57 protein-coding genes, 1 tRNA gene and 2 riboswitches are annotated in these 82,048 nt (G+C 40.0%); of the genes, 51 read left to right on the top strand and 7 right to left on the bottom strand.

Features of this window, described 5'->3' with window-relative positions; all coding sequences use genetic code 11:
• Positions 1 to 47 precede the first annotated feature (47 nt).
• From LQE94_RS12100 to nadA, 4 genes are all read left to right on the top strand, one after another.
• Positions 48 to 119 (top strand) — tRNA-Asn (locus LQE94_RS12100).
• Between the two features lie 675 nt (positions 120 to 794).
• On the top strand, positions 795 to 1,226 hold the full coding sequence (locus tag LQE94_RS12095; protein WP_022075369.1) for an RrF2 family transcriptional regulator: 432 nt from the start codon (positions 795 to 797) through the stop codon (positions 1,224 to 1,226).
• Positions 1,227 to 1,287: 61 nt separating this feature from the next.
• The gene (locus LQE94_RS12090) at positions 1,288 to 3,165 is read left to right on the top strand and encodes a diguanylate cyclase (RefSeq protein ID WP_240577808.1); all 1,878 of its coding nucleotides are present in this window, start codon (positions 1,288 to 1,290) and stop codon (positions 3,163 to 3,165) included.
• A gap of 98 nt (positions 3,166 to 3,263) precedes the next feature.
• The gene (gene nadA, locus LQE94_RS12085) at positions 3,264 to 4,178 is read left to right on the top strand and encodes a quinolinate synthase NadA (RefSeq protein ID WP_240577807.1); all 915 of its coding nucleotides are present in this window, start codon (positions 3,264 to 3,266) and stop codon (positions 4,176 to 4,178) included.
• Positions 4,179 to 4,271: 93 nt separating this feature from the next.
• On the opposite strand, the gene LQE94_RS12080 is transcribed toward nadA, so the two are convergent.
• A complete protein-coding gene (locus tag LQE94_RS12080; RefSeq protein ID WP_240577806.1) occupies positions 4,272 to 5,579 on the bottom strand; it encodes a glycosyltransferase in 1,308 nt (435 codons plus the stop codon).
• A gap of 204 nt (positions 5,580 to 5,783) precedes the next feature.
• Here LQE94_RS12080 and lon point away from each other — a divergent pair, with 204 nt between their 5' ends.
• Positions 5,784 to 8,051 carry an endopeptidase La gene (gene lon / locus LQE94_RS12075; RefSeq protein WP_240577805.1) on the top strand — a complete coding sequence of 756 codons (2,268 nt, stop codon included), beginning with the start codon at positions 5,784 to 5,786 and terminating at the stop codon, positions 8,049 to 8,051.
• 47 nt (positions 8,052 to 8,098) lie between these two features.
• Here the strand turns inward: lon and trhA are convergent, their stop codons facing one another.
• Together trhA and arcC are read right to left on the bottom strand one after the other, a co-directional pair.
• Positions 8,099 to 8,755 (bottom strand): PAQR family membrane homeostasis protein TrhA, encoded by a 657-nt coding sequence (gene trhA / locus LQE94_RS12070; protein WP_118724777.1) that lies wholly within the window; start codon positions 8,753 to 8,755, stop codon positions 8,099 to 8,101.
• A gap of 352 nt (positions 8,756 to 9,107) precedes the next feature.
• Positions 9,108 to 10,040: a carbamate kinase gene (gene arcC / locus LQE94_RS12065; protein WP_022075363.1), complete on the bottom strand. Its 933-nt coding sequence runs from the start codon at positions 10,038 to 10,040 to the stop codon at positions 9,108 to 9,110.
• 148 nt (positions 10,041 to 10,188) lie between these two features.
• On the opposite strand from arcC, the gene LQE94_RS12060 reads away from it, so the two are divergent.
• From LQE94_RS12060 to LQE94_RS12040, 5 genes are all read left to right on the top strand, one after another.
• A complete protein-coding gene (locus tag LQE94_RS12060; protein ID WP_240577804.1) occupies positions 10,189 to 11,937 on the top strand; it encodes an ABC transporter ATP-binding protein in 1,749 nt (582 codons plus the stop codon).
• Positions 11,930 to 13,684 (top strand): ABC transporter ATP-binding protein, encoded by a 1,755-nt coding sequence (locus LQE94_RS12055; RefSeq protein ID WP_118724779.1) that lies wholly within the window; start codon positions 11,930 to 11,932, stop codon positions 13,682 to 13,684. Before LQE94_RS12060 ends, LQE94_RS12055 begins: the two co-directional genes overlap by 8 nt.
• The gene (locus LQE94_RS12050; protein WP_240577803.1) at positions 13,620 to 14,576 is read left to right on the top strand and encodes a C39 family peptidase; all 957 of its coding nucleotides are present in this window, start codon (positions 13,620 to 13,622) and stop codon (positions 14,574 to 14,576) included. Before LQE94_RS12055 ends, LQE94_RS12050 begins: the two co-directional genes overlap by 65 nt.
• Before the next feature lie 267 nt (positions 14,577 to 14,843).
• Positions 14,844 to 16,046 carry an aspartate kinase gene (locus LQE94_RS12045; RefSeq protein WP_022075359.1) on the top strand — a complete coding sequence of 401 codons (1,203 nt, stop codon included), beginning with the start codon at positions 14,844 to 14,846 and terminating at the stop codon, positions 16,044 to 16,046.
• 15 nt (positions 16,047 to 16,061) lie between these two features.
• Complete coding sequence (locus LQE94_RS12040) at positions 16,062 to 16,577, top strand: phosphatase PAP2 family protein (RefSeq protein ID WP_240577802.1); 516 nt, start codon at positions 16,062 to 16,064, stop codon at positions 16,575 to 16,577.
• A 70-nt stretch (positions 16,578 to 16,647) separates the two neighbouring features.
• On the opposite strand, the gene LQE94_RS12035 is transcribed toward LQE94_RS12040, so the two are convergent.
• Positions 16,648 to 17,862 (bottom strand): AraC family transcriptional regulator, encoded by a 1,215-nt coding sequence (locus tag LQE94_RS12035; protein ID WP_240577801.1) that lies wholly within the window; start codon positions 17,860 to 17,862, stop codon positions 16,648 to 16,650.
• Between the two features lie 234 nt (positions 17,863 to 18,096).
• On the opposite strand from LQE94_RS12035, the gene LQE94_RS12030 reads away from it, so the two are divergent.
• From LQE94_RS12030 to LQE94_RS11990, 9 genes are all read left to right on the top strand, one after another.
• On the top strand, positions 18,097 to 20,391 hold the full coding sequence (locus LQE94_RS12030) for a glycoside hydrolase family 3 C-terminal domain-containing protein (RefSeq protein ID WP_240577800.1): 2,295 nt from the start codon (positions 18,097 to 18,099) through the stop codon (positions 20,389 to 20,391).
• Between the two features lie 80 nt (positions 20,392 to 20,471).
• Positions 20,472 to 21,860, top strand: coding sequence for an MFS transporter (locus LQE94_RS12025; protein ID WP_118738103.1), 1,389 nt, complete (start codon positions 20,472 to 20,474; stop codon positions 21,858 to 21,860).
• An 82-nt stretch (positions 21,861 to 21,942) separates the two neighbouring features.
• The gene (locus tag LQE94_RS12020; protein ID WP_240577799.1) at positions 21,943 to 24,687 is read left to right on the top strand and encodes an alpha-L-rhamnosidase; all 2,745 of its coding nucleotides are present in this window, start codon (positions 21,943 to 21,945) and stop codon (positions 24,685 to 24,687) included.
• Positions 24,688 to 24,689: 2 nt separating this feature from the next.
• Positions 24,690 to 25,562 (top strand): glycoside hydrolase family 43 protein, encoded by an 873-nt coding sequence (locus LQE94_RS12015; RefSeq protein WP_118738101.1) that lies wholly within the window; start codon positions 24,690 to 24,692, stop codon positions 25,560 to 25,562.
• Positions 25,563 to 25,586: 24 nt separating this feature from the next.
• Positions 25,587 to 26,552, top strand: coding sequence for an alpha/beta hydrolase (locus tag LQE94_RS12010; RefSeq protein WP_118738100.1), 966 nt, complete (start codon positions 25,587 to 25,589; stop codon positions 26,550 to 26,552).
• 89 nt (positions 26,553 to 26,641) lie between these two features.
• Positions 26,642 to 27,142 carry an AAA family ATPase gene (locus LQE94_RS12005; RefSeq protein WP_330638940.1) on the top strand — a complete coding sequence of 167 codons (501 nt, stop codon included), beginning with the start codon at positions 26,642 to 26,644 and terminating at the stop codon, positions 27,140 to 27,142.
• A 232-nt stretch (positions 27,143 to 27,374) separates the two neighbouring features.
• The gene (locus LQE94_RS12000) at positions 27,375 to 28,355 is read left to right on the top strand and encodes a family 43 glycosylhydrolase (protein ID WP_118688796.1); all 981 of its coding nucleotides are present in this window, start codon (positions 27,375 to 27,377) and stop codon (positions 28,353 to 28,355) included.
• Positions 28,348 to 31,545 carry a glycoside hydrolase family 2 TIM barrel-domain containing protein gene (locus LQE94_RS11995; RefSeq protein ID WP_240577798.1) on the top strand — a complete coding sequence of 1,066 codons (3,198 nt, stop codon included), beginning with the start codon at positions 28,348 to 28,350 and terminating at the stop codon, positions 31,543 to 31,545. Before LQE94_RS12000 ends, LQE94_RS11995 begins: the two co-directional genes overlap by 8 nt.
• A gap of 98 nt (positions 31,546 to 31,643) precedes the next feature.
• Entirely contained in the window at positions 31,644 to 33,050 is a 1,407-nt protein-coding gene (locus LQE94_RS11990; protein ID WP_118738097.1) for an MFS transporter, read from the top strand.
• On the opposite strand, the gene LQE94_RS11985 is transcribed toward LQE94_RS11990, so the two are convergent.
• Positions 33,047 to 34,246, bottom strand: coding sequence for a helix-turn-helix domain-containing protein (locus LQE94_RS11985; protein ID WP_118738096.1), 1,200 nt, complete (start codon positions 34,244 to 34,246; stop codon positions 33,047 to 33,049). The genes LQE94_RS11990 and LQE94_RS11985 overlap by 4 nt on opposite strands.
• Before the next feature lie 198 nt (positions 34,247 to 34,444).
• Here LQE94_RS11985 and LQE94_RS11980 point away from each other — a divergent pair, with 198 nt between their 5' ends.
• Both LQE94_RS11980 and LQE94_RS11975 read left to right on the top strand, forming a co-directional pair.
• The gene (locus LQE94_RS11980) at positions 34,445 to 37,225 is read left to right on the top strand and encodes an alpha-L-rhamnosidase (protein WP_118738095.1); all 2,781 of its coding nucleotides are present in this window, start codon (positions 34,445 to 34,447) and stop codon (positions 37,223 to 37,225) included.
• Between the two features lie 146 nt (positions 37,226 to 37,371).
• Positions 37,372 to 38,379, top strand: a complete 1,008-nt coding sequence (locus tag LQE94_RS11975; RefSeq protein WP_118738094.1) for a family 43 glycosylhydrolase — start codon at positions 37,372 to 37,374, stop codon at positions 38,377 to 38,379.
• A 43-nt stretch (positions 38,380 to 38,422) separates the two neighbouring features.
• Here LQE94_RS11975 and LQE94_RS11970 read toward each other — a convergent pair whose 3' ends face one another.
• Positions 38,423 to 39,454, bottom strand: a complete 1,032-nt coding sequence (locus tag LQE94_RS11970; RefSeq protein ID WP_240577797.1) for a helix-turn-helix domain-containing protein — start codon at positions 39,452 to 39,454, stop codon at positions 38,423 to 38,425.
• A gap of 261 nt (positions 39,455 to 39,715) precedes the next feature.
• On the opposite strand from LQE94_RS11970, the gene baiCD reads away from it, so the two are divergent.
• The 9 genes from baiCD (at position 39,716) to LQE94_RS11925 (ending at position 52,016) form a co-directional block, all read left to right on the top strand.
• Positions 39,716 to 43,177 (top strand): bile acid Fe-S flavoenzyme BaiCD, encoded by a 3,462-nt coding sequence (gene baiCD, locus LQE94_RS11965; protein WP_118738106.1) that lies wholly within the window; start codon positions 39,716 to 39,718, stop codon positions 43,175 to 43,177.
• A gap of 130 nt (positions 43,178 to 43,307) precedes the next feature.
• Positions 43,308 to 44,057 carry an SDR family NAD(P)-dependent oxidoreductase gene (locus tag LQE94_RS11960; protein ID WP_118738092.1) on the top strand — a complete coding sequence of 250 codons (750 nt, stop codon included), beginning with the start codon at positions 43,308 to 43,310 and terminating at the stop codon, positions 44,055 to 44,057.
• A 654-nt stretch (positions 44,058 to 44,711) separates the two neighbouring features.
• The gene (locus LQE94_RS11955) at positions 44,712 to 45,470 is read left to right on the top strand and encodes an SDR family NAD(P)-dependent oxidoreductase (protein WP_118738091.1); all 759 of its coding nucleotides are present in this window, start codon (positions 44,712 to 44,714) and stop codon (positions 45,468 to 45,470) included.
• Positions 45,471 to 45,638: 168 nt separating this feature from the next.
• Complete coding sequence (locus LQE94_RS11950) at positions 45,639 to 46,259, top strand: methylated-DNA--[protein]-cysteine S-methyltransferase (RefSeq protein ID WP_118724804.1); 621 nt, start codon at positions 45,639 to 45,641, stop codon at positions 46,257 to 46,259.
• 176 nt (positions 46,260 to 46,435) lie between these two features.
• A complete protein-coding gene (locus LQE94_RS11945) occupies positions 46,436 to 46,732 on the top strand; it encodes an STAS domain-containing protein (protein ID WP_022074528.1) in 297 nt (98 codons plus the stop codon).
• 63 nt (positions 46,733 to 46,795) lie between these two features.
• Positions 46,796 to 48,523 carry an MATE family efflux transporter gene (locus tag LQE94_RS11940; protein WP_118738090.1) on the top strand — a complete coding sequence of 576 codons (1,728 nt, stop codon included), beginning with the start codon at positions 46,796 to 46,798 and terminating at the stop codon, positions 48,521 to 48,523.
• Positions 48,524 to 48,571: 48 nt separating this feature from the next.
• Complete coding sequence (locus LQE94_RS11935; RefSeq protein WP_240577796.1) at positions 48,572 to 49,396, top strand: class I SAM-dependent methyltransferase; 825 nt, start codon at positions 48,572 to 48,574, stop codon at positions 49,394 to 49,396.
• A complete protein-coding gene (locus LQE94_RS11930) occupies positions 49,396 to 49,983 on the top strand; it encodes a GNAT family N-acetyltransferase (RefSeq protein WP_118738499.1) in 588 nt (195 codons plus the stop codon). Before LQE94_RS11935 ends, LQE94_RS11930 begins: the two co-directional genes overlap by 1 nt.
• Before the next feature lie 11 nt (positions 49,984 to 49,994).
• Positions 49,995 to 52,016: an ATP-binding SpoIIE family protein phosphatase gene (locus LQE94_RS11925; RefSeq protein WP_240577795.1), complete on the top strand. Its 2,022-nt coding sequence runs from the start codon at positions 49,995 to 49,997 to the stop codon at positions 52,014 to 52,016.
• A 128-nt stretch (positions 52,017 to 52,144) separates the two neighbouring features.
• Here the strand turns inward: LQE94_RS11925 and LQE94_RS11920 are convergent, their stop codons facing one another.
• Positions 52,145 to 52,993, bottom strand: a complete 849-nt coding sequence (locus tag LQE94_RS11920) for an AraC family transcriptional regulator (protein WP_240577794.1) — start codon at positions 52,991 to 52,993, stop codon at positions 52,145 to 52,147.
• Between the two features lie 222 nt (positions 52,994 to 53,215).
• On the opposite strand from LQE94_RS11920, the gene LQE94_RS11915 reads away from it, so the two are divergent.
• The 21 genes from LQE94_RS11915 to LQE94_RS11815 all read left to right on the top strand — a co-directional run bounded on the left by LQE94_RS11915 (position 53,216) and on the right by LQE94_RS11815 (position 81,919).
• Positions 53,216 to 54,508 (top strand): ABC transporter substrate-binding protein, encoded by a 1,293-nt coding sequence (locus tag LQE94_RS11915; protein WP_118724810.1) that lies wholly within the window; start codon positions 53,216 to 53,218, stop codon positions 54,506 to 54,508.
• A gap of 17 nt (positions 54,509 to 54,525) precedes the next feature.
• Positions 54,526 to 55,404, top strand: coding sequence for a carbohydrate ABC transporter permease (locus LQE94_RS11910; RefSeq protein ID WP_240577793.1), 879 nt, complete (start codon positions 54,526 to 54,528; stop codon positions 55,402 to 55,404).
• Positions 55,404 to 56,249: a carbohydrate ABC transporter permease gene (locus tag LQE94_RS11905; RefSeq protein WP_022075870.1), complete on the top strand. Its 846-nt coding sequence runs from the start codon at positions 55,404 to 55,406 to the stop codon at positions 56,247 to 56,249. Before LQE94_RS11910 ends, LQE94_RS11905 begins: the two co-directional genes overlap by 1 nt.
• A gap of 118 nt (positions 56,250 to 56,367) precedes the next feature.
• Positions 56,368 to 58,557 carry an alpha-galactosidase gene (locus LQE94_RS11900; protein WP_240577792.1) on the top strand — a complete coding sequence of 730 codons (2,190 nt, stop codon included), beginning with the start codon at positions 56,368 to 56,370 and terminating at the stop codon, positions 58,555 to 58,557.
• A gap of 34 nt (positions 58,558 to 58,591) precedes the next feature.
• Positions 58,592 to 60,439 (top strand): amylosucrase, encoded by a 1,848-nt coding sequence (locus LQE94_RS11895; RefSeq protein ID WP_240577791.1) that lies wholly within the window; start codon positions 58,592 to 58,594, stop codon positions 60,437 to 60,439.
• Positions 60,440 to 60,503: 64 nt separating this feature from the next.
• Positions 60,504 to 60,609: riboswitch (TPP riboswitch) on the top strand.
• A gap of 165 nt (positions 60,610 to 60,774) precedes the next feature.
• Positions 60,775 to 60,972, top strand: coding sequence for a sulfur carrier protein ThiS (gene thiS / locus LQE94_RS11890; RefSeq protein ID WP_022075867.1), 198 nt, complete (start codon positions 60,775 to 60,777; stop codon positions 60,970 to 60,972).
• 6 nt (positions 60,973 to 60,978) lie between these two features.
• Positions 60,979 to 61,626 (top strand): sulfur carrier protein ThiS adenylyltransferase ThiF, encoded by a 648-nt coding sequence (gene thiF, locus LQE94_RS11885; protein ID WP_240577790.1) that lies wholly within the window; start codon positions 60,979 to 60,981, stop codon positions 61,624 to 61,626.
• A 77-nt stretch (positions 61,627 to 61,703) separates the two neighbouring features.
• Positions 61,704 to 62,477: a thiazole synthase gene (locus tag LQE94_RS11880; protein WP_022075865.1), complete on the top strand. Its 774-nt coding sequence runs from the start codon at positions 61,704 to 61,706 to the stop codon at positions 62,475 to 62,477.
• 12 nt (positions 62,478 to 62,489) lie between these two features.
• Positions 62,490 to 63,704: a 2-iminoacetate synthase ThiH gene (gene thiH, locus LQE94_RS11875; RefSeq protein ID WP_240577789.1), complete on the top strand. Its 1,215-nt coding sequence runs from the start codon at positions 62,490 to 62,492 to the stop codon at positions 63,702 to 63,704.
• A 58-nt stretch (positions 63,705 to 63,762) separates the two neighbouring features.
• A complete protein-coding gene (locus LQE94_RS11870; protein ID WP_240577788.1) occupies positions 63,763 to 64,350 on the top strand; it encodes a thiamine phosphate synthase in 588 nt (195 codons plus the stop codon).
• A 173-nt stretch (positions 64,351 to 64,523) separates the two neighbouring features.
• Positions 64,524 to 65,423, top strand: coding sequence for a DMT family transporter (locus LQE94_RS11865; RefSeq protein ID WP_240577787.1), 900 nt, complete (start codon positions 64,524 to 64,526; stop codon positions 65,421 to 65,423).
• An 18-nt stretch (positions 65,424 to 65,441) separates the two neighbouring features.
• Positions 65,442 to 66,830, top strand: a complete 1,389-nt coding sequence (locus LQE94_RS11860; RefSeq protein WP_186864566.1) for an MATE family efflux transporter — start codon at positions 65,442 to 65,444, stop codon at positions 66,828 to 66,830.
• An 86-nt stretch (positions 66,831 to 66,916) separates the two neighbouring features.
• Complete coding sequence (locus tag LQE94_RS11855; RefSeq protein ID WP_118738010.1) at positions 66,917 to 67,453, top strand: hypothetical protein; 537 nt, start codon at positions 66,917 to 66,919, stop codon at positions 67,451 to 67,453.
• 74 nt (positions 67,454 to 67,527) lie between these two features.
• Positions 67,528 to 67,618, top strand: a riboswitch (NiCo riboswitch).
• Positions 67,619 to 67,769: 151 nt separating this feature from the next.
• On the top strand, positions 67,770 to 68,651 hold the full coding sequence (locus LQE94_RS11850) for a cation diffusion facilitator family transporter (RefSeq protein ID WP_117991755.1): 882 nt from the start codon (positions 67,770 to 67,772) through the stop codon (positions 68,649 to 68,651).
• Between the two features lie 43 nt (positions 68,652 to 68,694).
• The gene (locus LQE94_RS11845) at positions 68,695 to 69,606 is read left to right on the top strand and encodes a hypothetical protein (RefSeq protein ID WP_118738011.1); all 912 of its coding nucleotides are present in this window, start codon (positions 68,695 to 68,697) and stop codon (positions 69,604 to 69,606) included.
• 28 nt (positions 69,607 to 69,634) lie between these two features.
• Positions 69,635 to 70,609, top strand: a complete 975-nt coding sequence (bsh, locus tag LQE94_RS11840) for a choloylglycine hydrolase (RefSeq protein WP_118738012.1) — start codon at positions 69,635 to 69,637, stop codon at positions 70,607 to 70,609.
• A gap of 214 nt (positions 70,610 to 70,823) precedes the next feature.
• The gene (locus tag LQE94_RS11835; protein ID WP_118738013.1) at positions 70,824 to 71,834 is read left to right on the top strand and encodes a response regulator transcription factor; all 1,011 of its coding nucleotides are present in this window, start codon (positions 70,824 to 70,826) and stop codon (positions 71,832 to 71,834) included.
• A 146-nt stretch (positions 71,835 to 71,980) separates the two neighbouring features.
• Positions 71,981 to 80,191, top strand: a complete 8,211-nt coding sequence (locus LQE94_RS11830; RefSeq protein ID WP_240577786.1) for an InlB B-repeat-containing protein — start codon at positions 71,981 to 71,983, stop codon at positions 80,189 to 80,191.
• Between the two features lie 10 nt (positions 80,192 to 80,201).
• Positions 80,202 to 80,690, top strand: coding sequence for a hypothetical protein (locus tag LQE94_RS11825; protein ID WP_240577785.1), 489 nt, complete (start codon positions 80,202 to 80,204; stop codon positions 80,688 to 80,690).
• A gap of 15 nt (positions 80,691 to 80,705) precedes the next feature.
• The gene (locus LQE94_RS11820; RefSeq protein ID WP_240577784.1) at positions 80,706 to 81,200 is read left to right on the top strand and encodes a hypothetical protein; all 495 of its coding nucleotides are present in this window, start codon (positions 80,706 to 80,708) and stop codon (positions 81,198 to 81,200) included.
• A gap of 11 nt (positions 81,201 to 81,211) precedes the next feature.
• On the top strand, positions 81,212 to 81,919 hold the full coding sequence (locus LQE94_RS11815) for a hypothetical protein (protein WP_118738016.1): 708 nt from the start codon (positions 81,212 to 81,214) through the stop codon (positions 81,917 to 81,919).
• The last annotated feature ends 129 nt before the right edge of the window (positions 81,920 to 82,048 follow it).

Genomic DNA, 82,048 nt, shown 5'->3' with positions numbered 1-82,048 from the left:
GAAAAAACTTTGTATGCAGTTTTGAAGGTATACTTCAATAAAGGTAATCCTCGATAGCTCAGCGGTAGAGCATTCGGCTGTTAACCGAAGGGTCGTTGGTTCGAACCCAACTCGGGGAGGTTAGAAGAACATCTCATAGATTTATGAGGTGTTTTTTTACTAGGGGGGCGTCGTGAACTAAATAGAACTTAAAGGATATTGAGCGACTATATCTGTGATAGCGGATTTTCGGAGATTGAAGATGCAAAATTTTGATGAGGAGTATCTGCAAGTCATGGAAAGAGCAAGTTGAGGATGTATAATTTCAATGAGAAGCATCTTCAGGTTATAGAAAGCGTGGGATGTAGATACAAAATTTGCGAAGGAAGCATCCTCAAATACCAGAAAAGACAAGATGTAGATGCATTTGTATATGATAGGCGGGCTGAAAAGTATCTGCAAGTTCAAAGAAAAGCAAATTGCAGATATATCAGTTATCAAAAGAGCATCTGCAACAGTGAATATTAAGCCAGTGCAGATACAACGGTTGCCACAAAGGCATCTGCACAAGCAAATAACCCCATGATATAGATACATCAGACACCAGAAAAGTAAATACATCATCGCTCCACCTATTTCAATTACGGTACACCTCAAAGTAAGAAAAGACTATGCAATCCAGCGAATTGGAGTCGGGCTTGCCCGACGAAGCTGAGCAGGAGTGCATAGTCTTTTTCTTGTACGTATTTTTTTGTTAGCCTTGAAAAGTATATTAACCTTGTGATATAATAGGTATATAGGATTGGAGGAATATTATGAAGATATCAACAAGAGGACGTTATGCAATTCGTGTAATGTTAGATTTGGCAGAACATAACACAGGAGAATATATTCCATTGATGGATATAGCAAAAAGACAGGAGATTTCAGAAAAATATCTGGAATCAATTGTAGCATCATTAAGTAAAAATGGATTTGTTCGTTCACTAAGAGGAAAGGGTGGCGGATATCAGCTTGCAAAAGCTCCAGAAGAATATACGATTAGGAGTATTTTACAACTTACAGAGGGATCATTGGCACCGATTTCATGCTTGGAGGATAATCCTAATTTATGTGAACGTGTTACTGTGTGTAAAACAATTAAGATGTGGGAAGGTCTGTATAAGTTAATTCTTGATTATTTTGATGGAATTACATTGGCAGATTTATTAGTGGATTCTACGGATGTAGGAAATTATATCATTTAATATAAGACAAATGGATATAAGTGCGTTATAATAGAAAATATAAATAACGCGGAGGTGGCAGATGAAGAAGAAAATAGCACTGCTGCAAGGGGGATTTAATGGAGAAGTAATGAAGTATGCTATTCGAGGAATTCGAAAACGTATACAAGAAGAAGGCGCTGATCTTTATATATTCAGTTGTTATGGCGGAGAAAAAGAAGATCTGTTGTACAATCAGGGAGAGTATCAGATTTTTTCATTATTAGATTGTAATGAATATGACGGATTTCTTATGGCATCGAATAATATTACTTCAGGAGAAGAGAGAGAAAAATTACGTAAGAAACTGGTTGCAAGTGGAAAACCGGCAGTTAGTATGGAACACGAGTTGGAAGGTCTATATTATGTCGGATGTGAGAATTATCGAACTGTGAAAGAGATAACATTACACATGATTGAAAAACATGGGTGTAGAAAAATATATTTCATAGGCGGACCAGAAGATAATTACGAATCACAAAAGCGAAAAAAAGGCGTTCAGGATGCAATGGATTTAAAAGGATTGCAATATGAAGAAGCCTGGTTTCGAAATTACAACTACACATATCATGACGGATACCAGGCCTTTTATGATTTTCAAAAAATGGGTCTGGGAGTTCCGGATTGTGTTATTGCTGCAAATGATGAGATGGCAATAGGGTATTGTACTGCAGCCGGTGAACAGAAATTATATGCACCAGAGGATTTTAGAATTTCTGGATTTGATGATTTAAGAATTGCAAGTACATATCGTCCAAGCCTGACATCAGTAGAGCGTAAAAAAACAGAAACAGGGTATCAGAGCTGTGATGTATTGTTCCGTTTGATAAATGGTGAGGATGTTCCCCAAAAAACAACTTTGAAGGGTGAGGTAGTCTATCGTTCAAGTTGTGGATGCACAAGTCATGAAGAAAAACACCAAAATGGAAAACGGCATATAATCGAAACAATGTTAAATCGGAATTATGTTCAGAATAATTTTCAGATTTTGCAGAAGAGATTGGTTCAAAGTGAAAACTGGAATGAGTATGCGAATACATTGGCAGAACATGTAATAAATAATATTCCGTGTAGTGCAATGTATATATTACTTAATAGAACTGAACAATTGGAACAGCATACAGGACAAATCCTCAACAATCAAGAATACGATTCAAAATTAATTGTGATTTTTGCATTGGAAAAAGGGAAGCTGGTAGAGTATAAGGAGTTATTTGATATTTCAAAACTAATTCCGGGAGAAGAAGAGGATGATGAAAAATCGCATGCCTATATGATTATGCCGGTTCATTTTCAAGAAAAAACAATTGGCTATTGTGTACTCAAGGACAGTTTTCAAATGATTGATGATGAAAGTTTATTTAGCGGGTCACATTGTATCAATATGTCAATGCAGGTTATGATTGAGAGACTGGCATTGAAGCAGATGAACCGTATGTTAGATGAGTTGAGTGCGGAAGATGCTATGACAGGAGTTTACAATCGCTTTGCTTTGTCAAGGCATGCGGAAAAGATTTTGCAATATGATCGTCTTGAACAGAGAGAAACCTTAATACTGTTTAGTGATATTAATCGTTTAAAAATGATCAATGATACATACGGACATAAAAATGGTGATATTGCAATTACAACTGTAGCGAATGTTCTTAAGAAGGTTTGCCCGAAACAATCGGTGGTTGTTCGTTATGGTGGAGATGAATTTGTTATCGTAGTTTCTGGTGGTGACTATAACAAAGGAATTAGTATTAAACAGGCAATTCATGAAGAATTAAAACAGGCAAATGAAATTCTGGATATTCCATTTCAGATTTCCACTAGTGTAGGATGGGTGTGTGCAAAACCTGATGAAAAATTATTGCTGGAAGAGTATGTAAAACAGGCGGATAAAGTAATGTATCAGGAAAAGAAAAAAACAAGATGACAAGACAGATGTAAAACATTTGCTTGCAAAAAGTTTACATTTGTTATACCCTAGAAGAGATATATGTGATTAGTAGTGGAAACGAAAGGTATAGAATAATGAGTGAAACAGTAATAGAGCAGATTAATCGTTTAAAAAAAGAGAAAAATGCAGTAATTCTTGCACATTATTATGTAGATGGAGAAGTTCAGGCTATTGCAGATTATGTGGGTGATTCTTATTTCCTTGCAAAAAAAGCAACGACAGTCGATGCAGATGTAATACTTTTCTGTGGAGTATCATTTATGGGCGAGAGTGCAAAGATTCTTAATCCGCAGAAGAAAGTAGTAATGGCAGATAAAAACGCTGACTGTCCTATGGCACATATGGTGGATGAATTAAAAATTAAAGAAGTAAGAGAACAATATCCAGATGTATCGGTTGTATGTTATGTAAATTCAACAGCAGAGATCAAGGCATTATCTGATGTGTGTGTAACATCTTCCAATGCACTTAAGATTGTTAAAAATCTTCCAAATAAAGATATTTTCTTTATTCCGGATAATAATCTTGGAAGATACACAGCAGAGCAGATTCCGGAGAAACATTTTATATTTAATGATGGATTCTGTCATGTTCATAAAAGTATTCATAAAGAAGAGCTTTTAAAAGCAAAAGAGGCAAAACCGGAAGCAGTTGTAGTTGCACATCCGGAATGTACACCAGATGTATTAGAAGAAGCAGATTACATCGGAAGCACATCTCAGATTATTGATTATGTGACAGAATCTGAAAAGAAAGAATTTATCGTCTGTACAGAAATCGGAGTATTCTATGAATTAGAGCAGAAGAATCCGGAGAAAAAATTCTATTCTGTAGGACATCGTCAGTTCTGTCCAAATATGAAGAGAATTAGTCTGGAAGGAGTAGCTCAGGCACTTGAAACATTGGAGCCAGAAGTAGAATTGCCAGAAGATTTGAGAGTAAAGGCAGAACTTCCATTGAAGAGAATGCTGGAATATGCACAGAAATAAAGAAAATAAAATTTAATAATGAATAAAAATAAGTGAGACGGGGTAAAAAATCTGTCTCACTTTTTTATTCGAAAGTACATAGGAATTAAACCTTTATTGTAATCTACGCTGTATATTGTCCTTTATTTTATCAGAGAGCTGTGCGTATTGAATTAGCTCTTCTTCTGTAAATTCAGAAAAACGAGTCTGGTCAAAATCATTTTGAACAACAGAGAGATCGGCAAGAATTGTATCAGCTGCTGAAAGAAGAGTAATCAAAAGCTGTCTTGGTGAACGCGAATCTTCTATCATGATTAGATTTTTTAAAGTAAGTTTTTTTAATGCTCTCGAGAGGGAACTTCTGGAAATATCAATAAAATCGGCTAATTCTCTGCGTGTTCTAACATTATGTGGGTGGCAAAGATAAAAAAGAACCCAGATTTCTGTCATAGATAAATTATGCTTTAAAGCAACTGGTTCCAAATAACGTTCCAATAATTTGCGAGTGCGGTAATTATCCATCAAAACACCTTCTCCGGCAACAGCTGCCTGGCAAACTTTGGCACGTTCCTCCCCCAGGCGGGTAGCACCGGGCAGGATTGCTGGTGGAACGGCTCCATCTTTTGCTGCGTCTATGAAAAAGCGATATACCTGCAGTCGGTTTTTTTCATATTCTTCTTCATCCAGAATATTCTTATAGAAATTATTATAGTATTCAAATACATTCAATTTCATTTTTATCGTATTGGAAATGCTAGCACCTTGTGTTACAAGAGAACCTTTTGTTTTCACATAATAATAAATAGGTGTCTTTAAAGCGTAAAATCGTGTCGCGTATCGAATATATTCCAGATTAAACATAAAGTCCTCACACCAGCTAATATCTGGGTTCATTCGTAAATGATGCTGCTCAATCAATTCTCTTTTATATAATTTGTTCCAGATTACACCATAATAATAATCGGCAGGATTTTCCATCATATGCTCAGCGAATTCTTCACGGGAAATGACCTCATCTTCATCAATATCGCCTTTGTGAGAAACGCGTTCACCTATAACACGATAAAAATCGGCAACTACAAGATCTGCCTGAAAATCTTCTGCCGAACGTACAAGAAGTTTGGTGGCATCAGGGGTAATCCAGTCGTCGCTGTCAAGGAATTGAAGATATGTTCCACGGGCCTGATCTATAGCATGATTTCGTGCAATCGATACCCCACTGTTTGATTGATGAATGACACGGATGCGGGAATCATTTCTTGCATAGGTATCGCAGATTTCACCGGAAGAATCAGGACTTCCATCGTCGACCAGTAATAGTTCAAAGTCGCGATATTCTTGATTTAAAATACTGTCAATACAGCGAGAGAGAAAAGTTTCTGCTTTATAGACAGGAACAATAATACTAACTGTTGGATTCATAAAGCTTACCTCTTTGAAAAATGATGTTAAAGTTACTATAGCAAAGAGCAGATAAATTTTCAAGGAAGGTATGAGTTTACACGAAGGAGCTACTTTACAAAATAAAGAGAATATGATATTGTTATCATAAATTAGCACTCAGCAAAAAAGAGTGCTAACAAATACAAACTAAGATTTTCCAATATAGAAAGCAGGGTGAATGATATGATCGTAGTACCTATTTATGATATGATCATTTTGCCAGGAGTAACATTTTACTTTAAGCAAGATGTGTTTCAGGAATTAGAGATAGAAGATGTGAAAGAGGGAGAAGAACTGATCTTTTTATATCAAAAAGAAGATAAGGAGAGACAGAGTCTGACGGCGGAGGATTTTTATCCAATTGGTGTAGAAGGAAAAGTGGAAGGGATTGATCGGGATGGTAATATCAATGTCCGAACATTTCATAGAGTAGATATTCATAATATAGAAGTAACAGAGGGAAATATTTCGCTGGAAGCGGTGAATCGGGATGAGATAGAAGATATCGATGCACAGGAGTGTCAGATGCGTTTTGAAAAAATGCGTACCTCACTGCTTCGTTTCGCACAGGGATTTCAATGGGGTGTATGGGCCAGAAGTTACATATTGCATTGGAAATCGATAAGCGAAGTTGTATCTGCATTGTCTAGCTATCTGAATCTGACAAATGAAGAACGATACCAGATTGTAGAGACGGATGTGTTGTCACAGCGTATAGAGAAGATGGAACACGCTGTATATGAGTTTATAGAAGTGACAAGAGTTGGAGAAGAAGCAGAGAATGCGCAACAGGAACGTCATGAGAAAGTATATCGTGAAGATGCAATTAAGAAACAGATTGATTTTCTGCAACGTCAATTAGATGAGATGCATCCGGAAAATGTATCAGATGTGCGTAGATTTGAGCAGAAAATAGAAGAATCCGGCATGAATGAGACTGCGAGAAAAGAAGCTGAAAAGATTCTAAACCGCATGAAGCAGGAAGGAAAAGACAGCCATGAATACGGCATGCTCTACGATTATCTGGATTTTGTAACGACATTGTCCTGGAAGAAAGAAGAAGTAGAAGCTATTGATTTGGATGAAGCGGAAGATATTTTGGACGAAGAACATTATGGCTTGAAAAAAGTAAAAGCAAGAATTATTCAACAAATTGCAGTTATGCAACTGAATAAAAAGCAATCGGGTTCGATTTTGTTATTTGTCGGGGCACCGGGAACCGGTAAGACGAGTATCGGTCAGAGTATTGCAAAGGCATTACACCGAGAATATGTGAGAGTCAGTCTTGGTGGCGTAAGAGATGAGGCAGAAATCCGTGGTCATAGAAGAACTTATGTAGGGGCTATGCCGGGGCGCATCATGGAAGGAATGAAAAGATGTGGAGCATCGAATCCGGTTATGGTATTAGATGAAGTTGATAAGCTGTCAAAAGATTTTAGCGGAGATCCGGCAAGTGCGTTGCTCGAAGTATTAGATCCGGAGCAGAATAACAATTTTACAGATCATTATTTGAATGTACCATATGATTTATCAGATGTGTTATTTGTCTGTACAGCAAATTCATGGGATACAATTCCGGAGCCTTTACTAAATCGAATGGAAGTAATACAGTTTCCGGGATATACAGCAGTGGAAAAATTTCAGATTGCAAGAAAGCATTTGCTTCCAAAAGCAATGGCAGGAATGGGAATTAAGGCTAAAAATCTGAAAGTGACGGATGATGCAATCAGAACAATTATCCAGGATTATACGGCAGAATCAGGTGTTCGAGGACTGAAGAAACAAATGAATACATTGTGTCGTTATGCCGCTGTAAAATTGGTAAAAGGGGAACAAAAGAGCATTACAGTAAATCCAAAACGGCTTCGTGAATTTTTGGATCAAAAGCCAATCCATCATGAGAGTATTTTAGAAGAAAAGCAGCCGGGAGTCGTTACCGGACTGGCATGGACGTCAGCCGGCGGTGAGATTTTATTTATAGAGGCGATGTTTACAAAAGGAAGTGGTAAGATTCAGGTGACAGGTCAGCTTGGTGATGTGATGAAGGAGTCTGTTCAGATTGCGGTTAGTCTGGTTAAATCAATGTATCCGGAATCAGCAGCAATGTGGAAAGAAAATGATTTGCATATCCACGTTCCGGCCGGTGCAGTACCAAAGGACGGCCCATCTGCCGGCATAACACTGACAACGGCGTTGGCGTCATTGGTGACAGGAAAAGCGGTCAGTCCTCAATATGCGATGACAGGAGAAGTTTCGTTACGTGGAGGGGTAATGCCAATAGGCGGTCTTCCAGAGAAACTTATGGCAGCGCAGAGAGCAGGCGTGTCGAAGGTATTTATACCATATGAAAATGTGGAAGACCTTGAAGACGTTGCAGATGAAGTAAAAGAAAAGCTGGAGATTATACCGGTTAAAAAAGTAAAAGATGTATTAAAACGGTTGGGACTATAACATAGTCCCAACCGTTCGACTTGAATAAGAAAAAGTATTCATTAAGATTAAGGTAATAGTGCATACATAACTACGAAGTGACACATACTTCCACCCATTACGAATAAATGAAAAATTTCATGACTTCCAAAATTTTTATGTTTACTGTTAAAAATCGGAAGCTTTAATGCGTAGATAATACCGCCAACAGTATAAATAATGCCGCCTATCAGAAGCCATATAAAGGAAGTACGGCTCATTGAGTTTAATATCTGGGTGAAAGCTAGAACACATGTCCAGCCCATTCCGATATAGAGAATGGATGAAACCCACTTCGGACAGTAAACCCAGAAGGCTTTAATAAGAATACCTATGATAGCGAAGCTCCACACAATGGCCAGGAGAATAAGTCCGGTTTTTCCTTTTAATACCAATAAACAAATTGGTGTGTAGCTTCCTGCAATTAATACAGAAATCATCATATGATCCCATTTTTTCAAAATTGTATTGATCTTAGCAGAAATATCAAATGTATGGTAAGTTGTACTGGCTGCATATAATAATATCATACTTGCAGAGTAGACCGCGAGTGAGATAACGTAAATACGGCTAGGTTCATGGGCAGCTTTAATCAGTAATGGAACAGCTGCAAAGATTGCCATTAACATTCCTATAAAATGAGTGATTGCACTGCCGGGTTCTTTAATATGATGTTGTGATTTCATGATTCATTCCTCCATTCTTTTATATCAATTGAAATATATTCATGTTTGTTTGATTATATGAATAGTTAACATATAAAATAGAATTTAATAACGTTACATGTAGTATTCAAAACTACATCAAGCACATGCTTATATTATACCCATAAAAGAAAAAATGCAAGAGGAAAATAAAATAGGATGCGAAAAATGTTATTACATTTTTCACATCCTATTTTACTATAAGAAAAGATTATCTCAGTCCAATTTACGACTGAGATAAACGCTCCGCGAAGATGCGCAGTGATTCTGATAGGAATATGTCAGCTTCGCTGACCAGAATCACGCGCTAAGTCTCACGGACGTTCGACTTAAATTATCCATGAATTCTTGTTCCGGCTTTTCCATGTAAACCGGCTTTTAATTGGTCAAGAGAAGTGATCAGAGCCTCGCGACCTTCTTTCTGTTCGATGAATTCAACAGCAGCTTTAAATTTAGGGAACATATTGTAAGTACCGAAATGTCCGGCATCCATATATTCTTTTGCCTGAGCAACGGAGATAGAACCGAGTTTTTCTTCAGCTGGAGTGCCCATGTTAATACAAACCTGATCTACACTCGTAAGGATAATAAGGAGATCAGCGTTGACACCTTCTGCAAGTTTACCTGCGGCAAGATCTTTTTCAATAACAGCACTTGCACCGCGTAAGTGATTATCCTGTTCCAGAACAGGAATACCGCCACCGCCACATGCAATAACTAACTGGTCGGCATTAAGCAGAGCATTGACAGCATCTAATTCTACGATTTTAACCGGATTTGGAGCGGATACAACTCGACGGAACCCTTTACCAGGTTCTTCTACTACATAATTTCCTTTTTTACGTTCTTCATTGGCATCTTCAGCATTCATGTAACGTCCGAGTACTTTGGTTGGTGTATAGAAAGCTTCATCATACGGATCTACAATAACTTGTGTCAGGACTGTGCTGACAGTACGATAAATACCACGATTTAATAATTCTTCTCGAATTCCATTCTGCAGGTCATATCCGATATAACCCTGACTCATAGCTGAGCAAACAGACATTGGTGCAGATGTATAATTATCATGAGTTTTACCAAACTCATTCATAGCGGTATGTATCATACCGACCTGAGGTGCATTACTGTGAGTGATCGCAACCTGATAGCCTTCTTCAATTAAATCAGCAATGGATTTTGCTGTTTTAGCTACCGCAATTTTCTGTTCCGGTAATGTTGTGCCAAGTGCTCTATGCCCCAATGCAATAACTGCTCTTTTTTTCATAATTTTGTTCCTCCGTTTCGTCTAAGCAATGTAAGAAAATTCTTTCTTACATAATAAATTGTCAGAAAGAAAAATGCAAGATGTAAGTATTCATTCGGGAAGAAAAATGTTATAATAAAAAAACGTGAGTAAGAATGGAGGCGAGCTTGTGAGAAACCTGCTTATTTATTTAAAAGATTATAAAAAAGAAAGTATTATAGGACCATTGTTTAAATTGTTGGAAGCAACGTTTGAATTGATCGTGCCGGTCATTATGGCACACATCATAGATATTGGTATCAAGAATCAGGATACGCTTTATATTTGGAAAATGGGTGCCGTGCTTGTAATATTTGGAATTTTAGGATTGACATGTTCATTGCTTGCACAATATTTTGCGGCGAAGGCAGCAGTCGGATTTGGAACTGCACTTAGGCATGATTTATTCTGGCATATTGAAAATTTGTCACATGCAGAGGTTGATAAGGCCGGAAGCTCAACATTGGTTGTTCGAATGACAAGTGATGTCAATCAGGTGCAGTCAGGGGTGAATCTTGTATTACGACTTTTTTTAAGATCACCGTTTATAGTTGTCGGCGCACTGGTTATGGCATTTACAATTAACTGGAAGGCAGCAATGGTATTTGTTGTGACCGTTCCGCTGTTGGCATTCGTTATCTATGGAATTATGGTTATTACGATTCCTTTATACAAGAGGGTTCAAAGAGAATTAGATGAAGTATTATTGACAACCCGTGAGAATTTGACAGGGGTTCGTGTGATTCGTGCATTTCGTACTCAGAAGCTGGAGCGAGAGACATTTGAACATAAGAGTGATGTGTTGATGGCTATACAGATGCACGTCGGTAAAATTTCGGCATCATTGAATCCTTTGACATATATTATTGTAAATGCCGGGATTATTGCAGTTATCTGGTTTGGTGGAATTCAGGTAAATGTAGGTGATATGACGCAAGGAGAAGTAATTGCACTGGTAAACTATATGACACAGACATTGTTGGCACTTGTGGCCTTAGCAAATCTGATCATAACATTTACAAAAGCAATGGCATCGGCAGGAAGAATCAATGAAGTATTTGCAATGAAGCCGGGCATTGTGGATGGTAATGAAAAAGAGTCAGCAGTGCAACAGACAGGAGAACCAAAAACAGCTGTAAGCATGGAAGACGTAACATTTTATTATCAAAAGAGTAAAGAGCCTGCTCTGGAGCACATTTCATTTACAGCAAAAAAAGGTGAGACAATCGGAATTATCGGTGGTACCGGTTCAGGAAAGTCAACTTTGGTAAGTTTAATCCCAAGATTTTACGATGTGACAGAAGGTCGGGTGTTTGTCAATGGAAAAGATGTCCGGGAATATAAAGTAGAGAATCTGAGAAGCAAAGTCGGCATGGTTCCGCAGAAAGCAGTTTTGTTCCATGGAACAATTCGAGATAATATGAAGATGGGACGAGAAGATGCCAGCGATGAAGAAATTTTTGAGGCACTTAAGACAGCACAGGCATTGGAAATTGTAGAAAATAAACCTGGTAAATTAGACACAGTGTTAAGTGAGGGCGGAAAGAATCTGTCAGGAGGACAGAGACAGAGACTCACAATCGCAAGAGCATTGGTCCGCAATCCGGAAGTATTGATTTTGGATGACAGTGCATCTGCGTTGGATTTTGCAACAGATGCTAATTTAAGAAAAGCAATCGCAGAAGATACAAATGATATGACTGTATTTATTGTGTCTCAAAGAGCAGCGTCGATTATGCATGCAGATAAGATCATTGTATTAGATGACGGACAGATGGTTGGCTATGGAACACATCAGGAATTGTTGAAACAATGTGAGGTATATCAGGAAATCTGCTATTCTCAATTTTCAAAAGAGGAGGTGCAGAACCATGAATAATCAGTTAGAAAAAAAGAACCAGGATACAATGAAAAAGGTTTTTAAGCTGATACGTCCATATATGCATTATCTGATTTTATCGTTGATTTTTGCAGCAATTTCTGTAGCATTGACTTTGTATGCACCAATCTTATCAGGAAATGCAATTGACTTGATATTGTCAAAAGGACATGTAGATTTTGCCGGTGTATTTCAGATTTTAAAAAAGTATGCGGTTGTGATCATTTTGACAGGTGTGGCACAATGGCTTATGAATTTATGTAATAATAAAATTACTTACCGGGTAGTAAAAGATGTTCGAATCCGGGCATTTGCAAAATTACAGGAACTTCCATTGAAATATATTGACTCACACCAGTATGGTGAGACAATCAGCAGAATTATTACAGATGTAGAGCAGTTTTCAGATGGATTGCTCATGGGATTTTCACAGTTATTCACAGGAATTGTTACAATTGTGGGGACATTACTCTTTATGTTGACGATTAATGTGAAAATCTCTCTGGTTGTTATCTTAATCACGCCAGTGTCATTGTTTGTTGCGAGCTTTATTGCAAAGAGAACATATACGATGTTCAAAGCACAATCAGAGAAGCGCGCAGAGATGACATCACTTATTAATGAGATGGTGGGGAACCAAAAAGTAGTACAGGCATTTGGATATGGTTCAAGGGCTTTGGAAAGATTTGATGAGATAAATGCAGATTTGCAAAAAGTTAGTCTGCGTGCGATTTTCTTTTCATCAATTACGAATCCAAGCACTCGTTTTGTAAATGGACTTGTATATGCAGGTGTTGGAATTACAGGTGCGTTAAGTGCAATCCGGGGATATATTTCCGTAGGACAATTATCTTGCTTTTTAAGCTATGCAAATCAATATACAAAACCGTTTAATGAGATTTCCAGTGTTATCACGGAACTTCAGAATGCTGCGGCATGTGCGAGAAGAGTGTTTGATTTTATAGAAGAAACACCAGAAATCCCTGATTATGAGCAGGCGGTTGATTTACAACAGGCAGACGGAAGTCTGGAATTAAAAGAAGTATCATTTTCTTATAGAAAAGATGTTCCGTTACTTCAACATCTGAATCTGCAGGTAAAGCCGGGACAGAAGATTGCTATCGTAGGCCCGACAGGATGTGGAAAGACAACACTGATTAATTTGTTGATGCGTTTTTACGATATTGATGCAGGTCAGATTATTGTCAGTGGTCATGACATTCAGGAAATTAAAAGAGACAGTCTGAGAGAAAATTTTGGTATGGTTTTGCAGGAAACCTGGCTTAAATCAGGGACTGTTGCAGAGAATATTGCATATGGAAGAGAGGGGACTTCAAGAGAAGAGATCATAGCGGCAGCGAAAGCAGCTCATGCCCACAGCTTTATTAAGAGAATGCCGGAAGGGTATGATACGATGATCCAGGAAGAAGGAGGAAATCTTTCGCAAGGGCAGAAACAATTGCTTTGTATTGCAAGAGTAATGTTAAATTTACCACCGATGTTGATTTTGGATGAAGCAACATCATCCATTGATACACGTACAGAAATCCGAATTCAGAAAGCTTTTCATCAGATGATGGAAGGAAGAACGAGTTTTATTGTAGCCCATAGATTGTCTACAATAAGGGAAGCAGATGTGATTCTTGTGATGAAGGATGGAAATATTATCGAGCAGGGAACGCATGACGAATTATTGCAGGCCGGTGGATTTTATAAGCATTTGTATGAAAGTCAGTTTGCGAAGTAACATTTGTGAGATGAATAAAAATAAGAGTCACATTTTTATATTAGTGACAGTTACATGTATTGCAGGGATTGTAGGACTTTCCCCAATTTCGGCAATAGCAAAGTCCGAGAATAAAATAGTTGTAATAAAAAAAGAAAATACCGGTAATTTGAAGAGGGTGGATCCAACAGCGATACTAGAAGGTATAAAACCAATCAGTATAGTTAATTCCAACGAAGATTCAAAAAGTAAAAGCACACAAGAAAAAAGTGAAAAAAAAGAGTTACCAAAGTCGTATATAATTGAGGGATTCCCGATTATAAACCAGATGCCGGAGTTGCCGACAGGATGCGAGATCACAGCAATGACGATGGTATTGAATTATTATGGATATCAGGCAGATAAAGTAGAGATGGCAACACAATATTTACCGGTATTATATGAAGCAGAAATATATACGGGTGAAAACGGAAAGATTTATGGGAGTGATATAAATCAATATTTTATAGGGGATCCTACTACTATAAATGGAATCATTTGCGGAACAGGGGCAATTGTTACAGCGGTAAATCAATATTTGGATGAGAATGGAAGCACGATGCGGGCAATTGCCAAAAAAGGAGTATCACCGGAAAAATTATATCAATGGGTAAGTGAAGATACACCAGTGGTGGTGTGGTGTACTATAGATATGGCAGATCGTTATGAAACAAGTGGGTGGTATACAGAAAATGGTGATTATGTTGAGTGGAGCCAGAATGACCACGGAGCGGTGTTGATTGGATACGATGAGAATCATGTTACAATTGCAGACCCTATAACCGGTGTGGTTGAATATGACAAGGCACAGTTTGAGTCTGTTTTCAAATCGAGGGGCAGCCAGTGTGTAATATTGGGTTACTGTTCACAGTAACTGTGACCAGCAACGCATCTCGCCATTTCAAATCGCCTTTGGCGATGGGCGAGATGCCGTTTAAGATAAAACGTGCATCCTCCGTGTCAATCAGCGCAGTGATTGACACGGGAGTGAACAGTAACAATATTGGTGTAATAGAAGGTGGCATTTATCGGCGGTTGTTCCGTGAAATCAATTGTGCTATACTATTCAAGTATTAAATTTCTTGTTAGGTCTGCCATCTCACGGAAGGCTTATTGAGGAATCAAAGGGAGATTAAAAAATATGCTTACAGTAATGAAATTTGGCGGAAGTTCAGTCGCTGATTTGGAACACATCCGCAATGTAGCAAAACGCTGTATCGAAAAACAGCAGGCCGGCAGTCAGGTTGTTGTTGTTCTTTCCGCAATGGGAAAAACAACAGATAACTTAATTGCAACAGCTAAGCAGATTACTGAACGGCCGTCCAGAAGGGAATTGGACATGCTGCTTTCAACAGGAGAACAAGTATCTGTATCGTTGATGGCCATGACGCTGATCCAGATGGGAGTCAGCGCAGTATCGTTAAATGCATGGCAGGTGCCAATGCAGACAACATCAACTTATCAGAATGCACGATTTAAACGAATCGACTCAGAACGTATCCGAAAAGAACTGGATGCCAATAAGATTGTAGTTGTAACAGGATTTCAGGGGATTAACAAATATGAGGATATTACAACCCTTGGCCGTGGCGGATCGGATACAACAGCAGTTGCTTTAGCAGCAGAACTCCATGCGGATGTCTGTGAGATTTATACAGATGTAGATGGTGTCTATACTGCAGACCCACGTATCGTACCGGATGCACAAAAGATGGAAGAGATTACTTACGACGAGATGCTGGAAATGGCTTCTCTTGGGGCAAAAGTCCTCCATAGCAGATGTGTGGAAATCGCAAAAAAATATGGTGTGGAACTCTTAGTATGCTCCAGCCTGAACCGAAATTCCGGAACAATTGTAAGGGAGAATACAAAAATGGAGAAAATGTTAATCAGCGGTGTAGCAGCCGATAAAAATGTAGCTAAAATTCGTGTTGCTGGACTTGGAAATGACCCAGACAGCACATTCCGTTTATTGAATTTATTAGACAAGAATAACCTCAATATCGATGTTATGATCCAGTCACTTGGCAAAGACGGAACAAAATCTGTTTCATTTACAGTAGCTAAACCAGACCTTCTTCGCGCGTTAGATTTATTGAACGACAACAAAGATTATCTTGGAATTAAAAAATTAGATTCCGACGAAAAAGTTGCTAAGGTATCTGTCATTGGTGCGGGTATTCGTTCACATTCCGGTGTCGCTGCTAAAATGTTCGGGGCACTGGCTAGCATCGGTGTAAATACAGAGATGGTCACTACTTCAGAAATCCGTATTACAGTTCTGATCGATGAAGAATATACAGATCTTGCAATGCGTAAATTGCATGAAACATTTATTAACTAATTAGGTATAAGAAACATGGGAATCGAATTTCAAATTCTGGATGCTTTACAGAAAATCCATACACCAATATTGGACAAGTTTATGGCAGCAATTACAAGTTTGGGAAATGCAGGTATTATCTGGATCATACTGGCAGCGGTGTTATTGATTTATCCGAAGACTCGAAAGACAGGAATTATTGTGGCGGCTGCATTAATCGTAGATTTAATATTGTGCAATGTAATCTTGAAGAATCTGATTGCAAGGACAAGACCATATGATATAAATACTGCTGTGCAGATTATTATAGCGAAACCACATGATTATTCATTTCCGTCAGGACATACGGCAGCGTCCTTTGCTTCCGTTGCGGCTCTGTATTTGGCAGGTGCAAAAAAAGGATGGAAAATTGCAGGAGTTTTGGCAGTATTGATTGCATTTTCAAGATTATATTTTTATGTACATTTTCCAACAGATGTGTTAGGTGGAATTGTGTTTGGAATCTTGTCAGGTGTGATTGGGTATAAGATAGTGAAGAAGAAAATAGGGTGAACCAATGGGGACGGGGTTTAGTGGCTTTTTCGGCATGCCGGAAAAGCCACTAAACCCCGTCCCCGTTGGCTCACCCGTTGGTACTCTTCCTATATTCAGAAGGTGTCATTCCGAATTGTTTTTTGAATGCGGTATGAAAATGACTCTGGCTGGAAAAGCACAGGAATTCGCTGATCGTACTGATAGACTTATCCGTGTATTGCAGAAGTTCTTTTCCTTCTTCCAGTTTACAGCGAAGGATAAATGCACTGACGGAAAAACCAAGCGTTTTCTTAAAATAAGCAGAGAAGTAAGATTTACTAAATCCAACATAATCAGCAACATTTCCGACTGTAAGATGCTGGTTTGTATTCTGCTGAATATATCGAATGGCTTTTTGCATGCGCTCGTCTGTTGAGACGGGCGTTTTTGCTTGCGCTACTTTTTCGGCAAAAGTATAACTGATTTTCCCAAGAAGATCAGTTAAACGATCTGCACTTGTCAGACGCTCAGAGGATTGGATGAAATAGTCGGAGAGCTGATAAGCAGTATCATAGTCAAGTCCGCCATCAATCGCAGCACGGGTGCATAAGGTAGTAGTGATGATAATATTATTTTTTAACTGGCGCAGGGCAGTGGAGCCTGTAACACCAATGTGAAAATTGCTCTCGCTATAGGCGAATTTTTTAAACCCTTCGCAGTCACCGGTGCGGACAAGTTTTAGGATTTCTTCTTCAAGAATATAAGTCCGGTTGTGCTGCTCATTTTCCTTTTTTTGATAGGTTTCTTCTAAGAGATGAGAGGTATCTGACATGACATCGTTTTCAGACGATACATGTCCGATAGATGTGAGCTGTTCAAGTGAAAGAAGCTCTTCGTGCAGGCAGTAGTTGAGGAAGATGCATTTCTTTAACAGAGAGCTCAGGGACAGACATGGAATCTGACGAAGAAAGGAATTGAAGTCAGAGCGGCTGTCGTTTGATACCATGTAGTCTTTGTATAAACGTTGCAGATCAGAATCAGAATCAGAATAAGGCACAGTTGTGACCGGACCAAAAACAATGTAACCGTTTTTACAGTGATTTAATCTGAGAGAACAAAACATGATCCCATATTCAGTTGTACAGTAAGTGATACGCTCGGAACCTGAAAAAAGTTCTTGAAGATATTGGAATGGAGGATAAGTCAGTTCGTCCTGTTCCGGCATGCAGAAAATACATTTTTCATCCGAAAAAAGATACATGGGGATATTCGAATCTGGGTAATAAGCTTTTATAAAATTAATCAGAGAATAATTCTTTTTCATAAGTTTTCACTTTCTTTTCTTGATACAAAATAGAGGGATTTAAATCTTTCTGTCATCAGCGTAATCGAAAAAATTTCCCAAGTCAATAGAAAAAATCATAATAAAAGTATAAATATATAAATAAAAGTTTAAAAATGAAATAAAACGACGTATATTCCAGTTATGATATAGCAATGATGAAAACCCGATAACAATGTAACTAGCAATACATCATAATAAGGAGGTAATAACAATATGGAAAGAGAGAAAATTCAGAATTTGATCTCTCAGATGACACTGGAAGAGAAGGCAGGAATGTGTTCCGGTGCTAATTTCTGGAATCTTAAGGGCATAGAACGACTAGGGATCCCTAAAGTCATGGTGACAGACGGACCGCATGGAGTCAGAAAGCAGGCAGAATCAGCAGATCATCTTGGAATCAATGAGAGCGAAAAAGCAATTTGCTTTCCGGCCGGATGTGCAACAGCATCTAGTTTCGACCGTGACTTGATTCGCAGACAGGGAGAATTGCTCGGACAGGAATGTCAGGCAATGAACGTAAGTACACTTCTAGGACCTGCCATGAATATTAAGCGTTCACCACTTTGTGGAAGAAACTTTGAATACTATTCAGAGGATCCGTATGTATCTACAGAGATAGCAGCAGCACTGATCGAAGGAATTCAGAGCAAGAATGTAGGAACCAGTGCAAAGCATTTTGTGGCGAACAATCAGGAAAAGCGTCGTATGACAAATTCTTCTGATGCAGATGAAAGAACATTAAGAGAAATTTATCTGGCATCTTTCGAGGGTGCAGTTAAGAAAGCAAAACCATGGACGGTAATGAGTTCTTACAATCGTATCAACGGAAAATTTGTTGGAGACAGTAAAGAATATCTGACAGATGTTTTAAGAAAAGAATGGGGATTTGACGGATATGTTGTTTCTGACTGGGGTGCAGTCAATGACAGAATTTCATCTCTTGCTGCGGGACTTGACCTGGAGATGCCGCCTGGAGATTATGAAAATGACCGACTGATTGTAAAAGCAGTTCAGGAAGGAAAACTTGATGAGAGCGTAGTTGATCAGGCTTGTGAAAGAATTCTTAATATTATTTTCCGTTACACAGAGAATCGTGATGAGAAAGCTGTATTTGATTATGAAAAAGATCATAAAGCAGCGGCTGAAATCGAAGCGGAGTGTATGGTGTTATTAAAGAATGAAAATGAAATTCTTCCACTGACTTCTGATAAGAAGATTGCATTTATCGGAAAATATGCAAAGACACCTAGATATCAGGGTGGAGGAAGTTCTCACATCAATAGCTGGAAAGTAGAGTCAGCACTGGATGCGGCAAAAGAAATTCCGGAACTTGCGAACGTGACTTTTGCAGAAGGATATCAGGATGAGAAAGACGAAGTTGTAGAAGCACTTCAGAGCGAAGCAGTGAAGATTGCAGAGGAGGCTGATGTAGCGGTTCTTTTCCTTGGACTTCCGGATAACTTCGAATCGGAAGGATATGACAGAAAGCATATGGAACTTCCAAATTGCCAGAATGAGCTTGTGAAAAAAGTGCTTGAAGTACAGAAACATGTAGTAGTAGTTCTTCATAATGGTTCTGCGGTTATCATGCCTTGGAAAGATCAGGTGGAAGGAATTCTGGAAGCTTATCTTGGAGGAGAGGCTGTAGGAAAAGCGGTTGCGGAAGTACTTTCAGGAAGAAAGAATCCTAGCGGACGTCTTGCAGAGACATTTCCACTTCGTCTGGAAGATACACCATGTTATCTGACTTATGGAAAAGGATTTGACAATGCAGTTTATCAGGAAGGTGTGTTTGTCGGATATCGCTATTACACATCCAGAAAGATGGAAACAGCATTCCCGTTTGGCTACGGATTATCTTATACAACATTTGCATACAGTGATCTTCAGTTGGATAAGAAAGAAATGTCCGACAAAGAACATGTAGAAGTAAGTGTAAAGGTTAAAAATACAGGAAAACGTGCCGGAAAGACGGTTGTTCAGCTTTATGTTGCAGCTCCGGAGACAGAAGTGGTACGTCCGGTCAGAGAGCTGAGAGGATTCGAAAAGGTATCCTTAGAGGCAGGAGAAGAGAAGACAGTTACATTTACTTTAGATGAGAGAGCTTTTGCTTACTGGAACACTCAGATCCATGATTGGTATGCAGAAGAAGGTAGTTATCAGGTAATGATTGGAGAAAATGCAGATCAAATGTGCTTAAGCGGAGAAATTTTGGTACATCCGACAAAGGAAATTCCAAAGGTATATTCCTTAAATACTTGTCTTGGTGAGTTGATGCGTGATCCGAAAGCACAGGTTGTGATGGCACCATTCATGCAGGGAATGGAACAGAATGATGCAGCAATGGATATGGCAGAAGCAAATGAAAATGACCAGTCAGGGGTTGTGAATCAGGAAATGATGGCAGCCATGATGGAAGGAATGCCGCTTCGTCAGCTTCTAAGCTTCGTTCCGGGAATTAAGAGAGAGATGCTTGAGCAGATGGTAAATGCGTTGAATCAATTATAGGATGAGATTGTAATAAAGAGTTGTTATTCACAGTAAGCTGAGAATAACGGGATAAGGAAAAAATAAGAGAGGGACAAAAAATGGCTAAAACAAAAAAAGAACTTGGTCTGGACTCAATGGGAGTTCAGAAATCAATGAGAATGACAGATTATCTCGGTGATGGTCTTGGACAAATGCCACTGAACATTATGTCTGGTCTGGTGGGACAGCTGACTTACTTCTATACAGAGAAGGTTGGATTGGCAGCAGGAATGGTTGCGACAATGCTTCTGGTTGCAAAGATTATCGATGCATTTTCAGATCTTCTTATGGGTAAAATCATGGATGCCGGAAAATCACCAAAAGGAAAATGTCGTCCTTGGTTCATTAGAATGGCGATTCCGGCATTTGTAATGATCGTGTTACTGTTTACAGTGCCAAAGAATGCAGGCAGCGGAATACAGGCAGCATATGTATTGATCACAAATATATTGATCACAGCAGTTGTTTACACAGCAGTTGCAATTCCTTACGGAGCATTGATGGCTATGCGTACAGAGAGCTCTGAAGAGCGTGGTAAGATGGGTATCTTCCGTGCAGCATTCGGATATATTGCAGGAATGATCATTGCGATCCTTTTGATTCCGATTACAAATATGCTTGGCGGAACACAGAGTGCATGGATTAAAGTTGCTGTAATCTTTGGATTGATTTCAGTACTTTCTTTATTGTTACTTTACAAGGTTTCAAAGGAAAATGTGCAGATTGTGGAAAAAAGTGAAGATGAGGATGTGCCATTTGCAGAAGGCCTTAAGATTCTTTTCAAGAACAAATACTGGGTGATCATGCTTGTACTTCAGTTTATAATGAATATTTCTTACGGACTTAGCACATCCGGTGGTACATATTATGCAAAATATATTCTTGGAAATGATAACATCGTAGCACTTCTTGGAGCAGTCGGACTGATCCCTACATTCCTTGGATTTATCCTGACAGGACCGATGGCATCCAAATTAGGTATGACAAAAACTTGTATGATTTCCTGTGTTATGGGAGCTGTAGCTTGTTTAGTCAGAGTATTTACTCCATATAGCCTTGCAACATGTATTGCAGGTGGTGTTGTTACAACATTTGCCAATATACCTCTGATGTGTCTGTTTGGAGCAATGGTTAATAACTGTGTTGAGTATAATGATTACAAGTTCGGGAAACGTATTGTAGGTATGACAAACAGTGCAAACTCATTCGGAAGTAAGATTGGATCCGGTATCGGAGCATCCCTGATCGGATGGCTTCTCGCAGCAGCAGGTTATAAAGCAGCACTTGATGTTCAGCCGGCATCGGTAGATACAGCAATCTTTGTATTTGGTATCTACATTCCGCTTGCACTTTTCGTAATCATGTTTATCCTCTTAAAGAAGTATGATCTTGAGAAGAGATATCCTGAGATTGTAGCAGAACTGCAGAAGAGAAAAGAAACAGAATAGAAATGATAGAATAAAATGAAGGGACGGAACTGCCAATGAGGTTCTGTCCTTTTGTGGATTTACTGAAAATGGAGGAAATAGAATGAGATTATATGATTTTAGAACAGAATACAGAGAAAATCCAATCGGACTTACAGAGAAAGCACCACGATTCTCTTGGAAAATAGAGTCACAGGAGAAGGATACTTTACAGACTGCATATGAAATAAAGGTGACTGATGAAAAAGGTAACATTGTCTGGAATAGTGGGAAGAAAGCATCAGACCAGTCAGTTTTGATTTCTTATGAAGGAGAAACACTGGCAGATGAAATGCTCTACAAAGTAGAGGTGTCTGTGGCAGATAACCATGGAAATGTAGAATCCATCGGAGGAACATTTGAGACAGGAATTTTTGACAATGCAGAGTTTATCGCAAAGATGATCACAAGTGATTTCTCAGAAGAAGAGACAGCATGCCCGGTATTTGGAAAAACATTTGCAATTGATAAAAAGGTAAAGAAAGCCCGTCTGTATGCAACTGCACATGGAGTTTATGAGGTCACACTGAATGGACAGACAGTAGGTGATTACCGTATGGCACCGGGATGGACAAGCTATCACAACAGACTGCAGTATCAGATCTATGATGTGACAGAGCAGCTTGCAGAAGAAAATGAAATCGCAATTACAGTTGGAAACGGATGGTATAAAGGAATCCTTGGTTTCTATTGCCAGCCGAATCAGTATGGTACACAGACAGGAGCATTTGCAGAGCTTCATGTTGAATATAAAGATGGAAGCAAAGATGTAATCGCTACAGATGAAACATGGTCCGTAAAAACAGGAGAGATCCGCTACAGTGAAATTTACATGGGTGAGACAATTGACACAGATGCACCGGAGATAAAAGAGGGAAAAGTCGTTGTCAAAGAGTTTGATAAGGCTGTTCTTACCGCACAGGAGAATGAACCTGTTCGTATCACAGAGAAACTTGTTGGAAAAGAGCTGATCGTGACACCAAAAGGTGAAAAACTTGTTGACTTCGGACAGATTGTTACAGGTGTTGTAGAAGTGCATGCGAAAGGCGAGAAAGGACAGAAAATTGTGATTCGCCACGCAGAGGTTCTGGACAAGGATGGTAACTTCTATCCGGAAACACTTCGCCAGGCAAAATCAATCGACACATTTATCTGCAACGGAGAAGAGCAGATCTTCCGTCCACATTTTACATTCCATGGATTCCGTTATATCAGCGTAGAAGGAATGGAAGAATTTACAGCAGATCAGTTTTTCGCCTGTGTGACACATTCTGATATAGAAAAGACAGGTGATTTCCACTGTTCTAACAAAAAAGTAAATCAGCTGCAAAGTAATATTACATGGAGCCAGAGAGACAATTTCCTTGATATCCCGACAGATTGTCCGCAGAGAGACGAGCGTCTTGGATGGACCGGAGATGCGCAGGTATTCTCCTGGACAGCGGCATTTAACAGAAATACAGCATTATTTTACAAAAAATGGATGCGTGATGTGGCAGCAGAGTCTTCCCTTGAAAAGGGTGTTCCGCATGTAGTGCCGGATATTCTGGGATCTTACAGTTCCTCCGCATGGAGTGATGTAGCAGTTATTGTTCCTTGGGTTGTTTATCAGATTTACGGAGACAAAGGTATTCTGGAAGAAAACTGGAAATGTATGCATGAATGGGTAGATTATATCAAGAATAACTGTGGAAAGAACGGTCTCTGGCAGAGTGGATTCCAGTACGGAGACTGGCTTGCACTGGACAAAGAAGAGAGTGCGGACAGAACCGGAGCGACAGACAAATATATGATTGCAAATGCTTACTATCTGTATGTAACAGATCTTGTGAAGCAAACAGCAGAGGTGCTGGGAAAAGACGAAGAAGCGAAAAAGTATGCGGATCTTTATGAAACAACTTTGGATGCATTCCAGCGAGAATATTATACAGAGACAGGACGTATTGTAAGTGAAACACAGACAGGTGCTATCATTTCTCTGTATTTCAATCTTGCAAGAGAAAAGGATAGAAAACGTATCTTGAATACGTTGCTTACAAATATTGGAAACCACAAAAATCACCTGGCTACAGGATTCGTTGGAACACCTTATATCTGTCATACACTTTCAGAAAATGGCGCTCATGAGATGGCAGCGACACTCTTTATGAAAGAAGATTATCCATCTTGGCTGTATGCAGTAAATATGGGAGCAACAACAATCTGGGAGCGTTGGAATTCAATCAAACCGGACGGAACATTTGACGAGTCAGGAATGAACTCTCTGAACCATTATGCGTATGGTTCTGTAGGTGACTGGATGTACCGCAAAGTTGCCGGATTATCTCAGTTAGAGCCGGGATATAAGAGATTCCAGGTGAAACCGATGTTCGTGAAAGCTATCGAAGAGTGGGGGACAGAATTTGAATCTGTTTACGGAAAAATCGTGGCTAATACATCTTGTAAGGATGGAAAAATTCATGTCCATGTAGAAGTTCCGGCCAACACAACAGCTGTGATTGTCCTTCCGGAAAAAGAGGAAGTACACGAAGTTGGTTCCGGGGTATATGATTATGAATATGATACAGAGACAAGTCTTGCGGTAGAGAGATTCAGTATGGACAGCACACTTGGTGAAATCGTTGCGGAACCACTTGCTGTAGAAATGTTTAATCAGATGGCACCGGGAATGCTGGAAGGACCTATGATTCAGTTCGCATATGGAATGACACTGGCTGAGCTTCTTGGAGCTGCACCGGAGGCAAGACCGATGTATGAAGCAGTTGTTAATGCTTTGAATAAGAAGGAGCATGAAAAAGGGAATGATTAAGTATGAAGAGTAATGAAATTAATATAAGAGATCCATATATTATGCCTTATGATGGGAAATATTATCTTTATGGAACGAGAAGTGAAACTGCATTTGTAGGGCAGGCGTATGGTTTCGATGTATATGTAAGTGATGATCTGGAAAACTGGGAAGGACCTTTCGAGGTCTTTCACAGACCGGATGGATTCTGGAGTGAGAAGAGCTATTGGGCTCCGGAAGTGTATTATTATCAGGAAAAATTTTATATGTTTGCGACATTTGCAGATAAGCAAAAAGGGCTTGGGACAGCTGTACTTGTGGCAGAAAATCCAAAAGGACCATTTACACTCTGGTCAGATGGTTATGTGACACCAAAGAACTGGAGATGTCTGGATGGAACGTTATATATTGCAAAAAATGGAACACCATACATGATTTTCTGCCATGAATGGAGAGAAATTCATGATGGGACAATGTGTGCGATCGAATTGAGTAAAGATTTAAAAGAAAGCGTAGGCAAGCCATTTGTTTTATTTTCAGCATCCGAAGCAAAGCCATTTGTAAAGAGATATTTCTTCCGAAATTATGTCACAGATGGACCATTTTTGATTCGAACAGAGGATGAAAAATTACATATGCTCTGGTCAACGAATGCAAAGACAGGATATGTAGAAGCTATGGCATATTCAGATAATAATGAAATTAACGGAAACTGGAAAATTGACAGTCAGCCATTATATGATCACGATGGTGGACATGGAATGATTTTCAAAAGTTTTTCGGATCAATATTATCTGGTTTTACATTATCCGAATAAATTTGGAAAAGAACATCCGTCATTCATGCCGCTGAAGTATGAAAATGGGAAGTTTCAGTTGGATAAGAATGCAATCTGACAGTAGTAAGGGAGGCAGCTAGTTATGAATAAAGTGCAATTATGGGATGAATCGGAATACAATTACGCAGCAGCATGCGGTTTTATCCCGAACATGCGATTATATTTCCATGAAGACGAAGAAATACGACCATGTATGCTGATCGTTCCAGGTGGTGGATATACTGTGGTTTCTCCATCAGAGGGCGAGATTGTAGCAAAGAAATTTTATGAGATGGGATATCAGACAGCAGTTGTAACTTATACAACCAATCTGTTGCAGATGATTCCATTAAAAATGCAGCCAATGCAGGATCTGATGCGCGCAATCCGTTATATTAGAAAACATGCCGAAGAACTTCATGTAGATAAAGATAAGATCATGTTATGCGGATTCTCGGCAGGTGCACATGCATGTGGAAGTGTTGCTGTACACTGGCAGGAGTTTGAAGAAGCTGAGAGAGGGGAGTATGCATTTGTCTCAGCAAAACCAAATGCAGTCATTCTTTCCTATCCGGTAATTACTTCCGGTGAATACGCACATAGAGGTTCTTTTACAGCACTTTTAGGAGCGGATGCTTCTGAGGAAGAGTTAGAATATATGTCGTTGGAAAAACAGGTGACAGAAGATATGCCGCCATGCTTCTTATGGCAGACTGTAACGGATGAGCTGGTTCCGGTTCAGAATTCCTTTTTATTTGCACAGGCTCTGCAGGAAAAGAAGATTCCGTATGCAATCCATGCATTTTCAAAAGGAAAGCATGGATTGTCGCTTGCTGATGAAGCATGGGCAAATGAAGAGTTTGGAGAACCGTATACTTTGGAGCAGACTTTCGCATTAGGTCAGGCTGTGAACGATGGGACATTTCCAGTGCCGGATGAAGTGAAACAGGCTTTGAATGAGATGGCGAAAATGTTCACCGGACAGACGAAGCGTGAGAAAGAACAAGTGAATGAAGAAGTAAAGGATTGGCCGGAGCTGGCAGATGAGTGGATAAGGACGACACTTTAAGAAACTAATCAGGGGCGGAGATTGTCATTTCTTTCCGAGAGCCGAAAACTTGATGAGACAGATCAGGAACTATTAAATCAACTAAAGAAATGTCAAATGATTCACTGGTATACAGTATCAGAGAGCTTACAGAATTATTGGAGAAGCATTATGAGAAGAAAGTCATAGTGCTTCTTGATGAATATGATGTTCCATTGGCAAAAGCAAATGAAAATGAAAATGGTTACTACGATGAGATGGTATTACTTATCTGTAACTTGTTTGAGAATGGCTTGAAGACGAATAAGAGCCTGAAATTTGCAATTTTAACAGGATGTCTCAGGGTTGCAAAAGAAAGTATTTTCACAGACTATATGAGGAAAACAATCAGTATCAGAGATACTTTTGTGAAAAAACCAACGAAAGAGAACTTCTATCACGGATTACTTCTTGGAATTCTCGGTTTCAAGGAAAACTGGTCTGTCATGTCAAACAGGAAATCAGGAGATGGATTCAGTGATATTTTGATTCGTATCGAAGATGAGGATGTTGGAATTGTCATAGAGGTGAAATATGCATCTGACGGAAAGGTAGTGTCAAGTAAGTTATGAAAAAACTCTCGTTTTTTCACACGCCCTTTTTCTATTCCGTTATGTAAGGTGGCTTATACCTTTAGGCTGGTGTCGCTAATCGTCTCTTTCCAACCATTTACAAATAAAGTAGTTAAAAAGAATAAAATTACAATACAATATATAAAATTACAATAATTATACATCCTCAAATGTTATAGTCGCTTTAGAAAAACAAGAAACAAACGAATAGCAAGGAGGCGGTGTATAAACTATGAAACCATTTCTAAATATCAAATCCAACATCCCGGATGGTGAAGCTCATGTGATGCCGGATGGAAAAGTCTATATCTATGGAAGTCTTGACACAAAAGAGGATTCCTGGTGTTCCAATCAGTACAAAGTAATTTCGTCCGCAGATCTAGAACAATGGGTAGAGAGTGAAATCAGCTTTTCCATCAAGGATGTCCCATGGGCAGATGAGATTCAGGAACCTGCTTATCTGGATAATGTTAAGTCTTATAATGAACTTCCGGAAGCAATTCTGACTTTTCTCCCAGAAGAGACCAGAGAGATGCCGATAGATCAGTTTTTGCCGATTTTGAGGAATATACTGATAGAACAGCAAAAGAACAAGAGTCTGTTTGCACCGGATTGTATCTATAAAGATGGAAAATACTATCTGTATTTTTGTCTTTCTGACGATACGGAAGGAGTTGCAGTATCAGATTCTCCTACAGGGCCATTTAAAAATGCAGTGAAACTTCCTGTAAAAGGAATTGACCCGGCAGTTTTTGTTGATGATGATGGACAGGCGTACTATTATTGGGGACAGTTTTCTTCTTGTGGGGCAAAACTGAATCCGGATATGATGAGCATTGATGAAAGTACGATTGTAGAAGGGCTTGTAACGGAGAAAGAGCATCATTTTCATGAAGGAAGTTCTATGAGAAAGCGTGGAGATACCTATTATTATGTTTTTGCAGATATCTCCAGTGGAAGACCGAGCAGTCTTGGATATGCGACATCAAAGTCTCCGCTCGGACCATTTACATATCAGGGTGTGATTGTTGACAACATATCGCTGAATGAGGAAAGTTGGAACAATCATGGCAGTATTGAGGAAGTGAATGGACAGTGGTATGTGTTTTTCCATGTGAGTACAAATGGACAGTATCTAAGGAGGGCATGTATGGCGCCAATTGAATTCGATGAGAACGGATTGATCAAGAAGGTGGATTTAGAAAATGAATAAAAAAATATTCAAATGGGAAGATCTGTCAGTTTTAGGTGAGAATAAAGAAAAAGGACATGCAATTGCATTTACTTATGATAATAAAGAGGATGCCTGCAAAAAGAAAGAAGCAAAAACAAAATATTCTTTGAACGGAGAATGGAAGTTCTATTACCAGATGGGGACAGAACTTCCGGAAAACTTCGCAGAGAAACAACTCGATGATACAAAATGGAATACAATCACTGTTCCGAGTGTCTGGCAGTTAGAAGGATATGGGAAACCGTATTACTACAGTTCTTCCTATCCACAGGCAATCAATACGAAGAAAAAGCACATTCCGCAGATCAGTCATGAATTACAGGAATATGGAATTTACCGGCGTACATTTACAGTGCCGGAACACTTTAAAGAACAGGAAATCTTTCTTCATTTTGGAGCGGTAAAGGCGGCTCTTGAAGTGTATGTCAATGGAAAATATGTTGGGTACTCACAAGGATCCATGACTCCGCATGAATTTGATATCACAGATTATATAGAAAATGGTGAAAATCAGGTAACAGCAGTTGTCTGGAGATATTCAGATGGGACTTATCTGGAAGATCAGGATATTTGGTTCTTCGGTGGAATTTACAGAGAAGTATATCTGTATGCAGAACCGAAAGTGACGATCCGCGATTTTTATATGCGGGCAGATCTGGATGAAAAATACAGTGATGCACAAACAGTACTTTTCCTGCAGTTAAAATGCTGGGATGAGCCAGAGGATAGAACAGGAATAACAAACCAGGAATCTTATCAGGAAAAAATCCATGTGAAAGCAAGTATTCCTGAAAGAAACGAAGTACTTGGAGAGAAGGAACTCTCATTTGATACATTAAATCAGAAAGAGGGAAAGACGACAGAAATCCAGTTTCACCATCTCGTAAAAAATCCCTTGAAATGGAACCATGAGCAGCCCAATCTTTATACCATTCTGCTTGAATGGAAGATAAATGGGAAAACGTATTATAAATCTTTCCGTTTTGGATTCCGTAAGGTTGAAGTTGTTGGAAATATATTAAAATTAAATGGAAAAAGGCTTATCATACATGGAGTAAACCGGCATGATTTTGACCCGGATCATGGTTGGGCCGTTCCAAAAGAACGACATTTGCAGGATATAAAGATTTTAAAACAATTAAATATCAATGCAGTTCGCACCAGTCATTATCCGAATGATCCATATTTTTACGAACTGTGTGATGAATATGGAATCCTTCTGATGGATGAGACAGATCTGGAATCTCATGGAGTAAGGAGGATTCTCCCGACAAGTGATGAGCGGTGGACGAAGGCGTGTATTGACCGTGTGGAGCGAATGATCCTGCGTGACCGGAATCATCCGTCGATTCTCTTCTGGAGCCTTGGAAATGAAGCCGGCAAGGGCGAGAATTTTGTGAGAATGCGTCAAAGTGCTGAAAAGCTGGATGATACAAGGATTTTCCATTATGAAGGAATGTACGATAAAAGGTGTACAGATCTTTTGAGCCGAATGTATCCGGATGAGGTAGAATTTGAAAAACTTTGCAAAAAGCAGAAGATTAAAAACTGGACTGCATTTATAGCAAACAGTTTGGCAGCAGATGATAAAGATATCGATTGTCAGATGTATGAAAAGATGCCGGTTATTTTGTGTGAATATGCCCATTGCATGGGAAACAGTCTCGGAAATTTCAAAGAATATACAGATGCATTTGAGCAATATCCGCATATGTGCGGAGGATTTATCTGGGATTTTGTCGATCAGGCAATCCACAAGAGAAAAGATGATACAGATCAGTGGCTGTATGGAAGTGATTTTGATGAAGCGTATAGCCCGTATGGATTCCGAAAGAAAAATGCAAAAGGAAATGATGGAGCATTCTGTGCAAATGGAATTGTGGCGGCAGACCGGACACTCCATCCGGCAGCATATGAAGTGAGAAAATGTTATCAGATGCTTTCAATAGCTGTTGAAAGTATGCAGGAAAAGTCTTTTCGAATCTACAATAAGCAGATGTTTAACGGCTTACAAAATTATGAATTACACTGGGAGGCAAAAGAAGACGGAACACTTCTGTCACAGGGAGAAATCTCCCATGAATTGCTGGATCTGATCAGTCCGAAGACATCAAAAGTGGTGACTATACAAGATAAAATGGAAGGTGCGGATACAATTACATTTTGGTGGAAATTGAAAAACGATACAAAATGGGCCAGAAAAGGAGATGTCGTTGCATATGATCAGATAATTTTGAAAAATGTAATAAAAGAGAAGGTAAGAAAAAAGAGTGAAAATACAGAAAATATTACTCAAAGAAGGAATTTATCTGTAGTAGAAACTGAACAGGAGATTAAAATCAGCGGGAACCATTTCTTGTATAAAATAAAGGATGGACTGATCTGTTCTGCGCAAATCAACGGAGAAGAACTGTTTCTTGCACCGATGCGTCCCAATTTTTCAAGAGCTATGACAGATAATGATATTGATACGGCACATTTTGTTCCGGCGATGTTGAATTCTATGCCTGTAAAGAAGTGGCAGATGGCAGAAGAAAAGCTTCGATATGTAAAACATACAATTGAACAGACAGAAGAAAAGACAAAGATCAGAACCTATTGGAGACATCCACTCTGTAAAGCCCTTGTCATAGAGTATCTGTTTGGTTTGGATGGAGAAGTAGAAATCAGGATGGCAGGCATTTCAAAAAAGATTGATTTTGTCCGGATCGGAATGACAATTACGATGCCAGATAGTTTTGATGAGATCAGTTGGTATGGAAGAGGTCCATGGGAATGTTATCCGGACAGAAAAACAGCTGCATTGTTCGATCATTATTCCATGAGTGTGAAAGAATTAGAGCACAAGTATATGCGTCCGCAGGAAAATGGAACGAGATGTGATGTGAAAAAATTAGAATTAATTTCTAAGGATAGAAAAAGACTTTCAATCATTAATCTTAATCCTGGTGGAATGCTTTTTAGTGCATGGCATTACTCTCAGAGAGCACTGGAAGATGCCACACATAGTCATTTGTTGAAAAAAGAATGGGTGACAACATTAAATGTTGACGGCGCAATGTGTGGTGTAGGAGGGGATCTTCCGGGAATGCTCTCATTACATGAAAAATACCGGCTGCGGACTGGTGAAAAGCAGACAGCACATTTTAAACTCAAATTTGATGAATGAATGTATGATATTACAATAAATGGAATGATTTTACAATAAAAAGAATGTGGAACGTGATATTTTATAAGCACAATAAAAGTAGAAAGAAGGAAGAGAAAATGGCAAAGAAACCGTTGGGGAAAGATAAGTTCGGTGTCCAGAAAGTTATGAGGACAAAGGATTATCTTGGAGATTCATTAGGACAATTTTCACTGAATGCAATCTCAACAATTATTGGACAGCTGACTTATTTTTATACAGACAAAGTTGGTCTGGCAGCAGGGGCGATTGCAACTGTATTGTTGATCAGTAAGATTATTGATGCATTTACAGATCTGATCATGGGAAATATTGTAGATCATACGAAACCAGGTAAGGAAAAATACAGACCATGGCTTTTAAAGGCTGGTATACCGGCCGGTATTATGCTTGTATTGATGTTTACTGTACCAAAGACATCCGGAACACTTCAGATTGCTTATGCACTCGTAACCAATATTTTACTATCAGCAGTGCTTTATACAGCAGTAGCTATTCCATATGGCTCTTTGATGGCTGTCCGTACAAACAGTCAGGAAGAACGTGGAATTATGGGTACATGGAGAGCAGGAGCCGGCTATGTGGCAGGATTTATTATGGCAATTCTGATCATTCCAATTACAAATGCATTGGGAGGAACACAGAGTGCATGGATTAAATTTGGCGTGATTATTGGATTATTCATTATTTTAGCTTTTGGTATTGCTTATCTGACAAGTAGAGAAACGGCTACGGAATCAGGTACAGTGGCTGAAAAAGTTGAAGAAGAGGAAGAAGCGATTCCTTTCAGAGAGGCGATTACAAAATTATTTCATAATAAATATTGGGTGATCGTTCTTATTGTAAATCTTCTGGCTTGTATCCTCTACGGAACAACAGCAGCTGCGGGAACTTATTATTGCAAATGGATTTTTGGAAATGATAATCTGGTAGGATTACTTGGAGGAGTTGGATTGATTCCTACATTCCTTGGATTTGCCCTTGTAGGTGTGATGATCAAGAAACTTGGAGTTGTTGGAACATTGAAGTTTAGTTTCGGAATCGGTATTATTTCCAATGTGCTGATGATTTTCTTACATAATAATTTCACTGCATATATGGTTCTTGGATGCTTTACAACGTTTGCAACCATTCCTATGATGTGTCTGGTTGGAGTTATGACGACAATGGCAATTGATTTCAATGAATATAAATATGGTGTGAAAATGGTTGCGTGCTCCAACAGTGCTTCCAGTTTTGGAGGAAAGGTAGGAAGCGGAGTTGGAGGATCGCTGATTGGATGGATGCTTGCAGCAGTAGGATATGATGCTACCCTTTCTGTTGCGCCGGAAGCAACGAAGATGGCAATCTATGGATTTTCCTTCATTATCCCGTTAATTGAATTTGTGGTTATGTTTGTTCTTGTGAGTCAGTTTGATCTTGAGAAAAAGCTGCCTCAGATGAGAGAAGAGGTCGCGAAAAGAAAGCAGGAAACAGTAACGGACTAAGTGATCTGCTGTGTCTGTTTTCTGTATTGGGTAGGAGTAATTCCGTACTTCTTTTTAAATACATTCTGAAAATAAGCCTGAGAGGAGAAGCAGAGGTAACTGCTGATTTCACTCAGGCTTTTTTCTGTAAAGGTAAGCAGACTTTTGGACTCTTCTAACTTGCAGCGCATGATAAAACTGCTGATATCAAAGCCGAGTTCCTTTTTAAATTTTTTCGTAAGATAGGAGCGGCTTTTCCCGATATGTTCCGTGACATCACCAACCTGGATCGGTTCATTTACATGACGGGAGATGAACTGGACACAATCAAAAATTTCTTTGGACATTCCACCTGGAATTTTCCCTTTTGCAACACGCTCTGTAAAATCAATCAGCATGGAATAATTGAGATTTTCAATATAAGTGAGATTCTGTGAATGCTCACAATCCTGAATATAGACATCGGCCAGCTGATAGGCTTCTTCCAGATTCATTCCACCCTGAATGGCTGCACGTGTAGTGAGTGTTGCAATTGTAATGAAAATGTTTTTCTTTTGTCTGAGCGCATTGCCCGCGACAATCCCCTCCACAAGATTCTGCGAGCTGTTGAGAAGTTCTTTCAATCGTTTGATATCTCCGTTCTGGACATATTTCATCATTTCTTTTTCGTAAAAATATGTATTATGATATTTTTGATTTTCTTTGAGCTCCATGATTTTTTCTGTGTAAACACTGGATATCTTATCTGTCTGGCTCAATCTTTCCAATTGGAAATGCTCACTGACAGAGATTACTTCATCATTGATGCAGAAGTGTAAATAAGCAAGAACATTCAAAAAAGAATAGAGTGATTGCGGTGGAATGCTTTGTAAAAAATGTGAGACGCGGGAATGAAAGGAAGCATCAATGGTCCATTCCTTCATAAAATTGTGCGTATCAGATTCTGTTACCGGTGTACTGAAGACAGGTCCGACAATAAGACAATAATCGCGTCCGGATGATTCGACGTAACCATAATAAGTAAAAGAATCAGAAACAAAGTAGTCCGGATTCTTTTTGAAATTTAAAAAATCTGGAGAAGGATTATTTACAATAATATCAAACCCGGCATCTTCAGGATAAGTATAACTTTGATCCGACGCATAATCATAGCAATTGATTGGGAGAAAGGTGGATTCATAAAATAATCTGCAAAATGACTTAATATCCTTGATCATAAATAACCTCCGAAAAATGAATTTGATGTAAAAGGAATTTAAATACTGAAATATCCAACATATATGATTTTACAATAATTGAACTAATATTACAATAATCAATAGCTGGACGTATGATATTTTATACTCATGGTAAGCTGATATTTATAGTAACCAGAGTAATTTATATGATTTTAGAGAATAAGTGGGAGGAAATTTATGTTTATTCAGAATATAACTTGTGAATTTGTAAAAAATTCGATTTCGATTGATTGTCAACACCCAAGATTTTCATGGGAGATTGTTGCAGAAAAAAACAATGTTTTTCAGAAAGCCTGGCAAATGATTGTCAGAAATGAAGAGAATGTAATTGTATGGGATAGTGGTGTTCAGGAGACCTCTGATACTACAGATATTTCTTATCAGGGAGAAAAGTTAAAATCAACATCCGTATATCATTATCAGATTACTGTGTGGACAAATACAGGGGAAATGCTTCAAAGTGGAGAGAATTATTTTGAAACTGCATTTTTTGATCATTCTGACTGGAAAGCAAAGTGGATGGAGCCGGAGCCATTGCCGCAATTACCACAGAATCCTCTGCTTGAAGCGAAAAAAGAGTGGCAAAAGATTACAGAAGCAATGATGCACGGAGATATGAGTGCAATGAAAACAGAAGAGGATATCTGGGAGGCTTTGCCGATGGAACCTTATGATCCGGCAGTACAGATGCGCCGTGTTTTTCGGGCAGACAAACCAGTGAAACGAGCCCGTCTGTATGTGACCTCACATGGTATTTATGAAGTGAAGATCAATGGAAAGTCAGTGACGGACAGCCGATTAAATCCAGGATTTACAGCATACGACAGAAGGTTGAAGTATCAGGTCTACAATGTGGACGAATTGGTACAAAACGGAGAAAATGCAATTTCTGTGACTGTTGCGGACGGATGGTATAAAGGAAAGATTGCGCTTGGACACGGATGTGAATATGGAGAAGTTCCGGGAGCATTGCTACAGTTGGAGATGATAGATGAAAATGGTAAAAAACAAGTCATCTGTTCCGATGAAAACTGGAAATATTCCTTCGATGGACCGGTACGAAGTGCGGATTTATTCTTAGGTGAAACCTATGATGCAAGAAGATATGACGGGGAGCCATCCGAGATAGAGTATGATGATAAAAAGTGGCTTCAGGTGAGAACACATACAATGGAAAATCCAATACCGGAAGCGCAGATCAGTCCACTGGCAAAGGTATTTGAAGAAGTTCCTGCACAGAGCGTATTTGTTACACCAAATGGCGAAACAGTGGTTGATTTTGGACAGAACCTTGCAGGAACCATCCGGGTAAAGATTCAGGAAGAAATCGGCACAGAAGTGAAATTCGAACATGGAGAAATGCTTGACGGTCAGGGGAACTTCTTCTATGTTTTTGCCGGAACAAGCAGGGCACAAGAGGATATTTATATTTGCGGAGAGAAGCGGGAAGAAATTTTTGAGCCACATTTTACATATCATGGATTCCGCTATGTGCGCGTGACTGGTGGAGCAGATTGGAAGAAAGAAGATTTCACAGCTCTTGCAATCAGTACAGAAAATGAAGTAACAGGAAATTTCCAATGCTCGGATGAGCAGATCAATCAGCTGCAGAGTAATATTTACTGGAGCCAGCGTTCGAATAACATTACGATTCCGACAGATTGTCCGACAAGAGAAAAAGCAGGATGGACAGGAGATGTAGTGGTCTATGGGGCAACAGCATTGTATAATCAGAATATGACAGCCTTTTACGAAGACTGGCTCCGCAGTATTCGCCTGGATCAGCTGGAAAATGGATATGTGCTGGGAACAGTACCACAGATCAGAAATTATGTACAGCAGGGGGATACAGGTTCTCTTGGCTGGGGGGATGTCATACTGACACTGCCACTTCAGTTGTACCAGCTCTACGGAGACAAAGAAGTTCTTCAGGCAAATTACGAGGCGATGGAGGAATGGATGCAGTCCATGGAGCGTGCTGCACATGAACTGCCAAGTGAAGCAGTTCCTTATGGGGGATCACAGACAGAACAGAATTGTGATGAAAGAAGTCTTGAAAACCAGCGTTATCTGATCAATACAGGATTTCATTTTGGAGACTGGATTATTCCAAGTGTTGTGAATGAAGAGGGATTTACCGATGGACCGGCTTCAGCATTTCTTACAATGAATTATGTTGGAAGCAGTCTGCTGGCAGCAGATGCAGATATGTTTTCGGAAATTTCTGAATTAGTTGGAAATATGGAGAATGCAGAGAAATACTGTGCTTATGCAAACAGAGTCCGTCAGGCGTTCGAAGAAGAATATGTATCAGAGGATGGAAAGCTTGGGCAGGAGATGCAGGGAAATTATATTCTGGCATTGAGACATCATATGGTGTCACCGGAGAAAGAACCACTTCTTGCGGAAAGACTGAATGAACTTGTAGTAAAGAACGGATTCAGATTGGATACCGGTTTTATGGCTACCCCACATATTCTTGATATCTTATGTCAGTATGGCTATGCAGATACTGCATGGAAAGTATTGCTTCAGAAGCAGTGCCCGTCCTGGCTCTATGAAGTAGAACAGGGGGCAACAACAGTCTGGGAAAACTGGGATGCAGTAAGACCGGACGGGAAACTGGCAGGTTGTTCCTTCAATCATTATGCGTTTGGCTGTGTCGGAGATTTCCTATACCGGAAAGTTCTTGGTATTCAGAATACAGGAATTGGGTATGATAAGATCCTGATCGCACCGGAGTATGACTGTCCGTTTAAGTGGGCAGAAGGAACCTATCACAGTGTAAATGGAAACATTGAGTTAAGATGGGAAAAGAATAAAAATCAAGTAAAGATTTCCGGACGGATTCCGGCAAATACATCCGCATGCTTAAAGCTGCCAGATGGAACAGAAAAAGAACTTGGAAATGGATGGTTTGAAGTAAAAGCAGGATTAGATTCAGGCATAAAAGAATAAGATGGAAAGGGAATGCTGCCGTTAGGAACAGAATGTATCTGACAGCATGAAAAATGGTATTGAAAATGAGTGAAAAGAAAATGATTTATCCAGGAGAAATAATGCTGGACACAGAAGGAAAGCGGATTTAGGCACATGGAGCCGGAATGATCTATGAGAACGGAACTTACTATTGGTATGGAGAGAATAAAGAGTTCACAACCGGGAAAGATGAAATCTGGACCTGGGGAATCCGTTTTTATTCTTCCAAAGATCTGGTCAACTGGAAGGATGAAGGTCTGGTAATCCAACCGGATATAGAAGATAAGGGATCCAGTCTTCACCCATCAAAACATGTAGACCGTCCACATATTCTGTATAATAAGAAAACGCAGAAATATGTCTGCTGGGTCAAGCTGAGCGAGGAAGATGGATATTTTCTTATTATGACTTCAGAAAATCTGCTTGGACCATATAAGATGGAGAAAGATCATTTTCATCCGTTTGATACGTCAGTGGGAGACTTTGATTTGTGGCAGGATGAGAATGGAAATGGATACTTGTATTTTGAACACGATCATGCAGGCGTGATTTCAACAGGGCTGACAGAAGATTTTCTGGATGTACAGGGAGAGCATCTGGATATGTTTACAGGTCTGAAACCACCATATACAAGAGAAGGATGTACACACTTTGTGTATAAAGAGAAACATTATCTCTTTACCAGTGGAATGATCGGATATATACCAAATCCAAGCGAGATCGCGGTAAGTGATACTCCGCTTGGTCCCTATGAGGTATTGGGAAATCCGCATAGGGATGATTCGAGTAGTGCGTCGTTCAATAGCCAGATCTCTTATGTGTTCCATGATCCTGAACGAGAAGATCTGTATCTTGTGATGGCAGACCGCTGGGTACCGGAATACGTGGTAACGAAAGCAAAATATGAAAGTCTGGAACGTGTGATTACTTTCCAGTATAATTCAGAAATCCACCCAACAGAAGCAGACTATAAAGTTGCAATGGATGCCCCATTTCTTGGAAATGCGAATACTTCTATTGCAGACTATGTCTGGCTGCCACTGAATCTGGATGGAGAGTATCCGACGATTGAGTGGAAAGAGGAGTGGAGACCATATATGGAAGAGGAGATAGTTGAATATTTAGCTAAATAGCAGGAAAAGGCGGGGAGATATCCTCGTCTTTTCAGTGCCCGGACTAAATGAAAGAAAGGAATTCTTCAATCTCTGCCACAGACATTGCATTATACACGCTTTTATGAAAGAAGGCAGCTACTTCCAATTCCCCATAACTGCTGCCTTCAAAATCACAACAATCCTGTAATGCAGAGGTGAGAAGAACTTTGAAATCCTCGCCTTCTTTCGTGTTAAGATAGTCTTTTAATAGCATACAGCAGCCGTGTATATTTTCATAATATTTTTTATAATCAGGATGAAATTCAAGCATCAATGAACTGATTGAAAAAGCAAAAATAGTGGAGGGATGTATCAGTGGCTGGTATAGCAGCTTCCATTTCTTTTTTTGTGTTTCATCTGTTGCAAATAAAGTGAGAGAATCTTTCAATTCTTCAACAAAGGAAGGATAGTCATCCGGGGTGAGTGCGATAATCTTCTGATTACGAAGATACTGGTTTATATTGGCAGCATCTAATTGTTCCGGGGAAAGGGTCTGAAGATAATGTGTCATGATCTTCAAATCTGAATCAATATGTTCCAATGTGGACTGCATGATTTTCTGCCAGAGAAACTGACGGTATTCTGTCATTGGAGCGTCAAGAAAAGACTGCCACAGATATTGGGCAATCCGGCTGGCATCCCGGGAAGTGTATTGTGCATGGTATCTGCTTAGATCCGGCTTGAGTTCGATGTCTTTCAGACATTCAGAAAGTTGCTCAAAGGAATGACAGACCGGAAGTGAAGCCGAAAATTCATCCAGATTTTTCATTGTTTCTTCTGTAGTAAGCAGCAGCGTCTGAAGCTGATGAATCTGTTTATGAAGATAATAAGGAGCTGTTCTTGGATTGGATAAAATAGCACGGATATCAGCAAGGGGAAGTCCGGCATCCCGTAGTTTGCGGATGATCAGAAGACGGGAAACGTCAGATTCTGAGAAATCATGATAACCGTTTTCGGGAGTCGTGGCCGGTGTGATCAACTGCTCCTTGATATAGAAATAAATGGTTCTTTTCTGTAAATTCGTTGTAATTAAAAGCGTACACCTGATATACACTTTTTCTCTTATTATAAGCTATTTCTGAACAAAATACCATGGAAACATAGAAAAAAGTAACAAAGAAAAGAGGAAAATGCAGAAAAAAGAGGAGGTGTTTTGTGAATTATTTAACGTTGACTTTCCACTTACTGTAGATTGTATAGTTGAGTTAAGAGGCGGACAGAACAGATGTGACTTACAATAGAAATGTATGAGCAAAAAATTTTTATCTATGTGTGGTCTGTACGAAGTAGTCCAGCAGAAAAGGAGAAAAACAATATGTTTGAAAAATTATTCAGCCCAATCACAATCCGTGGAATGGAACTGAAAAACAGAGTCATGCTCCCGGCTATGGGAACAAAATTTGCAGGAAAAGCAAGTTATGTAACAGATCAGCTGATCGACTATCATGTAGCACGTGTCAAAGGTGGATGCGGTTTAAATATGGTAGAAGTCTGTTCCGTTCATACACCAAGTGCACCGAGAGGATTTCTTTCTATCAGTGAGGACGAGTATGTTCCGGGACTTAAGAAACTGACAGATGCGATCCATGCAGAAGGGGGTAAAGCAGGTATCCAGCTGTGGCAGGGAAGTATGGCAGTCGGAATGGATCAGACAGCACAAATTTTGATGGCCAGTGATATGCCGATGGGACCTGGAATCACACTTCCTGGAATTACAGTAGAGCAGATTAAAGAAGTTGTAGCATGCTACGGAAAAGCAGCAAAACGTGCAGCAGAAGCAGGATTTGACTGTATCGAATTCCATTGTGCACATAACTATCTGCCTCATTCTTTCCTTTCGGGTGGAATCAACCACAGAACAGATGAGTATGGCGGAAGCTTTGAAAACAGAAGCAGATTCCCACTGGAGTGTATCCGTGCGATCCGCGAGAACATGCCGGAAGATATGCCGCTGTTTATGAGAATTGATGCACATGATGATTATCTGGAAAATGGACTTACTATCGAAGAAGTAATTGAATTCTGTAAACTTACAAAAGAAGCAGGAGTTGATACACTTGACGTGTCTAGAGGAAATATTCTTTCAGCAGGTCTCAAATACGAGGTACCTTCTATTGATATTCCAAGAGCATTTAACATTGACAATGCTGCAAAGATCCGTAAAGAAACAGGAATGTTGACAATCGGTGTCGGAAGAATCAACACACCACAGCTTGCAGAACAGATTCTGGAAGATGATAAGGTAGATATGGTTGTGATTGGACGTGGACAGCTTGTAGATCCTGATTTCTGTAACAAGGCAGAAGCTGGAAATACAGAAGAAATCGACTACTGTGTTGGATGTAATCAGGGATGCTATGATGGATTTGAGAGCAAAGATTCTCCATGCATCACTTGCCTTCGTAACCCGGCAGTCGGAAGAGAGAAAGAATGTGAACTCATTCCGGCAGAAAAGCCAGAGACAGTTTTGATCGCCGGTGGTGGAATCGGTGGACTTGAAGCTGCTATTATTTTGAAGAAGAGAGGACATAACCCGATTCTTTGTGAGGCAACAGACACACTAGGAGGACAGTTCCTGACAGCAGGAGAGGCTCCGAGAAAAGCAGAGATGAAAGCAGCAGTTCTGTCTATGGCAGAGAAAGCAAAACGCCTTGGTGTTGACATTCGTATGAATACAAAGGTAACTCCGGAAATGATTGCAGAGATCAAACCACATACATTTATCAATGCAATCGGTGCAGCACCGATCGTGCCTCCAATTCCGGGAAATGATAAAGCATTTGTTGTAGATTCTCATGCAGTTCTTGACGGCGAAGCAAAGGCAGAAGGAAATGTTGTAGTCATCGGCGGCGGAATGGTCGGCATGGAAGTTGCAGAGTATCTTTCAGAAAAAGGTGCTAAGGTTACAGTTCTTGAGATGATGAAAGAATTCTGTGCAGATATGGGAAGCACAAGAAAAATCTGTGTGACAGAGCAGGTCTATCAGGATGGAATCACTCCGGTAACAGAAGTGAAAGTAACAGAGATCCAGGACGGCAAGGTTATTGGTGAAAAAGATGGAGAAAAAGTTGAATTCCCATGTGATTACGCAGTGATGGCTGTCGGAGCAAGAAAACGTGACGGAAGCGCATTAGAAAAAATGTGTAATGATCTTGAAATCGGTTACTATGAGATTGGTGATGCAGGAATGGCAAGACGTGCACTTAACGCAGTAAGAGAAGCATTTGACGCGGCACTTAACTTTGATAAAGAGGAAGAACATAAATATGTAAGCAAACCGAAAAAGGTCGTATTTATTACAGGTGCAACAGGAACAATGGGACAGGAGACAATGAAGCAGCTCTTATCCAGAAACAATCGTTTCAAGACAAGAATCCTTGCAAGGCCATCAGAGAAAAACCGTCAGCTTCTGAAGAAATATATGTGTCCGTCACTGGAAGTTGTCTGGGGAGATATGGCAGATTACGATACAATCAAGAAATGTGTAGATGGATCTGATTATGTACTCCATATCGGTGCAATGGTATCTCCTGCAGCTGATAAATATCCGGAGAAGACATTGTATACAAATATCGGTTCTACATTAAATATCATCAAGGCAATCAAAGAACAGCCAGATCCAGATAAAGTACATTTCGCATATGTCGGAACAGTTGCAATGACAGGAAGCAGACTTGAACCGGTACAGTTTGGACGAATCGGAGACCCAATGAACCCGTCTATCCATGATTACTATGCAGTATCAAAAGTATTTTCAGAGGCAGCAGTCTTTGAAAGTGGACTGAAATACTGGGTATCCATCCGTCAGACAGGACAGCATCCAAGTGCAGAGGGCGCTGGAGAGGAGCCAATCGTATTCCATCAGCCGGCAAATAACGTACTGGAATGGAGTACAGCACTTGATTCTGGTATTTGTATGGCGAACCTTTGTGAAGATTGGGTTGATGAAAGCTTCTGGCGTAAAGCATACAATTTAAGTTCAGGTAAGGATTACCGTCTGGCAACCTGGGAGATGGCAGGACTTTCACTGGAACCAATGGGAATTAAATATGAAGATGTTTATGATCCACAGGATGTGGCAAGATTTAACTTCCACGGACAGTATTATCTGGATGCTGACAAACTGGAAGAGCAGCTTCATTTCCGTCAGATTCCGGCTAAAATTTACTGGGGTGCTGTTAAGAATGAGATGGAAAGAATGATGGCAAATCCAATGATCGCAGCCATGATGCCGACAGCTGAAGCAATGCATGTACATAATAAAGAAATTGCAGCGAAGAAGACAGGAACTATCTGGATGGAAGAAAACATGGAGATGGATTGGATCAAGGCATTCTTCGGTTCTCTGGAAGAAAAACAGAATGCAAAACCATTTGAACTCTATCATCCGGCAGAAGAACCGGAAAGACCGCTGGCTCATGGTTATGACGAAGAAAAGGGAATTGAGAATCTGGATGTAAATGATCTCGAGAAGGCAGCCAAGTTCCGTGGCGGTTCTTATGAAGAAGACCATGCAGGAGACATTTATACACCGGTTGAGTGGAAGTGTGCGTTCGGACATAAATTTAAAATGTCTGTCAATGCAGTTCTTCACGGTGGTCACTGGTGTCCGGAATGTATGAAGAATTCTTGGGCATATCCGAAGATGGCGAAAGAGAATCCATTCTACGCACAGGTATGGAATCCACAGCACAGCCCGGAGGAAGATTATGAAATCCCAATGCAGTTCAGTGCGTATGACATCAAGAAAGAACTGGAAGAGAAATTGGGACTTTAATAACAGATGAACGCTTTGCGAGGATGCGCAGTGATTCTGATAGGAATATGTCAGCTTCGCTGACCAGAATCACGCGCCAAGTCTCACGGACGTTCGACTTGAGCTAGAATGAAAGAGGAGGACTTTGATAATGGAATTATTAAAGGATAAAGTAGCGGTAGTTACAGGCGGAACCCGTGGAATCGGATACGCAACAGTGAAAAAATTTCTTGAAAATGGAGCGAAAGTTGTATTGTTCGGCTCCAGACAGGAGACAGTTGATAAGGCACTTGCTTCTTTAAAAGAAGAGAATCCGGCATGGGAAGTAAGCGGAGCATGCCCGGATCTGTGCAATGCACAAGCTGTTACAGAAGAAATTAACAAGATTAAAGAAGCGTTCGGAAGAATCGATATTCTTGTAAATAACGCAGGAATTTCTGATAGCACACCAATTGACAGTTACACATCTGAAAGATTTGACCAGGTGATGCAGCTGAATGTAAATGCGGTTATGAATGGTGTCATGCCGACAGTTGCAGTTATGAAAGAACAGGGAGGCGGAGTTATTTTAAATACAAGCTCTATGGTCAGCATCTGCGGACAGCCGGGTGGAGTAGCTTATCCGGCAAGTAAATATGCTGTAAATGGTCTGACATGGTCACTGGCAAGAGAACTTGGACCATTTAACATTCGTGTAAATGCAGTAGCACCTGGAATTACAAAGACAGATATGGTTGCCGCACTTCCGGATGAAGTGATCCAGCCAATGATAAATGCAATCCCTCTTCGTCGTATCGGAGAATCTGAGGATATTGCAAATGCATTCCTTTATCTGGCAAGTGATTTGGCTTCTTATGTGACAGGAGAAATTCTTTCTGTTGATGGAGCAATGAGAACTTGATAAAGACCTTTAGGGACGGGGATTAGTGGCTTTTTTGCAAGCAAAAAAGCCACTAATCCCTGCTTCTGTTTTACGATATCGTTATTCCGGTGAAGACGACAGCAAAGAGCGTGCTGAAAGGATTGGAAGTGCAGAATGTTGGGGCTGGAGAATATCATATTGAAGTGGAGGAATAAAGAAAAATTTAAAAAAATTTATATTTTTAAGTTGACTTTTTAGCCTGTATGGCATATTCTGATAATAGCTAATAAAAGAAATTAGATTTCTACAGATTAAACTTCTGCAGGAAAAAGAAAAAGCTCAGAGTCGTGACCTCTGAGCTTTTTCTATTCCGTTATGTAAGGTGGCTTATACCTTTAGGCTGGTGCCGCTAATCGTCTCTTTCCAACCATTTGCAAATAAAGTAGCTAACAATACCTGCCATTACGGAGACAATAAAAGAAATTAGAATATCCACAGATTTCACCTCCCTTCTACCGGAAGGAGTCGCGGCTATTTAAGCATATCATATTACAAGTGATTTGGCAAAATGTTCACTGAAAGAGAAAATAGGGCTTTAAGTTATATTGAAATGTAGAATATATATAAAGAGATTGAAAAACAGAAAGAAAAATTGTATAATTTTACCTATAACAACAAAGGAGGAGCTTTGAAATGGATCGTTTGAAAGGTAAAGTAGCTATTATTACAGGAGGTAACTCAGGGGTTGGAGAAGCAACAGCAAAAATGTTCGCTAAAGAAGGCGCAACTGTTGTTATCACAGCAAGAAGAGAGGCTGCGCTGGAGAAAGTAGCAGAAGAGATTAAGGCAGCAGGCGGAGACGTTTATGCTGTTTCAACAGATATCTCGAAGAAAGGGGATCCGGAGCGACTGATGGATCTCGTGATTGAAAAGTATGGCAAGGTAGATATTCTTGTGAATAATGCAGGAATCCTTGAGGAAGGGCTGAAACCAATCGATCGATTCTCAGATGAAGATCTTGATCGTATCGTAGAGACGAATGAAAAAGGAACTATGCGCTGCATGCGTGCAGCAGCACGGAAGATGCAGGCAGGAGCATCCATCGTAAATGTTGCTTCTATTGCCGGAGTAAAGGGATGTGGCGGAGCTGCTTATGTAGCATCAAAAGCAGCAATCGTAGGTGTGACAAAGCATACAGCACTTCGTTTCCAGGCAACAGGTATTCGTTGTAATGCAATCTGCCCGGGAAATATTATTACACCAATGACATCAGGAACAAATCCGGCAGCACTTGATCCGGATATGATTGGTGCGATGTCAACACATAGTAATCTTAGAACACCATCTTGTACAGCCGAAGACGTAGCAAATGTAATTTTGTTCTTTGCAAGTGATGAATCAAAGGCGATTACAGGACAGGCAATTGTAACAGATTTTGGAGCTATGCTGTAAGAATATAATATGGTTAACAAAAACAGGAGCAGAGATTGTTCCTGTTTTTGTTACTGTGCGCCTTGCGGTGCACATTTCTAATAGGTGACAAATTTTGCTCCAAGGGGTGTTCATTTTGGAAAATATACTTTATGCTTAGAGTAAACAAAAAAAGAGTGGTGAGATAAGATGAAAACAAGAGAGGAAGCAGTTGCCTATGGTCTGACTTTTCAGGATAGCTATGAAGACAGACCCTTCAAAGACCAACGATGGCAAGTGATTCGTGTAAAGCCAAGTAAAAAGATATTTTTGTGGATCTATGAAAAAGACGAAAAGATTTGCTTGAATGTAAAGACTGATTTTAGATGGAGAGATTTCTGGCGTGCAGCATATCCATCGGTAATTCCAGGATATCATCAGAACAAAGAGCATTGGAATACAATTATTCTGGATGGATCTGTTCCAGACAAGGATATTAAACAGATGATCGGCGAGAGCTATGACCTTGTGACAGACAGCCCTACGAAAAGGATTTATGAGGCTGTGAAAAAGATTCCGAAAGGGCATGTGGCAACTTACAGTCAGGTTGCGAAGATGGCAGGAAATGAAAAGATGTCTAGGGCTGTTGGGAATGCACTTCACAAGAATCCAGATCCGGAGCATATTCCATGTTTCCGTGTCGTGAATGCAAAAGGAGAGCTTGCCGGAGCATTTGCGTTTGGCGGAGCGAATGTGCAGGCAGAACTTTTGAGAGAAGATGGTGTGGAGGTTATAGATGGAAAGGTGGATCTGAAAAAGTATCAGATGTGATTAGCAGGGAAGCCAATAGGGACGGAGTTTCTGGCTCTTTTTTGCAAGCAAAAAAAGCCAGAAACTCCGTCCCTATTGGCTTCCCTGTTGGCTTAAAAACTTCGTCCCGGTTATTGGCTTTAGCCAAGAAAAATGTTAAAATAAATATAATTATACTGAAAAAGGAGAGAACGGTTATGGAAATAAAGAAAACAAAAAATGGAAACGAATTGATTTTTGCTATCCAAGGACGATTGGATACAACTACGGCTCCTCAGTTTGAAGCAGAGCTGAAACAGAATATAGATGGTGCGGAAACGCTGATATTGGACCTTGTTGATTTGGAATATCTTTCATCCGCAGGACTTCGCGTGTTTCTTACAGCGCAAAAGATAATGAATAAGCAAGGTGAGATGATAGTACGCAATGCAAATGAAACAATTTCTGAGATATTTGAAGTTACTGGATTTTCTGATATTTTAACAATTGAGTAAAGCTTTTGTAAAAGCGAAAATGAGGAATAGGATTTTACAGATTAGAGAATTTGTGAGGTGCTTATGGATACAAAATTTGCGAGTGACGCATATAGATATTTTCTGATATGGGGCATTTGTGCGTCCCTTGCAATAACAATTTGCACGATTGTGGATGCGGCCCTTGTAGGCAATCTGGTGGGAGCAGAAGGTCTGGCTGTTGCAAATATTTCTACACCAGTCTTTTTGTTGTATGCTTTGTTTGGTATTACGATAGGGGTAGGTGCAAATGTACAGATTGGCAGACTGCTGGGAGCATCAGATATTCACACGGCAAATCGTGTGTTTCATTCCCAGCTTGGAGTGGGGCTCATTATTGGTGCGTTGTGTCTTTGCCCGATTTTTTTTAAGGACGCGTATTTTTCTTTCTTAGGAGTAACCAAAGAACTTTATCCTCTGGCAGAACAGTATCTTACAGTGGTCATGTGGTCAGCTCCTATATTTGTAATGTACCACATTTTGTCGATATCTGTTCGCACGGACAGTGATCCTAAGCTTGCAGCTGTCGCATCAGCTGTTGTAATCCTGACCAATCTTTCTCTGGATCTGTTTTTTATGAAAGTGCTTGGCATAGGGATTATTGGTGCATCTGCATCTCTTTGCATTGCAGAGACATTAGGCGTTCTCGTGTTGTTGGTTCATTTTATAAAAAAAGACAGATTATTAAAGCTTCGATTGGCTTGCCCATCAATTTCAGACGTCTGGAAATTTGTATACAATGGGTTTGGTATGGGGGCTGCAAATATTTTCGGTGCGGTTGTTATGTTGGTGTTTAATACACTGCTTCTTAGATATGGTGGCGAATCAGGAGCATTTTATGTCGCCATTTATGGCGTGATTTATACAGTCAGCACAATTCCGGCAGGCATATTTGAAGGTGCATCGGGAGCACTCTCAACGGTAACATCATTTTTCGTGGGTGAATCGGATGTGGACGGTATTTTTATTGTACTTAGAAAAGCATTGATAGTTGCTGTTTTCAGTGGCGGTGTTCTTGCAACCCTCTGTGCAGTATTTTCAAATCTTATTTTAAAATTTTTTGGCATCAGAGATATAGGTGCTGTTGAAAATGCTTCTATGGCAATGCGGTTATTTGCACTTAGTATGGTATTTATGGGAATTAATATGATCATTACAGCATTCTGGCAATCCATTGAAAGAGCGAAACTTGCAGGGGCGATGTCCGTACTCCGAAATTGTTTCCTGTTGCTTGCGATTGGTACAATATTGATCCCAAGAGAAAATATTGTCGGTCTTTCAGCTTCTTATGTATGTACAGAAATTTTTTGTACACTGGGGATTGTTATTGTATATATATTCCGTTCATCTAAGAAATATGTGTCAGAAAAATACGGAATGACAGGAAAATGTATAGAGTGTAGTTATCGTATAGAGAAGGAAAGCATGACACAGATATCCGAAGACCTTGAACGGATTTGTGAGGAGTGGAAAATTGGAATAAAGCAGGCATTTGTCATCAACTTTATTTGTGAAGAGCTTCTGCTTAATATCATTAAATATGGACTTAGTAACAGAAGTGCGTCGAACAAGGAGCATTATATTTCAATCAAACTGCTGGAAAAGGACGGCGATTATATTCTTCGTATCCGTGACAATGTCAGTCTGTATAATCCGTTTGAGTCAGATGGGGACGAGATAGATGCAGGTGTATTAAAGCTTATTCAAAAGAAAACAAAATACTGCGATTATCAGCGGAAAATGATATTTAATAACTTATATTTGATTATTTAAGGAGGAACAGTGGTGCAAAATCAGCTTGTTTTTCAGGAAAAAACAGAAATGGAAAGACTACGTGTTCAAAATAACCTCCTGGCGTGCTATGAGACTCCTGTTTTTAATCAGATTTTTTCTGGAAGACAAAATTTGGCTGTGCTTGATATCGGATGTAACGATGGAATGAAAACAGTGGAACGTTTTTCTTCAGAGGTAGTATCACGTGTGATTGGACTGGAATATAATGAGAAACTTGCCACGAAAGCGCAACAATCCTATGGCGATGAAAAATTTTCGTTCTATGCGTTTGATGTGGAAGCGGAGGATTTTGCAGAAAAACTTCGCACCATAATGAAGACAGAACAGATAGATGGATTTGATGTGATCTATCTTTCTTTTGTTTTAATGCACTTAAGTGATGTAAATAAATTACTTGTATCCATTCGTCCATTTCTGAAAACAGAAGGAAAATTAGTTATTATCGAGGCAAATGATTCGGCTTCCTATTTGAGCCATGATAAACAAGGGCTGCTTGGTGAGTTTTTGAAAATATTGAAAAAAGATAAATATTCAGGCAACCGCGAGGTAGGAGCAAGTATTTGTAGCATACTTCCAGAGTGCGGCTATGAAAATATCTGTGTCTGGCACGATTGTGTTTCGGCATCAGGAAGAGAACGTGAAAAGAAAAAAGCAATCTTTACCACTTTTTTTAGCTATCTCTCGGAGGATGTATTATTACTTTTAGAGTCAGAGCCGGAGAATGAAGAATATAAATTGTGGGCAGAATGGCTGGATTGTTATTATAAGACTTTAAAACGTCTAATTCTGCAGAAGAAATCAACAATCTCAATGGGAATTAAATTATTGACATGTACGAAAGGCGGTGAATAATGTATACAATTACTCTTGAAAATGGAATGAGATTTTATCTTAGACCACTGAAAAAAGAAGAAATTGAGGAAGCGAGTTTTTTGAGCGATGAATGTGTGGGAAAGAATCTTTATCCAAAAGAGGAAATTGCCGCAACGCTTAATGATCAAGAAAAATTTTTCTATTTACTGAAAAACGAAAAGGATGAAACAATTGGGTATATTTATTATTTTCTTACAAATGAAGAAGAGATAGCAAAATACTCAAAATTAGATATAAATGTATTTCGTGAGGTATATTCTAATTCCGATAAAAAAGTGGGAAAGATACAGTCTGTAGGAATCAAGAGGGAATATCGGGGAAATGAACTTGCGGTAGAAATGATGCAGTTTATTTCGAAGGAAATGAAAAAGGCTAATATAGACATTACCTTTATTGTCTGTTGGAAGCCTGGGGGAATTCTCCCATTAGGGAAAACGCTTGCAAAGTGTCAGTTCGACTATTTAACGGAAGCGAAAAAAATTTGGTACGATGATATGGAATTAATCTGTCCTCATTGCAAAGGAAGATGCAGCTGCGATGCGGAAATTTATTACAAATTACTTTAGGAGGGATGAGGATGAAAATTAAACTTTTGCCCAAATTTATCATTTCACTGGGGATTGTAGGCTTGATACTTACAATTGCAACATCACTTTTTAGTTATGCAACGTCGAAATCCTACCTTGAGGAAATGTGTGCGAATCGTGTGATGACAAACTGTAATGCAATAGCTGCGATGATCGATGTGGAAGATGTAAAAACAATTCTCTCTGACGGCGGAAATCAGACGCCGGAGTATCAGAAAATGTGCAAACTTTTCAACCAGCTGAAAAAAGATGGTAATGTTACATTTCTTTCGCTCGTAGTTCCGGATGAAGATAGTGTTTGTTTTTATATTGACGCTATGGTCGAAGAAATGGGAGATGATCCTGCAAATCAGATTCCTTACGGAAGCGATATCCTTTATGTTGATGCGGCAAATCCGGACGACCCGGCAGATATGGAGAAGTATATCACCATCTGGCAAAGATATGCGGAAAATAAGGGACTTGATAAACCACTTGTCACGGATAATGATTATGGATACAACTACACGGGGGTATCGGTTATCCTCGATGAATCGGGAAATGCGATCGCAGAAATTCAGTATATACTTGATATGAGTGAAGTAAGGGCATACTTAATTTCCGTGCTGACCAATATGCTGTTGATTTCTTTTGCAATTATTGGTTTGACCATTGTCGCGTACGTTTTCTTCGTCAGAAAGATGGTGACAAAACCGATTGGCAAGCTTACCGATTTCACACAGGAAATCACAGAGACGAACAATTTTGAAAATCAACGTATAGAAATCAAGACCGGAGATGAGATAGAGTCTTTGAGTGATTCCTTTAATTTTATGTTGGAGGAGATTCAAAATTATATATCAAACCTTTCTAAAATAACTGCTGAGAAGGAACGTATCGGAGCGGAATTAGATGTTGCAAAACATATCCAGGAATCCATGCTTCCATGTATTTTCCCGGCATTTCCTGATCGGCATGAATTTGATATTTTTGCATCTATGACTCCTGCAAAAGAAGTCGGCGGTGATTTTTATGATTTCTTCCTGGTGGATGATGATCATTTAGCAATGGTAATGGCAGATGTATCCGGTAAAGGTGTTCCGGCGGCAATGTTTATGATGATTTCAAAAACGTTGATCAAATCAGCGACACAGAGCGGATTGTCTCCGAAAGAAGTGTTAGAAAAAGTGAATAATCAGCTTTGTGAAAATAACGATGCTGAAATGTTTGTAACCATCTGGCTTGGTATTCTGGAAATATCTACCGGAAAAATGATATGTGCAAATGCAGGGCATGAATATCCGGTGATTATGCGTAAAGACGGAGAATTTGAACTTTACAAAGATAAACATGGATTTGTACTGGCTGGTATGGAGGATATTCGATATAAGGAATACGAGCTGGAAATGAATGCGGGTGACAGGCTCTTTGTTTATACGGATGGTGTGCCGGAAGCAATCAATTTGTCTAATACGCTATATGGAACAGACAGAATGGTAGCGGCTCTTAATACAGCTAAGACAGGTTCATGCAGTCAGCTGTTAGAAGCAGTACATCAAGATGTGAAATCCTTTGCTGGCGAAGCGGAGCAGTTTGATGATATTACCATGCTGTGTCTCGAAATAAAAAACACGCTGCCGGATTTGAAAGAAATCAAAATTGAACCATCTTTGGACAAACTGCCGGAGGTGACAGAGTTTTTTGATAGAATTCTTTCCGAGGCAGAAGTTCCGGCAAAAACAATTTTGCAGATCAATGTAGTTGTGGATGAAATTTTATCTAATATTATTTATTATAGTGGTGCAACCAGCGTTAAGGCTGGATGTGCTTCGGCAAATAATCAAGTGATTTTGCAGTTTACGGATAATGGATGCCCATATGATCCTAGAGAAAAAGCAGATCCGGATATTAGTTTACCGCTGGAAGAACGTGAAATCGGCGGCCTTGGAATCTTCATGGTGAAAAAAATAATGGATGAAATTTCTTATGAGTACAAAGATGGTCAAAATATTTTGACGCTCTTCAAGAGGTAAGGATGGCCAAGGGAGCCAACGGGGACGGGGGTTAGTGGCTTTTTTGCTCGCAAAAAAGCCACTAACCCCCGTCCCCGTTGGCCGTCCCAATGTTATTGCCCCCGTCCCCGTTGGCTCCCGCCCTGGCATTATTCTAATTTATTTTCATTTCTCCAATTTCTTGGTGATACCCCATAAACATTTTTAAATGCACGTGAAAAATGTAGCTGATTCGGATATCCTACTGCATTTCCAATATCTGCGATTGAGAGTGAAGTGATTTTTAAAAGCTCGGCAGCTTTGGTCATGCGATAACTAATCAGAAATTCCTGAGGGGAACGTCCAATTGTGTCATGAAAGATTTTTCCGAAATAGCTTCGGTTCAATCCGCAGGAAGCGGAAATATCTTCTACGGAAATATCATTCTGAAAATTCTGCTCGATATAAGAAAGAGCTTCTTTGACATAAAAGTCCCGGATACTTCCGTTTTGTTTTACGTGAACTGTTGCAGCAGAACGCATAAAATAATCTAAAAACAGATAAAGATGTCCGATTAAATGAAACGGAGATTCCTCAGGATGCCGGCTTAGATAAAGCATTTCTTCCATCATCTGATTGCGAAGTTCTTTTGAACTGGCATGATACACAGGATGATTCAGGCTCAGACCTGCGGTTGTAACAATCTCACGGGCACGAAGACCATCGAATTCTACCCAGGTGTATTCCCACGGAAGCGTGGAATCAGCAATATAAGTCGTAACCTGTCCGGGAAAAAGCATGAAGCCCTGTCCGCTTTTTACCTGCCAAGTGATGGTGTTTCCATTTTCATCATCTGCAAGTAATGTTCCTGTTCCGGAAATTACATAATGGAAAATGTAATGATTTCTTGCGGCAGGACCAAAAGAATGTGCCGGTGCACATTGTTCCCATCCATATTGATATAATCCAAGATCAACAAAATTTTCATTTGGAAATACAGAAAAAAGTAAATCGCTCATTTAAATCACCTCTGATATCATTATATATCAAAATACTAGATAACTTCAATATACGAGATGGAAAATTGCATTTTGATATAAAACATAAAAAATACAGATATTTACAGTCGCATAAAGATATGTTAGAATTTATTTATCAAATAGAAAACCCGAATAAAGAGACAAAAATATTCCGGAATGTGTCAAAATGAAAGGTGTATGGTAAAAGGAAGGAGTAATGAAATGTATAAGAAGAGCAATCGAATCATCTGCATAGGACTGATGTTTTGCATGACTTCGGCAATGATACTTGGAGGATGTGGACAGAAGAGCGATAGTAGTGGAAAAATAGAAATCGAGCTTGTGCAGTATAAACCGGAAGCGGTGAAAACATTTGAAAAAATTGAAGAAGAATTCAATGCAACTCATGATGACATTCATTTAACAATTGAATCTCCGAATGATGCGATGACAGTTCTTAAGACACGTTTTATCCGAGAGGACGCACCGGATATTATTGGAATCGGAGGAGATGTCAATTTTTCTAACTTTATTGATTCTGACATGCTGATGGACATTTCAGATTATGAAGGACTGGACTCTATCAAACAGGCATACCTGGATATCGACAAGGCACTTGAATTTGTGCCGGAGGATGGTGTATATGCTGTGCCATATGTGGCAAATGCAGCAGGAGTTTTGTATAACCGAGAAATGTTCAAGGAACATGGATGGGAAATTCCTGAAACGTGGGATGAATTTGTTGCTCTCTGTGATCAGATTCAGAGTGAAGGAATCCAGCCATTGTATTTTGGATTTAAAGATACGTGGACATGTCTTGCACCTTGGAATGCGATTGCGGTGGATCTTGCACCGGCAGATGTTTGCCGCCAGGTGAATAAAGGGGAGACAACATTTTCAGAAGAATACAGAGAAGTGGCGGAAAAGATAAAAGCACTGCTTGAATATGGACCAAAAGATCCTTTTGCTTATGATTACAATGGAGCCTGTACAGCATTTGCAAATGGAGAATCTGCAATGTATACAATCGGAAGTTATGCAATCCCACAGATTCAGACAGTAAATCCGGACATGGATATCGATTCCTTTGTAATGCCTGCCAATGATGATGCGTCGGAGAATAAATTGAATTCCGGTGTGGATCTCCAGTTCAGTGTCATGAAAGACTGTAAGAATAAAGAAGCTGCATATGAAGTACTTGATTTTCTTTTGAAAGACGAAAATGTACAGAGTTATCTGGATGAACAGAAAGCAGTTCCTTGTAAAGAAGGAGATTTTGAACTTGCTTCAACACTTGATGGAGTGAAAAGTTTTATAGAAGAAGGGCGAATGGCAGATTATCAGGATCATTATTATCCTTCAGAGATGTCAGTAGATGCACAGATTCAGACATTCCTTATGAAGGGGGATGTAGATGCATTCTTAACAAAGTTTGATAAAGACTGGAAGAGATATAACCGTGATATCATCCGTAAAGTTGAAGACTATGAGAAAGAACATGCAAACGAAGATTAAGGAAGGGGTATTCAAGCATGGGAAAGAAATCAATGAGTGGAAGAAAAAAGACATTTCTTCTGATTACGATTCCAATCGTGGCGCTGTTTTTCTGTTTTAATACATTGCCATTGATCAAAGGTGTGATTTATAGTTTTACAAATTTTAAAGGCTATGGAAGTTTTGACTGGGTAGGTCTTAGAAATTATCAAGATTTGTTTACAGACAGCAGAGTCGGAGGATCTTATCTGTTTACATTTAAATTAGCAATCGTAGCTACAATTGTAACAAATGCAATCAGTCTGATCCTGGCACTTGGACTGAACAGCAAAATTAAATTTAAGAGTGCATTTCGTGGAGCATATTTCATTCCAAATGTTCTCGGAGCATTGGTTGTAGGATATATTTTCAATTACTTCTTCACATACATTCTTCCGGCTTTCGGGGAAATGCTTGGAAGTGAGACACTTTCCTCCAGTATGCTGTCCAGTACAAAACTGGCATGGATCGCAGTTGTAATTGTATGTGCATGGCAGGCAATTGCGATGAATACAATCATTTACATTTCAGGGCTGCAGACAGTTCCGGAAGATATTTACGAAGCAGGAGCAATTGATGGTGCAACAGGATGGAATAAGTTCAAGCATCTGACATTCCCGCTTATTATTCCATTCTTCAGCATTAACATGGTGCTTTGCGTGAAAAACTTTCTGATGGTATTTGATCAGATTATGGCATTGACAAAGGGCGGTCCGGCGCAGAGTACAGAATCCATTTCTTATCTGATTTATAACAATGGTATGAGCGGCGGTCAGTTTGGATTCCAGAGTGCAAACGCAGTGATATTCTTTATTGTTATTGTTGTAATTTCTGTATTACAGATGACGATCACAGGGAAAAAGGAGGAGCAGCTGTAATGGAAAAAATGAAAATAAAAGAACGGGTAAATTGGCCGGTAACAATTTTACTTTTACTTGGGTTGGTCACAGTTGCATTTCCATTGTATATGACAATTGTAATTGCATTGAAGAAACCTTCTGAGATGACAAATAGCATCAGCGGAATCCTTTCGTTGCCAAGTCATTTCAGTCTGGAAAATTTTGCAGAGGCAATGCGGGTGACAGATTTCTGGCATTCTCTTGGAAACAGTGTGCTTATCACGCTTGTAACAGTTGTACTTTCTATTCTGATTCATTCTCTTCTCGGATATGCAATCGGAAGAAATAAAAAGAGTAAATTTTACAAATTCATCTATTTCTATGTTGTCAGCGGAATGTTTGTTCCATTTGCAATTTTGATGATGCCTGTTGTAAAGCAGACAGCACAGATGGGGCTGGCGAACAGGGCAGGAGTTATTATTCTGTATGTTGTATTCTATATGCCGATGAATGTGTTGCTTTATTCCGGATATCTGACGAATATCCCGTTGGCACTGGAAGAAGCAGCCTGCGTGGATGGTGCAAGCACATGGAAAACTTATTGGAAAATTGTATTTCCAATTATGAAACCAATGCATGCGACAGTTGCAGTTCTGACAGCACTCGGCACATGGAACGATGTAATGACACCACTTGTAATTATGTCAGGCTCAGGAAGCGGAAATACACTGCCATTGGCACAGTTGACCTTCCAGACACAGTTTGGGACAAACTATAATCTGGCATTTGCATCTTATCTGTTGGCATTGCTTCCGATTCTGGTATTCTATCTGATTTGTCAGAAGCATATCCTCAATGGAGTTGTAAACGGAGCGGTGAAATAATAAAAATTAGAAATAAGTTTTTGGTCGCACATAGTGTGAACAGTAAAAATAGCGAAGCAGGAGCAAAAAAGTAATGAAACCCTTGCTTCGCTATAATAGAAAAAGGAGTATTTTAGGTATGGGAATTATATATTGCGAGAAAGATAGGACATTTACATTACAGACAAAAAATACGACATATCAGATGCAGGTGGACCAATATGGATTTTTGCTTCATCTGTATTATGGAAAAAAGATAGAAGGATGTATGGATTATCTTCTGACACATTATGACAGAGGATTTTCAGGAAATCCGTATGATGCAGGAGAAGATCGTACTTATTCTATGGACACACTTCCGCAGGAGTTTCCTTGCTATGGAAATGGCGATTTCAGAAGCACTGCCTTAGTAGTTGAAAATGCAGACGGAAGCATGAGCTGTGATCTTCGATATAAGAGTCATACAATCCTTAAGGGAAAATATAATCTGGAAGGACTTCCGGCAGTTTATGCAAGTGATGAAGAAGCGCAAACACTGGAAATTTTGATGGAAGATCAAGTGACAGGAGTTAAAGTGATTCTGCTTTATGGTGTTCTTTCAGAGTTGGATATTATTACAAGAAGTGTGTGCATAAAAAATGGAAATAATGGGAAAATCTATCTGAACAAAATAGAGTCTGCAAGTTTAGATTTCCTTTATGGAGATTATGAACTTCTAACATTTTATGGTAGACATGCGATGGAGAGAAATGTCCAGAGAGTTCCGGTAGTGCATGGAACACAGAAAATCGGAAGTGTCAGGGGAACTTCCAGCCATCAGTATAATCCGATGATGATTCTTGCTGAGAGAGAAACGACAGAAGATAAAGGAAACTGTTATGCGATGTCCTTTGTATACAGTGGATGCTTTCAAGGGGAAGTGTTAAAGGATCAATTAAATCAGACGAGAATGATGCTTGGACTTCAGGAGAAAGCTTTTCGTTATCCGCTAGAGAAAAATGAGATGTTCAAGGCACCGGAAGTAATATTATCCTATTCTTCACGAGGAATGAACCAATTATCTCAGAATCTGCATCAGTGTATCAGAAAGCACATTTGCAGAGGAAAATATAAAGAACAGGTTCGTCCTGTATTGATCAATAGCTGGGAAGCATCTTACTTTGATTTCACGGGAGATACAATCTATGAGCTTGCAAAAGCGGCAAAAGAAGTAAACATTGATATGCTTGTTATGGATGATGGCTGGTTTGGAAAACGTGATGATGACAACAGCGGACTGGGTGATTGGTTTGTGAATGAAAAGAAACTTGGCGGTACACTTGGAAATCTGATAGAGAGAATCAATGCTCTTGGTGTGAAGTTTGGTATCTGGATCGAGCCGGAGATGGTTTCAGAAGACAGTGAGCTCTATCGAAAACATCCGGATTGGGCATTGACGATTCCGGGAAGAAGACCGGTCAGAAGCAGAAATCAGCTCGTACTTGATTTTTCAAGAAAAGAAGTTGTAGATGAAATTTATAGTCAGATTTGCAAGGTATTAGATCAGGGAAATATTGAATATGTAAAATGGGATATGAACCGAAGCTTGATGGACATCTATTCAGCGACTACGAAAGACCAGGGAAGAGTGTTACATGATTATGTGCTGGGACTTTATGATTTTCTGGAGCGTCTTGTACAGAGATATCCGAATCTTTTGATTGAAGGCTGCAGTGGCGGAGGTGGAAGATTTGATGCAGGGATGATGTATTATACTCCTCAAATCTGGTGCAGCGATAATACAGATGCGATTGACAGACTACAAATCCAGTATGGAACATCCTTCGGTTATCCGGTGTCAGTAGTTGGCTCTCATGTATCAGCTGTTCCGAATCATCAGACAGGAAGAAAAACTCCGCTTCATACAAGAGGCGTTGTGGCAATGTCCGGAACCTTTGGATATGAGCTGAATCTTATGAACCTTTCGGAAGAAGAGAAACAGGAGATCAGAGAACAGATTGCAGAATATAAAAGCTATGCGCCAATCATTCAGAACGGATTATATTATCGTTTATCTAATCCGACAGAGGAAGAAATCTGTGCATGGGAGTTTGTTTACACTGATGAAAAAGAGCAGAGCAAAGTACTTTTAAATATAGTAATGCAGGCAATACACGGAAATATGACAGTAAATTATGTTAAGCTTCAAGGACTTGAAGAAGCAGCCGTGTATCGGGAAGAGAAAAGTGGAAAAAGGTATACCGGCTCAGCACTTATGTATGGAGGTATGCCATTGCCTGTGGAATTGGGAGAATATCAGGCATATCAGTATTGTTTTGTGAGGGAATAAATATATCAAATTGTTGATAATGAAATAGAAAGTGATGAGAAATGTGAATAATATAGAAAAAATATTTACGCAACGTATGGAAAAGCATCAGGATGAACTGCGCTGGCTTTACATGGAGTTGTATGGAAATGATGCAATGTATGCAGAACTTTGTAAGCAGATGTATGATTATTATTCAAAGCGTGGCACAGAATTAAAAAAGAGAGATGCTAAGAAAGAGAAGAATCCTGACTGGTTTAAAGAAAAAGAAATGCTTGGCATGATGTTATACATTGACAACTTTGCCGGCAATCTGAAAGGTGTAGAGAAAAAGTTACCATATTTAAAAGAGTGTAATGTAAATTGTATTCATCTTATGCCATTTTTGGATACTCCGAAAGGAAAATCAGATGGCGGATATGCAGTGGCAGATTTCAGGAAGGTGAGGCCGGACCTGGGAACGATGAAAGATCTGGCAAGATTGACAGAAAAATGTCATGAAAATGATATGAATGTGTGCATGGATTTTGTGATGAATCATACTTCAGAGGAACACGAGTGGGCAAAACGTGCAAGAGCCGGTGAAGGGGAATATATGAGCCGGTATTTCTTCTATGATAACGGAGAGATTCCGGCAAGATATGAAGAAACGGTTCCACAGGTGTTCCCGACAACAGCACCTGGAAACTTTACATGGCTTCCGGAAATCGGTCATTATGTGCTTACGACATTTTATCCGTATCAGTGGGATTTAAATTACCGCAATCCAAGAGTATTTAACGAGATGATGTATAATTTCCTTTTCCTTGCAAACCAGGGAATGGATATCATCCGAATTGATGCAGTTCCCTATATTTGGAAAGAACTTGGAACGAGCTGCCGAAATCTGAAAGAAGTACATACAATTGTAAGAATGATGCGCATGATTGCGGAAATCGTCTGCCCGAGTGTGATACTGCTCGGTGAAGTTGTTATGGAGCCGGAAAAAGTGGTACCGTATTTTGGTACAGTCGAAAAACCGGAATGTCATATGCTATATAATGTTACAACAATGGCAACAACGTGGAACAGTATTGCAACAAGAGATATCCGGCTTTTGAAGAAGCAGATGGATATTGTAAGTCGTTTGCCGAAGCAATATACATTTTTAAATTATCTTCGTTGCCATGATGATATTGGCTGGGGACTTGATTTTGATACCATGAAGCAATGGGGAATGGAAGAGCCTTCTCATAAACGTTATCTGAATGATTATTTCACAGGAAAGATAGAAGGAAGTGTCAGCCGCGGAGAATTATATAATGACGATCCTGTAACACAAGATGCAAGATTTTGCGGAACGACAGCGTCTATGTGTGGAATTGAAGCAGCGGGATTTGAAGGCAACAAAGAGAAAATGCAGATAGCGATACAGGAAGATTTGATGTTGCATGCTTATATGTTGACACAGTCGGGAATTCCGATGCTTTATAGTGGAGATGAGTTGGGGCAGGTAAATGATTATAGTTATAAAGAAAATCCTGAAAAAGTATCTGATTCACGTTATCTCCACAGAGGAGCATTCCAGTGGACACTTGCAGATAAGAGGAAAGATCTTTCTACCGTACAGGGACAATTATTCCAGATGTTGAACCTCCTGGAACAGATTAGAAGACAAGAAAAAATCTTTTCTCAGGAAGCGGAAGTGTATACTTATGATGTTCACAATGACAGCATTTTAGGAATACTTAGAGAATATAAGGGCGAGCGTTTCATAGCACTGTTTAATTTCAGTGAGAGAGAGCAGACAGCGTGGATGCAGGAAGAAGGCATTTTCAGAAATCTGGTGAATGGTGAGATTATAGAAGTGAAAGATCCGGTTTTAAAGGGGTATGATTTTGTCTGGATGAAATATAAAATGTGAAATGCCGGCCAAATGGAGAGAAAACGGTTGACATCTCCCAGACAAGCTTTTATACTAAGCATGTGAAGAAAACACGGGGAGCTTGTGTACCAGGCTGAGAGGAAGTTGAGAACTTCGACCCATAACCTGATTTGGATAATGCCAACGTAGGAATGTATAAAGCAGTACTTTAGAGAGATACATTTGTTGGTATCTCTCTTTCTTTATAATCAGGCAAAATTGATAATTGAAGATTGAATAAGTTGAGATTGAACAAGAGTTCATGAAGGGGTGCACCACCACGGGTACATTTCTTTCATGAACTCTTTTTTCATTTCATAAGGAAAGGAGCAGTTATGATTACAGTAAATGGAAAACAGATTCAACTGGCATCTGAAATGAGTGTTGCAGATTATCTGGAACAGAATAATTATCAGATAAAAAGGATTGCGGTGGAATTGAATGAAGAGATTCTGCCAAAATATAGTTACTCGGATACAATGCTCAAAGACGGCGATCGTCTGGAGGTTGTGACATTTGTAGGAGGGGGCTGATATCAAATGGCATCTGAAAAAATATTAAGTAAAGAAGAAATTGAAGCGGCACTGAATGAACGACATTCATCGGAAAAGCAGAAATTATTGTCGCAAGGACAGGTGACAATAGCGGGACTGGGCGGATTGGGCTCGAATGTGGCTTATTCGCTTGCAAGAATCGGTGTAGGGCGTTTACATTTGATAGATTTTGATGTCGTGGATATTACAAATTTGAACAGGCAGCAATATTTTATGGAGCATATAGGAATGCCAAAAACAGATGCATTGAAATCGTTGCTTTTGAAAATCAATCCTTATCTGGATATTCGCACGGATTGTGTGAAGGTGACGGAAGCGAATCTGAAAGAGCTGTTTGAGGATGCACAGATTGTCTGCGAGGCATTTGATAATCCAGAGGCAAAGGCGATGCTTGTAAATGGGATTCTGGAATATTTTCCGGAAAAGAAGCTTGTGTCAGCAACAGGAATGGCCGGTTATGAGAGTAGCAATACGATTTGTACGAAGAGAATGATGAAAAATTTTTACTTGTGTGGAGATCGTGTGACAGAGCCGACTTATGGAAACGGATTGATGGCTCCAAGGGTGGCAATCTGTGCGGGGCATGAGGCAAATATGATCACACGCCTACTTCTTGGAGAAGAGGATGTCTAAAAGGGCATCTTGGGATTAAAAAACAAGGTGATTATTCTAAAAAATCACAATATAACATAGAAAGAAGGATTTAAATCATGAATCAGAAGGATACATTTACACTTGGCGGAAAAGAATTTAATTCGCGTTTTATTTTAGGATCAGGAAAGTTTTCATTGGATCTTGTGAAAGCATGTGTAGAAAAAGCGGGGGCAGAGATTATCACGCTTGCCCTCCGTCGTGCTAATGAAGGTGGGCTTGCAAATATTCTGGATTATATTCCGGAAAATGTAACACTTCTTCCGAATACTTCCGGAGCAAGAAATGCAGAAGAGGCAGTTCGTATTGCAAGACTTTCCAGAGAAGTTGGATGTGGTAATTTTGTGAAAATTGAGGTTGTAAGAGATTCCAAATATCTTCTTCCGGATAATTACGAGACAATCAAAGCAACAGAAATCCTGGCTAAGGAGGGCTTTGTAGTTATGCCGTATATGTATCCTGATTTGAATGCAGCAAGAGATCTTGTCAATGCGGGAGCTGCTTGTATTATGCCTTTGGGAGCACCAATCGGCTCCAATAAAGGTCTTTGTACAAAAGATTTTATACAGATTTTAATTGATGAGATTGACCTGCCAATTATTGTTGATGCAGGAATCGGACGTCCATCTCAGGCTTGCGAGGCAATGGAAATGGGAGCAGCTGCAGTTATGGCGAATACAGCAATTGCGACAGCAGGAAATGTTGCAGAGATGGCAGAGGCATTTAAGAAAGCAATTGAGGCCGGAAGAAGCGCGTACCTTGCCGGACTTGGAAGAACACTGGAACGAGGTGCAAGTGCATCTTCACCACTGACAGGATTTTTGGAAGACTAGGAGGATGTGAAGATGGAAAATACACATATTAATGAAAGTATTTTAAGCGAAGAGATTCTGGAAGATCAGAAGAAAAACAGAATTGATCATATGACATATCTTCAGGGAATGGAAGACATTGGTTCGGAAATTATGGATCAGGTAATAAGTGCAATGGAGGAATATGATTACAGTAAATATACAGCGGCAGATGTAAAAAATGCGATTGCACATTCAAAGCGTACCCCGGAAGATTTCAAGGCACTTTTATCTCCGGCAGCGTTACCATTTCTGGAAGAAATCGCGCAGGCCGCACAACTGGAAACAAGAAAACATTTTGGAAATAGTGTTTATATGTTTACTCCGATTTATATTGCAAATTATTGTGAGAATTATTGTATTTATTGTGGATTCAACTGTCACAACAAAATTAACCGTGCACAATTAAATGCACAGGAGATTGAAAAAGAAATGGCGGCGATCGCAGAAACCGGATTGCAGGAGATTCTGATCCTTACGGGAGAAAGCCGTAGCAAATCTACAGTAGAATATATAGGTGAAGCCTGTAAGATTGCAAGAAAATATTTTAAAGTAATCGGTCTGGAAATCTATCCGGTTAATTCGGATGAGTATGCATATTTGCATGAATGTGGTGCGGATTATGTTACAGTATTCCAGGAAACCTACAATTCGGATAAATATGAGACGCTGCATCTGGCAGGACATAAAAGAATCTTCCCATATCGTGTCAATGCACAGGAGAGAGCTTTAAAAGGAGGTATGCGAGGCGTTGGTTTCGGAGCACTTCTTGGATTGGATGATTTCAGAAAAGATGCATTTGCAACAGGATATCATGCATACCTTTTACAACGAAAATATCCCCATGCAGAGATTGCATTTTCATGTCCGAGACTTCGTCCGATTATTAATAATGACAGAATCAATCCGATGGATGTTCATGAGCCACAGCTTTTACAGGTAGTCTGTGCATATCGTCTGTTTATGCCATTTGCAAGCATTACAGTTTCAACGAGAGAGTGTGCACGTGTCAGAGATAATCTGGTAAGTATTTCTGCAACAAAAATTTCTGCGGGGGTAAGTACAGGAATTGGAAGTCATGTGGACGATATTGAAGATAAGGGTGATGACCAGTTTGAAATTTCGGATGAACGTTCTGTAGATGAGGTATATCAGGCGTTATTAGAGCGTCATTTACAGCCGGTTATGAGTGATTATATTTACGTGTAAATCAGACTTCATTTGAGTCGGGTAAAGATTTTATACATAAAAACAAAGGAGACGAAAAATGAATTGCGATTTGGCAAGGCAGGATTTCAAAATCATAGCAGTTAGTAATCGTAAATTGTGTGAAAGACCATTTACAGAGCAGATAGAACGTGTATGTCAGATAAAGCCGGAAGCAATTATCCTGCGTGAAAAAGATTTGTCAGAAGAGGAATATAGAATTTTGGCTGAAAGGATAATGGAAATCTGCAAACAGTATCAGGTTACATGTATTTTACATACTTTCTGGAAAACAGCAGCGTATCTTGGATGTACTTCGATACATCTTCCTATGGCAGAATTAAGAAAACTTCCGGAAGAAGAGAAAAAACATTTTAATGAAATAGGTACTTCTGTTCATTCTGTGGAAGAGGCAGAAGAAGCAGTCAATCTTGGAGCAACGTATTTGACAGCGGGGCATATTTATGTGACAAACTGTAAGAAAGGTGTTCCGCCAAGAGGGCTTGGATTTCTAAAAGAGGTTTGCAGCAGGGTGAAGCTTCCTGTATATGCAATCGGAGGAATCCGGTTTGATCAAGAACAGTGGGAAGAACTAAAACAGGCAGGCGCAGAAGGCGGATGCATCATGTCTGGGATGATGAACCTTTAGGGACGGGGTTTCCCGGCTTTTTTAAAGCCGGAAAACCCCGTTTTTACATATAAAGTAAAAGAAAAATCAGAAGTCATAGAATATTTGTTTGAAAAGACTGGACTTACAAAGAAATAAAATGTACACTGAAAAGAAGTTCAAAAAGATGAAGCTATTAATTAGGAGGAAATATAATGAAGAAATGGCTGGCAATCGGAGCCCTTATACTGGTTACAGTCATATGGGGCGGAGGCTTTGTGGCAAGTGATATAGCATTGGAAAGTATGAAGCCTTTTCAAATTATGATGGTAAGATTTTTGCTCGCATCTGTACTTATGGGAGTGATTAGCAGAGGGCAGCAAAAAAGTGAAGAAAAATTAAAAGACCGTGCAGGAGCTATAAAAGCAGGAGTCTTGATGGGAGTAACTCTTTTTATGGGATTTGCTTTCCAGATTATTGGATTGCAGTATACGACACCTTCAAAAAATGCATTTCTTACAGCACTTAATGTAGTTATTGTGCCGTTTATAGCATTTGTTATTTTAAAGAAAAAAATCGGTGCGAAGGGAATTGTTGGAGCAGTTATGTCTGTTCTCGGAGTTGCATTACTTTCTTTGAATGGAAATTTTACAGTAAGTCTGGGAGATGGTTTAACATTATTTTGTGCCGTTGGATTTGCATTTCAAATATTTTTTACTTCGGAATTTGTAAAAAAATATCCGGCATCTGTACTTAATACGGTTCAGATGTTTACCGCATTTGTATTATCAGCAATTAGTCTTATGATTTCTGGGGAAAATGATTTTTATGTCACAACACAGGGCTGGTTAAGTGTGTTATATTTGGGAGTAGTAAGCACGACAATCTGTTATTTGCTTCAGACTGCATGTCAGAAATATATAGATGAGACGAAGGCTGCAATTATCCTTTCCATGGAATCTGTGTTTGGAACAATCTTTTCAATACTGATTCTTCATGAGGTGGTTACCGTTCGTATGGTAATCGGATGTGCGGTTATATTGGCGGCAGTCATTATTTCTAATATGTCTGAGACATCAGAGAAAATAGAAGATAAAGAAATTTGCAAAATATAAAAAATAGGGGAAAATAATATGTTATTGCAATTAAAAGAAAAATATATTGGTGATGCAGCATTTTATAAGAGATATCTTTGTCTTGCATTACCGATGATCTTGCAAAATGCCATTACGAATCTGGTCAGTTTTCTTGACAATATTATGGTCGGTCAATTAGGAACAGAGCCGATGTCAGGAGTAGCCATTGTCAACCAGCTGATATTCGTGTATAATCTGGCGATTTTTGGGGCAGTGTCAGCAGCAAGTATTTTTGGAGCACAATATTTTGGTAAAGGAAACCATAAGGGGCATATGCACTCTTTTCGGTTCAAATTATATGCAACATTAACTGTGACGGCATTAACGATTCTTTTGTTTATTACGAAAGGTTCCGCACTGATATCCTTATATCTGACGGATACGACGGGAAGCGGAGCAACAGAAGTTGCATTACAGTATGGATTGGAATATCTTGCGATTATGATGGTTGGACTGATTCCGTTTGCAATAAATCAGTCTTACGCAACGAATATAAAAGAGACAGGACAGACATTGATACCTATGATAGCCAGTTTTGTAGCTGTTGGAACGAATGCAATCTTGGATTATGTATTGATTTTTGGACTTGGACCGATTCCAAAACTCGGAGTTGCCGGTGCGGCACTTGCAACAGTGATTGCACGTTACATAGAAGCGTTGATCGTAATTGTGTGGGCTCATGCACATAAGGAGAAAAATAGGTATCTTGCAGGGGCTTATAGAGGTTTAGGAATACCAAAATCAGAGTTTAAAGCAATCATTATAAAAGGTTTCCCGCTTATGCTAAATGAAATTTTATGGGCAGCAGGCATGACAACAGTAACGCAATGCTATTCTATCCGAGGGTTAGAGGTTATTGCCGGATTAAATATCGCAACAACGATTACAAACTTGTTTAATATTATTTATATTCAGCTTGGTGCATGTATCAGTATTGTTGTCGGGCAGTATTTAGGAGCAGGAAAATTAAAAGAAGCGAAGGATGCTGACAATAAAATGATTGTTTTCAGTGTGTTTTGTTGTGTAGTTGTTGCAGTGGCAATGTTGCTGATTGGTGGATTCTTCCCACAAATCTATAATACTTCCGAACAGATTAAAGCATTGGCTAAGAGTTTTATTGCTGTTTCAGCGATTATTATGCCGTTTTGTGCTTTCAGCCATTCATCTTACTTTACTCTGCGTTCGGGAGGAAAGACGATGGTTACGTTTTTATTCGATTCAGTATTTACATGGGTAGTTGTAGTGCCATCAGCATTTATTCTGGCACATTATACAGGACTTGGAATTGTGAGTGTATATTTCCTGGTTCAGGCAACAGAGCTGATAAAAGTAGTGATTGGATATTTTATGGTAAAAAGTAACGTATGGGTTGTACAAATGGTATAAGCCGACAGGGACGGGGTTTTCCGGCTTTTTTGCTTGCAAAAAAGCCGGAAAATCCCGTCCCAAAATGGCACTAGGAGGAAAAAAAGATGAGTTATATTACTACATATACAAGGAAACATTTTGACCCGGTAAACCCTGATCCGGAATTAATCTGTATCGAAGATATTGCTCATGCACTTCCGCTAATCTGCAGAGGAAATGGACAGGTTAGTTCATTTTGGTCTGTTGGGGAGCACTGTATTTTGTGTTCAAAAGAAGCTGTGGCAAGGGGCTATGAGGATCGACTGGTATTGGCACTTCTTTTGCATGATGCGAGTGAATGTTATATGTCAGATGTTCCACGTCCGTTAAAACAAATCATGGATATATATAACAAACAGGAAAAGCATTTGCTCGATGTTATATATACAAAATTTCTTGGTTCGACATTAAGCGAAGAAGAGGAGCGTCAACTAAAAGAAATTGATGATGCAGTTTTATGGTATGATCTGAAATATTTATTAGGTGAAGGAGAGGAAGCTGAAAAGCCCAAACTTCATGTAAATGTTGATTATACAGTACGTGAATTTAAAGAAGTGGAGCAGGAATATTTGAAATTATTTGAAAAATATACTTGCAAATAAATTCTTTTGAAATATTGACAAGTGATAAAACATATGATATATCTATCATAACTCTTTGCACTGCATATAAAACTACAGTACAAACTGAGCAGACCGTGATAGATTATCATGGAGTCGGGTCACACAAGTGACAGTGGAATGAATCTTTGCATCCACGGGACAGTAGTTGCTTATACTGGTTCGTGGGTGTTTTCTTTTTTTTTGGAAAACGTATCATATTTAATTCCCACATATATTAGTGCCATAGAGCTATCTTATTGTTACTGTTCACAGATACTGTGAACAGTAACATCTTATTTATTTGGAGGTAACGAATATGGAAACAAGTGATTTTCAAAAGGTGGCAAATAAGGTATCATTTATTACAATTATTGGAAATATTGTATTGTCGTTGTTGAAGCTTTTCGCAGGAATCATAGCACATTCCAATGCAATGATCAGTGACGCTATTCATTCCGCATCAGATGTATTTAGTACATTTGTAGTAATCATCGGAATAAAAGTATCTTCGAAAAGTGCTGATAAGGAGCATCCTTATGGTCATGAGCGTCTGGAATGTGAGGCTGCGATCATTCTGTCGCTGGTTTTATTTATTACAGGACTTGGAATCGGGCTGGAAGCATTAAATAATATAATGCAGGGAGAATATAATAACCTTCAGGTTCCAGGAATGTTGGCATTGATTGCTGCAATTATATCAATTGTCAGTAAAGAAGGTATGTATTGGTATACAAGACATTATGCCAAAAAAATTGATTCCAGTGCATTGATGGCAGATGCGTGGCATCATCGTTCCGATGCAATTTCTTCGATTGGAGCACTTATCGGAATCGCAGGTGCGAGATTAGGATTTCCAATAATGGATTCCATTGCAAGTTTAGTTATCTTTGTATTTATCGTAAAAGCAGCCTATAGTATTTTCAAAGATGCTATGGATAAGATGGTAGATCACTCTTGTGACGAGGATACAGAAAATGCAATCCGCGCGTGTGTAAGAAAGAATAAAAATGTGCGTGGAATCGATCTGCTTCAGACAAGAATTTTTGGAAATAAAATATATGTGGATATTGAAATCGCACTGGATGGAACTATGACCTTGCAGCAGGCACACAATATTGCAGAAGAAGTTCATGATGAGATAGAAAATGATTTTCCGAAGGTAAAGCATATTATGGTGCATGTGAATCCGGAAAAATAGAATGTCGAGGGTAGCCTTGAATAGAAAGTATAGAGAAATGTAAATGAATGAAAATCAAAAGGGAAAAATATATTATCATCTTCCGGGATTATTTGAATTTTATGAATTATATAGCGTATTCCTTCCATTATTTCAGAAACATAGAGAATATTTTTATGATTGGTGTGAAATAGGCTCTATATATGGTGCTCCGGCAGATTGCATCTGGGGAGGCGGACGAGTCGGATTTGGAGACTGCGATTCGCAAGCGGTGTTGAAAATGATGCAGAAATATGGAATTTCGGCAAGGCTTACATTTAGTAATTCATTACTGAAGGAAGAGCATTTATCAGATAAAAAGTGTAATGAATTGTGTGTACTGTTTGAAAATGCCAACGAAAAACAGAATGGTATTATTGTTCACTCTGATCTCTTATTAGAATATTTAAAAAATAAGTATCCGGGATTTTATTTTGTATCATCGACCACGAAAGTATTAACGGAATTTGAACAGCTCATGAATGAGGTAAACAGGTCAGAGTTTCGTTATGTAGTGCCGGATTTTCGGTTGAATAAGGCTTTTGATAAATTGGAGCAAATGACTGGAAGTGAGAAAGAGAAGATAGAGTTTTTGTGCAATGAATGTTGTTGGTTTGGGTGCAAAGACAGAAAATATTGTTATGAAACGGTCAGTCGGAAGAATCTGGGAGAAGATTGCCCGGAGCATCAGTGTCGTGCACCGGAGTCAGAACAGGGGTATCTTTTTTCGAAAGCTATGACAAATCCGGGATTTATTGGTATTGATGATATAAAAAATATTTATGTGCCAATGAGATTTTCAAACTTCAAAATAGAAGGTCGTAGCCTTGGCAGTGCATTAATTTTAGAATTTTTACTATATTATATGACAAAACCAAATTATCAGCTTCAAGTCAGAGAAGCAATATATTTGGATAATATGTTGGACCTGTTTTAGAAATACGATGTCTAAGGAGGAAAGCAGTATGTGTACAGCAGCAACTTATAAAACAAAAGATTTTTATTTTGGAAGAACACTTGATTATGAATTTTCTTACGGAGATCAGATTGCGATAACACCGCGCAACTATCCGTTGCATTTCCGACATGCCGGTGATATGGAAAATCATTATGCAATCATCGGAATGGCACATGTGGCAGGCGATTATCCACTGTATTATGATGCCATTAACGAAAAAGGTGTTGGTATGGCAGGACTTAATTTTGTGGGAAATGCAGTTTATGCGAATGTTCAGTCAGGGGTGGATAATATCGCACAGTTTGAATTTATCCCATGGATATTAAGCCAGTGTTCTTCAATCGTGGAAGTCCGTAAACTGCTTGGACAGATTAATATTGTAAATACGCCATTTAGTGAGCAATTTCCGTTGGCACAATTACACTGGATCATTTCAGATGAAAAAGAATCCATTACTGTAGAATCGATGGCAGATGGCATGCATATTTATGATAATCCGCTAGGAGTACTGACCAATAATCCTCCTTTCCCGCAGCAAATGTTTCAGTTAAACAATTATATGCATCTTTCTCCAAAGCAGCCGGAAAATAATTTCGGCAATGGGATCGAGCTTAATGCATATAGCCGTGGAATGGGAGCATTGGGGCTTCCGGGAGATTTATCTTCATCATCTCGATTTGTACGTGTGGCGTTTACGAAAGTAAATGCATTTTCCGGTGAGTCCGAGGAAGAAAGTGTCAGCCAGTTTTTCCACATTCTCGGTTCGGTAGATCAGCAGCGTGGTTGTTGCGAAGTGTCAGATGGAAAATATGAGATTACATTGTACACTTCTTGTTGCAATGCTACAAAAGGAATTTATTATTATAACACATATGAAAACCATCAGATCAGTGCAGTAGATATGCATAGAGAAGATTTAGAAAGTCAGAAATTGATCTGCTATCCGGTTATTCAAGGAGAAAAAATAAACTTCCAGAATTAGAGGGGTGGACCATTGGGGACGGAGTTTAGTGGCTTTTTGCGAGCAAAAAGCCACTAAACTCCGTCCCCAAATGGTCCACCAAACTCCGTCCCCAAATGGTCTTGTATGAAAATAATGTTTTTGATAATATAAATATATTAAACTGTTTAAATGTCTTTTATCGATAAAGATCATATTGGCAGAGAAAATAATTTTATAAGAAGTGGTGAAAGAAATGAAAACATCTGACAGAGTCATCCTTCCTTTGGTTGGAAGTGCATTTCAACCGGGAAAGGCAGCAGAAGCAATTGAAAGAATAGAAGATAAGGAACTGGCGCAGATTGCACAGGGAGAATATTATTTCTTCTCAGCTCAGGCAGAAAAATGTGTGGAGATGGTAAAAGATTATCTGGATCACGATGATGTGATGCTCCGGTTATCGGCGGATATGCTTTATATATTTGCGAATCTTACACTTGGAGATCCTCAGGCAGCACAGCATACAAGGGAAGATGTGCATCAGTGTCTGACATGGGCAATGCAGGAGGACGCGCCTGTGAATGTAAAGTCAGCATGTCTGTTCGCATTTTATGTAATCAGCACATTTCTTCATATACCGCCGGAGAAAGGAACCCCACCACTTCAGCAGTACATTCCGTATCTTCCAATTGGACAACGATTATTTGCAGTGAGTCTTTTAGCACATGAGATTTATCTGAGACAGGATTATGCAAAGGCAAAAGGTGTTGTACAGGGTGCATTTCTGATGGCAGACGGAGTTTATCCGATTTCCATGATTTATCTGGGGTGCGTACAGGCAATGTGTCAGATTAATCTGAAAGAACAAGAAGAAGCAATTCAGACGGTGACCCGGGCATGGGAGAGGGCAAGACCGGACAAACTCATGGAACCATTCATCGAGTATCATGGTCTGCTTCAGGGGACTTTGGAAGTCTGTATCCGGAGAAAAGAGCCGGAAATGTACAAGAAGCTGGCGGATGGTGTACTTGCATTTAGCCGTGGTTGGATGAAGATTCACAATCCCAAGACGCAAAAGGCAGTGACGGATCTTTTGACTCCGCTGGAATTTTCCATAGCCATGCTGGCGTGCAGGGATTGGACGAACAAGGAAATTGCAGAACATCTAGGAATGTCAGTGAATACAGTCAAGCACTATGTCTCTGGAATTCTGGAAAAACTACATATTGATAAACGCGATAAGATTAAAGAATTTGTAAATCAATAATATGATATGGAAAGTGTCTGTTTTACAGAGAAATTGTAAAATAGGCACTTTTTTTGCTTTCAACGGGCATGTGAGGATTGTATTTTTTTTGATACAATATGTATAGACACTTATTTTTGAGAAAAAAATGAGGAGGGATAATACATATGAAGAAACGTCTGATCAGTATGATTTTGAGTGCGGCACTGCTTGCAACATCGGTGCCGGTCACGACATTTGCTGAAGATGCGAATACGCAGAATCCGGTTGTGCATTCGGAGGAAGGAACGTCTCAGGGTTCGAATGTGCGGAAGGAATCCAGCATTGACTATAAGAAAAATGGAGGAGCGTTTGTGGAAGGATACACGGCTCCGTCTAATTACGACGAGCCGGTGACAGAACTTCCGGGAGCAGAGAAGATCACAAAAGCAGGATATGAGTTTGCCGGCTGGTATGATAATGAGGAGTTTAACGGGGAACCGGTTAATTTGCTTAGTACGGCTGATCATACTGGCAGCGTTGTCCTCTATGCAAAATGGACGGAACGTTACTATTATGTGGATATTCCACAGAAGGTCAATGCGAATGGGGATAAGTTTACGATAAAAGCGGATGCAGGTGGATTATATGACAAGGATTATGTGAGTGTGACAGTCCAGTCTGAAAATGACTGGAAATTAAAGAGTGGTTTACATAGTCTTGCATATGAACTGAGAAATCCGCAGAGTGGTTCGGCACTGGAAAATGGTTCGGTTGTCGCAAGTCTTACGAAAGATGAGAGCCATAAGCAGCAGGAATATGACTGCAACATTCTGGACAAACCGAACTATACGGGGGATTATACAGATCACCTGACTTTTGATATTGCATTTCAAGATACAACGTACAACATTAAATATGAGACAAATGGCGGAACTATCACGAAGAAGAATCCGCAGCAGGCAGATCAGATGCTCACAATAACAGAAGAGCAGTACCAGGCAGGAACTATTCTGAAGGATCTGCCGGCACCGGTGAAAAAGTCCAGTACATTTCTTGGCTGGTGTTACGATGAAGCATGCACCAGATATGTGGACAGTAAGGATCGTCTTTTGAGTGATGTGACACTGTATGCTTCCTACGCAGACAACCAGCCGATGGAAGAAGTGTCCATGGCGACTTATGCCAGAGCAAATGATGTGGCAACAGATTTTACGATTCCGGTGACGGATACAAGTGCTGCTATGACGCCTGACCAGGTGCGAAAAAATTTCACGATAAAAAACGTGACAGATTCTTCCGAAATGGTTACGGTAGATGTGACCGAAGGAGCAGACCATACATTTACGATCAGTAATCCGAACGGATGGACACCGGGGGCGGCCTATAAGTTGGAGCTTCAGGAAAAGGCATTATATTTTACAGGATTTGACCCGACGATCCGTGTCTATGATTTTACGGTCTACCGCGAAGAAGTCAAAAATGTAGAGTTAAATAAAGAGATTAAGTATATTCACAAGAAAGAGCTGTCCAATCTGACTGTAAATGGAAAGAAAGTAGAGGAAGTCTCAATCGCGGCAATGACGATTGGAACAGACGGTTCCCTGACCGAAGAAGGCAGTGACACGACCGGAACATTTACTTATAAGAAGCAGTTAGAAGTCGGCGACCAGGTCGCAATTTATTCCAGTGATGTGATCCCGACCATGGATATGTCCTCTGGTGACAACAGTGATGTGTCATTTGTCGAGATTATAGGAGCGGATGGTGACAAGTATACATATCGCGGCTCCAGACCGGAAGATGTGCTCTTTATGCCGGATGTGCTGCCGCTTTCTATGGATAAAGATCAGGACGGTGACCCGGATAATAACAGTGTAACGATTAATGTCAGTGATCTGACCTTTGGTGATGACGCTATGAGTCAGGCTATGGATCTGGACAGTGAGACAACCGTAGATGCGGGTGATTATCTGGCAATTTATACGGGGACAATGGGAGAGAATGGAAGCGGAGCTGTGTCTCTCTATGGAGAGATTACGAGCGTGCTGTTATCTGGAGACAAATATATAGTAAGCTATATTCCTGTGAGCGAAGAAGATATGCGTCAGACTATGGACGTGTATCAGAAGGAAAATGTAGAAGGTGAGGAGCTTCTGGAAGATACAGATGTGCAGGCGCTGGAAGAGGATATTGAGACACAGGCAGTAGACAGCGGATTTGCATCAGAAGTTGCAGAAAGAGTTGCTGATGCGGCAATGGAGACAGAATCTTTTGAGGAGCTTCAGGAATCTCTCAAGGAAGATATGAATGCAGATATCATGATTCAGAGCCAAAGCTATGGTCAGTTGAGAAAGGCAAGAGCTGCAGGTGGGGCAGGCGGTTCCCGTGTGGAATTAGGAGTACCGACGGTAAAAGCAAATCTCGGCACGACACTAAAACATTTTGACGGAGATGTGAGTGGACTAAGGCTTGCACTGGAGATCGGCGTGCCGATTACAATTCATGTGAACCGGGGCGCAGACATCGAGATCATGATCACGGCGACATTTGAACAGGAAGTGCGAGTATCCATCGATGTGGACGGTTCAGCCGTGTGGAAAACATGGGGATTTATTCCGTACATTGCAGATTACCGCGTAACGGCATCTCTGGAATTATATGAATACACAGGAATCGGACTAAATGTCAACTTCAAGACTGCAGAAACCGGAAACCCGGTATCTGATTCCAGTTCGAAATTACGAAAAGGTGTCAACAAGATTACCGAAGAGCTGAAGAATATGATGGAGAATGGCGAGGATTATCTAAATTCTGCATCAGGTCTCGTCAGTGGCGGAGATGAAATATCCGTATCCAAGTCCCTGGCAGAGAGGTACTCGGAACTTCTGGCAGACGAGGCAGACTGGGTGGAAATCTACAAGCGTCCGCTGGTAGACCAGCATTTCCGTGTGCTTCTGATCATTGATATTCAGGTGAAGCTGGAATTCGTTGTTTCCGCAAATGTGAACATTTCCATCGGAATGACGTACTGGTATAAGAATGCGAAAGAGTATGTCTTCTGTGTACGGGTCAAAGAGCGGACGGCGACCAATGATACGATAGATCTGGTAGAGGAGCAGTATGAATTTACGGCATATGCTATGGGAACTCTTGGCATCAAAGCCGGTGTGAGACTGACGGTGCGTGTGGGATTATTATCAACGTCCATCGCCAGTGTCGGTATCTCGGCGGATGTGGGCGGTTATGCACAGGTCTGGGGTTACCTCTACTACGAATTGAAGTATACGGCATCGGCAGGACGAAGCAGCCGTGCTATGGGAGCTATGTATCTGGAAATCGGTATTTATCTGGAAGTGAAGTTCGAGGCACAGGCACTGTCCAATGCATTTACCTATAATCCGACACTTTACGAGAACGAGTGGCCGCTTTATAGGGTAGGTGTTCTGGAAAATGTACTGGATTTTGCTTATACCCAGGATAAGATTGCCGAGATTAATATGAAGCGGGAGATTCAGTCGGTTCAGATTCCGGATGAATATTTCAAGATGCAATATATGGACATGAAGAACGGACTGGACGACGGAAAATATTACGAGAAGATTTACGAAGATGATACAAAGTATTTCAACATTTCCATGACGAACAGTGCGTTTACGTATGATCCGGCGACCAATATTATCCGTGTAAATCCAGGTGATGAGCCGGAGCAGGATGGCGAGATGATCATTACATGGAAAAACCAGGAAGGTACCTTCAATACGAAGCCGTGTGCAAGAAAGATCAAGCTTCACTGGGACCGCCTGCGAGATGGTTACTATATTGCATTCCAGAGTAATGGCGGATCTTTCGTCGATGCAATTACCGGAAAATATAATGCCGGGATCAAGAAACCGGAAGACCCGGTAAGACTCGGATACACATTTGCCGGCTGGTATGAGGACATGAATCTCACCATTCCATACACAATTCCGGAAACCATGCCGGAAGAAGACAGACTTGTCTATGCAAAATGGGAAGCAGCCGATGTGGGTTATACAGTCGTAGATTATATAGAAGGAACGAATGGAACCTATGAAGCACAGACTCCGGTCAAAATGAGTGGCAGGACGGAAGAGGAAGTAAGCCCGGTTCCGGCAGAGCGTACGGGATTTGTGACACCGCCGCAGCTTACGGAGACTGTAAAAGCAGACGGCAGTCTGGTCATCAATTACTATTATGCAAGAAATAAATATACACAGACATTTAAGTCCGAAAAAGAGAAGGAGAATGGAACTGAGACAGAAGTGATCGCAGACGGAAATTACCGATATGGAACCATGATGCCGACACCGGCAGTCTACAGACCGGGATATGAATTCCTTGGCTGGGAGGACGAAGAAGGCGCTGGGGTTCCAAAGGAAGTTCCATCTGAGAACAAGACCTACATTGCAAAATGGAAAGCACTGGAAGGCATTACTTATACCGTGAAATACTACGTGCAGAATACGGATAACAGTGGATACAGCTTAAGTGAGACTGCGGCTCTGACCGGACAGATGGGAGAGGAAGTCACAGCAAAAGCAGCAGATTTTGACGAGAAAGTCTATCACTTAAAAGGTGAACTGCCGAAGGGAACGATTAAGGCAGATGGCAGTCTTGTATTGAAAGTGTACTATGATCTGAATGAGTACAAACTGACCTTTGATGCAAAAGGAGGAGAATCAGACCAGACAGAAGTGACGGCAAGATATGGTGACAAGATTGCATCACCGATGCCGACAAGAAAAGGCTATGTATTTGAAGGCTGGTATACAGACGAGGCATGTGAGAACGCATTTGGCCAGACGATGCCGGCAAAAGATATGACGGTCTATGCAAAATGGGAGAAGCAGAAAGTCAACTATACAGTCCGGCATCTGATGGAAAAATTGCCAGATGCAGAAGAAGAAAACCCGGGTGGAGATAAAGAAGAGTATCCGGACTTAGATAAACCGGTTGAGGAAGAAAATCCATATATCTTATATGAAGAGGAAGTCTTTGCGGCATATCCGGAAGATAAAGTGACGCCGGACGTGAAGCGTTACGAAGGCTTTACTTCACCGGCAGCACAGACCGTGGCAGTGGACGGAAACGGCAACACAGTTATTGAATATAAGTATGCGAGAAATATCCATAAGCTGAAGCTGGTAGACCGCGGGGTCGATGAAAATAATATGGAAGGATTCGGAATGCCATTTGGTGCGGCAATTACAGAAGTAGCGATCCGGGATGGATATCGCTTTGAAGGCTGGTATACAGATAAAGATTTCAACAATCGATTCGATGGAACCATGCCGGACAAAGATCTGACGCTCTATGCAAAACAGACACCGGTGATGAGCAGCTATACCGTCTATCATTATAAAGAATCTGTAGATGGTTCTTACTTTGGTCTGACGGACGAAGAAGTATTAAGCGGCCTGACAGAATCAGAAGTGACTCCGCAGCCAAAACAGTATGAAGGATTTACTTCACCGGCGGCCAAGACAGGACAGGTAAATGGCTGGGGCGGACCGGATATCTGGTATCACTATACGCGGAACAGCTACAATCTGACTTATGTCCTGAATAATGGAGAAGATAACAAGACTTCAGAAGTTCGCTATGAGGCAGATATTACAAATACTCCGTCGCAAACAGGCTATGCATTTGCAGGCTGGTACACGGACGAAGCACTGACACAGCCGTACGTACAGACGACCATGCCGGCACATGACCTGACACTCTATGCAAAATGGGAAGCCGGAATGAAGACTTATCAGGTGAGACATTATCAACAGTCCATTGACAATTCAGAGCAGTATGATCTGGCAGGGACAGAAAATGTCACAGCTAAAACAGGAGAACATCTGACGCTTGCAGTAAAAGCGTATGAAGGATTTACAGCACCGGAGCCGGTTAGCTATGATGTAGTAGATGATGGCGAGATCACATATGTAGATTACAAATATACGCGTGACCGTCATCAGGTAACGATCCATTACAATAACGGTAATGACAGCGAGACAAAAGAACTTGCATATGGTGAGAAATGGGAGGAAAAACCATATCGTGCCGGTTATGCATTTGCAGGCTGGTATACAGACGCAGAGTTTACAAAAGCATTTGACGGAGTGGTTCCGGCACGTGACATCACACTTTATGCAAAATGGGATGTGCAGAGTGTAAACTACACAGTCAAGCATTGTCTGCAAAATGCCAATGATGACGGATATTCGCTGGGAGCACAGGAGAACTTCAACGCTGATACGGATACGGTTGTCACACCGGAAGTAAAGAACTTTGAAGGATTTACAGCACCGGAGAAACAGCAGGTGACAGTCGAAGGTGATGGAAGAACAATGGTCATTTACCGTTACACAAGAAATGTGCATACGCTGACGCTTAAGAACTACGATGGTAAGACAGATAAGACGGTAGAAGCAAGATATGAAATGTCCATACCGAAGCCGACAAGAGCCGGTTATGCATTTACAGGCTGGTATACAGATGAAAAATGTACGAAAGAGTACAAAACTAATATGCCTGATCAGGATCTGACACTTTATGCAAAATGGGAAGCAAACATCGTCAACTATGTAGTAGAACATTATCAGCAAAATGTACAAGATGACGGTTATACGCTGAAAGAAAGCAGTCATGCACGGGCGGCTGCGGATAGCGAAGTGACACCAGAGGTCATGAAATATAAAGGTTTCGAGGAACCGAAGACAGAGAAAGTTATCATTTCCGGAGACGGACAGACGACAGTGAAGTGCTACTATAAGAGAAATGTACATACAGTCACATTTGACGCAGATTCCGGAACATTCGCTGCAGAAAAGGGTGAGGACGACAGTAAGATTGTCGTGACCGGACGCTATGGTGCGAATATTATAGTGCCGAAAGCGCCGACAAGAACCGGATACCAGTTCCTTGGCTGGGACGAAGACGTTGAAATGACGATACCGGATAAAGACCTTACCTATAAGGCGCAGTGGCTGAAGATGGAATATACCCTTCAGTTCAAGACGGGAGAAGGAACGTCTGTTTCACCAATCAAAGGAAATTATGGTGATAAGATAAGTGTACCAAAAGACCCGACAAGAACCGGATACATTTTCAAGTACTGGAGTGAGAATGGTAAGAAGGTGGACAAGCTTCCGGCGACTATGCCGGCCGAAAGTCATATTTACACAGCAATATGGGAGCAGGAGACATACCAGATTACTTATGACTTAAATGGCGGAAGCATGAAGTCCGGGGAGAAGAATCCGACGACTTACAACGTGGATACCACTGTATTCAAACTGAAAAATCCAGTCCGGGCAGGATACACATTTACTGGTTGGAGCGGAACCCAAATTTCAGGAGTAAGTGACAATGTGTCTGTAAAACAGGGTTCTACAGATAACCGGACATATAAGGCGAATTGGAGAGAGAATACATATCAGATTACATTTATCTTAAGCGGTACGGAGGCAAAAGGCTCCATGGCAGCAAAGACGGTCAATTACACGGAAAATGTAATACTTCCAAAATGCGGATTCACCTGCAAAGGCCACTCCTTTAAGAGATGGTACACCGTGGATAAGAAGGGCAAGAAGACTTATTACTCTGACCGGCAGAAGGTGTCAAAGCTGACCGATGTAAACGGCGGTGTTGTGACACTCTATCCGGAATGGGAGGCAAATGTGTACAATGTTACATTTGACTATGGTGACGGAAGAGCGAAGACAGTTAGAAAGACTAAATACGGTGATAAATACCAGTTCCCGTCAGATCCGACACGTTACGGCTGGGAGTTCAAAGGCTGGAAAAAAGAAGGAGCCAACACAGCATTTGACATGAGTACGAAAGAGCTGCAGCTTCAGGACACGAAAGATATTACCTTATACGCAAGCTGGAAAGCGAACCAAAAATATTCTTACAGACCATCAAATTCCGGCAATACATATCGTGTGACAGATAAACATGAGTATACCAGATTTACTTATTATGTAGACGGTAATCAGACTTCTGTAAAGACAACCGGAGACAGTGGACTGAATCCGGCAAGATACCATTTGAATATGAAGAATATTTCCTATAATGCAGTACATCAGAATTATTCAAAGATGAGGATTAGGATTAGTTACAAGATTAAAATGGTAAAAGATGGTTATTCAGATCTGAGAATTTCCTACCATACGAAATCCGATAATAAGGATCACACAGAGTGGAAGAAAAATACGGAGGATCTGAAGAAGAAAAACGGTAAAACGATTACCTGTGAATATACACTTACGACCGGAAGCAAGATTGATGTGGACAGTCTGACGCTGGAATTTGATGCACATGGAATAGGACCGGATCGATATGATCTCAGCAATCTGAATGTAGATATTACATTTGAGTAGGAGGAAACAGATGAAAGAACATACAGAAAAAAATAAAATATTTATTGTCATTATCATCTGTCTGTGTGCGGTCATCATTGCGGGATTGATTTATTTCATGAAATTAAAAGGAGGTTCAGATTCGGCTTTTACGCCGGATCTGGATCCAAATGCGAAGACCCAGACAGCAGACGATACCGGGGAAAAGCCGACAGGAATCCGGATACCGGGCTATCCGTCCATTACGATTGAGGCAGACAAAAAAGACGTGCAGATGAACCTGATGAATCCGGAAGGAAACCCGTGTTACTTTACATTTGAAATTGTGCTTAACGACACAGGTGAGAACATCTACACATCAAAGATGGTAGAACCGGGGAAGGCAATTACAGAGGTGACATTAGACAAGGCACTTGCAGCGGGAGAATATCCGGCGACTATCAAGATTACGACAGCATCACTCACGGACGGTTCTGCCATGAACGGGGCAAATGTAGAGACTACATTAATTGCACAGTAACAGGAGGGGAGAACGATGAAAAAGAGAAGTATCAGAACACGAATTTTTTTCGCACTATTGACTCCGGTGCTGTTTACCTGTGTGGAAAAGCCAGCCTATGCAGCAACCACTCAGACGACAGGAAGTTCAACGGTCACCTATCATGTGGATCCTGCTTACCAGGTTACAATACCGGTAGATACAAGTATGCAGCTCAATGAGACAGAAGTTCCATATGGAAAAATTGTGGTAGATCAGGTGCAGATTGAGGATGGAAAATGTATCCAGGTGTCACTGTTAGCTGATTTTAACTTGAAGAATTCCAACAATTCAAAAGCAATAATTCCTTATCAGATTTTGGCTGGGGACGAGGCGGGAAGCCACCCATTTACATCAGCGCAGTATACAAAAGCCGGGGAAGAGACACCTCTTACTATCGCGATTAAAAAAGAAGACTGGAAGAAGGCGGTGGCCGGACAGTACTCAGATATGGTAACATTTACCATATCCTATGTAGACAAAAGTGAGTAAGGGGGGATTTCATGAGGGAAATAAAAGGAATTTCGTCAGGAAGTGTGGAAAACAGAAAAGTCAGAGTGACAATTGCACTAATTGCGACCATTCTGATTATAGCTGCGACAGTTATTGCCGTGTATTTTACAACCCTGTCTGTTTTAGCAGCAGATGCAGGAAGCACATCGAATTTCCAGAGTACCATAAGTACGACTGTACCGGATTCGCATAATATTCGTGTAGAAAAAAGTCATGCAGATGTAGTGATTGAAGGAGAAGAAGACCAGAGCGATGGAAACATGGATAACTTTGTTGTAGATCGTTTTGCAAAGCCGAAGATTCAGATCACACCGGAGAAAGGATGGAAGGTTTCAAGGATGCTTCTGAATGGGGAAGATGTTACGGAACAGTTCAAGGACGGATATCTGACACTGGAAGAAGTCTGTGAGGATCTGACACTGGTCATTGAGACAGCAGAAGATACCAGCGGCGGAGAAAACAAAGACCAGGACAAAGATAAAGATCCGGGAAAAAATCCAGATAAGGATAAAGATCCGAATAAAGGAACTACAGGCAGTGGAAAGGGAAAGGACTCAGGGGAGAAGACTCCGATGAATAAGCTGAAGAACTGGAAGGCTGCAGTCACAGGAGATGAAGCCAGACCGATGCTTTATACAATAGCAGTGATTGCAGCAGGAGTGATTAGTGTGCTGATATTAAGAAGAAAAAGTAAATAACAGGGCCGGTTGGGGACGGGGGACCAAATGGTCCCCCGTCCCTGCCTTATTCTTCAATAATTAACCGCCCTTCTATTTCCCTGCAAAGATGTTGCGTTACCATCATATATTCTTCGACCATTTGGGGAC

It is taken from the genome of Mediterraneibacter sp. NSJ-151, from assembly GCF_022487435.1.
Classification (GTDB): domain Bacteria; phylum Bacillota; class Clostridia; order Lachnospirales; family Lachnospiraceae; genus Schaedlerella; species Schaedlerella hominis.
The sequence above is the reverse complement of the archived record's forward strand: the minus strand, read 5'-3'. Positions and strand labels throughout refer to the sequence as shown.

Bases quoted from the DNA above. Each gene is read 5' to 3' on its own strand.
- LQE94_RS12080 (WP_240577806.1), bottom strand. From the start codon at position 5,579: ATGAATCCAACAGTTAGTATTATTGTTCCTGTCTATAAAGCAGAAACT.
- LQE94_RS11830 (WP_240577786.1), top strand. From the start codon at position 71,981: ATGAAGAAACGTCTGATCAGTATGATTTTGAGTGCGGCACTGCTTGCA.
- LQE94_RS12005 (WP_330638940.1), top strand. From the start codon at position 26,642: ATGTCAAATGATTCACTGGTATACAGTATCAGAGAGCTTACAGAATTA.
- LQE94_RS12055 (WP_118724779.1), top strand. From the start codon at position 11,930: ATGAATAATCAGTTAGAAAAAAAGAACCAGGATACAATGAAAAAGGTT.
- LQE94_RS11845 (WP_118738011.1), top strand. From the start codon at position 68,695: ATGAATGAAAATCAAAAGGGAAAAATATATTATCATCTTCCGGGATTA.
- LQE94_RS12090 (WP_240577808.1), top strand. From the start codon at position 1,288: ATGAAGAAGAAAATAGCACTGCTGCAAGGGGGATTTAATGGAGAAGTA.
- LQE94_RS11815 (WP_118738016.1), top strand. From the start codon at position 81,212: ATGAGGGAAATAAAAGGAATTTCGTCAGGAAGTGTGGAAAACAGAAAA.
- LQE94_RS11825 (WP_240577785.1), top strand. From the start codon at position 80,202: ATGAAAGAACATACAGAAAAAAATAAAATATTTATTGTCATTATCATC.
- thiS (WP_022075867.1), top strand. From the start codon at position 60,775: ATGATTACAGTAAATGGAAAACAGATTCAACTGGCATCTGAAATGAGT.
- trhA (WP_118724777.1), bottom strand. From the start codon at position 8,755: ATGAAATCACAACATCATATTAAAGAACCCGGCAGTGCAATCACTCAT.
- LQE94_RS11820 (WP_240577784.1), top strand. From the start codon at position 80,706: ATGAAAAAGAGAAGTATCAGAACACGAATTTTTTTCGCACTATTGACT.
- LQE94_RS11900 (WP_240577792.1), top strand. From the start codon at position 56,368: ATGGGAATTATATATTGCGAGAAAGATAGGACATTTACATTACAGACA.
- LQE94_RS11940 (WP_118738090.1), top strand. From the start codon at position 46,796: ATGGATACAAAATTTGCGAGTGACGCATATAGATATTTTCTGATATGG.
- lon (WP_240577805.1), top strand. From the start codon at position 5,784: ATGATCGTAGTACCTATTTATGATATGATCATTTTGCCAGGAGTAACA.
- LQE94_RS11950 (WP_118724804.1), top strand. From the start codon at position 45,639: ATGAAAACAAGAGAGGAAGCAGTTGCCTATGGTCTGACTTTTCAGGAT.
- LQE94_RS12020 (WP_240577799.1), top strand. From the start codon at position 21,943: ATGAGATTATATGATTTTAGAACAGAATACAGAGAAAATCCAATCGGA.
- LQE94_RS11935 (WP_240577796.1), top strand. From the start codon at position 48,572: ATGGAAAGACTACGTGTTCAAAATAACCTCCTGGCGTGCTATGAGACT.
- LQE94_RS11980 (WP_118738095.1), top strand. From the start codon at position 34,445: ATGTTTATTCAGAATATAACTTGTGAATTTGTAAAAAATTCGATTTCG.
- LQE94_RS12010 (WP_118738100.1), top strand. From the start codon at position 25,587: ATGAATAAAGTGCAATTATGGGATGAATCGGAATACAATTACGCAGCA.
- LQE94_RS11995 (WP_240577798.1), top strand. From the start codon at position 28,348: ATGAATAAAAAAATATTCAAATGGGAAGATCTGTCAGTTTTAGGTGAG.
- LQE94_RS11860 (WP_186864566.1), top strand. From the start codon at position 65,442: ATGTTATTGCAATTAAAAGAAAAATATATTGGTGATGCAGCATTTTAT.
- LQE94_RS11835 (WP_118738013.1), top strand. From the start codon at position 70,824: ATGAAAACATCTGACAGAGTCATCCTTCCTTTGGTTGGAAGTGCATTT.
- thiH (WP_240577789.1), top strand. From the start codon at position 62,490: ATGGAAAATACACATATTAATGAAAGTATTTTAAGCGAAGAGATTCTG.
- LQE94_RS11990 (WP_118738097.1), top strand. From the start codon at position 31,644: ATGGCAAAGAAACCGTTGGGGAAAGATAAGTTCGGTGTCCAGAAAGTT.
- LQE94_RS11960 (WP_118738092.1), top strand. From the start codon at position 43,308: ATGGAATTATTAAAGGATAAAGTAGCGGTAGTTACAGGCGGAACCCGT.
- nadA (WP_240577807.1), top strand. From the start codon at position 3,264: ATGAGTGAAACAGTAATAGAGCAGATTAATCGTTTAAAAAAAGAGAAA.
- LQE94_RS11920 (WP_240577794.1), bottom strand. From the start codon at position 52,993: ATGAGCGATTTACTTTTTTCTGTATTTCCAAATGAAAATTTTGTTGAT.
- arcC (WP_022075363.1), bottom strand. From the start codon at position 10,040: ATGAAAAAAAGAGCAGTTATTGCATTGGGGCATAGAGCACTTGGCACA.
- LQE94_RS11865 (WP_240577787.1), top strand. From the start codon at position 64,524: ATGAAGAAATGGCTGGCAATCGGAGCCCTTATACTGGTTACAGTCATA.
- thiF (WP_240577790.1), top strand. From the start codon at position 60,979: ATGGCATCTGAAAAAATATTAAGTAAAGAAGAAATTGAAGCGGCACTG.
- LQE94_RS11975 (WP_118738094.1), top strand. From the start codon at position 37,372: ATGATCTATGAGAACGGAACTTACTATTGGTATGGAGAGAATAAAGAG.
- LQE94_RS12040 (WP_240577802.1), top strand. From the start codon at position 16,062: ATGGGAATCGAATTTCAAATTCTGGATGCTTTACAGAAAATCCATACA.
- LQE94_RS11955 (WP_118738091.1), top strand. From the start codon at position 44,712: ATGGATCGTTTGAAAGGTAAAGTAGCTATTATTACAGGAGGTAACTCA.
- LQE94_RS12015 (WP_118738101.1), top strand. From the start codon at position 24,690: ATGAAGAGTAATGAAATTAATATAAGAGATCCATATATTATGCCTTAT.
- LQE94_RS11870 (WP_240577788.1), top strand. From the start codon at position 63,763: ATGAATTGCGATTTGGCAAGGCAGGATTTCAAAATCATAGCAGTTAGT.
- LQE94_RS11985 (WP_118738096.1), bottom strand. From the start codon at position 34,246: ATGATCAAGGATATTAAGTCATTTTGCAGATTATTTTATGAATCCACC.
- LQE94_RS12035 (WP_240577801.1), bottom strand. From the start codon at position 17,862: ATGAAAAAGAATTATTCTCTGATTAATTTTATAAAAGCTTATTACCCA.
- bsh (WP_118738012.1), top strand. From the start codon at position 69,635: ATGTGTACAGCAGCAACTTATAAAACAAAAGATTTTTATTTTGGAAGA.
- LQE94_RS11945 (WP_022074528.1), top strand. From the start codon at position 46,436: ATGGAAATAAAGAAAACAAAAAATGGAAACGAATTGATTTTTGCTATC.
- baiCD (WP_118738106.1), top strand. From the start codon at position 39,716: ATGTTTGAAAAATTATTCAGCCCAATCACAATCCGTGGAATGGAACTG.
- LQE94_RS11905 (WP_022075870.1), top strand. From the start codon at position 55,404: ATGGAAAAAATGAAAATAAAAGAACGGGTAAATTGGCCGGTAACAATT.
- LQE94_RS12050 (WP_240577803.1), top strand. From the start codon at position 13,620: ATGACGAATTATTGCAGGCCGGTGGATTTTATAAGCATTTGTATGAAA.
- LQE94_RS11925 (WP_240577795.1), top strand. From the start codon at position 49,995: ATGAAAATTAAACTTTTGCCCAAATTTATCATTTCACTGGGGATTGTA.
- LQE94_RS11895 (WP_240577791.1), top strand. From the start codon at position 58,592: ATGAGAAATGTGAATAATATAGAAAAAATATTTACGCAACGTATGGAA.
- LQE94_RS11855 (WP_118738010.1), top strand. From the start codon at position 66,917: ATGAGTTATATTACTACATATACAAGGAAACATTTTGACCCGGTAAAC.
- LQE94_RS12025 (WP_118738103.1), top strand. From the start codon at position 20,472: ATGGCTAAAACAAAAAAAGAACTTGGTCTGGACTCAATGGGAGTTCAG.
- LQE94_RS11915 (WP_118724810.1), top strand. From the start codon at position 53,216: ATGTATAAGAAGAGCAATCGAATCATCTGCATAGGACTGATGTTTTGC.
- LQE94_RS12045 (WP_022075359.1), top strand. From the start codon at position 14,844: ATGCTTACAGTAATGAAATTTGGCGGAAGTTCAGTCGCTGATTTGGAA.
- LQE94_RS11930 (WP_118738499.1), top strand. From the start codon at position 49,396: ATGTATACAATTACTCTTGAAAATGGAATGAGATTTTATCTTAGACCA.
- LQE94_RS12095 (WP_022075369.1), top strand. From the start codon at position 795: ATGAAGATATCAACAAGAGGACGTTATGCAATTCGTGTAATGTTAGAT.
- LQE94_RS11880 (WP_022075865.1), top strand. From the start codon at position 61,704: ATGAATCAGAAGGATACATTTACACTTGGCGGAAAAGAATTTAATTCG.
- LQE94_RS11850 (WP_117991755.1), top strand. From the start codon at position 67,770: ATGGAAACAAGTGATTTTCAAAAGGTGGCAAATAAGGTATCATTTATT.
- LQE94_RS12030 (WP_240577800.1), top strand. From the start codon at position 18,097: ATGGAAAGAGAGAAAATTCAGAATTTGATCTCTCAGATGACACTGGAA.
- LQE94_RS11910 (WP_240577793.1), top strand. From the start codon at position 54,526: ATGGGAAAGAAATCAATGAGTGGAAGAAAAAAGACATTTCTTCTGATT.
- LQE94_RS12000 (WP_118688796.1), top strand. From the start codon at position 27,375: ATGAAACCATTTCTAAATATCAAATCCAACATCCCGGATGGTGAAGCT.